Origin of the sequence: Alteromonas halophila, from assembly GCF_014651815.1 — a bacterium.
In the GTDB taxonomy this organism is placed as follows: Bacteria; Pseudomonadota; Gammaproteobacteria; order Enterobacterales; family Alteromonadaceae; genus Alteromonas; species Alteromonas halophila.
In genome coordinates, this window is record NZ_BMXP01000003.1 from 1 (window position 1) to 115,343 (window position 115,343).

Here is a 115,343-nt window from a genome sequence, read left to right on the forward strand (position 1 = left end):
CAGCGTTCAATCTGAGCCATGATCAAACTCTTCAATTAAATATATCGAAAAACTTTTATGAATCGTCGGTTGACACTCTTAACGAGTGCCCACACAGATTGTCTTGTCTAAATTTTTAAAGAACATGTGCAGTTTTGAAACTGCGTCTTTTCTTGCGTTTTGCATGAAAAGCTTTTAATCTTTTCGTTGCGCTTCAGAAGGTTAACTCTGAACAACGAGGCGCGCATTTTACAGCGCCTGCTTTTTCTGTCAACACTTTTTTTTGAAAATTTATTTCTCTAAAAAGTGTTGGTAAAAGCGGCTTCGAACTTCTGATTATCAGCACGTTGAAGCGAGGCGCGCATTTTACGCGGTTCGAATTCTGAGTCAAGCATTTTCGACCGTTTATTTTCGAAGATGACTTTCAAAACCCTTGCCACACATAACTTTGCAAGTTAGTGGTGACTTGCTTCGTCGGATAGTCTTTTTTGCTTTCCTGCCGAAGCGGATGCGCATTGTAGAGATAAATAAGTAAAGGTCAACTGCCATACCTTAAAAAATTGTTTTTATTGAACCAAGTGACTACTTTTCAATCAAACAGTGTAAAAAGTGGGCGTTTCATCTGTAAAACAATAGTCTTAAGGTTAATTGCGTTATGCCTGTTAAAGAAGTAGCGTAGGGAACGTTCCACAATAAATACATTACAAAGGTGGAGAATATGAAGTTTACATCAGGCCTGTTTATCGTTCTGGCCTCGATAATGATAAGTGGCGCTCTGTCGGCTTCACCCATAACACCGACAGATAAACAAAACGCACGAAAAGGTGACGAATTACAGACGTCATTCCTGAAACGTCAGGTAGAGCGCAATATGTCGGTGGGTCGTGCAATCCGCTCCATTGCCAGTCACTATCCACAGGAGGTTGTTGAGATTGTCGATACCGCGCTGGATACCTATCCGGATCAATATCGAGAAATTATCTTCGCAGCTATTTCGGCACAGCCCGCATCAACCGGTGAAATTGTGCAACTGGCAATTGAAAAGGACGTAAGCAGTTGTCCTAATATTGTAAAGCTGGCTATTAAAGCAGAGCCAACCTATGTTGACTTTGTGGTACAGGCTGCAGCAGACAGCACACCGGAAGAGCTGGATGAAATTGTGCGCGTTGCCGTTCTGACAGAGCCTGATTCGGCGGACAGTATTGTGCAGACCCTGTCTCAGGAGCACCCCAATAAAGTTATCGATATAATGACAACGGCATTGAATGCTGTGCCATTTGTAGGTGAGTACGTCGTTGATGCGCTACTTGCCGTATTCCCCAATCAGGCTGACCAGGTCGTTGAGACTGCCATTCGTCAGTCGTCTTCACAGCGGGAACAGATCAAGCGCATTCTTTATTCAGCGCAGTATGCCGGCCTGGACAATGCCCGCTTAAAGCAAATCGCTAACGAGGCCGGACTCAGCAATGATGAGTTTGATGCGGCTCTCGCCGGAAACCAGTAATCCTGCATTGGAGCAAGGAAGCTTCCTTTTTATTGCAGAGCGCGTCAGCCTACAACAGCAGGTCCGCCGCCGCATAGTGTAATGCTAGTTCCGCCATGTACACATCAATATCTGCTTTTATTTTTTTCATCTGCGCCTTGATGCGCGCCGACTCCCTTGCATTTAGCACAAACATATCACTGTCGCCGACGTTATATCGTTTTAGCTCCATGTCATAAAGCCGGTCCGCCAGTGTTGCATTCTTCTGATTGAGCGATGCGGCCTGCGTCGCCTGTTGCCAGTTCCTGTATGCCTTATTAAATGCCTGTGTCACCTTGTCCTGCATCAGTTGCTGCTTGTAAGCAAATTCATTGCGTTTTGATTTTATCGCAGAGGCTTGCGCCTTCGCACTGCGGTTACCCAAGGGGTAGGAGAAGGAAAGGCCGAGTTTTCCCTCGGTTCCATCAAGGGACGCAGGGCCACTGCCCACATCTCGCGCAACGGATGCTTTGATATCGAGTTTTGGCAATAATGCATTGTCGGCAAGGCGCTGTTTATTCTCCAGCATTCTGGCTTCCTCTCGAAGCGCGAGGACAGCAGGGTGTGCAGATAACTTGTTTTTTAGCGCCATAATGGTGGAAGTGGTTACGTCATACGGCCACTGGATATCAGACAGTGCTGCGGTAAACGTCTCCGCTGATACCATTTCTCCCTGTTGGTCGCGAACATAAAACGCCAGTTCCACTTGGCGCGCCATTAATTCGCGCTTTAGTTCAGTTAACAACAATTCCTGTTGCAACAGGTTGGCTTCAAACTCAATCAGGTCAGCCTGGGCCAGATCGCCCTGCTTTACCCGCTCTTCGAACCCTTTCTTGCGGGACGTCGCAGTATCCAAAAGTGCAGTAACACTCTCTACCTGTAAGGCTGTTCCCAGCCAGTAAAGGTAATGGCTTATCCCTTTATATAAGGTCTCATTCAAATTACCCGCGAACTCTGCCTGCCACTGGGAGATCGCAAGGCGTGCATTACTAACTGACACTCTGTCTTTATCAATTTCACGATCGCGAAGCAATGAGAGCGCTACGCCGACACTGGCCTCTCCGCCCGACAGCGTTTCATACTGGCCCTCATAGACGGGAAAATCGCCGTCTGAGATGCGGTATTCAGAATAGAGCCTGGCATTCATCGATTGCAGCGGTTGCACAAACTGTTGGGCGGCGTACGCCCCGTCATAGTAACCACTCACCCGGCTGCTGGTTTGCTGCGTAATACGCGGGTCAAACACGCTTTCACTTTGTGTAAGCATCAGTTGCTTCTGCACGCCCTGTTCATGCATAGCCGCAATGTAAGGATGCGCATGTTTAATATTATTAACCAGTTCCGGTACGCTCAGGGTTACCGGCTTCGCCAGTGTTGCGCCACTTAACAGACACAATAACATCAGCATTACGCGATTCATTTCGACAATGCCCCATTTTGCGCTTTGACCGGTGCAGTGGGTTTAGGTGGGAAGTTATTAAGCTGGCGCCATAACTCATAGCCCAGACGGACCTCTTCGAGTAACACCCACGCCTGCACCCGGCTGCCCAGACGAACAGAATTTTCGTCAGGCCAGGGAATGTCACTTTCGTCACGGCTTACCCACACCTGAAAGCGGCCGGTTGCGTCGGCGACGGGCTCGACGTATACCACAACACCACCAAATGTCCCCACGGCTGTGCCCGGCCAGCCGCTAAACTGGATCACCGGCCAGCCTTCAAACTGCAGGCGAACCTTTGACCCCGGCTGCACCAGCGGCGCATCAAGGCCACTGACACTGATGCGCACGGTGCGGGTAACCCCGGAAGGAATAAAGCGGGCCAGAATATCGCCTTCTTTTACAAAGGTAGAACCTCCACCGGAGAGTAGAGACACAATGGTGCCGTCAGACGGTGCGACTTTGGTCTGGGTCGCCTGACGGGATAATGTCATACTCACACTGTTGATATCTGCCTCTGACTTTGCCGCCTTTGCCTTAAGCTCCTGCATCTTTATTTCCGCCGTTTCCACTGCTTTCGGTGACACCAGCCCCTGCTCCAGCAAACTTTGCTGACGCTCCAGGTTACTTCTGGCATTAGCGACCGCCGCACTGTCGGCTTCATAACGGGCGCTGGTAGCTGCAAGCTGGGCCTGCAGTTTATCCAGCCGCTCGGCATCAATATCAATGAGCGTCACTATCGGCTCGCCCTTTTTCACCTGCATGCCTTCACGCACATGCCATTGCTTTATTTGCCCGGAGGTCAGGGCTGAAATCGCCTGGGTCCGTTCAAACGGATTTAGCGAATCTACCGTGCCTGTCCCAAAGGCGGTTTGCGTCCAGGGTGTGAACCACAACACCGCCGCAGTGGCAACAAGCAAAATGGCGATGATGCTGCACACAACACGATGCAGCTTTGGAATACGCAGGCGATCCAACGTTGTAATGTTGCCCAGGTAACGCGATGAATTACTCACTGTCAGCCTCCCTGCTAGTCTGCGAATGTTGTTTCAGCACTGCCTCGTCATGCAGTGACAGCGTGCCGTCGAACACGCTTTCGTCCACGCGGTTACTGAAGTACAACACCGTAAAGGGCTGCTGCTCGATTCGTGTAAGCAAACGCAGTTTAAGCGCAGGCGGGATGGCATCAAAGTGCTGGTTAATTAACAATAGCTTGGGTTGCGACAGTATGGCCCCCGCCAGTTTCAGCAGCAATAACTCAAGCGGCTGCAAAGGTGTGCCAAGCGCTGAGAGCCGGGTATTCAGGCCATCCGGCAACTGTTCAGCGGTCGTCAACAGCTCGACGGCCTCCAGTGCCCGGCGAATATCGGCGGCTGAGGCATCAGGAGCGGACAGGCGCAGATAGTCTGCAATAGTGCACTCCATGATCAGCGAGCGATCTATCGTGGTGATTGCCTGCCTCAGCTCGTAGGTATCGTAGTCGTACAGGCTCATGTCACCCAGCAGCAGCCAGCCCTGATGTGGCTTTTCGTAACGCTTTAATATGGCGGTAAGCTGCTTTTGCACCCAGGCTTTGTCGGTGGTCACATAAAGCTTTGTGCCTGCGGCAAACTGACAGTCCAGCGTGCAGTGATCGTCCAGATGTTTGAGTACCAGCCTGTCAAAGACCAGCGAGGACGCATCGGGACGACGGGTCGACATGGCCTGTTGCTCTTCCTGCGGGATAATTAGTGCACTGCCAATTTTTTCCGCCGCACCATACAGTTCATAGTACAACTTCAGGTACAGCGAAAACCGAGACAGTCCTAAAAATACCGCCGACATGATCAACTCTGCGGCTACCAGTTGCCCAATCGACAACTGACCTTCAACCACCAGCCAGCCGCCGACGCCGAGCAACGCCGCACTGGCGCCTGCGTAAAGCAACAGGAACATTACCGCCTGGGAAAAAGTAAAAACAAAATGCCGTTCGTGGGCATGAACATAATCACTGATACAACGTTCGGTTTGCTTACCCGCATAGTCAAGGTGCCGTGACGACTTGAAAAACTCATGGGCCGAGGCAATATCGCCCAGCCACTTAGCGGTTTCATATTTGGCATGTGACAGCTGCACCGCAGTACGTTTCGCACCCGTGCCCCAGATTTCCCATATCAGGTACATCACCACCAATATAAGTACATTAAACACAAACAGTGCCGGGTGATAAAACGATACCAGGGTAAAGCCCACCAGCATTTGCAGCACCAGGGCAAAACCATCCACCATCAGAGCCGGTACATTTTTTTGCAGGGTCATAATATCGAAGTAGCGCTGCGTAATACTGGTATTTTGTCGGCCTTCAAAAAAGCTGTGCGGCGCCATAATGGTCTTAAGGCTGAGATCAGCGGTCAGTCGCGCATACACTCTGCGCTCGTACAGCTCCATCACCCGCATACGCAGCGCACTGAACACACCAGAAACGGCCAGCACAAAAAACAATACCACGGCCAGAATGGTGACAGCCCGAACCGACGCAATATTAGCGATGGTGTTGATCAGTGTTTGCACGGCAATAGGCACGGCCAGTGTCATTAGCCCGACGGCCAGGCCGTAGGCTATGGCCACCCCAAAAAAGCCCCGCTCAGGTTTAAGAAGGCCAAACAACAGTTTCCGCGTTCTTGCCAGATCGATTGACTTACCCATGGACTAATTTCGCTCCTGTTAGCTGCCTGGCTACTTTACGAAACCATTCATTACGGGTAAAACTGATAATATCTTCATTAAACATCGAAAATACCTGATTATATGTCACCGGTTAATTACCACCATCTCTATTATTTTTACGTTGTTGCCCGTGAAGGCAGTATTGCCAGCGCGGCCAGTGTGATCCATGTGACAGCTCAAACTATCAGCGGGCAACTGGCGACCTTTGAAAGCAACATCGGTTATCCGTTATTTGACCGGGTAGGCAAACGACTTCACCTCAACAGCCGTGGCAAAAGGGTGTATCAGCATGCCGAAGTTATTTTTGAGAAAGGACGGGAGCTGGCAAAAGTGCTTCGGGACAACGATGATGTACCTGCCAGTGAATTTGTTATTGGTGTGACAGATGCAATTCCTAAAGTGCTGGCCTTTGACTTTCTCGACAACGTTATACGTAGCTCGCCCGATACCCGGTTTATTTTTCGGGAAGGGTCTTTTGACAGTCTGGTGAGCGACATTGCTATCAACCGGGTAGATTTAGTGCTGGCCGATCACGGTTTGCCACCAGGTTCGAATGTGAACGCCACCAGCCTGTTTTTAGGCGAGTCAGAGTTAAGCTTTTTTGCCGCTAAACGTACGCCACTGGATGACACGGTGCCATTTCCTGCCTGTCTGCATAATGCACCGCTGCTTTTACCGGGCAGCAAATCAGGGATTGTGCAGGCGCTTAAAGCCTGGCTGGACAGCCATGGGATCTACCCGCATATTGTTGCCGAGTTTGATGACAGTGCTTTGCTTAAGCTCTTTGGCAGAGAAGGCTTTGGTGTGTTTTGTGCGCCTTCCAGTATTTCCGCGCATGTCGAGTCGCAATATGGGGTGGCCTGTATTGGCGAGGCCCGAGAAGTCACCGAGCGGTATTTCGCCCTGTGCGGCAGAAGTATGCAAAATACCCCGCTACTTCAGCGCATTGTCAGTCAGGCCAAAGCATTGCTCCAGTAGGCGTGGTGTCGTCATGCTCTGTCAGCAATACTTTCTCTACTCCTGGCCAGGTGTCATGAGCCGGTTAGTCCACAGGCGACCATCGCGCAGTACCATCTCGTAGTGGCCCGCCTGTACGACACGCGTGACCGTTTTAGGGGAAAACAGCGCGTAGCAATACTGCCCGTGCTTTCTGACGGACGGGTAGCGTAACCCGGCCACGCCAGCCTGTCTGAGCGCGCCGCCAAATGATTGCGCATGGGTATAGTCATCGGGATCGAGCAAGTCGGCCGAGTGTGCGTTTCGTTCGAGGGTTTTGTAGCCCAGCGTAGTGAATTCACAGCACAGTTCCCGAAACACAAAGCGGTCATAAGCCAGACCGTCAATCTTCGACCAGTACTGTTGCTGATGGTACTGCACTTCGGCCAGCGCGGTAACCGTGTTGTCTGCAATGTACAGTACCCCAGCATCACCGGATGAAAACCGCGAGCCATCTGGGTTTACATGCGTAAATGGGGCGACGGCATAAGAGACGCCCGTAATACCAAACGGAATATCTTGTGACGCAAGCAGGTTTAGATTTCCTACCTCATTCTGGAGCCGTGGGTTGGTCAGTGCCTGACATGCATATACAGCGTTCAGTTCTTCAGCATCTGCCACATCATCAAACAGGCCAATGGGAGGAAACTTCGAGTTGACCAGCCGATAACCGGTTGTCTTCTGTTCCGGCAGGTCGGTAAGTTCATCTACCCTTACCACTGCGCCCCTCGTAATGCGTCAACCCGCTTGAACACTTCATAAAGGTTAGCGACGGATCCTTTCAGCATCAGTTCAAAAGGGGTCGCACCATTGAAAAAGGGATTATGATTTTTTTTATGAACAAACCCATACACGTTTTCAGGATTATCAAACACCGTGCGCAGCGCCGCATGAATGTTTAACACGTAGCTGACCCGCTCAAGTTGATCCCGGCTCAGGCTGACCAGTTCTTTCTTTTTGGCCCGGGCAATGCTCGCCGGGGAGATACCAAGAATCGTAGCCATCTGCTCTCGGGTGGCCTTCCATTTACCAAGCACATTTACGGCTACATGCAACGATTGTGACGCTGCATCAGATTGTGCAAATTCTGCGGCGGCCAGCATGATTGACTCCAGTTGATAAATACTGCCTAAAGAATAAACATAGTATCTGAAGAGTCATTTTTCAAGAATTTGTATCTTGAGATACAAAAAGCATAAAAAAGCGGGTGCAACTGGCTACCCGCTTTTTTTACTGGCAATATCTGAGGCGCGCTATATTCAGGCGCCTCCGGTACCTAGACGCTCGCCCTGATAACTGCCTTCCTGGACCGCTTTCCACCAGCGTTCGTTGTCCAGATACCATAATACGGTTTTGCGGATCCCGCTCTCAAAGGTTTCCTCTGGTTTCCAGCCCAGTTCGCGGGCAATTTTACTGGCGTCGATGGCGTAGCGCATATCGTGACCGGGCCTGTCCTGCACATACGTGATCTGCGTCTCATACGCTTCACCTTTCGGTTTGATGTCATCAAGAATACGGCAGATAGTAGTGACCACTTCGATATTCTGTTTTTCGTTGTGACCACCGATATTGTAGGTTTCACCTATTTCGCCTTTCAGTGCCACCAGCACCAGGGCCCGGGCATGATCCTCAACATACAGCCAGTCACGAATTTGGTTGCCCTTACCGTATACAGGCAGTGGCTTACCCGCCAGCGCGTTTAATATCACCAGTGGGATAAGCTTTTCCGGAAAATGATACGGACCGTAGTTGTTAGAGCAGTTGGTGACCAGCGTCGGCAGGTTGTAGGTCCGAAGCCATGACCGTACCAGCTGATCAGACGATGCCTTGCTCGCTGAGTACGGAGAGCTGGGGGCGTAAGGCGTTGTTTCAGTAAACAGCGGTAGTTCTGCACCGGGCTCGGCGTCATCCGGGTGTGGCAGATCGCCATACACTTCATCAGTAGAGATATGGTGGAACTTAAAGCCTGCCTTTTTCTCATCAGATAATGTGGCATAGTACGCACGAGCCTGCTCCAGCAAGGTGTAGGTGCCCACCACATTGGTCTGAATAAACTCACCCGGCCCGTCTATAGACCGGTCTACATGCGACTCGGCGGCCAGGTGCATAATAATGTCGGGCTGGTACTGATTAAGTACCCGCTTCACATTTTCGCCATCACAGATATCCACCTGTTCAAAATGGTAGCGCTCGCTGTCGCTGACCGGCGCCAGCGATTCCAGATTGCCCGCGTAAGTCAGCTTATCTAAGTTAATGGCCGTATGGGGTGTGTCGTTGATAATATGCCGGATAACGGCAGAGCCAATAAAGCCGGCACCGCCTGTCACAAGAATCGTTTTTGCTGTCATGGTTTACTCTTCGCCTGACTGGACCAGCTCGTCCAGCATTTTATCTAACTGACTGCGCCAGTGTGACATGGCCACGGTGGTAAAGGTTTCGCGGGTCAGGGTTTTGTCCAGAACACTGTAATGAGGGCGCGCCGCTGGTGTGGGATACGCACTGGTCGGGATAGGCAGCACCGGAATGGCTGACTCAAGCAGGCCTTTTTCCAGCCCCAGTTGCTGAATAGCCAGCGCAAAGTCATACCAGCTGGCGACGCCCTCGTCGGTCCAGTGATAAACACCGGCAGTGCGGTTAATGGCCGCGTCGACACACACTTCGGCCAGCCCCTGCGCCCAGGTTGGCGACCCAATCTGATCGTCAATCACGGTGAGCTGTGGCTTGTCTTTCATTAGCTTCAGCATGGTTTTGACAAAGTTGTTACCGTGCGCCGAATACACCCAGGCAGTTCGGATTAGGCAGCTGGCGTCAGGCAATAGCGACAACAACGCCTGTTCGCCGTCGGCTTTTGTTTTGCCATACACGCCCTGAGGTTCTATAGGGTCATCAACCTTGTAGGGTGAGCCCTTCTCACCATTAAACACATAATCGGTGGACACGTGCACCATAAATACATCGTGCGCTTTACAGTATTTGGCGATGTTCTCAACCGCCAAAGCATTGAGCTTGTGACACTGCGCCGGGTCTTCTTCGGCTTTATCTACTGCGGTGTAGGCCGCCGCATTGATCACGACCGACGGCGATAACGCGTTTAAGGTTTCTGCCACCTTCGCTTCGTCGGTAATATCGGTATCGTCACGCCCCAGAAACACGGTGTCAGCATCCGTCAACCGCTGCAGCTCGTACGCTAGCTGACCAGATTTACCAATTACAACTGTTCGCATGCGTTTATCCTAAAATGTGGGGGCGTCGGCAAACGCCAGGCCGTCTTCGTCTTTACCAGAAAGAGATGGCGGCTGGCCATCCACCAGCGGCCACTTGATACCAATATCCGGGTCGTCATAACGCACCGAGACTTCTGACTCCGGGTGGTAATAATCGGTACACTTGTAAACGAATTCCGCCGATGCGGAGGTCACATAAAAGCCATGTGCAAAACCGGCCGGTACCCACAACTGGCGCTTATTTTCTGCTGACAGCGTTACCCCAACCCACTTGCCAAACGTGGCGGAGCCTTTACGCATATCCACAGCGACATCGAATACTTCACCTTCGGTGACGCGAACCAGCTTACCCTGCGTTTTTTCAAGCTGATAATGCAGGCCGCGTAAAATACCCTGACGGGATTTGGAGTGATTGTCCTGCACAAACGTGACATCCGCACACTGCTCCCGAAACCAGTCATCGCGAAAGGTTTCCATGAAAAAACCACGCTCGTCACCAAACACGCGCGGTTCGATAATTTTGACATCATCGATGTCAGTGTTAATTACTTGCATAGGTACTCGTTTATTTTGGGAAGATGCGACACGCCGCCGCCGTCGAATTTATACTTTTACCCGGTCATTGACGACCTTAAGCAGGTAGTCGCCATAACCGCTTTTCACCAATGGGGCTGCCAGCTTTTCTAATTGTTCGCCGCTGATATATCCCATACGGTAAGCCACCTCTTCCGGACAACATATTTTCAGGCCCTGGCGCTTTTCAATGGCGGCAACAAAGGTGGAGGCATCCAGCAGGCTGTCCAGTGTACCGGTATCCAGCCAGGCCGAGCCGCGGCCCATCAGCTCTACTTTTAAACTGCCGTCCTGTAAATACAGGTTGTTCAGATCGGTAATTTCCAGCTCGCCGCGGGCTGATGGTTTCACCTCTTTGGCAAAATCGACCACACGATTATCGTAATAATACAGGCCTGTGACAGCATAGCTGGACTTAGGCTTGGCCGGTTTCTCTTCAATACTGAGCGCCTGCCAGTCATCATCAAAATCCACTACGCCGTATCGCTCGGGATCATTCACGTGGTAACCAAATACCGTTGCCCCCTGCTGTTGCGCAGACGCATTTTTCAGTGACGAGGTCAGATCGTGGCCGTAAAAGATATTATCGCCCAATACCAGCGTGCAGGGGTCGTTACCAATAAACGACTCGCCAATCAGAAACGCCTGTGCCAGGCCATCTGGCGACGGCTGCGCGGCATACTCAATATTAATCCCCAGTTGCGAACCATCGCCCAGCAGATCAATAAAGCGCGACTGCTCCTCAGGGGTGGTAATGATGAGAATGTCGCGAATGCCGGACATCATTAAGGTTGCCAGCGGATAAAAAATCATGGGCTTGTCGTACACCGGCATCAGTTGCTTGCTAACCACCCGGGTTAACGGGTGTAGGCGGGTGCCGGAGCCTCCCGCGAGAATAATACCTTTTCGTGCCATGTCGTCCTCTTAAATGTATTAAGGCGTTCCTTGTTACCCCTGCCGCTTGGCCTGGATCATTCCGAGCAGCTGTTTCGCTTTTTGGTGCCCGGGTTCAACCCGCAGGATTTCTTTGCATATCTTTTCGGAATTATCCAAATCGTTCAACACAAATAACGTGTAGGCGTACGCGATAAGGCTGTTTACCGGCAGCACGCCCTGCTTTATCGCCTTATCATAATAGGGTTTGGCCTTAGCGTATTGCTGCAGATTGGTATAAATTACGCCCATATTGGAGTTGATGACAGCCCGTGCTGGCATGGCCAGCTCCCAGGATTCCAGCAACTTCTGCCCTAAGCTCAGTGCTTTGTCATACTGCTGCGTGTTAATGAGCACCGCCAGATGGGTATTCACCATAACCCCGTCAATCTCGCCCCCAGCCGCTCCGTACATTTTATCCAGCAGCTTCAGCGCGGTCTGCGTATCCCCCTGTTTTAATTTATATTCGGCGTAGTTGTGTATAGTACGCACATCGGTTGGGGCCAGTGCCATTTCGTTCTTGTAAAACACATCCGGATCCTGCCACTGCAGATTGCGAATGTAAGTGGTATAGCCAAGCAGAAGAAGAATCACCACGGGCACCGCCGCTTTATACTGCATTTTCCAGCTGGACGGTAACAGCGTAGTGGTTGAGACACATAACGTAGCAATAGCCAGGAACATACCAAAGTCAGGCAGGTAATTGCGGTGCTCGAAGGCCAGGTCGGTAATGGGGATAAGCGCCGACTCGACCAGATGGGCAATATAGAAAAAGAAGATTCCAAAGGCCACCAGCGGTAGCCGGCGTTTTGCCAGCCAGGCAAAGCCTAAAATAACCACGTGGCCAATCGCCGCAGAAATGATTTGCCACACGGCAAAGCTGCTTTGTCGCAAATCAAATTCCAGTTGCAGCGGCCAGGGCCATACTATCTTACTTAAGTACATCCACAGCACCGGTAACTGCACCGTAAAATACTCAAAGCGAGACATGTCTTTGTTTTCACGGGTTAGCATATCTACTTTGGTAAGAAACGGCCCCACCGTGTCAGGCACAATTAGGTATCCTGCGACCACCACTGCCAGCGCCGCAAGCCCGGCAAATACGATGTAGCGCACCGACAAACTGCGAAATATCACCACTTCCAGCGCGACAATAACTATAGGCAATGTGAAGGCATTTTGTTTAGTGAACAACGCCAGCGCTGCCATTACCACCGCAATAACCAGTAACAATGCCTTGACGCTTACCGCCCGGCTCATTCTGAAGCCAACGTAGGCCGTCAGGCTGGCCAGATAAAACAGGGTTACCAATGCGGCCAGACGTTGCACGATATAGGTTACGGCCTGACTTTGCAGGGGATGCAAAACAAACAACAAGCCACACAAAGTAGCAATAGCAATGAGTTTTAGCTGTGGTGCATCGGGTCTGACCTGACGGCCCAGCAGGTAAGCGAGAGAAAAAGCTAGCCAGCCATTAATAAGGTGAATAAAGACATTGGTAATATGATAGGGCGTGACATCCAGGGCATGCTGTTTGTAGTCCCACCACAGGCTGATATAGCCAACAACCCGAAGGCCATAGGTGTCATATAAGCTGGCCAGGGTGGCATTACGAAATGCTGCGTTAGCAGTAATTGAACTAACGTCATCAAGATAAAACGGCACGCTCAGGCTGGAGTAATACACGCCCCAACACGCGGCGGCGATAAGCAGTAGCGCTACCACTACCTGCACTGACAATCTATGTAATGGCATGGTTACTTGTTTATCTCCTCTTCCCTGTTGGTAAGTGGTTACTGACTACTTCTGTCTGCCTGTTTTTCACCAAAATTAGCACGCACAACGCGCTTCTCTTCCACCGCCTGTTCCAGAATAGCCATACGCTGCACTAATCTGTCCAGCTTGGTTTGCATGCGCTGACGTTCGATGTCCATCAGCAGAATTTTTACCATTGCGGCTCCCAGTGCCACCAGCACCGGAATAATAGGCGGATAGCCTATCCCCAGCTGTACGCCAATGGCGTCGATGATGGAGGGAAAGAAACTCACAAACAGCACCAGAATAGCCAGCGCAAACCAGCGCGCAGCCACCAGCGGCGAAATGTGATCGCGCCGGGTAAGAAAAACAATGGTTAAACTAAGCACCGCACCAATAAAGGCGGCAATAAGATGGGCGTTACTCAAGCTCTGCTCCTGCGGTGAGTTTTTTGTGATAGCGAGCCACTTCCTGCGGCCCCAGTTTCGTGATGCTTAAAATAAAGGTGTAAAGCAGGTATTTAAACACGGCCACCCAGGAATGAAAAATCCGCGAGATCCCGTCTTTGCGCTCCTGCATGGCGACATCCACTTCCGTGCAGCGCATTTTTAGTTTGCGCAGCATGAGTAACACACCGACGTCCTGGTATTCAAACATGGTGGCCTGCTTTGAGGCCAGCACCCGCATGGCGGGACGCGAATACAGGCGCAGGCCTGAGGTTAAGTCGCTGACATCCAGCCCGGACAACCGCTTAAATACCCGCCAGGCGATATGCCGGCCAGTACTCCCGCGACTGGTACACGAGCCAATGGTACAGTCAGTGTCTTCTTCGGCCTTTTCCAGCAGTGTCAGCAACGCCTGTTTAGGGTGCTGCCCATCCGCATCGCAGGTAACGACGCACTCTATGCCCCGCTTCAGCGCATAGCGAATGCCGGTCTGCGTTGAGCGCCAGGCACCTAAGTTAGTCACGTGCGGTAATACTATCGCCCCTTCACCGCGCGCAATGTCGGCGGTGTTATCGGTACTGGCATCATCCACCACAATGATTGGGCAGCTAAAATGCTCGCGAAGGCCACGGATCACCGTGCCAATGGTCCTGGACTCATTCATTGCCGGGATCACGATGGCAAGGCGTTGGTTACGGAATGTTTTCATGTGCGCAAGTGTACCGGCAACCGGCTAAAATCGCTAGTCCTGACGGGGCCCGGCACCGAACAAATGTTGCGTGATCGCCAGCAGACTCGGGAACCGTGCTACGCCGTCATCCTTATTCAGGGCGTAACCACCTTCAATAGCATACAATTGTGGCACACCCGCGCGGCGACCGGCTTCCATGTCAGAGGGTTTATCGCCCACCATTACCGAGGCTGCAAGGTCAATATTAAGACGCTGTGCGGCCTCAAGCAGCATGCCCGGCGCCGGCTTTCTGCAGTCACACTGCTGTTTGTAGTGAGCCAGGCCTTCAGTTGGGTGGTGCGGACAATAGTGTATGGCATCAATGTCTATGCCCTCGCGCCTGAACTGATCGCGCATCCACGACGTTAGTGCGTGAAAATCGTCTTCGGTGTAGTAACCGCGGGCAATACCGGCCTGATTGGTCACAATAACCAGCAGGTACCCCGCTGCCTTTATTGCACAGCAAGCTTCAAAGACGCCCGGTAGAAATTCAAAGTCCTCAGGCTGACTAACATAACCATGATCGGCGTTAATGACGCCGTCGCGGTCAAGGAAAAAGGCTTTTTTCATTTTCATGCAACTAGCTTATAACGATGACCCGCGAATGAAAATGACGTTTTATTTTTTATGCCTGAAAGCACGCTATTTTCAAAGAGGCAATCAGTAAGTAAGCACTTACGATACTTTTCCATAGAGTCTTACGAGTGCGTGAAGACTAAATATAATCTTGCTCACCGCTAAATCGTAAAATATACTATTTTTTAAAGTAATTATTACTTTATGGTACTCTATGAGTAACAGTAGTGTGGCTGAACTGTTTGAAAGCGTTACGATATCATCTCAACAGCCCGCCCCTTCAGTGCTTGCCAAGGTATTTGAGAGGAGGCTTAACAGTGATCCTGACAGTGATGATCTGGAGGCGGTTAACCCAGCCTTGTACGTAAGCACGCTTAAACAAGGGGTATCAGGATCGTTTTTACGCTTCCTTATGACTCATATACCCAAGCGAATAATATGCCGAACGTTGGGTACCGATGAGTCAAACATCAGTAAGCTGGTAAGGCGACAGAAGCTGACCTGGGGCCAGACAGAAGATATTGATGATCTGATATCGGTTTGGCGCGAATTATTAGCATTTTTCGAGAAAGACACTGCGCTACTTCAGGAATGGTTATCATCGTCTGTGGCGGCACTGGGGGGGAGTAGCCCGGAAGAACTGATTGTTAGTCAGCATGGTCGCAAAGTGTTAAGGCATGTACTGGATGATATGCGCTACGGGGATTTTGCATAAACAATGATCCTGTTTAAAACCATCAAAACGCCGTACGTTGACACCTGGTATGACTACAGTAAAACCGCAACCTTTAAATCAGGCGGCCGCTGGAACAGTGCAGGTATAGCTGCCATGTACACATCGACGAATCCGCAGAACGCCATGCTTGAGTTAGGTAATTACTGCTCGTCACCTAAGATGGCGAACACACTTTATAAACTGCTGATATTCGAAGTTAAAGAATTACGCCTGTTTGAGGTAGATGTTACGCAGCTCCCTAGCAACTGGGACCGCAAACCACACGGCGGAGCATGCAGCACCATTGGCGACAGGGTACTTAGCGACGTAAACTACGACGGTCTGCTCATTCCCTCAGCCACCATTAATAAAGATGCAGCCACTCATCCTGTTAACAGTGTAAGAAAAGCGGCGTATGCAAACGTGGTGATGAACATTTCGCATATGGATGAAACGGATATGCGTGTGATTGATGTCTGCTCGCCCGTGTTTTCAACACAAATGTTTAGCGCAAAAAAATAATTACAGAATAGCCTTGTAGACTTCACGCATTTGCTGCTCTACCTGCGTGATCTCAAACCGCTCTACAAACCTTGCCCGTCCCTCACTGCCTAAGCGCTGACACAAATCACGATTATTCTGTAACTGGTTAATGGCCAGGGTCAGACTGCTCGCATCACTTCGCTTCACCACCAGACCAGTGTGATTATGAACAACAACCTCACTCATACCTGAGCCGGGTACATCGGTGCAGATACACGCCTTTCCGGCCCGCATTGCTTCAAGCAGCACAAGGCCAAATGCCTCGGTACGTTCAATCGAGGGAAGGACAAGTGCATCACAGTCGATGAGTTCCTGCTCCAGTGCTTCATCGCTGAGACCACTTAAAAAACGAACCTGCGCGTCAAGCGCATGCTGCTGTACCTGGTTTTCAAGACGCGCGTTTTCTTCACCACTACCAACAATGGTTAGCATCACGTGATTATCACATTTCTGTATTGCCTCAATCAGATAGCGGTGCCCTTTATAGTAGGTAAGCCTTCCTACACACAATAACTGCAAATTATTCTTATGAGACATGCGAGCCGCCAATGCTTTATCGTCCAGGCCAAGCGGTACAACGGTGCATTTATTTCTAAAAGCTTGCAGTGGCTCACTTGATGCTAGGTAATTTTGTGATGTTACCACTATTGATTGAGCACGCTTAAGCAAGGCGCGCTCAAACAATCGATACACAGGGTACAAAAGCTTTATTCCACCATGCGGCCTTTCACCCATCACATCACTGTGCCAGTGCACCACCCACGGAAGCTTGCGTGCAGCTGGCATAAACAATAGCCAAAAGCAGGTAACGTTAGGCATATGACAGTGCAGTATGTCGGGGGCCTCATGTCTTATAATACGTCTAAGGTAAAAATAAGCGGTAAGCGCAACAGGCACAAACAGCAACACCATCTGAATAGGTATGCGGTAGATACGACACTGCGCAACCTCCTGCTCAGCATAACCGGTGCTGGCCTCATGCTGATGCACGGCGGCAGATACATTCAGCCCGCTCTGCTGTTGCGCACGCATCAGCGCCAGCATCATGTTTTCTATGCCGCCTTTGAAGGGAGAAAAGTATTTACCGATGTGAAGCACGTTCATTTTTTTCTGCGGTATTGGTAGCGCGCTATCGCGCGGACTAGTTTCATAACGGGTTTAAGTACATACCACTTAAGCGGCACACGACCATAATGGTTTTTCACTACTTGCATCGATTCCTGGTAGTGTTCATCAAGTCGATTATGGGTTTTGGTGTCGGCGTGCATACGGTTCGCCGCACAGGTCTCCCGCGTTCTCACAAAGCACCCGCCATGCCGGTATAGCTTCCACCACAAATCGAAATCCATCGCCATTTGCAACGACTCATCCAGCCCGCCAACTGCTTGCCAGGCATCCCGCCGGATTAATGTGGCGGGTTGCCCAATGAAACAATAATTGGCCAGAAGATGAGGCGAAAAAGGCAGCGTGAGGTAACGGGAATGTCGCTGCCCCGCTTCAGTAATATGCCAGCAGTCGCCGTATACGGCCGGTGCACTCGGGGAATGCTTAAGCTTACCAAGCAGTGTAGTCAGGCCTTCAGGCATAAATAAATCATCGGAGTTAAGCCAGCACACAAACGGCGCGGCTCCCTTTGCAACGCCCTGGTTAATTGCATCCGCCTGCCCCTTGTCGGGCCTGCTTTGCCACCCCGCAAGTTTATGCTGCCAGCGCTTGATGACGTCTACACTGTTATCCGTTGAGCCACCATCAATAACATAGACTTCCATATCCACATTTTGCGCAAAAACCGATTCCAGCGCCTGATGCAAAAAGCGCCCCTGATTATATGATGGAATAACAACGGTGACTTCGGCCATAACGCTACCTAGTGGCGAAAAAACAGTTCTTTAAGCCGACTCGTCAGCATAAAGCGAATAAGCGTTAGGGTCATAGCTCTGGCATTGTAACGTGATTTACCTGGCGTTTTCGCGTAGGCCACTCTGAGCTTTTCCATTTCCTTAAAGCCTGACTCGCCGATTTGCGCTACCGTTTTCTGCGCCGGGTGAAAGCGAAATGCTCCCATAAAGCGGTCTATTTTCTGAAAGCGGGCACCACAGGCTTTAAATCGCAACAGCAGCTCCCAGTCCATGGCAAATTTATAGTCTTCATTGAGCGCGCTGCCGACTTTTTCCCACAGCGATCTTTTCCAAAACAGTGTTTCCTGGGGAATAAAGTCAGCATACGCAAGCACATAGCTATGTGCCTCAGACACTACCCATTGTCCAATGTCTTCACCTTTTTCATTAATAAGCATTCTTTGGCCGTAAACCACATCCGCGTTTTCACTGGCAACCAACCTATTCACTGCAGTGCTTATTGCACCTGGTAAAAACAAATCATCAGAGTTTAGCCAGGCCAGAATTTCACCCGTGGCGCGCGCAAAACCTTTATTGATAGCATGCGTCTGCCCGTTATCCGGCTCGCTTACCCACCAGGCGAGTTTGCTGGCGTAGCGCTTAATAATCTCGACCGAGCCATCATCGGAGCCGCCATCGACAACAATAACCTCAAGATTAGGATACCCCTGCGCAAAAACCGACTTGAGTGTATCTTCCAGATACGCCGCCTGATTATACGACGGGATGACCACGCTTAGTTTTGGTTGCATAGCAGGCAAGCTAACAGATGGCTGCCTAAGCTGCGACAGCGGCCTGGGTGTATATTGCTGCTCAAGCCGCATGCAGCTGGGGAAGACAAACTTTTTAATCATTCTTCAAACAACAATGGAATCCCAAGTGGTACTAAATAATCGCGCGCCAATTTGTTTTCAATTTCGGCAAAGGTGGCATGATCAAAATACTGAAACTGTTCAGGGGTTCTAACAGACGCCTTCTTGCTTTGCGTATCATTGTTGTATTGAAGAAAAGGAGCGGAGTCCGTCACTTTCGCTAAATTGATTTCAGCAACACTTTCTTCGCCGCTGATAAACGAAACAACTCTCTCCAGTTCGGAGGTTGTATTGTGTGTCAGCGACTCATAATTCACCAGGCAGTATTGGCTCTCAGGAAGCGCTTTATTTAGCCACCATGTACTGGCAAATTGTTTCCAGTATTCCAAGCGGGATACCAAAAAGTCATCCCAGCTTCGCTGGCTGTTCCTTGCTACATGGTTGTGTTTAAGCGCAAACTCATAGTAAGACGATATTGCCATAAGCGGATGTCGCAACTGCACCAAGAACTCCCGCTTTCCGCCGTGTAGCTGCTCTAGCATTGCAGTACCTGCAAGCTCAAAGTCGTGCGACTTAATATAATTTGCACGCTGCAAATGCTCTTCACCTACCCCTTCCTTGCCTTTTCGGGGGTGGTATGTATCAGAATTGAATGACTGCCCATACACCTTGTTTAGTAATTGGCGCAAAAAACGGTGTCCAGAGCGTGGGAAACATGCATTCACCACTACCTTTCCCTGTGGCATCGCAAGTTTACTCATAATTAAAGTACCTCAGAAAATCCATGGCTTGTTCGTTTAGCGTTTCAACCGTCTCAGCCGCTAGCTTTTTCTTGTAATTACCAGGGTGAACCTGACGAATGTGCTGATCGTCTTTTTCTTCGCTGGGGATCACATCAAACTGCTTAACGACATTTTCTGCTAATTTATCTTTTACCGGGATATCCAGGTAGGTTAATACACCTTTGAACCAGCTCAGCTTTTCATAAATGACGTCTTCATAACGGTATATTTTGACGTTTTTATTCGCCAGGTTCTTTTGATATTGCTTAAACTGTCCCATGTATGACTTCATGCGCTTTACAACAAACTCATCTATATCCAGTTCAGATGTTTGTTGACGTGAACGTGTCATGGCTTCATGGCCTTTGGGGATCACATGGCTTTTCGCAATAGAATAGTACATGGATACAGCCATATCCCTTGGGTCGCGAACTAACCAAATGGCTTTGCTACTGCCGATATCCAGCTCAAATCTTGGATAGTGCCTGAACCCGGTATAAAGAATACCGTCAAAGTCCAGGCAAGGCAGTGCCTCGCTGCCTAATTCTGCTGTGGATAAGCCCTGATCAAATGCCTGGTTATACAGTGAAAACGTCGGTGTGCCCTCGACCTGGCAATACACCGAGAGCAAGTTATCGAGTAACGTGCTACCACTTTTTGCAAACGCAAACACAAACTTACGTTCGAAGTTTGGTTTGGGGGTCGGTACGGTGACCGAATAAGGTTTACCCTTATCCGTGGTAAATGAAAATTGTTGCATAACTACACTTTTAATAATTTTGCGAAAAAACGGTGCGTACTATTTAACGCACGCAGCAGAAGTGGCCGGCTTCGGAACACATGCTGAAGATAAAAGAACAATGAAAACTCTTTACTGAATGCACTGCTGTTTAGTTTAGATTTAAGTGCATTCACCTGCCTGACGAGCAGCGACACCTGGTAGTCTGCTGACTCGTCGCTGCCAACGAACCCTTGCTCTTGCTGAAGCTCCCAGCTTTGCTGCAACGCAGCGACCTCACTGTTAGTGGCAGCAAAAAATGCACTGAACATATTGCGGTCTCTGAACAACCCTGTTGCTTCATTGCTTACCTGATACTGATTAAAGGTGACGTCACCGTAATCAGCATCGGTACGCCAGACGGAAGTCACTGCGGCAGAAAGTACAGGAAGCCTGCCGTTTAGCTGCTCAGCCTCATACAGCAAGACAAAAATCGCACCTATACCAAACTGCGCAATGCGCGCATGGGCAAACGATACGGCACTAAGCACGGTGGTGGGCACAAGAATATTGGCATTGGCAAGTCTGTGGGCCGAGAACCGCGACAGCATACGCTGGCTAAGCCGGGTTACGTCGCCATCCAGCCCTTTTATGCCGTATTCCAGTGTTTCGTGAACCCCGTGCAACGACTGGTAATCAACGAATGCTGGAGAATAGGCACTGCTGGCGGTGTTATTACTGGCCACAGTCAGCTCAAACAGATGATCGCGACTCCAGGTATGCTCTGGGGTAAAGCACATAAACGCCTCCCCCAGCGTATCGACATTGGCCACCAAAAAACCACCCAATGGCCCTTGGTGCTCATGCACAACAACGTCAAAATGCATTGATGACACAGAAGCCAATGCTTGTTGCTGCTTACGGGTACAAAGCACATGCAGGCAGCCAGGTTTGAGCAACTGCGCTTCACATTGTACCAGCGCCTGGTTTACTGCCTCTGTGCCATAATGTCTGCAGTCAACCACCACATGAATATTAGGTGATGCGCTTTCGATAAACGCTTGTCGTGCGCGCATATCTTTTTGTGCCTGGTCGCATAGCGCTGCAATTTCTTTTTCAAGCGCAAACTGCTCAAGAAAAATGGCCTGGCAAGCTCTGGCATTGTCCTTCGCTTGCTGCCAGTTCGCTTTTACAGAGGCAACAACGGCAAGTAAGTTCTCCGCCGTTTGTTTAGGCGTTTCTCCATACTCAAAATAATACACCTTGCTACCGAAGTGGCGTTCGATAAAGGGGTTTTTGTCGGTAATAATAACCGTGCCTGCCGCGCACGCCTGAAATATGCGGGTTGAAACCAGCGCACTGTCGCGGTGCTGCTGCGAGGAAAGCACCAGCGTCATGCCATACTCACGGGATTTGTCGATGATGCTCTTGCCACCATCAAAGGGTAATTCACCGTTGTAATGCTGTATGCCTTCCCATAGCGGTACACCGTACTGTTCGCGTAACCCGTAAAACACAAATTCGCCGGATTTATCCAGCGTTTCAAACAGCCCTTCGTGGCGCACTGCCCGGTTTTCACTTTTTGACAGCTTTTCCCAGTTTACGCCTATATAAAAGACCCGTGCGTCTTCAGCGGTTACGTCTTCAGTTGCCAGGTTTTCAGGTGTGACAATTGAAGTGTGCAGCGACAGTGATGCCTCTGGCAGCCAGCCTTTACCTTTTTCTTCGCGCAGTGAGGCTACAAAATTATCCACCAGTGGAGAGCCTGCGGACAAAATACGATCGTGGCTGCGAAAACAGTCAGCAATGTAACCAAACTGTTTAATAGGCAGCGGCTGCTGGGTGATGGGATCATCAACAATATACGCAAGGGGGTTCCAGTTTACGGCATAGGAAAGCCCCGCCAGCAATTTTGGATTTAAATAGTGCAGATTTAACACAATATCAAAATCGTTGTGGCGAAAAACGGGTGATAACCGATCGCCCTTTTCTGACAGCTCCTGCCCAAGTGGATCGATTATAATGCCCTGGTGCCCCAGCGATGTCAGCACTGGCAGAATACGAAGAATAATATCCAGCTCGGAGTTTTTTGCGCCTGGCCAGTTATGCACCAGGCCTACACGCAATGACGTTGTTGATGACGCCATGCCAACATCCCTTTATTTAGCCAGACGTGCCAAGCGCCTTTTGGGCTCTCCCACATGTAGCTGGCTAATGGCAATACCTAGCTGACGCGTGTCTGAGCTGCTGCCCTCTTCGATGGGGCGTACCGTTTCAGGTAACAGAATGCTAATTAACGTAGCATCTTTTTTGCCCGGTTCCTTGGGTAGTTTCGCCACAAGCTGAAGAATATCGCCGTTCTGCCGCGTACTAAACTTGAGCACGATACCGTCGGCATACAGGCTAAGCCGTTTCATAAGGTCTGACTTCGCCACAGCCACCACATCAATCACCACTTCCTTTTTGCCATCACGATTAACCAGCAAGGCAAAGTCAACGCGCGGGTCTGCGCCACTCCAGCGAAACTCTCTGCCGTTATGCGTTTCCAGCTCATGCAGGTTTTCCTGGCTGGCAAAGTGAGACGCGGTAAGCGTTACTTCAGCGGGCAGTAGCGGTGGTAACTCTTCGGTGATGCCACGCTCTTCTTTGGCAAGCACTTCTTCAATAATTCGCACGCGCGCTGCAAGGGCACCTAAGCTACTTGCCATTTCCTGTTGCGGGTTTTCTGCATCTAAAAGCTGCTTAGAATACTGCTGCGTAAGTTGCTGCTCCAGGGCAGACAGAAACTGTGCTTCCTTACTTAAAGACATAACGAACAATTACCTGAAAAAATAAATTAATGTGCGTGGGTTAAGCGCGCAAAGGATACCATGACTACCGGTGTTGCACACCTGAAAATCTACTCAGTACGGGCCGAATCAAAATACCACTTACTGTGCAGGTGCACATCCTTGCTTTGCATCAATTCGCTAACGGTAAACCAGTGATAACGCGCGTGTTGCTCAGTAGGAAGAGCCAGGTTCGCCCGCTTTACTTTGATCCGATACCCCAGTACCACATAGTGGGTTGTGACGTCTTCGCCAAACACATAATCACTGTAAAAGTGCTCGAAAGGCCCAATCAGCTCAGCCTGCGCTAAGCTAACCGACAGCCCGAGCTCATCACGGGTTAAACGTTCAAACGCATCGGTAAGTCGCTCGTTTTTCATTATCCGCCCGCCAGGAACAAACCAAAAGCCCTTTGCAGGGCGATTAGCACGCTCGCCCAGTAAGACATCGCCCCGCTCGTCCTCGACCACCAGATCAATAGAGACAAGCGGAGTACTATCAATCACCGCTGTGAATGTTTGTTTATCTAAAAACATTATTTACTGCCAACTGAACACACCACGTTATCCTGACACAACACGTCGTCCTGAACTTGTTTCAGGACCTACCCCCGAAAACTATCCTGGTTATCTAAAAACCATTGATAAGCGTGCTCAAGCCCGTCCTTCAGGCTATAGGTATGCTTCCAGCCAAGCGCATGCAGCCGTGAAACATCCATTAATTTACGCGGTGTACCGTCAGGCTTACTGGTATCCCAGATAATATTCCCTTTAAACCCGGTTACCTGCGCGACCGTTTCAACCAACTCAAGAATGGTGCAATCCTCACCCGTACCGACGTTGATATGGCTAAGCATGGGTGACGTATTTGCATCATAGGTGCCCTTATCCAGCTCCATCACATGCACACTGGCGGCAGCCATATCATCCACATGCAAAAACTCGCGCATAGGTTTACCCGAGCCCCAGGCAACAACCTCATCGTCACCACGCTGCGCCGCTTCATGAAAACGACGCAGCAACGCGGGTATCACATGTGAATTTTCAGGGTGAAAGTTATCGTTAGGGCCGTAGAGATTAGTCGGCATCACCGAACGATAGTCACGCCCGTACTGACGGTTATAACTTTCACACAGTTTAATCCCTGCTATTTTCGCAATGGCATAGGGCTCATTGGTTTCTTCCAGTGTGCCAGTGAGCAACGCGTCTTCGCGCATAGGCTGCTCGGCAAGCTTGGGATAAATACAACTAGAGCCTAAGAACAGCAACTTATCAACGCCACTTTGATGAGCAGCGTTGATAATGTTGGCCTCTATCATTAAATTTTCATAGATAAACTCTGCAGGGTAGGTGTTGTTGGCGTGAATACCGCCTACTTTGGCGGCTGCTAAATAGACTTCATCAACGTTGTTTTCAGCAAAAAACTGCAAAACATCTGCCTGACTTAACAAGTTTAACTCATCACGAGTTTTGGTAATGATCGAAACGTTATCGCGTTTTTCTAAATTTTTAACTATGGCCGAGCCCACCATTCCGCGGTGGCCAGCTACGTATACTGTTTTCACTCAGTTATCCTTCAAGATTTTGAATTTTACTGTTTATCTTATTTAATATTTCAACGCCATAATATTCATTCATATGCCATGCATCTGCGTGGGTAGCATACTTTTGATCTGTGAATTGCCATTGTGGCGAAAATAGGTAGTCATCAAATAACCATTGCACGCTGCGGTTATTAACGAAATTTTCATTCATGTAGTCTTTTTGTATTTCGTAGATCCAAGGAAGAAACTCCTCGGGCTTATCAAGACCCTTTGGAAAATCCTCTTGATTGAGAATGCTTTTTGAAGGAACAGCTGCCAAACATACAAAAATTTTCCTTTAAACTTTTCTACAATTCTCTTTAACGTTTTACATTTTCACTACAAATTGACCAATTGAAACATATAGATTTTAACTAAACGATTCACAATATCTGGCGCATTTGGCTCAAATGGACAAATAAACCCGTCTCAGTTTAGGGGAAGTGAATACTCTGTTATTACAGTACGCTTTCAAGAAAAAAGCCACCCTAAAAATGTAGAGTGACTTTCATGGTATACAATCGTCGCCAGAATTTAAAAATAAACTCTGCGCATAAACACTTAACTACTTACTCTTTGGCCACTGCTACCGAAAAGCCATGCTTTTTTAGTAGAGCATGTTGTTTAGCTTTCTCTAAATCACTGGCAACCATCTCGGCACACATTTCTTCAACAGTAATTTCCGGCACCCAGCCGAGTTTCTCTTTGGCTTTTGAAGGGTCGCCCAATAACGTTTCTACTTCAGCAGGGCGGAAATAACGAGGATCGACTTTTATGATCACATCACCGGTCTTTACTCCCGGTGCCTTATCACTATCAACAGAGGTTACGGTTGCGATTTCATTAACACCTTCACCAGAAAATTCGACACTGATACCTGCTTCACTACAGCTTAAGCGAACAAAGTCACGAACCGATATTTGCTTGCCTGTGGCGATCACAAAGTCTTCTGCCGTATCTTGCTGTAGCATCATCCATTGCATGCGTACATAATCATTGGCATGGCCCCAGTCTCGTAGTGCATCCATATTACCCAAATACAGGCAAGACTCCATACCAAGCGCAATGTTGGCTACTCCGCGTGTAATTTTACGAGTTACAAAGGTTTCTCCGCGACGCGGCGACTCATGGTTGAATAAAATGCCATTACAGGCATACATACCATAAGATTCGCGATAGTTAACCGTAATCCAGTACGCATACATTTTAGCTACCGCATACGGTGAGCGGGGATGAAACGGTGTGGTTTCTTTTTGCGGTATTTCCTGAACAAGACCGTAAAGTTCAGAAGTCGATGCCTGATAGAACTTTGTCTTCTTCTCCAGGCCCAAAAAGCGAATGGCTTCCAACAACCGCAATGTCCCCATCGCATCGGCATCTGCCGTATACTCTGGCGCTTCAAACGACACTGCTACATGCGACTGAGCGCCCAGGTTATACACCTCGTCAGGCTGTACTTCCGACAAAATGCGCGTTAAATTCGAACTGTCGGTTAAGTCGCCATAATGTAAATGGAACTTGGGGTTGTCGTTGTGCGGATCTTCATAGATATGATCGACCCTTTCGGTATTGAACAACGAAGCACGACGCTTAATACCGTGTACCTCATACCCTTTTTCTAATAAAAATTCGGCCAAATAGGAGCCGTCTTGGCCGGTTACACCGGTAATAAGTGCTTTTTTCATAATTTTCTCAACAACTCAATTATAGTTTCTTTTTAATCTTCAGGAAAGAGTTACGCAACTCCTCATAAAGTACAAGGTCCAGTGAATTGTATCGAAGAATTCCATCTAACTCTGAAACTTCAAGAGCAGAAGAATACTTAGATTGGGTCATATTTCTCGATTTAATGTTTGGTTTAATCCAATTATTCACTTTACAAAAAAGGTCGACGCTTTCTGCAAAATACTCTTGGACCCCAACGGCGACAAACTTTTCTTCGACACGTTCCATGGCAATATCAACCATATCGCGTGTACAACCACCGAAAGGAATCTTAACGTGATCTGGACCAAGGAAAAATCTTAACATGCCGTTATTGAGTTCCTTAGACTCTAGTTTTTGTACATAGTCGACTATTGTTGAGGCTTCGTTTTCCATTCGCTCATGCAAATAGTGGCTTGGACTTTCTTTAACAAAGTTATAATGAGATAAAATTCTACCTAAAGGGTGACGGATTACTGTGATGTATTGAGCATCATTATCAAAGACCTCGTGTAGTCCATATGGCATGTGGCCTACAACAGCCTTGATTTTAATTTGCTCAGCTTTATTCAGTGCGTAAAATTTTTTTACCGATATTTTATGTCGCTCACCAAAGCTACCAGTCTCTGGCGCACCTGTAACCCCTAACTTATATATTTCGTCTGCTTTATAATTAGCCTGGAAAAGTTGATGCAAAGTAGAACCTGCGGTTTTAGGTATATGCATAAACACAATGGGCTTTTCAAAATCTCTTTTAATCAAAAAATTTTCTCACTTAATTTTTTACCATCATAGAACTTTAACAATGCTTTTAAAAACCCAACATCTTATTGTATAAATATTTCGACTCAGGCATTTTATTGATTACTCTTTCAACCTATAAATTCATCTCTTTCTTTTTTCTTTCTTCTGAGGGCATTTCCACCCCGCACATATTTACAACATTCGGCAATAAGCTTGGGAAATTTAATCTCATTATGAATTAGAGAATTAGATTTAAAACAAAAAAATTTAATGCTCTCATAATGCGACAGTTCTTTATGAAAATTAATAAAATTTTCAACCAGTTTTGATATTGGTTGCCCCGTCCCTATATACAACGAGCACTTAGCGTTAACTGGCTCTCTGATTAGAACAATAGTAGGCTTACCCATGAGGTTACCAAGTCTAACATTGTCTATTGAGTGAGTAGATTGAGCAATTTTTAAATCTTTAAAACACCAATTAATCAAGTCTACTGCGTAACTATTTCCCGACCTTGGATCCCCGTCAACAATAATGTCTGTATCCTCATTAGCGATAAGGCTAGACTTAAATAACATTTCCAGACCATCTCTAGTCGCTTTAATTTCATTTTTTCATGACGATATTTCTTTACTTATTAGAGTATCTCAAACAAATTGCGGAGCTCTTCGCGTTTATCGAGATAGGCATCTAATTGAAACTCAAACTCAATCAACATATCCAACATAAGGTCCTGAACCGTGCCTTTATACCCAACCAATCTATCCATCGTGTACACAGGGAACTTCATTACGTCGGCCAAGCCTTGCGTTCTGGAGTCGTGTGCAATTAGCATGGACGGCACTCCAGCCTGAAGCGGTAGCATATTTCCATGAATACGCATACCCAGGCTCAAATCACATGTACGCGCGATATCCATCCACGAGTCAACAGAGGTAAAACCAATCATTTTTTGTTTTAAAAGGTGTCTTAATTGTGGCTGTGTCATCCCTTCGGGCATATTCGACTTATAAGCGCCTGGAATATCGTCCGACTCACCTAGAAAGAATGGGTAGAGAGTAGGCGACTGAATAATGTAATGCGAAGGAAGCTCTCTTAATATCGTGAGAAAAGAGGTTAATGCGCTGCCGGAATGCGCATGACCGCCACTAAATTCACCAATACATGTTTTGAGAGAATGAAACCGGCGTATTGACTCTTTTGATCTATTTACGCGGTCTCGCAACAAATCACCGAAATTATCAGAATGATTAATAAAGTTTGAAGGGCAACCGGTGACTAGTGCGTTCGTTATCCCCTCTTTTTCAAGTAAGCTTTTTGTGAAACTATCACGAACGCTAATATATTTACTGCGTTCGGAAATAACTCTAGCTAGTTTTGCACCATTTGGCCCCAATTTTAGATCAGGGTCTACATGACTGGCCTGAGCACCCAATCCATAAGCTGTGACCGGCGCGTCAATTTTCTCTATTATCGATGCACGAACGCCATTTGACGCCTCATCTTGTTCTCTAAACCCAAGCCAGTTTGCGCAAGAAAGAATTACGTGATCGACTTTTTTATCAGCCTTTAACACTTCTCTCATCATTGGCCAGTTAACTACGGTATAATCTTCTATATCAGCAACCAGTTCTCTCAGCGCTTTTCTAAATGCAAAGTTACCAGTATTTAACCCTGTAATACGCATTATGTCTTCCGAAGAAGAATAATAAGGATTAGGGATAGAGTCTATTTGCTCTAAATCTAAATAATACTTTTTCATTAAAATCTCTTAGCTTAAAACCGACATATATTCATGCGACACCTTTAGAGGTTTGTGTGTGTCACTGGACTGTTCTACAAAGATCGTGTCAACTTCCTTTGTTTTCGTTGCGATTGCATTTTGCAAGGATTTAGACACTGCTTCTTTTGTGTACCCCGAGAATACCTCGCCATGTTTGAAAGCCTTAACAAACTCTTCGCACCCATGACCGGGACCGACGATGGGAACAACACCGTATGATGCACTCTCCACCAATATATTTGGCCAGTTATCATCGATGGACGGCGTCAGCAGATAATCACATCCACAATATACATCAACAATGGCTTCATGGTCGCTGATGTGCCCATGAATGCGGATCTCATAGCCTAATGGTGCGAGTTGCGCAACAACTTCGCTATCGAGGCGACCTACTAAATGTACCGCTAAACGTTTTACTATTGCAGGGTTGCTTTTAGCCGCTTCTTTAAAGCCATCGATAGCGAGCTGTAGTTGCTTTCGAATTTCATAAAACGAATCGGCAATCACAAGGATATGAGTTTTACCGTCATTTCTTTTTACAGGCTTTTTATTTGCTAACGGCTCATAAGCATTTCGGATCGTTTTCGCCCTGTCTCTGGGAACGATATTGGCGGCAAGCGCTTTATTAACGATATACTCACTTGGCGCCGTTAATATTACGTTTTCGAAAGCAAAAATCTCACGCTTAATCTCGTGAGCCACCTCTACCTCTTTTTGACTCATTACTGCCGTGTTGACCTGTGGACAGAGTTTACATGCCTTTAGGTATTGACGACATGATGAAGGGTAATGGCAGCCGCCTGTCATGTAATAAAAGTCATGAAGCGTGAACACAATGCGTATTCCGCTTTTTGCCAGTTCAAGCAGCTCTGCGGTTGTCAGTAGATAACTGGACCAATGTATATTGATAGCATCGTAATTCAGCAATAACTTAATTACATGATGACGTATGTCAGTAGCAAAATCTGCGGTGTAATGTGTATTGCTGATGGTTTCATTAGTTGCGCTTTGAGGCGGTGATACACAATCATCAACGCGACCGATCACAGTCATGTCAATGAAGTCGACAATACAGTTATCAGCCTGGTAGGTTTTTAATGCCTGATAAATACGATAGGCGGCTATGCCTGCACCACCGCCTGAGGCGCTTGATAAAACAGCGATTTTCATTGCGTTAACTCTATATCAGTTTCAAGCAATAATTCTTTTTTCAAGGCCTGTTGTGACTTCAGATCTTCCAACTCGAGCTTGATTGCATCGTGTTTTAAAAGCAAGGACTCGTGAGAGCCCAGTTTTTTAAGCTTATTTTGCAGTTCATTGAACATCTCGGTGAGAATACCAAGGGTAGCCTTCGCTTGCTCATTTCCACCATGTTTGGCCTGCACTAATGCCAATGCACTTATAGATTCCGCTCTTGCACCGCGAGTTTTACACGCCTCATGATAAACGCTGTAAGCAATATCTAAAGGAATATGATGAAAATCGTATTGCCTTGCCATGCCAATAAATAAATCGGCATCCATCGCGTAATGATCATTAATATCTAAGGGGCCACACTGCTCCCACGCCGAGCGTGAAAAAAACACACTTGGTTGGATGAGGTGATGTTTTGCATAGTCGATAAGATAATCGAACTGTAATTTTTCTTTATTAAATTTGAAGTGATTTATTGGTTTAAAGTCAATCTCGGTCATATAAGCGTCGCCGACTAACACTTCACATTCTTCATGCTTTGCAAAGTATTCCCGCACTTTTTTTATTGTGTTAGGCAGAATGATATCATCACCATTCAACCAGTATAATATATCCCCATTGGCTTTATCGTAGCCCTTATTTATGGCATCTGATTGACCATCATCTTTTTCTGAGTAGATCTGTGAGAACATTGATTTATAGTGATGAATAATGCCATGCGTATTATCGTTACTTCCCCCATCCTGAATGATGATCTCGACGCCTGTAAGATCGTTGAACAATAGACTTCTCAATGTCTTTTCAAGAAAGTGACCACTATTGTATACAGGAATAACAACTGACAAAGTAGGAAGTGTACTTTTACTCTTAACTACTTTTGTATGCTCCCACGGCAGAACTGAGTCTTTGACTAGAGGCTTAATATCTAGGAACATGTTATACTCCATTTATACATGATTTTAATTTTTTCAATATCTTAAGGTTGGTTTTATCGTTACTTGATAGCACCAGATAATCGAAAAGTCTTCGATTGAAGATATTGTGATTAATTAGTTCCGATGAAAAAACGTCAAACACAGCAATAGCTCTTTTTATCTCAGGCACAGACAAACAGTTTTCTATCATAACTGCATGCAGGTTTCCTTCAGGGTACTCTGTTGTCGGCTTTATTTCTCCACCGTGCACACACTCAATATAATTCCATAACGCAAAAATTTTCGCCTTAAATAATGAGGTTTTAATAAAGCAAGCGTTTATGAACTGATTCGCTACACCCCAGTCTTTTTCAGACTCCACTTTCTCAAATATTGAATAAAGCTTCACACTCTCAACATTATTTATAATACCATCAATATCTTGTAATTCTTTTTCATAAGCATACTTTTTTCGCTGTTCTCTATTTACGCCATTGTAATGAAAGAAACGTTGTAGACTACATCTTTCTTTTGCATTTACAGTGCTTGATTCAGCGATTATTTTGGAAAAGGCCTCAGCTACCCAATAGGGATCAGCAGAGGCTAAATTAAGTAGCCTTTTAATATCTCTGCCATAAGGGGTAAAATCGCTCAAACCCGAATAGGTATTTTTATGGTATTGGTGGCCTATAACAGCACCGTCAACGATTTTTCCTTGAAGCTTACTCAATAAAATTGCGCCCACCAAGTAATCCCAGCCTGGAACACCAAATGCCATGTCATCTTTTGCCTCACACTGCTTAAGTGCAGAATTCAGTTTTTTTAGCTCACCGGATGAGAAGTAAAAGAGATCAAGTCCCCCCCGATAAAATATATTGTCGCGCATATCCAGCATGTTGAGTGACAACAGTTCCCGGCGCGTCATGGCTAAACTTGGCGCTAACGAACTCAATATGCCGCCCATAGGAATGCAATGTAGCGCATAGATATCCGAATTGGTGATGATTACATTGTTATCCGTTCCCATTAAGCTTTGGATTATTGGATGAATTTTGGGCAGGTACTTGTTATTTTGTTTAAACGTAGTCTCAGAATCATCGATGATTTTTACATCACCCTCAGTGAAACCATATTCAAGCAGTCTTTCAGCCTCACTTTGTGAGTTATAGGATACAACATTATAACCCGCCGACTTCCAAGAATTAAAGCACTCTGCCTGATGCTCAATATCGCCGAACGGGTTTACCGTTGTAATTACCAATGTTGGACTATTCATAAATTCCTTGTCAAACTCTCAATATCCAATGTTAAATTACTAAGCGAACTCATAATTTCATAAACCTTCGCATCCGCTATAGCCGAAGTACTTACATATTTCTTTAAAGTTTTCAGATTCAGCTATTTCTTTTTTATATTGCTTGCTAATCTCTTTTCGTTCGCGTCTTTTAATCTCGACTCCTGAGCGACCACTATCCCCACTTACTTTAAAAACATCTTTGTAATAAAAAAAGTCTTCATTAATAGGTATATCTAGCAGTGCGGAACATTGACTAATAACTTCCTCAGGGGTATCAACAAAGTCTTCGTACCTGATTATATTATCTTTGTTAAATCCCTTGAGAAAGGAAATTAACCTCAAGCAATACTCATCAAATGAATTTGGGCTGAAATGTACCCAATTATTGTTGCGAAGCGATAAAAAAGAATCTATCGGATTACGTATTGATACGAGTTGTTTGATTTCAAAATGCGGCGACAATAACCGGGTTACTGTATCAACCTCGGGTGTTGGCATGTCCATACAATAATCTGCATGGCTATGTGCTCTTATAACTAAATAACCACCTTTAGCGGTAATATGTCTGCAGGAGTTTTGAATATTTTCAACGAATATTTTCTCTGCCAACTCTTCTACGTCGGGAACTTTAGCATAATATGCCTGCGTTACAATATCTCTTGGCGTATAGGTCGCCTTGGACCAGTCAAGACCGTGTCGAGTCGTTGGATGTAACTCACTTAATAAAAACACATTCGGCTGAGCAGCTATACACTTAGAAATTAACGTCCCACCACTACATGCAAAGTGGTGAATAATCCTTAACGTTGGCTTTTTATTTGATTGATCTTCACTCACAACATTAGCGCAGCGCTTTAACAGGCTCTGTGTATTTGTAAGCCCTTCCCCATCAACCGCAAGGTTACTGCGTACATTTTTTGCCGTGCTGTAATCATCAATGAGATTCAGCGCTTGCTGTAATTCCTGCTGTAAGGTTTTTAAATCGGTGGATTTACTCATATTATCTAACAACCTGCATTACAACTTTTCCAGCAGCTCGGGGTGTTCTTGCTCTAATTTGTGATAGAAGTGTGATGCAGCCTGCAGCTTAGCGTGAAGTTCTTTAATCAGATCTTTTAGCTCCTGCTCGCTATTCATCTTTTCAGCATAACGTTCGCGTAAATCAGAGCAGTCTGCTTCTACTTTTGTTAATAGCTTTGTACTGAGTTGCGCAGATCGCTGCTGCTCTTTTAGTTCCCTTTGAGCTTGATTTAATTGATTGCGCAGTTCCTCCATCCGCTCATTGTATTTATGGTGACTAGCTGCTTGCTCATCCCGCTCTTTTTGTAACGAATCAATATTTCGCCTCAGCTCATCCGCTTGTTCTGCTAGCTGCTGCTTTTCTTTTTCTTTTCCATCGAGTTGCGATGACAAAGAATCTATTTGCTTATCCCGCTCGGTAAGCACGTCACTTGAATACTCTAGCCCGTCTCGCTCCTTCCTTAGAGATTCAATATCCCGCTTCAGCTGATCTGATTCTTCAACTAACTTTTGTTTTTCGTTTTCTCTTTCATTCAGTTCCGATGATAGAGTACCGATTTTCTCATCGCGCTCAGCAAGCAGGTTTCTCAAAACATCCAGTTCTTTTAGTTTTTCCTGGATGACCGTTTTTTCGTTTTTCTCGGTTTCTAGTTTTTCTTCAAGAACTTTATTTTCGTTGTTCAGTTTTTCTGAACTTTGTGCTTCGTCAAATAGCCGACTTTTTAGGTGCTCAACACTATTGGCCGCATCCTGCTTTTCTTGCTCTGTTACCGATAGCTGTTGTTCCAGCTTGCCTACTTTGTCTGATAGCTGCTCTGTTTTGTTGGCCAGAGACAAAGGCCTAACACCAATTAGCGTACAAAATGGGGGCTGATTATCATTAAGGAACAATGGCGAAAACCCTAATCGTGAAAGTTCCTTATTGATGCTGTCACAATCTAAATATTCAGCGTCATACAGAGGCTCATTGGAACTGCGCAATACAACAGTACTAAATGATTTCAAGTCGTTATGTTGTAGCGCTTTTACTATGCCCGACTCCAAGCCACGCACATCCAGAATAAGTGCATTGTGACTATGCGATTCAAGCTGCAGTTGGCCCACTAGTGTGGGTAATGTAACAGTATCTACCGTTATCGTTTCTTGAATATTCAGACCAGGATAATACTGCTTCAGACCCGTAGGCTTAACAACGCTTGAAAAACCTGAGGGTATAGTCAGGTTTAACTCAGCTTGTCCATCGTTCAATGTGATTGCTTTTTGCTGAATATCGCTATTGGCAAACTGCGCTTGCTTTCGTTTTAACGCAGCAGCGTTTTTCGGGTTCGGCTCGACCAAGGTTAGCCTGTCAGCGCAGTTTTCCAGCGCCGAAAGTGCAGCGCCGTTACCCGGGCCTATATAAACCACATGATCGAACTTATTCAGGAGCAGATCTAGCGTTTGGTGTAAAAAAGACATTGTGAATATTTGCTCTATTTGCGGTTAAATGATGCGACTTATTAGCTTAAGCGCGGGCGCTTCAGTATCAAGTACTGCAATATCACTCTTTGGCACTGGTTTTCTCTGTTCCGCCTGATAGGCAAGATAATAGTATTCCAACTCTTCCTGCAACTGAGCAATTTGTAGTTGCATAAGTTCTTTTTCTTCGTTCAGTGAAATGATGTTCTCATCGATAGAACTGTCAGTCGTATCATGCTTCATTTTTGTTGCAGCTAGTTGTTCAGCGGACTTTTGTTGTTTTTTCCGCTCATGCTCTAGTTGCTCGTGTTTTTTAGCAAGCTCCGCTTTAGTTCCTGCTAGTTGCGCTTCCAGGTTTTCAGCTCTACTTTTGTCCGTTTTTGCAACCTGAAACGTGTGTTCCAACTCTTCTTCTTTTAACTGTGCCACTTGCAGCTGCAATAAGTCTGTTTCTTCTGTTGCCGAGTTACGCTTACCTTTATTTAATTTTTCTGCGGTTTTAATAGCACTTTTTTGCTCTTCAAGAGATTGAGTTAGCTTGTCAATATTGCGTTGATAAGTTGCTTCTTTCTCTTTTGCATCAACGGCGGTTTGTTCTAATTCTTCCTGTAGCTGTCCAATCTGTAATGATAACAAGTCGGCTTCGCTAAGCTTTTCATCTTTATTGAGAAGCTCTGACTTAAGGGATGCTATTTGTTGTTCTGCGGCAACTAGCTTAAGTTGTTGGTAATGATACTGATTAAGTAGTGCCAGCGTTGAAACCTTACTTTTTTCAACAGGCTCAGGAGCAATTACGGTATCAGGATGCCGCCATCTGCTTAGTGCTACCAACTCTTCCCATAATTCATGCACTTCATCATTTTTAAGTATGCTTTCGCGAAGGAAACTTGCCAGGGCATTAGCTTCTCCTGATACGATGGCGCGCTCAGCTACCATGTCTGTATCGGTATCAGGCAACGTTACATCGTTATCCGCCAATTTTGACACGAACGCTTTTGAAGGGGTTACCCCATGATCAAGCATTAAATAAACATTTTTCTGATACAGCAATGCAGCGCGACAAACCAGCCGGGTCAGGTCAACCCATTGTCGCAATAATTGGGCTATATATCGTTCCGAAATTTCCTGAGCATCGCTAATTGTTTGCAGCGCTGACATCAGAAACTCGGTCGGTGGGATGGCGACAATATATAATGGCACCTCGACCTGCTGTTCGTTTTCCTCGTGGGATGACCACTTATACAAAGCAGGTACATTAGACTTACGGTCTTGCAGCGGTTTAATCGTTGAGAATACGTTGCCATCGCCCGTTTGTCGCCATGTATCTGGCAGGTTTAATTGTACCAGTTGCGTGCTGGTTACCCTTTGAGGAATGTTTACATAACCCAGTACGGTTGCTTTTTTCGTGCTATGCATAATCTTTCGTTATTTCCGTTTTTGAGGGTTTGGCAAGGTTGCGAGGAATGCCTGATAATTATTTAACACTGTTTTTGTATCACCGACTTCCATCACTTGTCCCTTTTCCAGCCACACGGCCCGATTACACAGCCTTTCCACCTGGCTACTCTGATGAGAGACAAATACCACCGTCTGATCAGAGTTGATTTTATCCAAGATGGCGGCTTCTGCTTTTTTCTTAAATCGCGAATCTCCCACACCAAGGGTTTCGTCTACCAGCAGTACATCTGCGTGCATTAACATTGCCGTGGAGAAACCTAATCGTGCACGCATGCCTGAGCTGTAAGTTTTTACGGGCTCATCAAAACTATCACCCAATTCAGCGAAGTCACAAATATCAGGTAACGCAGCGGTAGCCTGTTCGAGTGTATGACCCAGTAACATAGCTGACAATATTGCATTATCTCTGCCTGATAAGTTCTTCTCAAAACCAGTAGCAAGCGACTGTAAACTGACATAGTTGACATGACTGACAAGCTCACCGGCATCGGGCTTTAATATGTCAGCCAGTACTTTTAATAACGTAGATTTACCGCAGCCATTTCTACCTACAATGCCTACTGTTTCACCCTTTCGGATATCAAATGACACATTATCAAGCGCAGTATGATAGGAATAGCGAAAAAAGCCTCTGCGAGCTCGAAATGTTAGGCTGATATTTTTTGCTTCTAAACATACAGACTCTGACATTACTGCAACACCTGTCTTGGATAACGTGAATCGAACGCTTTAATGATGGTAATGGCAATACCCAAGCCAATGAGTGAAACCACTGCCGTTCGTGCCAGCATTGCCCACTGCGGCAACTCTCCCTCCATAATGATTGCCCGATACTCGCTAATAACATATGCCAAGGGGTTTAGCATGAAAAGTTCGCGGTGCTCTGGCCGTAAGAACTGGGCAGGGTCATAAAAGATCCCTGATGCGAACATCATAAGGATGATAAATGTTCCTACTATGAATTTCAGATCGGGCAGGAAAGGCACAAGCGCGGAGAAAAGAATTGCAAGGCTACTAACAAACAAGAGTTGTGTTAAAGCAACTGGGATTATGGCCCACCATGCCGGATTTGGCATATAGCCCATTAGCCACATTATCGATAGCATCAGTAAAAACACCACAAAGGTTTTTACCAGATCCTGTGCAATCACCACTACCGGAAAAAACAGCTTGGGTATATTGATCTGATTCATTAATCCCCCTCCGGCAACCAGCGAGTTTGAAGCATTGCTTACCGACCTGGAAAACCACAAAAAGGGAATTTTTCCGCATATTAAAAATGCAATAAAGTCATCTGTCCGGGAGTTGAGAAAAATACCGAATACCACGTAGTAAACGCCAATAAACAAAGCGGGCTCTAACAACCACCAGAGGTAATTTAGCTGGCTTTGAGCAGCTTCGGCTTTGAGGTTCATTTTGGCTTTTACAAGCACGAGCTGCCAGAACCGACGGCTACTAACTGAATACTGCATAGTCTTGAACTACCATTGTGGGAGATACTGCACAAATCCATGTTGCAAGGGGAAGATCGCGAATATTTTAACGTTTTTTATCTTAAAAAAATACCTTTCTATAGGGGTGGGTGGTAGTTTTGGGATAGGTTTTGAATCAAGTTCATAACGACTTTTTTTAGAGGTTCCGGGCCAAGCCCGGAACGACGATATTTTTTACGCCCGGAACGACGACAACTTTTCACGCCCGGAACGTTCGTAATTTTTCACCCCAAAACGACGGTAAGGTTTCAGGCCCTAAAAGGCGGTAATGTTTATTGACGAATGAGCTTGAGCAGCGCGTCCGTTTTTTCCTGCATCAACGGAATATTCTCGATTGACTCAACATTTAATCGAATCACAGGCTCCGTATTAGATTTGCGCAAATTAAACCGCCAGCTTTCGAACGCCAGACCAATACCATCTGTAGTGTCCACGGCAATGGCTTTGTTCTCGTAGTGTGCAAGCACGCGCTCGAGTGCGTCGTCTGCGTTGTCTACCTTGCTATTTATTTCACCCGATGAAGGAAAAGCAGCAATACGCGCTTTAACCATACTGGCTAATGATTGCTTCTTCTTGCAAATAAGCTCGGCAATCAACAGCCACGGGATCATGCCTGAATCGCAGTAGGCAAAATCGCGGAAGTAGTGGTGTGCACTCATTTCGCCGCCGTATATCGCATCTTCCTTGCGCATGCGCTCTTTGATAAAGGCATGACCCGTTTTGCATTTCACTGGCACGCCATCATGTTTATTGATGATATCTTCAGTGTTCCAGTACACGCGCGGATCGTAGATGATGCGGGCATTCGGCTCTTTTTCTAAAAAGGCTTCGGCAAGCAGGCCAACAATATAATAGCCCTCGATAAATTCGCCGTTGGCATCAAATAAGAAGCAACGATCGAAGTCGCCGTCCCAGGCAATACCAAAATCTGCGTTGTGTTCCCTTACTGCATTGGCAGTATCGGCGCGGTTTTCCGGCAATAATGGGTTGGGTATACCATTCGGGAAAGTGCCATCTGGCTTATGGTGTACTTTAGTGAAGGTTACCGGTACGTTTTTATTGTTAAGCTGCTGCTCAATGGCATCCAGCGCTTTTCCAGCCGCGCCATTACCGACATTCGCCACAATTTTTAGTGGTGTGAAATTTGTGGCATCCACATAGCTAACAATGTGTTCAGCGTAGGTGTGCGTGACGTCTTTTTCTGCGAATTGCCCGGTTGCATTTAGCTTGTCGACCTTGATATGCGCAGTTCCATTATAGAAGTCCTTTGCATCAATGTTCTGCCTGTCGGTAAAAAAGCTAACCCGAGCGTTCACTGTATCTTCTGGCAGTGCTTCTGCTGCGTCTTTTATGGCATTCAACCCCGAGTCGCCACTGATGGGGACAGAGCCTGCTTTCACCAGTTTTAACCCGTTATAGTTGATGGGGTTATGACTGGCAGTCACTTCAATACCACCGTCAGCTTTAAGGTGCTTCGTCGCAAAGTAAATTTCTTCGGTGCCGGTATCACCCAAGTCTATGACGCTTGCCCCGCCGTCTATCAGGCCGGCGCTAAGCGCGAGCTTAAGCGGCTTTGAGGTTAACCTGACATCTGAGCCCACCACCACGCTTTTAGCCTGCATTTCTTTCGCAAACGCAAAACCAATGCGATAGGCAACTGTTTCGTCCAGTTGTGTATTTAGCTCGCCGCGAATATCGTAGGCTTTAAAACAAGTTAGTGTCGCCATATTATTTCTTTTCCACCCGGCCGTAACGATCAGAAAAGCGCACAATGTCGTCTTCGCCTAAATAAGCGCCTGACTGTACTTCGATTAATTCCAGCGGTATTTTGCCGGGGTTTTCCAGTGCATGCACAGACCCGATAGGAATATAAACCGATTCGTTCTCTGTCACTAACTGGGTTTCTTCATCAATGGTGACATTGGCGGTGCCTGACACCACTATCCAGTGCTCTGCGCGGTGATGATGCATCTGCACCGATAATTTTTCGCCGGGCTTTACGGAAATGCGCTTTACCTGAAAACGCTTGCCGTTATCAATAGAATCGTAACTGCCCCACGGGCGGTAAACCTCGCGGTGGAACTGGAACTCAGGGCGTTTTTCCGCTTTCAGCTTATTTACCACCGTTTTGATATGCTGGTCGTCCTTGCGGTTAGCCACCATAACGGCATCTTTGGTTTCAACCACCACCACGTCATCAAGCCCGATAACCGAGACCAGACGTTCTTCGGCATTTACATAGCTGTTGCTGACATTTTCAAGCAATACGTCGCCCACCGTGGCATTGCCCTGTTTATCTTTCTCACTGTTTTCCCACAGTGATGACCAACTGCCAACATCGGACCAGCCTGCATCCAGCGTTACCATGGCCGCACTGTCCGTTTTCTCCATTACTGCGTAATCGATAGAGTCGTCCGGGCAGGTCGCAAAAATATCGTGATCTACCCGAATGAAATCTAAATCGGGCGTTTCAGTATCAATCGCACGCTTACACACGTCCAGCATTTCAGGATGATGCTTTTTCAACTCCTCCAGGTAACGGCTGGCCTTAAACATAAACATGCCGCTGTTCCAGAAGTACTTACCGCTCGAAACGTATTGCTGCGCGGTTTCCAGGCCAGGCTTTTCTACAAACTCTGAGACAACAAACCCTGGTCCCAATTCGTCACCCGATTTGATATAGCCGTAACCGGTATGTGGGGAGTCTGGCACTATGCCAAAGGTTACCAGTTTGCCCTGCTCGGCAAGAGTTTGCGCTTTTTCAATTGCATTATGAAATGCAGTGTCATCTTTAATGAGGTGATCGGCAGCCAACACAAGAAGGATAGGATCTTCACCGGACATGGTGGCATGCAAAGCCGCAAGGGCGATTGCCGGGGCGGTATTACGCCCAACCGGCTCCAGAAGAATGCCACCATGATCAATCTCTTTCTGACGCAGTTGTTCTGCTACGATAAACCGGTGCGCGTCATTACAAATAACGATCGGATTGCTTGTCTCTGCATTTGGCAGCCGCGTTATGGTATTTTGCAACATCGAGCTGTCTGAGGTAAGTGACAGAAATTGTTTTGGTAGCGCTGCCCGCGATTTCGGCCACAAGCGGCTTCCGCTTCCGCCTGCTAGAACAACTGGCTTCATTCGTGTTTCCTTCTTCTGAGTTAGCCTTTTAATTTAGCTGTGAGATTATAGCGTTGCCGCTATATTTTTTGAATGATGGATTCGTTTGGAATTCAGTATTTATGGCAGAGTGATGTTACGAGATGATTTTAACTCCCATAACAAAAAACCCCGCTTGCGCGGGGTTTTTTAATCAAGTTCCTGAATCTGATTCAGGATGACGGTGTGAAACTCACACCCTCGAGTCTTACTCTTCAGTAGCGTCTTCTGCTTCTTCAACAGCTTCCACTTCTGGACGGTCTACCAGTTCAACGTATGCCATAGGGGCATTGTCGCCGGCACGGAAACCGCATTTCAGAATGCGCGTGTAACCGCCTGGGCGTGCTTCGTAACGAGGACCAAGCTCGTTGAACAGTTTACCTACTACCTCTTTATCACCAGTGCGAGCAAAAGCTACGCGACGGTTTGCTACGCTGTCTTCTTTAGCCAGCGTGATAAGAGGCTCGATTACGCGACGTAATTCTTTCGCTTTGGGTAACGTCGTTTTGATCACTTCGTGCTTGACCAATGAGCCGGCCATGTTACGGAACATGGCTTGACGATGGCTGCTGTTGCGATTCAACTGACGACCACTCTTACGATGGCGCATAGTTTTATCCTTCTCTACAAATCAGTTTGCTATAAACCTGATTACTCTTTTTCAGCAATGCTCTCTGGCGGCCAGTTTTCCAGGCGCATGCCCAGAGACAGACCACGAGATGCCAGAACATCTTTGATTTCAGTCAGCGATTTCTTACCAAGGTTTGGCGTTTTCAGTAGCTCAACCTCGGTGCGCTGTACCAGGTCACCAATATACTGGATAGCTTCTGCTTTCAAACAGTTTGCAGAACGTACTGTCAGTTCCAGATCATCAACTGGGCGAAGCAGAATCGGATCGAATTCTGGCTTCTCTTCTTTCGCTTCGGGCTCAGACACGTCGCGTAAATCAACGAACGCATCAAGCTGTTCAGCAAGAATGGTAGCAGAACGACGGATGGCCTCTTCAGGGTCCAGCGTTCCGTTAGTTTCCATATCGATAATCAGTTTGTCCAAGTCTGTGCGCTGTTCAACACGCGCAGCTTCAACAGTGTAGGCAATACGCTCTACCGGGCTGTAAGACGCATCAACTAACAAACGACCAATGGGACGATCATCTTCTTCAGAGGAGCGACGCGCGGAAGCCGGAACGTAACCGCGACCCATTTCTACCTTGATACGCATGCTGATTTCAGCGTCGCCTGTCAGGGTACAAATCACATGATCAGGGTTAACGATTTCCACATCGCCATCATGCTGAATGTCACCAGCAACAACAGGGCCAGCGCCAGATTTCGCTAGAGTTAGGGTCGCCTCATTCTTGCCTTCAAGGCGAACCGCTAAACCTTTCAGATTAAGCAGAATCTCGATGACGTCTTCCTGCACACCTTCTTTGGTGCTGTACTCGTGTAGTACGCCTTCGATTTCCGCTTCGGTAACCGCACATCCTGGCATGGATGACAGTAAGATCCGACGCAGGGCGTTACCCAGAGTGTGTCCGAAGCCACGCTCCAGTGGTTCCAAAGTTACTTTGGCACGAGTAGAAGAGACGTTTTCGATCTCAACTAATCTCGGTTTTAGGAATTCAGTCACAGAACCCACAATGCTTCCTCTTTAGTTAAGCTTTACTTAGAGTAAAGTTCGACGATCAACTGTTCGTTAATATCCGCAGACAGGTCTTCTCTTTCAGGAATACGCTTGAACGTACCTTCCATTTTAGAGCTGTCGACTTCAATCCAGGTTGGCTTCTCACGTTGGTCAGCCAGTTCCAAAGCAGCAACGATACGCGACTGCTTTTTCGCTTTTTCACGAACAGAAACCACGTCTTCGGCGGTAACGTTAAATGATGGAATGTTTACCACTTGACCATTTACCATGATTGCTTTGTGGCTAACCAGCTGACGTGCTTCTGCACGGGTGCTGGCGAATCCCATCCGATAAACTACGTTATCAAGACGCTGCTCAAGAAGTTGCAACAGGTTTTCACCGGTGTTGCCCTTAATACGAGCGGCTTCTTTGTAGTAGTTACGGAATTGCTTTTCCAATACGCCATACATACGACGTACTTTTTGCTTTTCACGCAGCTGAACACCGTAGTCAGACAGACGGCCACGACGGGCACCGTGCTGACCAGGCGCTGTATCGATTTTACACTTAGAATCGATTGCGCGAACGCCGCTTTTTAGGAACAGGTCTGTTCCTTCGCGACGGCTTAGTTTGAGTTTAGGACCCAAATATCTTGCCATGATCTTTCTCCAACTGTCCGTCGATTAAACGCGACGTTTTTTCGGTGGACGACAACCGTTGTGAGGAATTGGGGTCACATCGGTAATGTTTGTGATCTTATAACCAGTGGCGTTAAGCGCACGGATCGCAGACTCACGGCCTGGACCTGGACCTTTAACGAACACTTCAAGGTTCTTCAGACCGTATTCTTGTGCAGCAAGTCCTGCACGCTCTGCAGCTACCTGTGCAGCGAAAGGCGTAGATTTACGTGAACCACGGAAACCTGACCCACCAGACGTTGCCCAAGACAGTGCATTGCCCTGACGATCTGTGATAGTCACAATTGTATTGTTGAAAGACGCATGGATATGAGCCATTCCGTCTGCAACCTGACGTTTAGCGCGCTTACGCGTTGTACGAGCTGGTGCTTTTGCCATAACTTATACCCCCGCTTACTTCTTAATTGGTTTACGAGGACCTTTACGGGTACGCGCATTGGTTTTAGTGCGCTGACCACGTAGAGGCAAGCTACGACGGTGGCGAATGCCACGGAAGCAACCCAGGTCCATCAGACGTTTAATGCTCATGGAATTTTCACGACGTAAGTCACCTTCAACAGTGAACTTACCGACTTCGTCACGAAGCTTATCAATAGCTGCTTCGTCTAAGTCTTTAATTTTTGTATCTTCTGCAACACCAGCAGCAGCACAAATCGCTTTCGCGCGAGTTGCACCAACACCGAAGATCGACTGAATCGCGATCACAGCGTGCTTGTGCTCAGGAATGTTAATGCCAGCGATACGGGCCATTAACAGCACTCCTCTTAATTATTGGTCGACGGCCTAAAAAGCCCGTTAGGATACTTACCCGTCGCCTAAATTGCAAACAAAGGTTCAAAATACTGATGTAAGGAAGCAGAACCTTAAGCGCAGTGCTTTAGGTTCTGCCAGCTTAGCTCGTATTTTTTACCGCGTAGATTAACCTTGCCGTTGCTTATGCTTTGGCTCTGTGCAAATCACACGCACAACACCGTTGCGCTTGATGACTTTGCAGTTACGGCAAATCTTTTTAACTGATGCACGAACTTTCATTACATCACTCCGTAGTAGGCTAACTTAGCGGCCGTAGCCTTTAAGGTTAGCTTTCTTCAGAACAGACTCATATTGACTCGACATCAAATGCGTCTGCACTTGTGCCATAAAGTCCATGATGACCACCACAATAATCAGAAGCGACGTACCACCGAAGTAGAACGGCACATTCCAGGCAATCAGCATGAATTCAGGCACCAAACAAATAAAGGTTATGTACAGTGCGCCAGCCAGTGTAAGACGAGTCATTACCTTATCGATGTAACGCGACGTTTGCTCACCCGGGCGGATGCCAGGGATAAACGCGCCAGATTTCTTCAGGTTATCTGCCGTATCACGCGGGTTGAAAACCAACGCCGTGTAGAAGAAGCAGAAGAAGATAATCGCAGCGGCGTACAACATCACGTACAGCGGCTGACCAGGAGACAGCATTAAAGCTACATCCTGCAACCAGGCTGTTGATTCATTCTGACCGAACCATCCTGCGATAGTTCCTGGGAACAGAATGATGCTGGACGCGAAGATTGGCGGTATAACACCGGCCATGTTCACTTTCAGTGGCAAATGCGTGCTTTGCGCGGCATAAACCTTACGGCCTTGCTGACGCTTCGCATAATTCACCACAATCCGGCGTTGTGCACGTTCAACGAACACCACCAGGTACGTGAGACCAATAACAATCACACCAATCAACAGCAGGAACAGCATGTTAATGTCGCCCTGCCGTGCTTGTTCCGCGGTCTGACCTATCGCTGTTGGCAGACCGGCAACAATACCAGCAAAAATCAATATCGAGATACCGTTACCAATACCCCGTTCGGTAATTTGCTCGCCCAACCACATCAGGAACATAGTTCCCGTGACAAGGCTCACTACTGCCGTAAAGTAGAATCCGAAGCCCGGACTTATCACCAATCCATTAATCAGGTTCGGCAGTCCAGTGGCAATACCAATGGACTGGAACGTCGCCAGCACCAGCGTTAAATAACGCGTGTACTGACTAATTTTCTTACGTCCTGCCTCACCTTCTTTTTTAAGCTCTACCATCGGTGGGTGAACCACCGAGAGCAACTGCATAATAATGGATGCAGTAATGTATGGCATAATGCCCAAAGCCAGAACGGATGCACGCTCAAGCGCACCACCGGAGAACATGTTAAACATTTCTACGATGGTACCTTTTTGTTGCTCAAACAGCTGTGCCAGTACCTGAGGATCGATACCAGGGATAGGGACATACGACCCTAACCTGAACACTACGATCGCACCGAGTACGAACAACAACCGTGATTTCAGCTCACTCAAGCCGCTTTTAGCGCCTGAATCCAATCCTGGTTTAGCCATCTAGCTTATTCCTCTACTTTACCGCCAGCAGCTTCAATCGCTTCGCGAGCGCCTTTAGTAACCTTCAACCCACTTACCGTTACCGCGCGTGATACTTCACCACTTTTAACGACTTTCACAAACTGCATCTCTTTCTTAACGATGCCTGCTGCTTTGAGTGTTTCAAGTGATGCGGTATCACCTTCTACCTTCGCGATTTCAGTCAGCGTCACCTGGTCAGTAACCATAGCTTTGCGAGACGTGAAACCAAACTTAGGCAGACGGCGCTGGATAGGCATCTGACCACCTTCGAATCCTGGCTTAACACGGCCACCTGCACGGCTTTTCTGACCTTTGTGACCTACGCCACCTGTTTTACCAAGACCCGAGCCGATACCACGACCGGTACGCTTACCTGAGTGTTTTGCTCCTGGTGCAGGAGAAATATCGTTTAAACGCATTTTTTATTCCTCCACAACCTCAACCATGTAATAAACACGGTTGATCATGCCACGTACAGCTGGGGTGTCTTCCAGTTCACGGACATGGTTGATTTTACGAAGGCCTAGGCCTTTCAGCGTCGCTTTGTGCTTTGGCAGACGGCCAATTGCACTTTTCGTTTGCTTTACTTTAATCGTTGCCATGTCTGATTACCCCAAAATCTCATCTACAGACAATCCACGCTTCGCTGCAACTTTCGCTGGGCTGTTCATTTCAGTCAGCGCGTTAATGGTTGCGCGAACAACGTTGATTGGGTTTGTAGAGCCGTAACATTTTGAAAGTACGTTCTGCACACCGGCTACTTCCAGGACTGCACGCATTGCACCGCCGGCGATGATACCGGTACCTTCTGATGCAGGCTGCATGTAAACCTTAGAGCCAGAGTGACGACCTTTAATTGGGTGCTGCAGTGTGTGACCGTTAAGGTCAACATTCACCATGTTGCGACGTGCCTTTTCCATTGCTTTCTGGATAGCGGCAGGCACTTCACGTGCTTTACCGTAACCGAAACCAACGCGGCCGTTGCCATCACCCACTACTGTCAATGCAGTGAAACTGAAGATACGACCACCTTTAACCACTTTTGCTACGCGGTTAACAGCAATCAATTTCTCTAACAGTTCACCGTTCTGAACTTCTTGTTTAGCCATTATAAACTCCTAGAACTGAAGACCAGCTTCGCGAGCTGCATCAGCTAATGCTTTCACACGACCGTGGTATTTGAAACCGCTGCGATCGAAAGCGACAGTTTTGATGCCTTTCTCGATTGCACGCTCTGCGATTGCTTTACCGATTGTCGCCGCTGCTTCAGTGTTACCTGTAGATTTCAGATCTTTTGCAAGATCTTTCTCAACAGTAGAAGCCGCTGCCAATACTTCAGCACCGCTAGGCGCGATAAGCTGAGCATAGATGTGGCGAGGTGTACGGTTTACAACCAAGCGATGCGCGGCCAGTTCACGAATTTTTGCGCGCGCACGTGTCGCGCGGCGCAAGCGAGCTGTGTTTTTATCCATCGTATCACCCACCTACTTTTTCTTAGCTTCTTTACGACGAACGTATTCGTCAGCATAACGTACACCTTTACCTTTGTAAGGCTCTGGTGGACGGTAGCCACGGATATTCGCCGCAACCTGTCCTACCACCTGCTTATCGGCGCCTTTGACGACGATTTCAGTTTGGCTAGGAGTTTCAACTGTGACGCCCTCAGGCATCTCGTAAACTACAGGGTGTGAGAAACCCAGCGTCAGGTTCAGTTTGTTACCCTGTGCTTGCGCACGGTAACCAACACCGTTTAACTGAAGCTTTTTCTCGAAACCTTCTGTCACACCTTGAATCATGCTGTTCAGAAGCGCACGTACAGTACCTGCTTGTGCCCAGGCTTCCGCAAAACCTTCGCGAGGCAGTGCTTTAACCTGATTGTCTTCCTGAACCACTTCAACGGCTTCGTTGAATGTGCGTGCCAAAGTGCCATTTTTACCTTTAACGGTAACATCCTGACCAGAGATAGTAATTTCTACACCTGATGCGATGTCTACCGGGGCTTTTGCTACTCGTGACATTTCAACTCCTCCGATTACGCTACATAACCGATGATCTCACCGCCCATGCCAGCGTTACGCGCTGCACGGTCAGTCATCACACCTTTAGAAGTCGACACGATTGCTACGCCCAGACCACCCATAACTTTTGGCAGCTCATCTTTTTTCTTATAGATGCGCAGACCAGGGCGGCTAACACGTTCGATTGTGTCAATTACTTGCTTGCCTTCGAAGTACTTAAGTTCTACTTCCAAAACAGGCTTAACGTCACCAGAAACAGCGAAATCTGTGATGTAACCTTCAGCCTTCAGTACTGCACAGATAGACTGACGCAGTTTAGAAGACGGCATGGTTACAGACACTTTCTGTGCCATCTGGCCGTTACGGATGCGGGTAAACATATCCGCGATAGGATCTTGCATGCTCATATCAGCTACTCCTTACCAGCTGGCTTTTTTCAGGCCAGGGACTTCACCGCGCATTGCTGCTTCACGCAGTTTAATGCGGCTAAGACCAAATTTGCGTAGGTAACCATGTGGACGACCAGTAATCCGGCAGCGGTTTTGCTGACGAGATTTGCTCGAGTCACGTGGCAGTTGTTGTAGCTTCATGACAGCGTCCCAACGCTCTTCATCAGAAGCGTTAACATCGCTGATAGTTGCCTTTAGTGAAGCGCGTTTTTCAGCATACTTTGCAGCTAGCTTCTGACGCTTGACTTCACGAGCCTTCATTGATTCTTTTGCCATAACCCTACACCCCTTATTTTCTGAATGGGAAGTTAAACGCGGTCAGCAGAGCACGTGCTTCATCATCAGAGTCCGCGCTGGTAGTGATAGTAATATCCATACCACGAACTTTATCCACTTTATCGAAATCGATTTCAGGGAAGATGATTTGCTCACGCACGCCCATGCTGTAGTTACCACGACCGTCGAATGACTTAGGATTCAAACCACGGAAGTCGCGAACACGCGGGATAGCGATTGAAACCAAACGCTCGAAGAATTCCCACATACGCTCGCCGCGCAGGGTTACTTTACAGCCAATCGGATAACCTTCACGGATTTTGAAACCCGCTACTGATTTTCGTGCAACTGTGACAACAGGTTTCTGACCGGCGATAGCCGCCATGTCAGCTTGAGCATTCTCAAGGATCTTCTTGTCAGCAACTGCTTCACCCAGACCCATGTTCAGGGTGATTTTTTCAATCCGAGGGACTTGCATGACGCTTTTGTACCCGAACTGCTTCGCAAGTTCAGCTACTACTGTTTCTTTATAGAAATCATGCAGTTTCGCCATCGTACTCTCCAATTAATTAAACAAGTTCACCGTTAGACTTGAAGAAACGAACTTTCTTCTCGTCTTCAACACGGAAACCAACGCGATCCGCTTTGCCCGTTGCCGGGTTAACAATCGCGACATTAGAAACGTGAATAGAAGCTTCTCTTTCAATGATACCGCCCGCTTCACCCAGCTGAGGGTTAGGCTTCTGGTGTTTCTTGACGAGATTTACGCCTTCTACAACTACGCGGTCTTCAGAGGTCAGCACTTTCAGGACTTTGCCTTGTTTGCCTTTGTCTTTACCCGCTAATACGACTACTTCATCATCACGACGAATTTTATTAGCCATTATCGTGACTCCTTATAGTACCTCTGGGGCCAGTGAGATGATTTTCATGAAGTTTTCACTTCTCAGCTCACGGGTTACCGGTCCAAAGATACGCGTACCAATTGGCTGATTGTTAGCATTTAACAATACAGCTGCGTTTTTATCGAAGCGGATAGTTGAACCATCTGCACGACGAACGCCTTTTCTAGTACGCACCACCACTGCGTTCAGTACGTCACCTTTTTTAACCTTACCGCGCGGAATTGCTTCCTTAACGGTAATTTTGATGATGTCACCGATACCTGCATAACGGCGATGCGAGCCACCAAGAACCTTAATACACTGAACCCTGCGAGCGCCGCTGTTATCTGCAACGTCCAGGTTAGTTTGCATTTGGATCATGTTAGTGCTCCGCTATTAATTAAGACTCTCCCGAGTCGTTTCAGCTGCTAAAAGCATCAAATTGATGCTTTTATATACATACCCCCATAAAAAGGGCGCGAAATGATAACAGAAATGATTGGGCGACGATACCCGGAAAGTGAATTATTTTTAAACGATGAGAAGAAGGCGATATTCAGCGGCAAACTCAGTCAACATCGCCGCCTTGCTATGTGCTTTTGCTAAGCATCCGGGTTAAGTGGCGTTTTTGCTAAGCGCCTGAATTAAGTGCATTCGCATACATGCAGCCAACCGGTCAATGGATAAGGGTTTGGTCAGAAAGTCGTTCATTCCGGCGGCAATGCTATTTCCGCGTTCATCTGCCAACGCATTCGCAGTCAGTGCAATTATGGGTATTCTTGCCGCCTCTGCCCCCATCTTTCGAATAGTGCGACACGCCTGATAGCCATCCATAACTGGCATCTGACAATCCATAAGGACGATATCATAACAACGGTCTGTGGTTAATGCGTGCTCCATTTTTTGCACGCCTTCAGCGCCATTTTCGGCAAGTTCATACTGCACTCCCAATTGAGCCAGTTGCTCGCCTATGACGAGTTGGTTTATCTGGTTGTCTTCTACCACCAGCGCGACAATGGATAAGCCATTGCCGGCGAGTTGCCTCGGTTGGTCGGCGTCCGGCGACGGCGGTGGTGCTTCACCGGTTTTTAATGGTAATGCAACCGTAAACGTGGCGCCTTCACCCGGCTCGCTTTCGACGCTTAACTCCCCCTTATAATGGGAAACAATTTGCGCAACGATGGCAAGTCCCAGACCCGTTCCACCGTATTTGCGCTGGGTGCTTTTCTCAACCTGATGGAAAGGGTTGAATATGCTGGCCTGCTTTTCTTTGTCAATGCCCACCCCAGTGTCACTGACCGCCAGTTTTAACACCACACCGCCAGTGGCCTGTGTCTCACAGTTCACCGCAATGGTAATACCGCCGGACTCAGTGAATTTAATCGCATTATTAACCAGGTTAATCAGGATCTGCGTCAGTCTGACCGGATCACCGACTAACCATTCGCCTTCGAGGTCATGGGTGTTGAGTGTCAACGTCAGTTGCTTTTTCTTGAGCGGGCCCAAAAACATACTGACCACCTTCTCCACCATTTCAGAAATGCTAAAGCTTATTTCTTCGAACCGCATTTCTCCGGCATCAATCTTCGAAAAGTCCAGCACATCGTTGACAATATCCAGCAATGCTTTTGCAGACTGAGATGCCACTTCGCAAAAACGCCGCTGCTGGCGGTCCATTTGGGTATTATCAAGCGCCTCCAACATCCCCAGTACGCCGTGAATTGGCGTACGTATCTCGTGGCTCATATTTGCAAAAAACATACTGCGCGCCTCCAGTGCTTCAGAGGCTACCCGTTTTTCTTCCTCCAAACGCAGTTTGGTCATAACCCGCTCAGTAATATCCAGCGTGGCACCAATAATCTTCACGCACTTGCCTTTTTCCATGACAGGATGACTACGTGACTCCACCCAACGACGGTGCCCGTGCAAGGTAAGAACCTCGAACTCCAGCGTCCAGTCTTGTCCAGCCAGCGCCGCTCGCCAGAACTCTTTTTTATAATATTCACGTACATCGTCATTGGCGATAAATGCCAGCACATCTTCAACACCTATTGGATCGTGTGGGCCCATGCCAAAAATCTTTCGCAATGAGGATGACCACTCTACAGCAAGGCTTTCAACGTCAAGTTTCCAGGTTCCCACGCCGGTTAAATCGTTTACCTGCTTAAACAGCGCATTCTGGTTTTTTAGCTCTTGCTGGTTGCTGATAAGGGCAGATATCGCCAGCTTTCGTGAGAGTTCTGTGCTTACCCAGGCTGACAACAAAGCTATATAATCGTAAGCGAGTGATGAAAAGGGTTGTTCTCTTGGATATACCGATGCGAAATTCAGGGTGCCATAACGATGTCCGTCAACAAAATAAGGCATGGCGATATACGAACGCATTGGAAAACTCTTGAAGCTGGGATCAATCTTACTGACATCTTCCAATATATTATCGTACGCCAGAATTCCATCAGCATAATACGCTTCAGAGCAATAGTTGCCTTCCATCGGAAAATCATCGCCATCTTTTAACAGGTTGTCAGCACCGACCGCTTTTAATACCCAAAAGCGCTCCGACACAACATAGCCCACGACGCCCACTTCCATACCGAGCAGTTCACAACCAAGATCGAGAAGACGTTTGAGTCTCCCCTCAAACGTCATTCTGTGATCCGACGAAATATGGTGCAGCTGTTCAATGACCCGCATGTAGTCCCTGATTGACGACCGTCCGTTTGCAATAAACAGAGTATGGCGTGCATATCTGTACATTACTATTATTCATTGGTCTAGAGAATGCCTGGTAATGCTTTTTCCAGGGAGACTGGCACCGCAGAGCGGTGCCGGGCAATTAATGCAGAATTGCTATTTCGTAGCCGGTAGGTGTGTTAGCGGGCTCAAGCGTTACAATATAATTCTGCTCTTCATTGAAGCCAATCAATGGGGTACGGTCAAGCAAGGTTTGCTCCCCATTGTCATCTTCATACACTGCGATGACCTCATAGTAGTCGGGTGGCAAAATGTCGCTTGTGCTTTCTGCTGGAGACAGGTTCTGAACGCTGTACTGGGCAGTATCGATGGTTTCATCGTTGCGCACCATATACACGTCAAGATCGTCAATATCAGGACTCAGATTAATGAAGTTTACCGTTTTGTCGTATGTCTGCGGCAAGCTGCTCTCTATAAATGTCGCTGCATTCAGCGCGTCTGAAGTCTGATATAACAGGATAGCCTTACTCTCACTCTGATTGAGCGTTACGAGTTTGTTGTTTAGCGCACCAATAGAGGCATCTTCTGACTCAGCAGATATTCGGTAGTCACCGTATCGGATAGCAGTAAATTCAGACAGGGAATCCGGCGCAAGTGTAAACTGCTGGTCTTCTTCATCCGTGTTTCCTCCCAGGGTAATAGTCAGCGGCGCACTGGTGGCATTGTAAACCCGGTACTGTGATGCCGCGTCTACATCGGTAATGGCGGTTACACTGGTAGAGTTGAGCACCATGTCCACCGTCATACCATTTTTTATCGCCCCGCTGATATCTCTGACCGCCAGTACGTATTCGGTATCGTACAAGAAGTCTATCGTTTGTGACTCAAACACCACATCTGTTGCGCCGGGTTCGGTCAGGTACAATGTGTACTCGTCTGAATCAAAATCATCACTGTCGCTGTCACCGTCCCAGAACACCATTTCTGTCAAAGAGGCGTTATCCGCGGTGCCTACAAATTCTGCTGCTTCGAACGGGTCGCCTGACTCACTCATATAGACATCAAAATAGGTTTCCTGCGTCATTAGTCCTACCGTGAACAAACGAAAGTGCTCGTCCAGCTCCTCCCGTTTAAAGCTGTAGCGGGTAATGGAAGGCGCATCGAAGTCACCACTCAATACCATCAGGGTTTTCTCGCCTTCATTTATTGTCACAGTGAGCGTGTCTATCAATACTTCCTGATCGTCTGCGTCGGTGCGTACAAATTCCAGCTCAATATCGCCTTCTTCCAGAGAAAAAAGCGTGGTCGCGTCACCAAACTGAGCGCTACCAAAACTGCTGCCGTCCACTTCGCGCATTTCAATATTCGCACCGTTGGCCGAGGCATTGTAAAACTGCAGATAAGCGTATGAGTATTCGGTGTCTTCACTGTCTGAATCGCCACAGGCGGTTAGCGCCAGTGCTAAAAAAGCGATAACGTAAAACCGAACAGGGAGATGTAAGAAGGTTGCTTGCATAGAAGGGGAAATCCTTTACATAAATGATGATGCGTGGTCGCCGTTTAAATGGCGAGCACAGTTATTTCCACGGTGGGAGCACCATTTGTGCTAATCAGTTCCGGCCTTTACACAACCTTTGCGTTGATTACATTTCTTTGCAAAAGCGGTTACAAAAAACATAAAAAAGCAAAGTTACTGGGCGTTAATACCCGAAAAGTGATTTATATTTAGACGATGTGAGGATGACCTGAAATATTTACCGCTGGCGGAAATTCAGAGACCAGCTTGCTGTTGCGCGAGGTGTGAAATAGCTTAATAGTTGTGATTGTCAGCGCTACATAAAGTTATAAAAACATAACCACAATGCGCCGCCCTTATTAAACTTAACGTGTATAGAACGCTCTCCCACACCTGGCGCGATGGGAGAGTCGATGCAGAAGCATACTTTCAAGCAACACTGACACTTTGACTCTCATGATATTATTTGTAGGAGTAAGAAAGTGTGGCGTCCTCGATGTCAGCACTGGCCCTTATTCCCAGGCTCCAGTAAGTATTCGTTGCGGGATTATCAAAATGACAGGTTTCTACAGCATCTCCACTGTCCGACTTACACGTCCAGTGCCATGGGGTTACATCCCGCCCTTTATGGACGTAGAGCGCCGCATTGCCCTCAACACCTGACAGACTAACATCCAGTTCCAATGTGCCAGACGGCAACGTAACTTTGTAACGCAACCAGTTCCCTCCAGATAACGTAAGGCCGTCTTTAACGATAGTCACGCCATCGCCTTCATCACTGCCGTCGTCCTCACCATCGTCATTAAAGGAATATGCGTATTGTAAAGTCAGTCCTGACACATCCGTTTTCGCCCAGATTCCGATATTCCATTTATCCATTTTTGGATTATCGATAGTACATAACTCTTCGTTGTCAGGTCCATTAGACCGGCATTTCCAGTGCCACGATGTTACTTCACGGCCTTTATTCACATACAGCTCGGCATTGCCACTGCCACCTGTTAGTTTAACTGTCAGCGATTTTACATTGTCAGGTATGCTAACCCACCAATTGCGAGACCATCTTCCGGCTAAAACTGACAAGTTGGTTTTCTCAACCACAACATCCTCATCAGGATCATTGCCATTGTCGCCATTATCTCCGTCGTCACCTGCGTCTGTGCTATCTTCGGGCAAATAGGAATAAGTCAGTGTTGAACCACTCACATCGGAATTTGCACGAATTCCAATGCTCCACTTATCAGCTGCCGGTGTTTCAAATAAGCAGAGCTCTTCATTATTGGTGCTAGCAGAATAACAATCCCAATGCCAGGGGGTAACTTCTCTGCCCCTGTTGACAAAAAGATCTGCGTTACCCTCACCACCAGATAGTGTCACCTTCAACTGTCTTACGTTTGCAGGAATATCTGCCCAGTAACGTAGCCATTTACCCGCTGATACTGAAAGATTATCTTTCACTACCTCAATACGTTGAGGTTCACTACCGCCATCTTGTGCTGATCCATCATCTCCATCGCACCCATAAGCTGCGATATCTTCATAAGAGGCCTGGACACGTAGCATGCCATGACCATAGTAGGTGTCACGTCCGGTAGCGCCTTTATCCAGCGCTGTCCGTGTTAGCGCTTTCCTTATCTGGCTTCCCGAGCATTCCGGGAAAAAACTCCATAACAAGGCCGCACCAGCCGTTACGTGCGGTGCAGCCATGGATGTACCACTGAGGTTTCGATAGCCATAGCCGGGATAGGTCGAGTATATGCCGCTGCCGGGAGCGGCAATTTCTACTGCATCATTATGTTGGGAGTAGCCAGCTCTGTAGCCATCTGACTTTAGCGCTGCTACGGACATGACGGCATCGTATGATGCAGGATAAGCTTTACTGCTGCTTCCATCATTGCCAGCAGCGCCAACCATAATCAGCCCCTGACTCTCAAACTCTATTAAATTCTGTTCTTCGTAGCTAGACTTTCCGGGTCCACCAAAACTCATATTAATTACGTTAGCACCAGCGTCTGCACATTGCTGCACCGCCTCTATAACATTCGAAGCGTAAGTCCAATTGCCGTCGTCATTGAAAATTTTAACTACGTGCATTCTCACACCAGGATAAATACCCACACTACCGAACGTATTGTCGTACGCTGCTATAATCCCTGCCACATGCGTGCCATGTCCGAAACCATCATTGAACCATTCACCAACTGCGTTGCCAGTTGTGGTGCCGGTCAGGCCATCGGCGCGATCAGGCAGATCCTCGTGTCCTTCATCAATACCGGTATCAATCACGCATACTTTAACAGAGTCTGTTTCTGACTGAACCAGCTCAGTGGCTTCAATCATGGCATGGCTATACGGTTGGGTCTGAGCAAATAACTCTCTGACCGGGTCAGGGGAAATTCTTTTTATGTCATCACGCTGCCGGAGTTGTTCAAGTCCATGGCTATCGAGTGAAGCGACAATCACAGCACGATCTTCAATTACCTTATGTACTCTACCTGAAGCCAGACTCACTGCCTTCTTTGCGATGGCCACATCAAATCCCCGCTCCGGTACGATGTTCATGTCTTGCTCTTCCGCAAGACGAGCCTTGTAGAGGCCAGTGTTGGCTGCATTTTTTTCAAACTCGATGATGTAACGATCCTGCGCTTCAAGCACATACTGAAGCTGATCTGCCAGTGAGTTTTTTAATGATGACGTCGGCGCATCCTGAGCACTGGCTGTGGCATGAAGGCCAAGGCAAGCTGCGGTGACTACCGGAAAAAAAGATAAAACGCTACTTTTCAAATTCATGATAAAGCCCTGTTGGTGCCAGCCTTGATAGGTATTGGAAGTTGGCTTAGCGAGGTGTTAACAGCAACACGACTACGAAAAAAAGCATCCAGCAAGTTCGCAGTGAGAAAAAATACGTAAAACTAATATCGTCAGAATACGCAAAAGGATTAGCGTTAGGAAAGGCTTATTTAGCATGGGGTGTATTTGTGCTTATACCCAATGTGAAGCGGGTCAGCAGAAGTAATTGTTTTGCTTACACTCTTATTTCTGATACGCCGTTAGCAGATTCTGGAAAAATTCATAAAAAAGGCCGGTCAGAGACCGGCCTTATGTTCATCTGCTTTTGACAGTGGGTTTACTCGTAAGAGTAGTCCATGGTTACGCCATTGTAGCTGCTGTAGCCGTGGATACCGATATGCCAGGTACCTGACTGCGGTGCACTGATGGTGCAGATTTCGTCATTACCGGCATTGTACGGGCGGCACTCGAAGGTGCTTAGCGTCGGCTCTGAGCCAAGACGCATGTACAGGTCGGCATCACCGCTGCCACCTGAGATTTCTACCGTCATAGTCGTTACGCCTTCCGGCACATCCCAGGTGTAACGGTCCCATGCATTACGCGAGCCTGACAGGTTAGTCAGCTGACCTGATACTGGCTCAACGCCACCATCGCCGCCACCGTTGTCACCGCCGCCGGACGAACCGTCACAGCCGTTGGTGTTCAGGTAGTCGTACGCCGCTTCCAGTTTCATCAGGCCATAGCCATAGTAATTGTCACGGCCTGCAGCGCCTTTGTCTTCTGCAGTAGCAGTTAGCGCGGAACGGATGTCATCCGCAGAACACTGAGTGAAGTAACTCCAGACCAGTGCTGCACCGCCCGCTACGTGCGGCGTTGCCATTGACGTACCAGTCAGGGCTGCATAGGTGTCATCAGGATACGTCGAGTTTACAGACGTACCTGGCGCTGCTATCTCAACCTGGTTGTTGTACTGCGAATAGTTTGCCCAGCTTTCGTTAGATCCAACCGCACCAACTGACATTACTGCGTCATAGGAGGCCGGATAAGACTTAACACTGTTGCCATCATTACCGGCAGCCGCGACCAGCAGTACGCCATCGTCAGCAAAGCCTTGCATCGCGGATTCTTCAGCTGAAGATGACGACCCGCCACCCAGACTCATATTAACCACATTAGAGCCAGCGTCCTGGCACTGTTGCACTGCCTGAATAATGTCTGATGAGTACGTCCACTGACCATTGTCATCGAAAATTTTCACAATGTGCATGTCCACGCCGGGATACACACCAATGACACCTTCGCTGTTGTCATAGGCAGAGATAGTTCCTGCAACATGAGTACCGTGACCGTTACCGTCGTTGTACCAGTTACCGACCTGGCTGTTATTACCCTCACCGGTAACACCGTTATTGGTGTCAGGTAGATCAGGATGCCCAAGGTTATAACCCGTATCAATAATACAAACTTTACGGGCACTGGTATTAGACTGCGCAAACTGATCCGCTTCTACCATAGGAATACCGTAAGGCGTGGATTGCGCCATAAGCTTGCGCTTAGCATCCACCGAAACAGATTCGATTGTAGGGTCATTACGCAGGGCGTTCAGGGCTTTTTTGCTCAGTTTTGCAGCCACCAGGTGCTGCCTTGCAATCACGCTCACCGTTTCACCACCGGCATTCGAGATTGTGTTGCGAGCCTGTACTGCGTTAAGGGCTACGTCGTTACCCAGATCACCGGTGTTTGCATCGCGCTGTGCTGAGAGTGCGTCGCCATTTTTCATCAACCGTTCGCCACCAGGGCCGATTGCGCCTTTTTTGAACTTGACGATATAGCGCTGATTACTCTGCACTACTGGCATGGCTTGTAAGCGGTTTTCCAGCAATGTCTCGAAACCAGAATTCTGGCTTTCAACACGTACCGGACCGTTAGTCGCGGCAATAACACTTGCACTAAGCAGTGATACCGATGCGGCGAGAACCGCTTTACTTGCGAGTTTATGGTGTTTTGTCAAAACAAATTTCCTCTACTTGTTGTTTTTTTTCCTCTTCTCAAATTTTTAGTTTTTTTAACGAGAAGTAGGGTGTACGTGATGTCACCCGGGTACCTGCATTCTTCAGCAACCATGGTTTACCTGATGACATCCCATCACTGACGTTTATTTCGCCAGCAACTTTGATACTACGTACACAACAACCAGCATGTGTATAAGTAAGAATACGCATATATATAAATGCATACGTATGCAGAAAGGAAAGAATTACTGACACCAACCTATAGAGCAGATATGACGAGGAGTATAGGGAATATGCTTAAGTATAAACGAGCAACATACTGAAAATATTATTCATTTTCTTTTTAAAATTAAAGGAATATGAGCGCGCTTGCATGCAACTGGCCGCAAACGTTTACTCATTTGTGAAGGGAGGCAGTTACGCAGCTGGCGTGCGAAACAACGCCTGGGACCGTTATACGGAGGCAGAAATATCAAGCTGACATATGCGTGTACTGGCTTAGCCTGCGCGCTGACGGACGATTTCGTAAAGACAAACACCGGTCGCCACAGACACATTCAGGCTGGTCACACTGCCAGCCATGGGAAGCTTAACCAGGTGATCGCAATGCTCGCGGGTCAGGCGGCGCATGCCTTTGCCTTCTGCGCCCATCACCAGGGCGGTGGGGCCGGATACATCAATGTCATACAGTGTCTGGTCGGTTTCACCGGCCGTGCCAACTACCCACACACCGTTATCTTTAAGGTGCTTAAGTGTGCGCGCAAGATTGGTAACCTGTATAAGCGGCATGACTTCTGCCGCGCCACAGGCTACCTTGCGTACCGTTGGCGTGAGACTGGCTGACTTATCCTTGGGCACGATCACCGCATCCACGCCGGCCCCATCGGCAGTGCGCAGACAGGCGCCCAGATTGTGTGGATCGGTGACGCCGTCAAGTACCAGAAAAAACGGCTGTCTAGCGTTCTCCACAATGGTATCCAGATCGCTTTCATCCAGTACCCGGGCGGGCTTAGCTCTGGCCACAACGCCCTGATGTTGCTGGCCGCCTACTTTGTCGTCCAGCGTCTTACGCTGACAAAACTGAAGACTGATACCAAAACGCCGGGCCTGATTAACAATGTCACCCAGCCGGTCGTCATTACGGCCTTTCAGCACCAGTATTTCGATGATCCGTTCCGGCTCTTTTTGTAACACAGACTGCATTGCATGAAGCCCGTACAGCCACTCCTGCTGTGCCATTATTTACCCCGTTTGCTGTTAGACGCGTTGGCTTTGCCACGCTTCTTCGCTGGTTTGCCACTTTTTTTCCCGCCGGCTTTACCGTCATCGCCCTTTTTGCCGCCTCGCGCGGGTTTCGTGGCCTTCTTCACAGGGACTTTTTTGCCCCCTTTGCCTTTCAGTGTCTGCTGATCGAACACCAGATCAATTTTGCGCTCATCCAGATTCACTGCCGCAACTTTGACTTCAACCGTATCACCCAGACGGAATTGACGGTGCCCGGACTCGCCGGCCAGAATTTGTTTCACTTCATCATAGTGATAGAAGTCATCATCCAGCGACGTAATGTGCACCAGACCGTCAATATGGTATTCCGTCAGGCGAACGAACAGACCAAACCCGGTAACCGAACTGACAACCCCTTCAAACGTGTCACCAACATGATCGAGCATGAACTCGCATTTCAGCCAGTCAGCCACGTCACGGGTAGCGTCATCGGCGCGGCGCTCGGTAGTAGAACACTGCTCACCTAACGTCTCAATTTCTTCCTCGGTGTACGCTTTGGCGCCGCTGACAGCCTTTTTGCCCTGCTGTTTGGCAATAATGCTTTTCAGCGCACGGTGCACTACCAGATCCGGGTAGCGGCGAATTGGTGAGGTAAAGTGCGCATAAGCATCCAGCGCCAGGCCAAAGTGACCAATATTATCCCCGTCATACACTGCCTGTTTCATTGAGCGTAACAACATGGTCTGGATAAGCTCTTCGTCCGGACGCTGGCGGGTTTTATTCACTACATCCGTAAAGTCAGCCGGGGTTGCGTCGTCGGTAATGCGGTGCGGTATGCCAATTTCACCTAAGTAACTGGTGAACGTCGTCAGCCTGTCGGCATCCGGTTTGTCGTGCACGCGGTACAGGGCGGGTGCCTGGTTTTTCTCCAGGTACAGCGCGGCACTGACATTAGCCATGATCATGCACTCTTCAATGAGCTTATGCGCATCGTTGCGCTCTACTGGCACAATATTTTCTATCTTGCGCTGGGCATTGAAGACAAACTTACTTTCCTGAGTTTCAAACTCAATAGCGCCACGCTGCTGGCGGGCTTTTTTAAGTGCCCGATATAGATCATGCAGATTGCGAAGGTGCGGGACGTGTTCTTCGTAGCGTTCGTATAACTCTTTATCTCCCTGCAGAATTTGCCACACCTTGGTATAAGTAAGGCGTGCATGTGAATTCATCACAGCTTCGTAGAACTGATAATCCTGCAGCTTGCCCTGTGGCGATATCGTCATTTCACACACCATGCACAGCCGGTCCACTTCCGGGTTGAGCGAGCACAATCCATTTGACAAGACTTCCGGCAACATTGGGATCACCTGGGACGGAAAATAGACCGAGTTCCCCCGGTTTTGCGCTTCATCATCCAGTGCGGTGCCGGTTCTTACATAGTGACTGACATCGGCAATAGCCACCCATAGCTGCCAGCCCCCTTCATCGAGTGGCTCACAAAATACGGCATCATCGAAGTCGCGTGCGTCCTCGCCGTCAATCGTTACCAGCGGTAACTGACGTAAATCAATACGCCCTGCTTTGGCTTCTTCGGGGACCGCGTCATCCAGCTTTTGCACCTGACGGGTGACACCATCCGGCCACTGATGGGGAATATCAAAGGTACGCAGCGCCATTTCAATTTCCATACCTGGCGCCATGTGTTCACCCAGGATTTCAATGATTTTGCCGACCGGGTTTACCCGTTTGCGTGGTCGCTGCGTCATTTCAACCACTACTACCTGGCCCATACGGGCACCCTGGGTATGCTCTGGCGGGATGACAATTTCGTGCTGCAGGCGACTGTCATCAGGTATCACAACGCCAAACCCGTGCTCGACAAAGTACCGTCCGACAATGGGCTCACTGCGGGGCTCGATTACTCTGTTTATAAAGGCTTCGCGGCGGCCGCGACGATCGGTTCCGCTATCGCGCGCTTCAACTACATCGTCATGCAGGAAAAACTGCATCTGCCCGGCACTGATATATAAATCACCGCTTCTGTCCTCGGGCCGGAGAAACCCGAAGCCATCGCGGTGGCCAATAATGCGCCCACGGATTAGTTCATCCTGATTCTGGATCTGGTATTTTTTCTGGCGGGTAAACTGAATTTGCCCTTCACGCTCCATAGCTCGCAGGCGTCGCTGTATACCAATGCGGCTTTCCTCATCAGGAGCATTTACCGCCGTGCAAATCTCAAGAAATGTCATTGGCAGCTTACCCGATTTAAGCACACTGAGCAGGTACTCCCGGCTGGCTACGGGATTCTCGTATTTTTCCTTTTCTCGCTCGAAATGGGGGTCGTCACTCATGCCGTTATTGATTTTCCTGTATTGGTAAATGGCTTGCCGGGTTGCGTACGGGGCAAAACTGCGGCAAGTATAACAGTAATTAATCCGTGCAGGGCGTGCCTGCGTTATAAAATACTGAACTTACGACAGTAAAGCACACTCACAATTCCGTAGTGTTAAGATTTCGCTAAGCTAAGGAAGATGCGAAGATGACTGTAAGCATCTTCCTGACTGTTGTTATATTTTTCAGTTGTCGAATAAGGACCATGACTATGAACTATCGTTTACTCGCACTTTCACTGCTTTCTGTAGCTGGCCTGAGTGCCTGTAACACACATTCCACAACCATGTGCACCGACGCCCCTCAAAGTGAGTGGCAGGATCAGGATGCATTTCAGTCAACGTTGTTAAATCAGGGCTACAAAATTAACGAATTTAAGGTAACCGACGGTAATTGCTACGAAATTTACGGGTTTGATGCCAAGGACAACAAAGTTGAAATTTACTTCAACCCGGTAGATGGCAGCATTGTAAAACAAGAGTCTCACTAATGGCCAACCGTGGCCAGCTACAGATCTGGGCATTACCGGTACGTCTTTGCCACTGGTTGTTTGTAATTGGTTTTACGCTTAATTACTTCATTCTGGAAGCGGGACGTACCGCCCACGAAATTGTCGGTTATGTACTGGTTGCGCTGGTGCTGTTTCGCATCGTCTGGGGGGTGGTGAAGCCTGGCCATGCGCATTTCGGACAGTTTCACCTGAACTACCGGGCCGTGCGGGAACATCTGCACCACCTGCGCAAACGAAGTATTCCCCGTGACAGCGGCCACAACCCGATTGGCTGGTTGTTTGTGTTTGCTACGCTTGCCTTGTTCCTCGTGCTTGGTATTACCGGCTTCTTACTGGAAGAAATTGATGCGCTGTTCGGCAACCCCACTGTAGAGCTCATTCATTCGCTGGCAGGTGATACGCTGATGGTACTGGCGTGTATTCATATTGCGGCGGTACTTTTTACCCAATGGCGGGGGCGCATTGCTCTGATCAGCCCCATGATTACCGGTAAGCGCTAAACAAGACGTAGCGCACAACCTCTCAGCTGTCTGCAGGACGCCGGGCCGCTCGCACGGCTTTGGGGTGCATCAGTGATTCCAGCTGTTCCAGACATGCCGCAATTTTTGCGTGTGTTTGTTTGTCGTCAGTCACGGCGTTATACAGCCAGTGATAGGCGTCTTCGTAATCATACGGGCTGCCATGACCATCGATAAACAGCTCTGCCAGCTGGAGCTGCGCTTTAAGATTACCCAGCGCCGCCGCCTCGCGCAGATAAATGACCGCGCGCGACTTGTCCTCCTGCACCAGTGTCCCTTTTGAATAATAACGCCCCAGTTGTTCCAGTGCGGCAGGTAGCCCCTGTTTTGCGGCATCTTCCATAAAGCCAATACCCCGTGCCGGCGCAGCATCAACACACACACCCCAGGCAAGCATATCGCCCCACAAAAACTGATAAGCAGGTACGCGCAGCACTTCAGCCCGCGCTTCAATATCCTGCACCAGCTGACAGCGATCCATGACGACCCGGTCGAGATGTTCATTGGCATTAATGAGTCGTATCAACTCATCCTGGGTGTACAGCTGCACCGCACGGAGCTGCGATGATTCCTCATCCTGCTGGGCATGCGCATTCAAAGGTAACTGCCACACAGCCATTACCGTCATCAAACAAACAAAGAATTTTCCTGCGCCCATATTCATGATGCTACTACGTTTTTAACCTGTAGAAATGTATCGACCCGCGTGCATAAACCTTGAATCAGATATGCATACACATTCACGGTGTCGCCGGTCTGCACACCAGGCCTCGTTGAGTTTGCCTATAAGCCGCCAGGCCAGTAAAAGACTGACCTGCTCATCTACTTCGCTGTCCGCCTGAGTGCCTACAGGCTTGACCAAACCTTTCCCAGGTAGTCAGTTGAGCTTCATCAGCAACGCATCCTGAATACGACGGGCGTGGTCTGCAATATCGTGTCCTAAGTCAGTAAGATAGCCACCATCCGGCTGCGTAATAACCCCCTTTGCATGAAGCCTGGCAGCGGCATCAACAATGGTCTGGCTGGCATCATGATGGATTTTTAGCCCCTGCATCAGGCTGTCGCGTGGAAAACGTAAAATCAGGTTTAGTTCTTCGGTTAAATCGGCGTCAAATACCTTCATACTCTTACTCTTCCTTCGTGTAGGTACCCTTAAACAGGGTTTGCCAACCGGACGTACTCGGCGATTTTACCTGCCAATGCTGGGTCACAGTGCCGTCATCATTGGGGGTCCAGGCAATCTGGTGTAATACCGTTTGTCCATCGTCATTTAGTGTCGCACCACTCATTATCATGCTGCCATTGGTAAGCTGCCCTTCAAGCTGCAGTCGCAATCCGGTCTTGTCTCCCCAGGTCTGATACCATTTGCCGGTCGTGCTGTCGTACATATTGATACTGCTGCCGTAGGGCCCACTGGTATTGCTGTAATGCTCGGTGATCACACACCCATCGTAGACCTTTTTAATGCGGTTTGTCCCGGCTTTTTTTCCATCCGGCGTGGTCACTGTCCAGTGACCCAGCCAGAAATCAAACGCCTGATAGGAAGGCCCAACGCAGGCTTGCGCGGCACTGACTACGGATGAGTGAAAGAGACTAACGATGATCAAAAACAGGCAGCACAGGAATTTCATAAGTGACTGATCGGACAAAGGTCATAAATGGTATACTGATTTTCAAAGCGTAGTCTGTGGGCCACACCTGTTCAAATGAAATATAACGATTTACGAGACTTTATCGACAAGCTGGAAGCGCGGGGTGAATTAAAGCGCATCTCGCAGCCAATCAGCACGGACCTTGAAATCACCGAAATAGCCGACCGTACCTTACGTGCCGGGGGGCCGGCATTGTTATTTGAGAATCCTAAGGGATATGACATGCCGGTACTGGCCAACCTGTTTGGTACCCCTGAGCGGGTAGCCATGGGAATGGGCCAGGACTCGGTCTCAGCGCTGCGTGAGGTAGGTAAACTGCTGGCTTATTTAAAAGAGCCGGAGCCGCCCAAAGGCATTAAAGATCTGTGGGATAAGCTGCCAGTATTTAAGCAGGTACTAAACATGCCCGCTAAGGTACTGAAAAAAGCCCCTTGTCAGGAGGTGGTATTAACCGGGGACGATGTAGATCTAACCCGCCTGCCTATCCAGCGCTGCTGGCCCGGTGATGCCGCTCCCCTTATTACCTGGGGACTGACCATTACCCGTGGCCCACACAAGAAGCGGCAAAACCTGGGCATTTATCGCCAGCAGCTGCTGGGAAAAAATAAGCTTATCATGCGCTGGCTGTCGCACCGCGGCGGTGCGCTGGACTTTAAAGAGTGGTGCGAGACGCACCCCGGCGAGCCCTACCCTGTATCCGTTGCTCTGGGCGCTGACCCGGCCACCATTCTGGGTGCCGTGACACCGGTACCGGATACGCTGTCAGAGTATGCCTTTGCCGGACTGCTGCGCGGCGATAAAACCGAAGTCGTGAAGTCTGTCAGCAATGATTTGCAGGTTCCCGCCAGCGCAGAGATTGTACTGGAAGGGTATATTGCACAGGATGAAACCGCGCCGGAAGGTCCCTATGGCGATCACACCGGCTACTACAATGAGGTTGATGAGTTTCCGGTATTAACGGTAACGCATGTGACTCACCGTAAAAACCCGATTTATCATTCTACGCATACCGGCAGGCCACCGGATGAACCGGCAATACTCGGGGTGGCCCTGAACGAAGTTTTTGTACCGATTCTGCAAAAGCAATTCCCGGAAATTATCGATTTCTATCTTCCGCCCGAAGGCTGCTCATACCGCATGGCCGTAGTGACCATGAAAAAGCAGTACCCCGGCCATGCCAAGCGGGTCATGATGGGTGTGTGGTCGTTTCTGCGCCAGTTTATGTACACCAAGTTTGTGATTGTGTGTGACGATGATGTTAACGCGCGTGACTGGAATGATGTGATCTGGGCCATTACCACCCGTATGGACCCCGCCCGCGACACTGTGATGGTGGAGAATACACCGATTGATTACCTGGATTTTGCCTCTCCGGTATCAGGGCTTGGCTCTAAGATGGGCCTGGATGCCACCAACAAATTACCCGGTGAAACGGACCGCGAATGGGGCGAGCCCATTGTAATGGACAGCGAGGTAAAACAGCGGGTGGATGACATCTGGGAAGAGCTTGATATCATGGGCCCGGCGTCGCGCCCCCGGTAACGCAAATTAAGAAGAGAAACTATGTCAGAGATTGTTTGTAAGGTTGACAGTATAAGCCCACTAACCAGCGAGGTGTATAAGGTAGCATTGATCCCGCCTTCGCCGGTTGAGTTTAAAGCCGGTCAGTATGTGCTGGTGCATATGGGTGAAAAAGATCAGCGGCCATTTTCCATTGCCAACCCCGCAACCGACAATAACCGGATTGAACTGCATATTGGCGCCGACCCGGAAAATACGTACGCTGGCGAGGTGCTTGCCCGTATGCAGGAAGACGGCGAAATTGCGTTAAGTGGCGGCCACGGCGAAGCATATTTACAGCCCAACGGCATGCCGATGGTGCTGATTGCCGGTGGTACCGGTTTTTCCTACACCTATTCTATCCTGCAGCAACATCTGGCCGGTGACAGCTCGATACCGCTTACCCTGTACTGGGGCGGTCGCCATGCAGAAGACTTGTACCTGGCCGATGAGTTACGGGCGCTGGCTGAAAAGCACGATAACTTTTCGTTTATTCCGGTAGTGGAATTTGCACACGACGACTGGCAGGGCCGCACCGGCTGGGTCCATCATGCGGTAATGGCCGACCATGCCGATTTCAGTCACTTGCAGGTATATGTTGCCGGGCGCTTTGAAATGGCCAGGACTGTGCGGGAAGACTTTACCGTTCGGGGTCTCAACAAAAAGAACCTGTTCGGCGATGCGTTCGCCTTTATTTAAGGAAGATGCGAACAAGTCTGTCATCACTCAGCGAGTCCTGAAGTGCGTAGTCGCAAGGCAGGTTTCGCGGGCAATGGCAAAATCTGAAAAAAGGGCGCTGTATCACACTAACACGGACGTTTTTGTTCTACGGCTACACAGAAAGCGTCCTCTGATGTAGTCGTTCATTTCTTCGTTGTGCATCGCAAATGCCACACCCCATTCTTGCAGTACGTCACGCATTATTAAGACTCCCCTTAACCAGAGGTGTTGAAAGTACACGCTTTTGCAAAATATGTTGGTACACATCCGCTGCCGCGGCAGGCGATAAAATGCCAGTGCCTTCAGACAGACACACTTGAGGTTGAGCCAGGCGCACCGTACCGTCGTAGTCAGACCTGACTAACTATAATAAAGGCATGTATATGAAACGACTAACCACCAGCCTCTTTGCTGGCAGCCTGGCGCTCTGTAGCGCACTAAGTACGGCCAGCACAAACCCTACACAGGACTACAAAAAGCTCCATGACATTGCCGATGCAGTGTCTGCGCAGCGCATTCAGCAGGATATTGAAAAACTGGTAAGCTTTGGTACCCGTCATACCCTGTCAGAAACCGAAAGTGACACGCGCGGCATTGGCGCAGCCCGGCGCTGGATAAAAGCGGAGTTTGATAAAATTTCTGAAGCCTGTGGCGGTTGTCTGAAGGTCTACATGCAGTCAGAAGTGATTGAAGGCGAGAAACGCATTCCCGAGCCAACCGAGGTGGTGAACGTTATTGCTGTACAGCAAGGTACATCTGATCCCGATCGCTATGTGGTGATGTCCGGTGACATTGATTCGCGTGTATCCGATGTCATGGACGCGACCTCCGATGCTCCGGGTGCAAACGACAATGCCTCTGGGGTTGCGGGTGCGCTGGAAGCTGCACGCGTCCTTAGTCAGTATACGTTTAATGGCAGTATTGTGTATGCCGCACTGTCCGGCGAGGAACAGGGCCTGTTTGGCGGTAAAATTATGGCGAAACAGGCGAAAAAAGACGGCTGGCGTATCAAGGCCGTGCTTAACAACGATATGATCGGCAATATTGAAGGGGTGAATGGCGTTATCAATAACACCACGGCCCGCCTGTTTGCAGAAGGCACCCGGGTGACCGAAACTGATAAAGAAGCCCGCACCCGCCGCTTTACCGGCGGCGAAGTAGACTCTCCCAGCCGCAACCTGGCCCGCTATATCGATATCCTTGCCGACAGCTATATTGAGAACCTCGATACAATGCTGATTTACCGCCTTGATCGCTTTGGCCGTGGCGGACACCACCGGCCATTCAACGCTGAAGGCTTTCCTGCAATCCGCATCATGGAAACCAATGAGAACTATCAGCGCCAGCATCAGGATTTGCGCACCGAGAACGGAATCGAATATGGCGATACCCTGGACGGTGTGGATTTCGACTATGCGGCCAAACTCACTGGCCTGAACGCCGTCGCTCTGGCGGCCATGTCATGGGCACCTGCCCCACCATCACAGGTGGAAATTGAAGGTGCAGTACAACCCTCGACCACCCTGTCCTGGCAAGGACTTGACCCGCAAGCCAACCCTCAACTGGCGGGGTATCGGGTTTACTGGCGTCGTACCGCTTCCCCTCAGTGGGAATACAGCCGGTTTGTCGGCAAGGTAACCGAAGCGACGCTGGAGAATGTGGTAATCGATAACTACTTCTTTGGCGTAGCCAGTGTCAGTGAAGACGGTACCGAGTCACCGGTTGTATTTCCCGGCGCGGCCGGCAGTTTTGGTGATAACTAAACCAGGCTGCGAAACACAGAAAGCCGGACGGAGTGACTCGTCCGGCGGTCATCAACAAAAATGATCAATAGCTGTTATACTCGTTAAATCATCAGGTTATCCCATCAACAGAGCAGGTCGTCGTCATGCGAAAAAGTTGGTTGCTAGGTTTTCTGCTTATTGCTCAGGTAAGTAGTGTACAGGCAGAATCACTCACGCTGGCGGCGTCGCCGTTCACCACCTATGTGGATGATGAGGGTGAGCCGGCCAGGCTCAGTCAAATCATTCGCGAAGCGTTTTCCCGTATGGACCAGGACCTGCAACTCAATGTCATGCGCCAGGCGTTTTTAGGGAGTTCACTGCTATCAGGCCGAGCCGACGGCGAGTTCGCTTATCTTGATCTGGGTGACAGAAAATCCAACTTTGTTTACTCTAAACCTTACCTGCCAGCTTACCTTTACGCCGCCAGCAAAGCACAGAGCGTGCAGCGGGTGAAACTGATCCCGCACCTGCACGATTACCGGGTTGCCATAGAAAACCGCTTCGCCAACACGCCCCGCTTCCGGCTGATAAAAGACATTAAGTGGTCGCGTAATCCTTCTTCTTTTGACGTATTTCGTCAGATTGCCGATGATCGCGCGCCCTACCTTATCACCACGCGACTGCTGATTGATGAGTTTAACCGGCTGCTGAGCCGTGATGGTGAGGAGTTACTCCTGCTCTCAGCCGCGCCACTGGTTTCAACCGGACTGCATTTGTCGTTAAATAAAAAACACGCCGACGCGCAGACTGTTATCACCCGCTTTGACGAAACCATTGCAACGATGCAGCGTGACGGCAGCTTTAACCGGCTGCTCGGTATTGCCTGGCTGACCCGCGATGTTGACGGCGACGGTGTCGCTGACTATATCTCGAGCAGCGACGTTGCACATGAAGTAAAAGACGCTGACGCCCTCAATTATACCTACCCGCTGGACGCCACTCAGACTGGCGATGCATCGTCGTTTTATGTAGACGGTAAAAAGTATGATGACTGGCAGGACGTGGCACCACTGATTGCTGACAGTGGCAGCATCCGCCCCAGCCTGCTTGACCCGGAAGTGTACGCACGCATGATCCAGCGCTGGTAGCACGCACGGTTGCCACGGTGCTCGTGCACTGTTTAGTCCCGGTTTCATTTGTGGCTAATCTTTTTACGAAAAGGTGTTTAGAAACAAGGAGCTAGTTGGTAACCATGCAATTCAGCCTCAGACAGTCATTCAGTGTGTTTATTACACTGGCCATTGTTGCTGGCCTGTTAAGCATCAGTGTTGTCATTGTTGGCAATCAAAACTCTAAACAAAGCGAGAAATGGTTAACACATACTTACGAAGTGCTGACTATGAGCAGCCATTTGCTGACCAGTCTTAAAGATGCCGAGACAGGCCAGCGAGGCTATCTTCTAACGTCGAAAGAGCGCTATCTGGAGCCCTACCATGCAGGGGTTAAGTCATCACGGGATACACTTCAGAAACTATTTAATAAAACGTCAGATAATCCTCGTCAGCAACAACGCCTGAGCGAGTTGTCTGATTTAATTGATCAAAAATTGCAGAAGCTTGAGCAAACGGTAAACCTTGCCAAAAACGGACAAAAAGCAGAAGCCATGCGTATTGTAAATACCGATATCGGCAGGGAACTCATGGACGAAATAAGCGCGTTGCTCGACGCATTTGACAGAGAGGAAAACCAGTTACTTGCTCAACGACGGGAAAAGTACGACGCTATGCAATATACTGAGCTAATCACTATATTGCTGGCAATATTATCATTAATTTCTCTGATGGCATTTGCAACGCATGCTGTGAAGCGCAGAGTTATTAACCCTATTATTTCACTGACCGACCAGTCAACCAATTACCTTCCCAGGGTAAAAAATGAATTTTCAGCTCAAAATGCTGCGACTGAAATTCAGGTGTTAGCAAATACGCTGCAATTGATGAGTGATAACCTGTATAAGGTGATCAGCAACCTTAATGAAGACAAAATCACGGCGGAAGCGCGCGCTAAGGTTAAAGCTGATTTTCTGGCAAATATGAGCCATGAAATACGTACGCCCTTAAACGGCATTAATGGGACCCTGCAGTTGTTAGCTGATGAAGTATCGACTGACAAGGGCAAAGATTTACTTCACAAAGCTAAATACTCCGCATTTTCCTTAATCACCATCGTGAATGACATTTTAGACCTGTCAAAGTTTGAAGCGGGTAAACTCCGCGTAGAAGAAACGGATTTCAGGTTGTCTGAGCTAGCCGAGCACGTCATGTCCGACATGGGTATGCTAGCGCATAAAAAAGGGTTACGTATAAACTTCAGAAATAAGACAGAACATGATTACTGGATTGGAGATCCGGTTCGGATCAGACAAATACTGATCAATATCATCTCCAACGCAGTGAAATTTACGCACCATGGAATAATTGAATTTACGATTGATCACGTAGCCGGATCTGACGAGATTGAGTTTACAGTTGTTGACCCGGGAATAGGCATGACCGACGAGCAGCTAAGTCGACTATTCGAACGATTTGAACAAGCTGACAGGTCGACGACGCGAAAATACGGTGGCACTGGATTAGGCATGTCTATCACAAAGCTCCTGGTTGACCTGATGCACGGCAGGATAGACGTAGTAAGCCAGGCAGGAAAAGGAAGCTCGTTTAACGTCACGCTGCCGCTAAAAAGATCGCAGCTGACAATACAACCCAGAACGCATACCGACGATGTAGATATTAACCTTTCCGGTAAGCGCATTCTGGCTGCTGAAGATAATGAAATTAACCGCATGATCATTCAGGAAATGCTGAGAAAAACGGGGGCGGATTTAGCGCTGGCTGAAAACGGATTGCTTGCGGTTGAAGAGTTTAAGGCGAAACCGTTTGATATTGTTTTGCTGGATATCCAAATGCCGGAAATGGACGGTTTAGAAGCGTGTAAAATTATTAAACAGCACAACGACAAAGTCCCTGTCATCGCGGTTACTGCGAATGTGCTGAGTGAGGACAAACATCGCTACGAAAATAGCGGTTTTAATGATTACCTGGCTAAACCCATGAGCAAAGACATGCTGTATGCAAAGTTATCCGAGTACTTACTTAACTAAGCCCGCATTTTTTTGAGTTATAACGTGGCCGTATGCGAGCATACCGGGCGTTACGTACGCTCAATACTTACCCGTAACTCACCGCATTTACCGGTTATGCGCATTGTTTTACCGTGCATCACAACCCGGCCCTCCTGACAGACACACAAGAGCACGCCTCAGCCAGAAAAGACAATCACTTTGACAGCATAAGATTTCACATAAATTTTGTCTGGCTATTGATCTGCATCAAGAACCCTTATAAACTTTCAGTAATTTCTGAAAGTTTATAGAGATAATGCACATGACCATGTCACCGCTTCTCACTTCTGCTGTAATGCATTTTGGCGAAATGGGCAGCCGCTGGGGATTTAACCGCACGGTGGGGCAAATTCTGGCGCTAATCGTATTGCACGACGAGCCGATTTCGGCACAGGAAATTGCCGATGCGCTGAATATTTCGCGGGGCAATACCAGTATGGGGCTCAAGGAATTACAGTCCTGGCGCCTGATAAAGCAGCATCTGGTACCGGGCGAGCGTAAGGAGTTTTTTATCCCCGCCGGGGATATCTGGGTGCTGGCAAACCGGGTATTTGAGGAGCGCCGCAAACGCGAAATAGACCCCACTATGAGTCTGCTTCGCGATCTCATTCTGGACAATCCGGCTAACCAGTCCGACGCCAATGCCCAGTCTAAACTGACTGAAATTCACGATTTGCTTGAGTCGGTGACCGAATGGTCGCAGGAACTCCAGGGGCTCGGTCCGGAAAAGCTTAATAAGTTAATGAAACTTGGGGCCGGGGTTGGCCGTATGCTTGAGTTCAAAGACAAACTAATCACCGGTAAAAACACCGTTAACTGAGGAGCGTTGTTGTGGATGTGTTGGTGCTTTCCCGCTTGCAGTTTGCATTAAATATCAGTTTTCATATTCTTTTTCCGACCATCACGATGGCGCTGGCCTGGTTTCTTTTCTATTTTAAACTTCGTTCAGACTTTAGTGGCCATCCGGTGTGGATGCGTATCTACCGGTTTTGGGTACGTGTCTTTGCCCTGACCTTCGCACTGGGTGTCGTCAGTGGCGTCACCATGTCCTTTCAGTTTGGTACTAACTGGCCAGGCTTTATGGAGAAAGTAGGAAATGTGGCCGGGCCACTGCTTGGCTACGAGGTTCTTACCGCATTTTTCTTAGAAGCCACCTTCTTAGGCATTATGTTATTTGGCAGCCGTAAGGTGCCAAACTGGTTACATACCCTGTCTACCTTTATTGTCGCGTTCGGCACCACCACCTCAGCGTTCTGGATCCTGTCTCTAAACAGCTGGATGCACACCCCACAGGGCTACGAAATTATTAACGGCGTGGTGTATGCCAAAGACTGGTCAGAAATAATCTTTAATCCCTCGTTCCCCTACCGCTTCGCCCATATGATGCTGGCATCAGGGCTGACCGCAAGCTTTGTCCTTGCTGGCCTGTCCGCCTACCGCATGCTTATGGGTGACGAGAAAATTGCGCCCAGGCTGACCCTTAAAACCGGCCTGTATACTGCCGCAATCCTTATCCCGCTACAGATTTTTGCCGGTGATATGCACGGTTTAAATACACTGAAACATCAGCCGCAGAAAGTCGCCGCCATGGAGGGCGTGTGGGAGACCGAGCGCGGCGCCCCACTGTTGCTGTTCGCCTTGCCCGATGAGGAAGCGCGGGATAACCGCTTTGAAATTGGTATACCAAATGGTGCCAGTTTCATTCTGACACACCAGACTGACGGTGAAATTAAAGGGCTTAATGAATTCCCTGATGAACACCCGCCGGTTGCACCGGTCTTTTACGGCTTCAGGGTGATGGTTGGTATGGGCCTGCTGATGCTGGCAGTGTCATGGGCTGGTAGTGTTTATCTGTGGCGCAGAGGCGCGCTGCCGCGCTGGCTGCAGTACACCACCATCGGCATGACATTCAGTGGCTGGGTGGCAACGCTGGCGGGCTGGTATGTCACCGAAATTGGCCGTCAGCCCTATATTGTCAGCGGCGTGTTGCGCACCGAGGATGCAGTAACGGCGTTACCAGCCGGCAATGTCGCGTTTTCATTAACGCTGTATGTCGTGTTTTACGGCATATTACTGGTGGCCTATATCGCAACGCTGGGTCTGATGTGCCGCCGTTCGGTAGCCATTGAAGAAATTACAGACAAAGAGCGTTCCGATATAAAAGATCCGGCGCTTGGCGCGGCCAAGGCATAGGGAGGGGTTATGCCATTTGAAAGTTTATCTGCTGAAACCTTGGGCAATATCTATGTCGGACTGCTGGGTCTGGCCGTACTCCTGTACGGTATTCTGGATGGGTATGATTTAGGCATTGGCGTATTACTGCCACCACGCGATGAAAAATGCCGTGATGCCATGATTGCCTCAATTGGTCCCTACTGGGACGCCAATGAAACCTGGCTGGTGCTAGCGGTAGGTTTACTGTTGTTCGCCTTCCCGGAAGCGCACAGTCAGTTTTTGCAAACTCTGTACATCCCAGCCACGCTGATGCTGCTTGGTCTGATCCTGCGTGGGGTGTCGTTCGATTTCCGCGCCAAAGTGGTGCAGGGCCATAAACGGCGCTGGGATTTCGCCTTTAAGTATGGCTCGTTGCTCACCACGCTTGCACAGGGCTATATGCTGGGTATTTTTGTTACCGGACTGCGCACTGATCTGTGGGCACAGGGGTTTGCCCTGCTGGCAGCCTTTGGTGTAACCGCTGCCTACGCGTTTATTGGTGCCTGCTGGCTGATATTGAAAGGTGAGGGTAAATTACAGGAAAAGGCCTATAAGTGGGCAAGGCGCGGGCTGGTAATGCTGGCCGCCGGTATTATTGCGGTGAGCCTGGCTAACCTGACGCTACATGACGATGTCAGAGACCTGTGGCTGTCTGCCCCCTGGGGGATTATGCTAATGGCCATCCCCCTGACCTGCTTTGCCCTGCTGCTAATGTGCGGTGTATTGCTGAAAAAACTGCCTGAGGCCAACGGAAAAGGCGAATGGCTGCCCTTTTTCATCGCACTGATGGTGTTTGTTCTTAGTTTCGCTGCCTTTGGTATCAGCTACTACCCCTACGTTATCCCGGGCAAACTGACGATTATGGATGCTTTATCAGATGCCGGGTCTCTGCGTTTTCTGCTGGTTGGTACCGTGGTTGTGGTGCCCTGTATTCTGGCTTACACCTTCATGGTGTATCGCATTTTTGCCGGAAAAGCAGAAAAGCTAAGCTATTACTGATGAGATCGCGGCGTTCAGTCCCTGGCCTCTGTCGCCGCGCTCTTCGTCCTATGTTTTCAGCAATCCGCACCTGACAGGCAGCGACAATATGCGCTCCCACTGCCCGCTACGATGACTTTACAGCCATAGCGCTATAGACAGCAGTGTGCGCTTTCCTTTTTCTATCCGGCTGACACGGTGCAGGTATTTGTCAGGCCGAAATAAATAAATGCGGTCAAATAACCGAAAGATAACACGCTCAGCGTAGAACACCCCACCCTTCTGCGGCTTTTTCAGCACCACATTGAATTTAAAGTATCGCCCGCTGCCCATAGGATCATTGTGCTCCAGTACCCGGTGCCCCTCGTGATAGGTAACCAGATTTACCGAGAGCCGTTTTGAAGAAAAAAGCGCGTTGTTGTTAACCAGTGCCATGTCAGTCCATTTTCAGAAATCAGACTGTATTGTCGCAGCTTTTGCCCGCGCCGGGCCACCACCTGACAAGGCGGGATCAGACTTTAATATGCCATGACGCTATAATTATGCTGATCCATGCCCAGTCCGATACGTCTTCCCCTGCCGCTCCCTTCGTACTGCCAGCTCAGCCGCTGCGAGTGTTACGTCAGTCGTAGCGAAAGCTCAGGTAATCTGGCACTGCCTGTATGCGGGGTATGTCTGGCATTACCCGGACTCGTCGGGGGCTAAAAGAATGCCTGTAAACCGGTTTGCGCACGGCCCATAATCAGGCCATGGATGTCGTAGGTGCCCTCGTACGTGTTCACGGTTTCCAGGTTCATTACGTGACGCATTACATGGTACTCATCGGCGATACCGTTGCCACCGTGCATGTCTCTGGCCATACGGGCAATATCCAGCGCTTTGCCACAGTTATTTCGCTTCATCATGGAAATGGCCGTGGGATCAAGGTGACCTTCATCAATCAAACGCCCGACCCGTAACGCGCCCTGCAAGCCCAGTGATATATCCGTTTGCATATTGGCCAGCTTGGTCTGAAAAAGCTGTGTCTGGGCCAGTGGCCGGTTAAACTGCTTACGTTCCAGGCCGTATTGTCTGGCCGCATGCCAGCAAAACTCAGCGGCGCCCATGGCCCCCCATGAAATACCGTACCGGGCAAGATTCAGGCAGCTAAATGGCCCTTTGAGGCCACGCACCGCGGGAAACATATTATCTTCTGGTACAAACACATCGTCCATGACAATTTCACCGGTAATCGACGCTTTTAGCGACAATTTTCCTTCTACCTCAGGTGCACTCAGGCCCTTCATGCCTTTTTCGAGAATAAACCCACAGATGGCGTTGTCTTCATGCTGGTTTTTCGCCCACACCACAAACACGTCGGCGACAGGAGAGTTGGTGATCCACATTTTACTGCCGGTTAAGCGATAGCCACCGTCGACCTTCTTTGCACGGGTCTTCATTGCCGCCGGATCTGAGCCTGCATCAGGCTCGGTCAGGCCAAAACAGCCAATCCATTCGCCCGTTGCCAGTTTCGGCAAATAGGTGTCTTTTTGGGCGTCGCTGCCAAAGGCGTTGATGGGATGCATGACCAGCGAGGACTGCACACTCATAGCACTGCGGTAACCACTGTCAACACGTTCGACTTCCCGGGCAATCAGTCCGTATGACGTATAATTTACCCCAGCACAGCCGTAGCCCTGTACGGTTACACCTAACAGCCCCAGCTCACCAAACTGACGCATAATACCGGTATCAAAATGACTCTCACGATTCGCTTTGAGGATCCCCGGCATCAGCGACTGCTGACAAAAGTCACGGGCGCTGTCGCGAATCATACGCTCATCGTCGCTCAGTTGCTTATCAAGAAGAAGGATATCGTCCCAGTTGCCTGCTGTCGTTGCCATTGATCTACGCCTGTTAATTTTCAATGGCTCCAGTGTAACTGAAATTGTGGGTAAAAAGGTTGATCAGGCCCAAGTTCTGGCAATGTTACTGCGTTAATGGCTGCTCACACATTTTTCTTGCTCGCATCCAGGCTGCACAGCCCGGCAGGGGATCACACCGAAACAGCAGGGAGCGCGGCGGGTAGTGCTCACGCAAGCGCACAGGCCCCATCGCCAGCGTGACATATTCATCAACCAGCCAGGTGTTTTCATATCGTACATAACAGGCATACTCGCCAAGTTCGATAGGCACGACCCTAACCTGTGTTCCGTCTGGCATTTTAGTCAACTCCAGACAGGAATAGGGGCCGCAACGCTGTCCCGCCATGACTGCACTGCATACCAGGCACATCAGCAAAAGTGCCATTAGTTTCATTGGTGCTGCTCCGCCACAAGATCTTTGCGATTTACTTTTAGCATAGCGGGAAAATGCATGGGTTTGTGGTTTATTTAGTTAAGCCACCAAGGCTGGCTAAAATCAATTTTGTCCGGTGCCAGTTCAAATGGATAAGGCGGCTCAATGGCTTCCCAGAATACTGCCTGATAACGTGGGTCGGTTATCATAAATGCGCCCTGCTGCTGATACTGCTTCAGCAATATTTCATACGCACCGGCTGGCATCTGAGGGTTGCTTTGCTGGAACACCACCGTGCCACCAAACTCCTGATAGAGGGCTTTATCAATTTGCCAGTGAAGTACCTGTTTAGTCGCAATTTCATCCGCTGTGCGCTGCTCAGACTCGGTCATAGAAGGAGAGTTCAGTGATGCGGCAAACCGGGCCTTAAACTTTGCTACCAGCGCCTGATCAACCTTTATACCGCGCTTGTCGGCATAGTCATCGAGTACCCGCTGTATGACTTTATCGGCAAGAGCGCGGTGACGAAACTGCGCCAGCGCCATGTTTTTACTCGCAGAATTCAGCCTCGCAAGCTGACTGAGTTGTTTCTCTGAGGGGCTGATATCTTCCACATATACAGGATCGCCAAATAGCGTTGCCACAACCTGTTGTTGTGCACTCGCCGTCCAGGTCATTAACCCCATTAACAATGCCAGAACAACACGCATTTTTTTCTCCATGATATTGATACCAATCTGCATACCAGCATACACCGTAACCTGCACTGCCCAACTGACTCGCAGCGCTGAGTTATGCTACTGGCGCAGGAACGAGTAATACATTCTGACTTAAGGCAATATCAGCCTACCATAACCACTACCGACAACGTATAGTTAATTCGGCTCGCCGTTGTGTATCAATTTGTAATTAAAGAAGAATGGCAGGAATAGCCTTGGGGGGAGGGAAGCAGGGGCAGCAAGCGCCACCCCGGATGCGATATTAAAGCGCCTGCACGTTAGCAGCCTGAAGACCTTTTTGACCTTCTTCAATATCAAACTCTACGCGCTGACCTTCCAGCAGAGTTTTGTAACCATCAGACTGGATAGCACGGAAGTGAACAAAAACGTCTTTGCCGCCGTCATCCTGAGTCAGAAAACCATAACCTTTATCTGCGTTAAACCATTTAACGCTGCCTGTTACTTTAGACATGTCGTATAGACCTCAAACTTGCAAATCAAAAAGCGCCGAAGCGCATGTATCAACACTGCTTGGAATGACATCGGTGAGTAGGTCTTACTTAACTTGGACAAACGTCTTACAACAAATCACAAAGTAACTTGAGCGGTTTTACCTGGAGCAAATAATCAATCATCACGAGCATTACAAGCCAGTGGGCTTATTCAGCCTCGTCCACTATACCACCGAATATTATAAATGATACAAAAATTAGCCGCTTAGCTACATTTATCACAAAAGATTCACCCAATTGTCATGCATGCGCCCGGGGATCAGGACAGGTTAATGGGTACTTACTGACCCTTGCGCCATGCGAGTATCCAGCTTGTCAGTCCGCAGGTCGCCGAGACAAGGGACCAGCCCCAGTGAAGCTCGTACACGGGCAACAGTGCACTGACTATAATCAGCGTGGCGCCAACAATACTGAAATGCGTAGACTGGATGGCCTTAAGTTGCAGCTCGGTTGTTTGCTGATGCTGGCGCTGCTGTTGCAACGGCAGCCGCTTTACCTGCTGCATGCCATCGTAGAGCAGGTCTGGCATTTCCGGCAGTTTTTCGGACCAGTACGGTAAGTTCTGTCGTATTTTTGCGGCTATCGCCCGCACACCAATCTGCTCTTTCATCCAGTTTTCTAAAAACGGTTTGGCGGTTTTCCACAGATCCAGTTGCGGATACAGCTGGCGACCGAGACCTTCAATATACAGCAGGGTTTTCTGCAACAGCACCAGTTGCGGCTGGACTTCCATATTGAAACGCCGGGCGGTGTTAAACAGTTGCAGCAACACATTACCAAACGAAATTTCCGCCAGCGGCTTTTGGAAAATAGGCTCGCACACAGTGCGGATAGCCACTTCAAACTCGTCAATATTGGTGTCCCCGGGTACCCAGCCGGAGTCAGCATGCAACTGCGCCACCTTACGGTAATCGCGGTTAAAGAAGGCAATAAAGTTTTCCGCCAGATAGCGTTTGTCATCTTTGTTCAGCGTGCCGACAATACCGAAATCAATGGCGATATACTTAGGATCGTGCGGGTTTTCTGTGGCAACAAAAATGTTACCCGGATGCATGTCAGCATGGAAAAAACTGTCACGGAACACCTGGGTAAAAAACACTTCCACGCCGCGCTCGGCCAGCACTTTCATGTTGGTATTCTGCGCCAGCAAGGCGTCGATGTTGGAAATCGGCACACCATAAATGCGCTCCATCACCATCACATTCTGACGGCAATAGTCGCTGTAGATTTCCGGCACATAAAGCGCGTCTGACGTCTCGAAATTGCGGCGAAGCTGGATCCCATTAGCCGATTCACGCAGCAAATCCAGCTCATCAACAATGGTCTTTTCATATTCATGCACCACTTCCACCGGCCGCAAACGCTTGCCGTCAGGCAACCAGCGCTGCAATACCTGAGCAAGAGTGAACAACAGTTTCATGTCTGCATCTATGGTTTTGCGGATGCCAGGCCGCAGTACCTTCACAACCACGGGTTTATCGTTGTGTTTAAGGGTTGCCGCATGCACCTGCGCGATGGATGCTGATGCCAGTGGCTGGGCCTGAAAGTCGACAAACAGTTCGCTTAGCTGTCTGAGTCCCAGCGCCTGTCTAATAATGTTCTGTGCGCTGTCACTGGAAAACGGCGCCACTTTATCCTGTAACACTGCCAGTTCATCGGCAATTTCCGGGGGCAGCAGATCCCGGCGGGTAGACAGCATTTGCCCGAATTTAATAAACACCGGGCCCAGGGATTGCAAGGCAAGCGCAATGCGCATGCCTGGCTTTTTACCTTTATGACGATTGGGGATCCAAAACACCAGCATACGCAATACGCGCACATACCAGGGCATCCACCGCCGCGGGATAAGCTCATCAAGACCATGCTCCAGCATGACTTTATTTATTTGGTACAACCGTAACGCACGCATGCTTACTTCTTTTTCACCCTGGTTTCCAGACGTTCGAGCCTGGCATTCGCACGCGCCACATCATCCCGCAGCGCTGCCACTTCATCAGAAAAATGCACTACCGCCAAACGGTGTGCTGCGATGCGCTTTTCTTCTACCAGCGCGTTCCCCAACGCTGCTTCGGTATGCCTGGCCTGACGACGAAATGCATCTGTAAATTGCCGCACCAGCGTGCCAGCCTCATGCGCGACGACATCATTGGTATAGCGCGCCAGCTGTTCTTCCAGGTCAATGTCCAGTGACCGAAACAGTGCACTGACCTTTTGAGCAACACTCAGCTCCCCTTCGACATTGAGCTTTTTTTGCTGAATAAGCCGGGTCAGTTCATTGGTGTTGGTCAGGCTGGGCAGTGTTGCCAGTTCTGTCTCGATGCAACAGGCATTGCCCGGCAATTCGGCAACAACTTCTGTGACTGACTCGTCGACAGCCAGCACATCGATACGGTCGGAAAACACCAGGCACAGGCCCTGTGGAAGGGGTGAGATAAACAGATAGAGCCGGTTACCGGCCAGCGGCCTGAGCCGCGCCGGTGTATCCGGATCCAGATTGATTAGCTTATTGATGGCGGTTTCAATCGCCGCCGTCACCAATGCCGCCGCTGGCATCAGAATTTATAACCACGATGCAGTGCGACGATACCGCCGGTCAGGTTGTGATAATCACACTGCTCAAAACCAGCCTGCTCAAACATATCTTTGAGCGTATCCTGGTCAGGATGCATGCGAATACTTTCAGCCAGATACTGATAACTTTCACTGTCGCCCGCCACCAGTTGCCCCATTTTTGGAAGAATATGGAATGAGTAAGCGTCGTAGACCTTGCTTAGCTGCTCGGACGTTGGCTTGGAAAACTCCAGCACCAGTAGCCGTCCGCCGGGTTTAAGGACACGGTAGATGGAGTTCAGAGCATTTTGCTTTTCTGTCACATTACGCAGCCCAAACGCCATGGTCACAATATCAAAATGATTATCGGGAAATGGCAGGGCTTCAGCATCAGCCTGAACATAGTCGATGTTGCTGATAAGGCCCTGATCACGCAACTTATCACGCCCCACCGCCAGCATCGAATGGTTGATATCGGCCAGCGTGACCTGCCCTGAAGGACCTACCAGCCTGGAAAACTTTGCCGTTAAATCACCGGTGCCGCCGGCAATATCCAGCACCTTGTTGCCGGGTCTGGCATTGGCGCAGTCGATGGTATAGCGCTTCCACAAGCGGTGGATACCCATCGACATCAGGTCGTTCATAACATCGTATTTGGCCGCGACCGAATCAAATACATTCGCTACCAGTGATGCTTTTTGCTGCTTGTCGACCTGCTTGAATCCGAAATCGGTTTGAGTCGTGCCCTGGCCGGCCTCGTCGGCTTGCGCCTGATGCTGGTTGTCGCTCATGACGTTTTGTTACCTTCCATTCACCGCATGACAGACAGTACAGCAGGTGCGGTCAACCACTCACTGCCCGTCGTATATTGTATGGGGAGCCCCCAGTCATGCCAAGAGTGTACAGAATAATGTGTCGTGGCAACAGCGTTAGCGCGCAAATCAGTCTAAGCGGCGATTGCTGCCCCAGCTAAGTGCCAGGATCTGGCTGAGCGCTGTCAGCGAACGACCGCTTTGCTGCTGCCATTCAACAAACTGTTTGTTCATGGCGCGCAGGCTTTTAAGGCTAGCCGCACCGCCATCTATCACCTCGTGCCTGCGCAGGTAGTCTTCAGCGTCGCGTGACAGCAAAAAGGTATCAATACCCAGTGCCCGCAGCATATACGGCCCTGTATTTCCGCCCAGTCGCGCGCCACGTTTTTTTAAGAACAACCATAAGTCAGTGATGCTTTCACTGCTATATCCGGCGACAAATTTTCCGAAGCTGCCGTGCTCTCGGGCAACATCGTTAATCATCATGGCGTTGTCACGCACGGTCATGACTTTTTTGTAGTTTCTGACAATGCGCTTATCACTGGCCTTCTGTTCCAGCATTTCATCAGGCATCAGCAGCACTTTTTCGACATTAAAGTCGAAAAACACCTCTTCAAATGCCGGCCACTTCTGCTCAATGACGCGCCACACAAAGCCAGACTGGAAGACCTTTTTGGTCATCGCCGCTAAGAAACGATCATCGCTGATAGCGGCGACCTCGTCATCAGACAGCGGCGAGGCCAGCATGGCCTCCAGTGCCCTTTCACCACCTTTACGCTCGCAGGCGCGCTGGTAAATGGCGCTATAGTGCTCCGCCTTCACTGACCAATCCCGCTGTGCCTGAGCAATGCATCCACTTCTGGCTCGCGACCACGAAACGCCACGAATAATTCCATCGGCTCACGGCTACCGCCCATTTCCAGAATATTGTGCAGAAATGCGCGGCCCGTTTCGCGGTTGAATATGCCGTCTTCTTCAAACTTGCTGTAGGCATCGGCCGACAGCACTTCGGCCCATTTATAGCTGTAATAACCGGCCGCATAACCACCGGCAAAAATGTGACCAAAACCGTGCTGGAAACGGTTGAAGGACGGTGGAATAAGTACCGCCACTTCCTGACGAACCGCATCCAGTGTGCCCTGCACATCCACGTCTTTGCCATCCTGCATATGCAGCTGGAAGTCGAACAGGCTGAATTCCAGTTGCCTTACCATTTGCATGGCTGACTGATAGTCACGGGCGGCCAGCATACGCTCAAGTAAATCTTCCGGCAGCGGCTCACCGGTTTCATAATGACCGGAAATTTCATTCAGCGCGTCTTTTTCCCAGCACCAGTTTTCTAAAAACTGGCTGGGCAGTTCAACTGCATCCCAGGGCACCCCGTTAACACCAGACACACTGGCAACCGACATTTTGGTCAGCATGTGATGTATGCCGTGACCGAACTCATGGAACAGGGTAAGCACTTCATCATGCGTAAACAACGCGGGTTTATCCCCCACCGGGGCATTGAAGTTACAGGTCAGATAGGCAACCGGTAGCTGAAGTTCGCCGGCGGCGTTTTCACGGCGCACGCGACATTCATCCATCCAGGCCCCGCCACGCTTTTTCGGACGTGCGTACAGGTCCAGAAAGAAGCTGCCGCGCTCAATACCCGCTTCATCAGTAATAGTGAAAAAGCGTACATCTTTGTGGTAGGTATCCACATCGTGCTTTTCAATGATCGTCAGGCCGTACAGACGCTCCACCACCATAAACAAGCCATGCAGCACCTTGTCTTCCGGGAAATAAGGGCGCAGCATTTCATCACTGATGGTGTATTTTTCCTGTTTAAGCTTTTCGCTGTAGTAAGGAATATCCCAGGCCTTGAGATCGCTCATGCCATGGCTTTTGCTGGCATAGTCCAGCACCTCATCCAGATCGCGCTGGGCCTGAGGCCTGGATTTATCAGCAAGGTCGCGTAAAAATGCCATGACCTGCTCCGGCGATTCGGCCATTTTCGTAGCCAGTGACAGTTCAGCATAACTATCAAAGTCAAGCAATCGCGCCATTTCGGTGCGCAACGTCAGGGTTTGCTGAATGATCTTGGTGTTATCCCATTTGCCGGCCTGCGGTCCCTGGTCGGACGCACGGGTAGAAAACGCCCGGTACATTTCTTCGCGCAACTTGCGGTTATCTGCGTACAGCATCACCGGCAGATAGGAGGGAATATCCAGCGTGAACAGCCAGCCATCCAGCTCTTTTTCCTGTGCAGCCTGCGCGGCGGCATCCAGCGCCGAGTCGGGTAACCCGTTCAGCGCATCCTTATCAGTAACATGTTTGGTCCAGCCCATTGTGGCATCCATCACATTATTACTGAACGTCGAGGACAGTTCGCTGAGCTGGGACGAAATTTCAGCAAAGCGGGCTTTCTTATCCTCTGGCAGTGCGACACCCGATAAGGTGAAATCGCGCAGGGTATTGTCGATATGTTTCTGGCGCTGCTCATCGAGGCCTTTGTACTCTTCGCTTTCGCGCAGCGCCTTGTAGGCCTGGTACAGACCGTCATGCTGTCCAACCCAGGTGCCATACGCTGATAACAGCGGCAGACAGGCGTCGTGGGCTTCACGCAGCGCATCAGTGCTAACCACCGAGTTCATGTGCGATACCGGAGAAAAAATTTTACTTAACCGGTCATCCGCATCTTCTATTCTGGTCACTACGTTACGGTACGTGTAGTCTTGGGAGTCGACGACGGCCTCGATTTCCTGTTTACAATGGGCGATAGCACGTTCTACGGCGGGTTTAATCTGGTCAGGCGTGATGTCGGAAAACGCCGGTAACCCGTCAACATTCTCAATAGCAGATGTGGTCATTCGTCTCTCATTTTTAATCAGTGTTGTTGAGTATGTAAGGCTGACAGTGTAGAAAAACAAGAGCCTGACCTCACCACTTTGTGCGAGACCTGACGAATAACATGCATAGCTGTAAACCGGGCGGGCCCCGTGCAGGTATTATTACCCTGGAAATAAACATACCAGGGCGGGTATTCAGATAACAATGGTAAAGAGACTGCAATGAAGGAATTTGACTATATAAGTATTGGTGGTGGCAGTGGCGGTATTGCTTCTGCCAACCGCGCCGCCAAACACGGGAAGCGCGCAGCCATCATCGAAGCCAAAGACATTGGCGGCACCTGCGTTAATGTTGGCTGTGTTCCAAAAAAAGCCATGTGGTACGGTGCCCAGGTGGCCGAGGCCATCCACCGTTACTCACCCGAGTATGGTTTCGATATAGATGTCCGGCATTTTAGCTGGGACAGCCTGATTGCCAGCCGCCAGGCGTACATCGAGCGCATTCATAGCTCCTATGACAGGGTACTGACGAAAAACGACGTGACGTTAATCAAAGGCTTTGCACGCTTTATCGATAACCACACCATCGAGGTTAATGGTGAGCGCTATTACGGCGAACACATTACCATTGCTACCGGCGGGCATCCTGTTAAGCCAGATATTCCGGGCGCAGAGCATGGCATTGATTCGGATGGTTTCTTTGCCCTTAAAAGCCAGCCCAAGCGTGCCGTTGTTGTGGGCGCCGGCTATATCGGTGTAGAGCTGGCTGGCGTATTGCACAGCCTGGGTACCCACACCGATTTGGTCGTGCGTAAACACGCGCCGTTACGCAATTTTGATCCCATCATTCATGAGACGCTGGTGGATATCATGCATGCTGAAGGGGCCACATTGCACAATCACGCCGAAGTTACCCAGGTCGAGAAGAATGATGATGGCGAGCTTACAGTGCACCTGAGTAATGGAGAAACCCTGTCTACCGACTGTCTGATCTGGGCAATTGGCCGTGCGCCGTCCACCAACAATATTGGGCTTGAGAACACGGATGTGACGGTCAATGAGGATGGCACCATCCAGGTTGATAAGTATCAGAACACCAGTGCAGATAAGATTTATGCAGTAGGTGATATCACCGGCAAGGCTGAACTGACGCCGGTCGCGATCAAAGCCGGCCGCCTGTTGTGCGAGCGCTTATTTAATGGTCAGGATGACGCGCATCTGGATTATACGCTGATCCCAACTGTTGTATTCAGTCACCCTCCCATTGGGGTTATTGGCCTGACTGAACCAGAGGCCATTGAGCAGTATGGCCAGGATAACATCAAGGTCTACTCTTCCTCGTTTGCCTCCATGTATACGGCCGTCACCCGCCACCGTCAGGCGACCAAAATGAAGCTAATCTGCCAGGGACCAGATGAAAAAGTAATCGGCCTGCACGGTATTGGTCATGGTATGGACGAAATGCTGCAGGGCTTTGCGGTAGCAATAAAGATGGGCGCTACCAAAGCCGATCTCGATGCCTGCGTCGCCATTCACCCGACCAGCGCCGAAGAGTTTGTGACGATGACAGGGTAACGCAGAAAACCCGGTAGGAGAAACGTTATAAGTGCGATGATGCGCAACGCTTACCGGGATGCGTTACTTCTTACGCTGATTAAAGACAGGTTTCATTAATCAGCGTTATGCCTGACTGCAGGCCTCCCCAGTGCTACCTGCCGCCAGTGCGTTGATGGCAGCTCCTGGCCTACAAGTCTGCCAGATCATGTATTTGCCACCACCCGGTTTTTACCACTTCGCTTGGCTTCATACATGGCCTTGTCTGCGCGATTCAGCCAGTCACAACCATTTTCACCGGATACCAAAGCAGCAATACCCAGCGAGATCGTGTAATAAGGTGTTGCTTTTGCGCTATCCGCTTCTATTGTCTGGCGGATTTTCTCTGCCAGGCCTCTCGCATCATCAAGCGAGGCGTCTTCCATCAGAATGGCAAATTCCTCACCACCGATGCGGTACACGGTATCGGTTTTACGCAGCACTGTCTGCGCCGATTTAACGAGGTGTTTTAGTACCGCATCCCCGACACTGTGGCCATGGTTGTCGTTCAGTAATTTAAAATTATCAATATCAATGACGATCAGGCAACTGGGCGTATTGAGTATCACCGATTCTTTCAGTGTCATTTCCAGCGCATGGTCAAAGGCTCTTCTGTTACCACTTTTGGTTAAAAAGTCCTGCGTTGCTAACAGGTCCAGGTTGCGATTTTCTGATTTGATTTCATTGGCAAATACATTAATAAAGAATGTGGTACCAAACAGGGCAACAAAAATATTAATAAACTCCAGCGTGGTCAGTGACGCCTGTAAGGTCGGTATAATCAGCGCGCACATCAATAGAACGTATAGATAGGCAACCCGTGTCGAGGTTAAAAAAAACATGGTCAGAGATGCAGGGTATATCCAGTAGACCTGGTGCGCGCCACCGAGGAGCACTGTCATGGCCGATCCTAGTGACACCAGCAAACACATATAAAGTTTGGAAAAAACGATATACTGTTGTCGATATGCACAGGTAAATATAAGTGCAGCACTGCCTATCAGATATACGTCGAGGGCAAACACCTGCCAGTCGAGTATGAACAGGCGATAAAGGGTCAGGGGAGCAACAAAAACAAATAGTAACCCACTCAGCCCCATTAAAATTCGCGTTGGCAGGGGACTGCTTTTAAATTTCGAGTAGGCGACTGCAATCAAACTCAATGGTATACGACTTTTTCTTATTAGTGACTATTAACAAATAGTCAAAGCTCACGCATTCAGCCACCTCTTTTTGCCGCTAATTTCTGCTTTTCTCGCTATGAGCGAACGTAAAACATGGCAATAAGCACTGAATGCACGCAACAGCGCTCGCGTAATTATCAGGCACGTGACAACCGCCTGCGTTACACCCTGCTATTACAACCTTTTTTGGCACCTGTACGGTGGCGTTTAACCCACCAGGTGCCGCAGAGAGTAAAGATCACGCGTCTGGCTGGTTTTCTTTCTTACTTCTTCTAACGCCTGCTTCTCACTCAGTTCAAACAACGCATTGATCAACCGGTTAAAATGCGCATGCATAGCGGTTCTTGCAGCCTGAGCATCATTATTTTTCAATGCCGTATATATCGCTTTATGCTCATTAAGCCGGTCTTTATCCGACTGCGTGCACACGTTGGCATAGGCAGACTGTATTTGAGGAAGGGTGTCGCGTAACGTCCAGAACTTCTGCACCGCAAGCACGATCGCATTGTTTCTGGTCGCTCTCGAAATAACCAGGTGAAATTCTCTGTCGGCTTTTTCTGCCCCCACACCGGACTCCATGACCTCCAGTGTAGTTTTTAAGGTCGCAAGTTCACCTTCGGAAATAGAAAGGGCTGCAAGTGCGGCAGCCTCGCCTTCGACGAGCGCGCGCGCCTGGGTAAGCTCAAACGCACTGATGTCCGATCCTTCGCTTTCACTGTCATTCTTTGGTGGTTCAAGAACATACACACCTGAACTTGTCCTGGCTTCAACAAGGTGTTTGACTTCCAGCGCTATGATCGATTCACGGATGGTGGGGCGACTAACATCAAAGGTCTCGGCAAGTTCACGTTCAGGCGGCAACCGACTACCAGGAGGATAGGTACCTGACTTGATCAATGCCTCAATTTTTTCTGCGATTTGCCAAAACATACGTCGGCTTTTCATATTATTGTCCTTCAATTTAAGGAAGGTTGCGCCCGGTTCAGAATCTGATAATAACAAACGCTTATCTCAGATTCGATAAGACGGTCCAACATACCTTAAATTGGTAATAATGCAATCCAAAATTGGTTATATAGCACTATTTAAAACCGAGTCAATGCAGCACGTAGCGCGGGTTGACGCGCTACGTGCCTGACGTGTGTTAATACTGGTAAGTCACGCCAAACGTAATTCTGCGATCCGTCAGGCCCTGAAAACATAGCAGTGCGCCTTCGTTAACACAGTATTGATTGACATCCGACTTGGTTATATTCACGCCTTCCACGCCTACACTCAGGTTTTCATTGACGTCGTAGCTGATACTGGCGTTCAACTGCCCACGATCATCCTGAACAACCGGGAATCCCCATGGATAGCTACTGGTGCTACCGAAGTCCTCTGACCGGTATGCCTCACGCCATGTATAACGCGCGCGGGCAGACAAACCGTACTTTTCATAATAAAGGGTAAAGTTGTAGGCATTCTCAGACAGGTCAAGCAAGCCCTGCACTGCCTCCACTTCTATGTCACTGTTACCCGTTGTCGCGGCGAAGACGTTGGCTGCGCGGCTGGTTGCTGTATTCGTTGCCTCACCGCCAGAAAACTCCTGTTTCGTGTAGTTCGCGATGATACCAAAGCCTGATGCCCAGCCCAGTGACTCTTCGAATACTGACAGGTCATACTGGAATGCCAGCTCCAGACCCTTTTGGGTCGTTTCGGCAGAGTCATTAATAACCGTTTGTGTCGGAACACAAACCCCTACACCACCGCTGGGGCCAAATACGTTAACATCAGCAATTGGATTGAATATCCCCCCCTGTTCACACGGGGCCGTCGTGTCCCGGAAACCGGTTTGTGGATCTTCATATGGCGACGTTTCCTGCGCTACAAATAAGTTGTCGCGTTTCTTATGGAAGATACCGGCACTAAGAAGACTTGCCGGGGCAAAGTACCACTCAACCGACAGATCGAACGAGGTCACTTCTTCTGGTTCAAGGCCTGGGTTACCGATTGCTACCGGCGGATTGGGACTGGTACTGAACGTCACCGATGTGGACAGGTCAGAGAAGTTGGGGCGCCTGATATCTTTAGACCAGCCAGAGCGCACGATGACATCTTCAGCAACTTCCGCCACTATGTTCAGGCGCGGCAAAAAGAAGTCATAGTCGCCTTTACTGACAACCCGTTCAACGATCTCGTTACCATTGGCATCTTCTGTGGTGGAATTCCCTACCGACGTCACTTCAGTATCGACATAGCGGAAGCCGGCATTACCGCGGAACATTCCCCATTCAAAGTTAGCCTGCGCGTAAAGTGCATCCGTTTGTTCTTCAATATCAAAGAACCCACTGACGCTGGATGACGGATCATCAATAGCGCGTGAACCACCATGTTCAGTGATTGCTCCATTCAGGGTACTTAGTACCCCCTGCGGATCAGACGCGGCAAGCTCCGGGTTAATCAACAGGAAGTCCCGGACATACAGCGCGCGGCCATCTGCATCATTAAAGTTATCAGGGCCTGCTGTCAGGATATCAGCAAACAGACTACCGCGCGGACTGTCATCCATGCTTCGAAGTCCAACATTGGTGCGGATCTGGTCCCGCAGACTGGTGGTTTTGCTATAACGATAGCCAAAATCAACAACCGTCATCGGTCCCCAGTCGACGTCATAGCTTATATCAACGCGGAAGGCATCTTCCTGATTTTCCGCCACATCCTGGCCAATATTGACATCACGCAGCACCACGTTATTCGGGTTCAGTAAATCTGCCTGGGTCGGCGCGAACGCTTCACCGAACGCTACGCCGTAGGACAGCGAGCCGCCTGACAGGTCATAAATCAGCGGTACGCTGTTATCATTACCGCCCCCCGCGTCCACTGGCGCATTCGGGTTAATGAAGTTCAGCGTTGTGTTAAAGCTCGGAGTAGTTGAGTCGGATGTGGACCTGGACACCTCAGCAAAGACTGACATGTTGTCACCCTGCCAGTCACCACCTAACCGAAAGACTTCGCTTTTGGTGATACGGGAGTTGGTGTCGCTTGAGAAACGTAAGTTTGGATCGTCATCATCATCGTTCAGGTCTACCGGTATGACCCCAGAGAGTGCAGCCTGAATACTTCCCAGGTCTGTTCCGCCCAGCGAACCGAAATCGACATCTTCGAACTCATCCGGTACCGCAATATTGTTCAGCGCGCTGACGCCGGAGGCTTGTACACGGGAACTTTCCTGACGTCGCTCCTGATCATTAATTACAACATCAAAAAACAGCCGGGTATTATCGTTTGGCGCCCACTCAAGGCTACCGGCAATGTTCATCGTTTCATATTCGAAATTATCATAATCCTGGTTTAAAAACTGAATTGGCAGGAAGTCGAAAGACTGTGCGCTGGCGGCACCGCTGTCAGACGCTATCAGATTATCGCGGTCTGCCCGGGGTCGAAACGCGGTTACATCCTGTTCGCTGTAGCTTCCGCTAAATACCACACCAACTTCACCAATGTCGGTAAACCACACATCGCCGAATGCACCGGACACTCTTGGCTGGATACCATCGGTAGAAAGACTGCTGTCTTCGCCCTGAACCTGGAGCGAACCCAGCGTTTGGCTAAGTTGCAAAGGGCGGATTGTACGCAGGTTGATTGTCGCTCCCACAGAACCTTCGACGGTTTTTGCTTCAGGCGCCTTAATAACTTCAACTGCAGAAATAATGGCCGCTGACACATCTTCAAAATCGATACCACCACGGCCAGCGCCAGAACTGACTGTCGAGACGCCGTTGATTTCTGTTCTGTTTGCATTCGTACCCCGGATTTGAACACCGGTACCAACCCCTGCTTCACGGGTAATCTGAATACCTGTGACATTTTCAAGCACTTCGGCCAGGTTCTGGTCAGGTAACTTACCAATATCGACAGCTTTTATTACCTCAACAAGGTTATCAGACGAACGCTTTTCTGACAGCGCGCCGGTAAGAGAACTGCGGATACCACTGACTTCGATAACCTCTACATCGGGTTCTGAAGCTTCTGCAGACTCTGTCTCCTGAGCCAGCGTATACGTTGAAAAGCCAATAGTGGTTGCGGATAAAAGGCCGAGTGTGATTTTAGATAGTTTGTGTGTCATGAATAAATTCTCACTGGTTAAATTTACATTTCCGCTAACAACCTAGCCTCTGGGGCAACGGCGGAATTTACATCTGGTTTACTTAATACTTACAACAAAAAATCCAAAGGTCAACCTTTTGGTAATAATTTTTGGACATGCCAAAACAAAATGTTACACGCTAATGGTAATACAAAAAGGAAGGGCAAAATAAAATACAGATATATTTATATTTGTTTACAAACACTTACAAGATTAAGAGCCTAATTTCCACAGGTATTATCGCAACTACCATGAGGCTATATTGGTCAGGTACTTGCCGGGTTTATACTAAAAACCAAAATAAAAAAGTTAACCTTTTATTCCAAATTGGTTGACAATTAACATTACCAAATATAGCTTTGTAAACACATTGGTCTTCACACACCATGTCGTGGGTGGAGAAAACAACAGATAGTCGTCTGAAGTATTGACGCATTAACTTTCAAAGTGGGAATTATTATGTCTAAACCAGTCATTGGCTTTATCGGCCTGGGCCTAATGGGCGGAAACATGGTCGAAAACCTTCAGAATAAAGGTTACGACCTTGTTGTTATGGATTTGAACCAGGACGCGGTAGATACGTGCGTGCAGCGCGGCGCCAAAAGTGCAGCCAGCGCTGCAGAGCTAGCCGCATCTGTGGACATCATCATGCTTTGTCTTACAACATCGAAAATTGTCGAAAGCATTATCTATGCGGACGATGGCATATTGGCCGGTATTAAATCAGGCAGTGTGCTTGTTGATTTCGGCACGTCAATTCCGTCATCCACCCGTAAAATTGGAGAGGACCTGGCGAAGAAAGGTGCCGGTATGATTGACGCTCCTCTGGGTCGCACACCAGCGCACGCCAAAGAAGGCAAGCTCAACATTATGGCAGCCGGTGATGAAAACACCTTCGATAAAGTAAAACCTGTACTGGATGATCAGGGCGAGAACATTTTCTATCTGGGCCAGCTGGGCGCAGGCCACACTACGAAGCTGATCAATAACTTTATGGGTATGACAACAGTCTGCACCATGTCACAGGCTTTTGCGGTTGCCGATATGGCAGGTGTCGATAAACAGCAACTGTTCGACATCATGTTCAGTGGCCCATCCAGTTCACCGTTCATGCAATTCTGCAAAAACTACGCTGTCGACAACGTCAGCGATCTTGGTTTTTCTATTGCTAATGCAAACAAAGACTTAGGTTACTTCCTGGCAATGGTCAATGATCTTGATACCGCCAGCCCTATTGCAGAAGGTTCTTCCTCAAATTTACAGGCAGCCTTTGATGCCGGCATGGGCAATGGAAATGTGCCTGAAATTTACGATTATTTTCGCTCGCTTACCAAGCAACAGTAATCGCCGGATAAACGGAGTATAAATAAATGATGACCCGTCTTTCTACACGACTATTTGCCTGCAGCTTTACCTTGCTAAGTTTGTCTGTCTCCTGTGCATCAGCTAAGGACTATGTTGTTGGCAATATTGAGCAATACCGCAATGCACTATCTACATTATCGCCTGGCGATGCAGTTGTGTTGCAAAATGGCGTCTGGGAAGATGTGGACATGCTGTTTAAAGGACAGGGAGAGTCCGGCGCCCCGATTACGTTAAAAGCGCAGACCGCGGGCGAGGTAATTTTTTCCGGTGAGTCGAGCCTTCGGCTCGCCGGTCAGCACCTGGTCGTTCGCGACCTGGTGTTTAAAGATGGTTATAGTCCCAGAAGTGCCGTTGTCGAATTTCGTGAAAACGACGATAACCTGGCGTTTCATTCACGGGTGACCAATATCGTTATTGATAACTATAGTAATCCGGACAAACAGGAGTCGGACTACTGGGTGGCCATGTATGGTCAGCACAACCGTCTTGACCACAGTCACTTTGCCGGTAAAACCAACAAGGGCGTGACTGTAGCTGTGCGCCTGACGTCGGCTGACAGTCAGCAAAACCAGCACAAAATTGACCACAACTATTTTGGTTACCGGCCCATTTTTGGCTCTAATGGCGGTGAAACACTACGCATAGGAACCAGTCATCATTCTCTCACCGATTCGCTGACCGTCGTTGAGAACAACTACTTCGACCGTACTAATGGTGAAGTCGAAATTATTTCGGTTAAGTCAGGTAAAAATACATTACGCGGTAATGTGTTTCACGAAGCACGAGGAACACTAACGCTTCGCCATGGCAATAATAACCTTATAGAAAACAACATTTTTATTGGCAATAAGCAGGACCATACCGGCGGCATCAGGGTCATTAATAAAGGTCAGACCGTTCGTAACAACTATTTGCAGGGATTAACCGGTTATCGGTTCGGGAGTGGCTTTGCCATCATGAACGGCGTGCCAGATTCGCCCATTAACCGCTACCATCAGGTCGAAAATGCGACTGTCACTAACAATAGCTTTATCAATGTTGAGCATATTCAGCTGGCGGTAGGCAGCGATCAGGAACGCAGCGCGCCACCTGCTTCCAGTACCTTCGCCAACAACCTCATCGTTAATGATACGTCAGTGGGCCCGTTCACACTGTTCGATGACGTCAGCGGTATTACCTTTGACGGCAACACAGCCAACGTGGACGTACCGGCACCGCTTAAAGACGGCGTTAATATCCAGTCAGTGTCCCTGGAGCAGCACAGCAATGGATTGCTTTATCCCAAGACGGAAACAAGTACGGGTGTGTCCCGCGAGCTGACCGTGCTTGATAAACGTGATACCGGCGTGCCCTGGTATCCCAAAACATTTCCGGTTGTGGCATTTGACTCAGCAGACACCGTGCGTGTCAACGCAAGTTATAGTGCCATTGAGCGTGCGATTGAAGCTGCGTCGGCGGGCGATATTATTGAAATACAGGCGGGCGATCTGACCATTCCTTCCGTACTGTATATCGACAAACCGCTCACCATCCGGTCGGTTAAGGGCGCAACCGTGTCTCTGGCCTTTGAGCGCTCAACACTGTTTGAAATAAAAGACGGCGGAAGTCTTAAACTGGAAGGCCTGCATATTTCCGGGGCTAAAAGCCCGGATACGCACAGCAACAGTGTCGTCAGAACCCAAAAGTGGGGTATGAGCAGCAATTACCGGTTTGAGGTCTATAATTCGCTTATCACCGACCTGAATGTGAATCATTCATTCCAGTTTTTCACCAGCGGCAAAGGTGCATTTGCTGACCGCATTATCATTGATAATATCGCGTTCTCAGATGTCAGCGGCGATATCCTTAAGCTGGATAAAGAGCATGAAGACTTAGGCATTTACAACGCCGAATATGTCACGCTGACCAGCAACCAGTTTACTAATATCACCGGCGCGATCACACGGCTGTACCGGGGTGGTACTGATGAGAGCACCTTTGGCCCCCATTTCATACTGAAAAACAATACGTTGCGTGATGTTGGACAGGGTAAGCGCACAACACCTTCAGCGTCAGTGTTACTGCATGGGGTTCAGGTTGCATCGCTGGCCAACAATACATTTGAGAACTGTGCGCCTGTAATTGTGAATCACACGGTTGGCGAACCTCAGACCCGCATCATTGCCAACCAGTTTACAGACACACCTTCGCCGCAAATTACCGAATTAAATGCAGCGCCGCCTCATACGGCAACGCTCCGTGATAATAAAGGAATATAGCCATGCGCCTCAGTCACCCGACATTAAAAAAGCTGCTCATACTCGCTGTGGCATTATGGCCGGTCATGGTCAGTGCAGCACACCCAAACCTGGTCATCACAGCCAATGATATCGAGGTCATGCGCAGTGCAATTAAGGACGAAGGCCGTTTTTATGATGCATACAAACAGCGCCAGCACACTATTGATGCAGTCATAGCAACTGACCCGGCCGTCCCGGTGCCAAAAGACGGCGGGGGTGGCTACACCCACGAGCAACATAAAAAGAATTATCAGGCAATGTATACCGCTGCAATTATGTATCAGCTAAATCAACAACAAAAATATGCTGATTTTGTACGCAATATGCTGCTTGACTACGCCGAGCTGTACCCTACTCTCGACGTGCATCCCAAGCGCAAAGAAAACTCGCAGAATCCAGGTAAGTTATTCTGGCAAAGTCTGAACGAAGCAATGTGGCTGGTCTATACCATCCAGGCCTACGATCTGATTCACGACGCTCTTGACGCTGAACAAAGACAAAAGATAGAACAACAGTTGCTTCGTCCTGTTGCTATCTTCTTGTCGGAGGGGCAACCGTCCACGTTTAATAAAGTACACAATCATGGTACCTGGGCGACCGCGGGTGTCGGTATGACCGGCTATGTGCTTGACGAGCCAGAATGGGTGGAAAAGGCCCTGTATGGACTGGACAAATCTGGCAAGGGCGGTTTTATCAGGCAGCTTGATGAGCTTTTCTCGCCGCAGGGTTATTACACAGAAGGTCCGTATTATCAGCGCTTTGCCCTGCTTCCGTTTGTTACCTTCGCCCGTGCGGTGGACCACAATGAACCGGGACGCGAACTGTTTGAGCACCGTGACAGCGTGCTGCTGAAAGCCATCGACACCACGATTCAGCTAAGCTACAACGGACTTTTTTATCCTATTAACGATGCCATTAAAAGCAAAGGTATTGATACCATTGAACTGGTGCATGGCGTCGCCGCGGCCTACGCTCAGACAAATGATCCGGCCTATCTTGATATTGCTAAACGCCAGAATCGAATTGTACTGACCGGCGACGGTGTCCGTGTTTCCAATGCAATAGAAAAAGGGCTGGTAACCCCTTATCCGTTTAAGTCCGTGGCCTTTGGTGACGGACGCGACGGTGACCAGGGCGCGCTGGTTATCATGCGGGAAAAACAGGACGCCGAGCAGGCGCTGCTTTTTAAAGCCGCGTCACAAGGTCTGGGCCACGGCCATTTTGATAAGCTGACCTGGCAGTTTTACGATAAAGGCCAGGAAATTGTGTCCGATTATGGTGCCGCGCGTTTTCTTAACGTGGAAGCCAAGTTCGGTGGCCGCTATCTACCGGAAAATGAATCGTACGCCAAACAGACTGTCTCTCATAATACCGTTGTTATTGACCAGACCAGTCACTTTAACGGCGATGTAGATACAGGAAATAAACAGTGGCCTACACTCACGCTGTTTGAAAAAAATCAGTTTGGTACCGTTTCAAGAGGAACCATTGATACCGCTTACCCTGACGTGACACTCACCCGGACTCTGGCGCTGGTAAACCTGCCCGGCCTATCCCGCACAATTGCAGTAGATGTCTTTTTTGTTGATGCCGCGAAAAAGCATCAGATTGACCTTCCGCTACACTATCAGGGCCAGTTTATCAGTGCAGATTTTACCTATGAACCGAATACCGCCTCTCTGGCACCGCTTGGCAAGCGTGCTGGTTACCAGCATCTGTGGCTGACCGCATCAGCCACACCGGAGCCTGGCATCGCGAAAGTCACCTGGCTAAATGAAAATGGCCGTTTCTACACACTGAGCAATCTAATTGATGAACAGGAAACGCTATTATTTGCGCAAACAGGGGCCAATGATCCTCAGTTTAACTTACGCAATGAAAAGAGCCTTATTCGCCGCCGGGAAAACAGCCAGCAACATACCTTTGTATCTGTCTTAGAACCTCACGGTGAATATAACCCGGGGGACGAATACACGATAAATGCAGACAGTGACCTGACCACACTGGACTACTCAGTTGACGGCGCTCTGACGCTGGTACAGGTAGGCATTGCGGGTCATGATTACCTTATCGCTATCGCGACTGAGTCACTGTCATTTCCTCACTCATTTCGGTACCACAGCCACGACTTTGAATTGCAGAGCCGGTTCGCTGTGTATCCTCTAAATAACCACCAGGAGTAATTGTTATGCAAAAACAAAGCGCACTTTTTTCGTTTGGAAACGAAACGGACATTGAAGATCTTGGTGGCGGCCTGAAGCGCCAGATGCTTGGCTACAATCATGAATTGATGGCCGTAAAGGTCTGGTTTGCTGAAGGTGCCGAAGGGTATGTCCATAAACATCGCCACACACAGGTAACCTATGTTGAACAGGGCGAATTCCACTTCAGAATTGGCGACGAGACAAAGGTACTCAAAGCGGGTGACAGTTGCCTTATTCCCCCCCACGTAGAGCATGGTGCTGTATGCCCGACCGGCGGTATCTTAATTGACACCTTCAGCCCAGCTCGTGAAGACTTTATAGAGAGTGACGATAATGCAAATTAAAGGCCTCCGGTGGTGGGTGATTTCACTTATCGCACTGGCAACAATCATCAATTATATCGACCGTCAGGCGCTCAGCGTACTTTGGCCTGATATCGTCGAGGAAGTTTTTCCGGATAAAACCACGTTCGAGCGCAAGCAAATATATGCCAACATTTCGATTATCTTCGTGTTGGCGTATGCGTTCGGGCAGGCCATCTTTGGCAAGATCTTTGACTGGGTAGGCACTCGTGTTGGCTTTATCCTTTCTATCGGCGTCTGGTCACTGGCCACGGTTGCGCATGCGTTTGCTCGCGGCATGCTTACTTTCAGTATCTTTCGTGCCGTACTTGGTGTGGCCGAAGCAGGTAACTGGCCTGGAGCAACGAAGGGCAGCGCCGAATGGTTTCCAATCAAAGAACGTGCGCTCGCCCAGGGTATTTTTAACTCTGGCGCAGCCATTGGCGGTATTATCGCAATCCCCCTTATCGCGTTTTTAACTGTCTACTTCGAGTGGCAAATGGTGTTTGTCATTGTCGGCCTGGTCGGTTTTCTGTGGCTGGTGCCCTGGCTTATTCTGGTCAAAGCGCCTCCCAGCTCACACCCCTGGTTAACCCCCGAAGAACGTGAGTATATTCTTACTGGTCAGAAACGTGTAGTGGAGAACAGCCCAGACAATGAGCCAGAAGAGGAGTTTACGCCTACCACGAAGGAACTGTTATCGCGTAAGGAAAGCTGGGGTGTCATCATTGCGTCTGCGGCCATTGATCCTATCTGGTGGCTGTTCGTGTTCTGGATCCCTATTTACCTTAATGAAGTCTATGGCATGGATGTACAGGCCATCGGGATCTATGGGTGGGTTCCCTACGTTGGCGCCATGTTTGGCGCGTGGTTTGGCGGGTTGCTTGCACAAAACCGATTGAATGCCGGCTGGTCTGCAAATAAGACCAGAAAACTGGTAATTACACTGGGGTGTGTGATCATGCTGCCTGCCCTGCTGATGATGTCAGACCCGGGTGAGCCTACGTATGCCGTTCTCATCATGGCCGTCATTCTGTTCGGCTTTCAGACTGCGATAGGTAATGTGCAGACATTACCGAGCGATTTGCTGAGCAAAAAGGCCGTAGGAACGTTATCCGGCTTTTCCGGTATGGCTGCGAAGCTTGGCGCCATGGGATTAACCGCACTGGTACCTATGCTCACTGCAGATGGCAATTATACGCCAGCGTTTGTTATAGGCGCGTCTCTTGCCATTACTGCCATCGCTGCCGTCTGGTTGCTGATCCCTTCCATCGAACCCTTAAAAAAGACGGATTAAGGTTATGAAAACGATCCACTTTTTCGGTGAGTGCATGATGGAGTTAAAAGCAACGTCCCGCGATACGATGTCAAAATCGTTCGCGGGGGACGTTTACAACTCTGCGGTCTATCTTAAGCGCTGCTTTGCGGACATTGACACGTCAGTAGTCACCACGGTGGGGCAGGACTCCATAAGTAATGACATGCTGGCACGTTGTGATGAAGAGCACATCAACACTCAGTTCGTATTCCGGCACCCGAGCAAAACTTTAGGTGTTTATCTGATAGAAACGGATGACCAGGGTGAGCGCAGTTTCGTTTACTGGCGCTCAGACTCGGCAGCAAGACAGACCATGCAGTTTATCAGTGACGAAGTCATTGATGCGTTGCAGACTAACGATATGTTCTTCTTCTCCGGTATTCCGCTGGCCATTATGAGCGACGCGCATCGCGCCGCATTCTGGGCTTTTCTGGAGAAAATAAAGCAGCGCGGACTGACCATCGTCTTCGATCCTAACTACCGCAGTGCGTTATGGGAAAATAAGGCCCATGCCATTGCTGAATTTGAGCAGGCGTTGTCGGTGGCTGATATTGCCTTGCCGGGCATTGAAGATTTTGAAACCCTGTATGATTTTCGCTCATCAGACGATGTAGTGACATTCTGTAAGAGCAAGGGCGTGAAAGACGTTATCGTCAAAAACGGTCCGGCATCGGTCGTAACCAGCATTGACGATGTAGTAATAACACACCCGATTACACCGGTTACAAACGTGGTTGATACCACGTCTGCCGGCGATGCGTTTAACGGCGCTTTTCTGGGGGCCCGTCTTTCAGATTATAGTGTCAGGGACGCCGTTAATTTTGCCGCCGACGCTGCCGCCACGGTGATTCAGTTTCCCGGCGCCATTGCCCCTAAAGACGCATTTATGCGCACACTTCGACAATCACATTCTAATTAAACAGAGCAATTCCCCATGACTCATTTTTCTTCGCTTATGGGCGATCAGACCTTACTACCGATTATCCAGGCCTCAACTGTGGAAGACGGCGTAGCGATTGCCAAGGCAATGGCTGCAGCCAACCTAAAGCTGGTTGAAGTCGTGTTACGTACCGACGCGTCTCTAGATGCCCTGAAGGCGATCAAACAGGAAGTACCATCACTTAAGGTGGGAGCGGGTACGGTTATCAGTGCCTCCATCCTGGAACAGGCCGTCACTGCTGGCGCCGACTTTATTGTTACCCCTGCAGTATCAGAAAAACTGCTTGGCGCGTTGACGCAGTGTGACTGCCCGGTATTACCCGGTGCATCGACAACAGGTGAAATACTGTTAGCCCGTGAGCATGGCTATCACGAACAAAAGCTGTTTCCTGCTTCGCTGTCGGGTGGCGCACCGTTTTTGTCAGCCGTATCCTCAGTGTTTAAGGACATCAGATTTTGTCCAACAGGCGGCGTTACTCAGGATAATCAACGTGATTACCTGTCTCTTAACAATGTGTTTGCCGTCGGTGGTACCTGGGTGGCCAAAAAAGAATGGGTCGAAAACGCCCAGTGGCAAAAGATTACCGATGCCTGTAACGAGGCAGTAGCGACTGCCTGATTGTTCTGCTTTTATTTAATTATTTAACATGAGCAATAACCACTCTGCAGAGCGTAATGTACATGTGCCAGATTGTATTGATAGGTTTGGTGCCTGTGGGTGATAACTCGGCCAGGGAAGATGCGAATTAGACTAAAGCATCTTCCCTAGTGCCTCATCAAGACTCAGCGCCACCCGGGCGTCCAGTTCATCCGATTTAATCGTTTCACAATAAAGCCTGGCCTGCTGGGGTTCTGCAGGGTTATGTGGGATGATGATGATCGTTAACGGTGACATAAACTGCGCCATATGCTCGGCAAGACGGGCTAAGTGTACGGTGTCATTTTGCGTAATATCGACCTGGGTGGCATCGCTGTAGTCATACACTACAGCGGACGTCTCATCCAGCGCGTTCAGGAAGGCTGTATCTTCCTGACACACCAGTAAGTCTGTCACTTTGACATGACCTGCCAGCCTGACGACAACACAGCGCTGGTGTTTTACAATTTCATAACTCATAACTACGTTTAAACGGCTTTGCGACGCGGCGCAGTCTGCCAGTTTGCAGGCAGGGCAGCCATTAGACCAATGTCTAAAATTTGGTGTCAGTAGCGAAGCGACACCGTCAGCCGGGCGGTCCGTGGCTCTACCGGATGATAATGCAGGTCTTCAATGCCCTCATCTGGTTCCCCCGGAAGCCGGGAAGCATAGTAATAATCAATATCATGATCATCACTGTCGAGCATATTGAGCACTTCAAGGGTAACGGTCCATGATTCCCAGTCGTACGCAAGCTGCCCGTTGACGATAAACGTAGACGGGGGAGACACACTGTCATCGCCAGTGACTGTGCGAGAACTCAGATAGCGACCGCGCAGAGTTGCACTCAGGCCCTGACGATTCGAAGAGGCATACCAGCTCAAACCGGCACTGACAACGCCAGGCACCGTACCCGGGATATGATCGCCCTCACCGGCCACCTCATCAGAAAAGCGAGCTCGGGTCCAGGCGGCTTCAATATCTGCATTGATATGCTGACTGAGCCAGTAGTAGGCACTCACCTCTACGCCATAACGGCGTGACGGCCGGCTGGGCTCTGTGAACCCGGCGTCACCGACGTACACCAGTTCAGAATCAAGCTCCAGCAGCCACAGCGAGGCAGACAGGTTGTAGTTTCGCTCATCCGTGACGGTGATCCCGGTTTCGTAGCCATTCGAGCGTACCAGCAACGGCGCAGGCTGCGCGGGCTCACCAGAGACCGGATCGACACTAATCACGGCACCACGGGCATCATTGGAGTGAAAGCCCTGCCCCCAGTTCACAAAGGCGGTAGCCTGCTCAGTTACGGCATATTTAAGTGACGTTTTCAGGCTCAGTAGCGTGTCGTTCTGACTGCCGCTGTTATCAGGCAGCAGGCTTGATACGTCCACATCCAGAGTATCGACACGCGCCCCCAGAGTCAGCGACAGGGCATCCGTTAAGTGGGTATGGGTTTGCCCATACAGCGCGTATGACAAACTTTCAATACTGTCCTGACGGCGTGTACTCACCCGCTCCCGGGCGACAGTGTTGTACAGCCCCACATTATCAATATCATCATACCGCCACTGCACACCCACCGTTAGCTGCGTGTCCTGCATGTCAGGAAGCGTGCGGGTTGTTGCGATGTCACCACCAAAAATTTGCCGGTCATCGGCCTGCTCAAACTGATCACCCCGGTCGGGGTTATCCAGAAAGTAGGTAAAGTTTGAATATAACGTGAGGTCGCTGTCGATGGCATAAACTGATGCCGTGACCTGCGATGACCGGTAGTTTGCAGAGAGGCTGTAGCGCGAGGTTTCTCCGCCGGCAAGCGGATCAATAGAGCCAAGCCGGTCAATCCTGCCACTTTGCACAGCCCGTGCGGGAATTTGGTCAGCACCATTCCAGCTGTTGTCGTATGCCATGCCGGTTATAGACAATTCACCGTCAAGCAGTGGTGTCACATAGCGAAGCATGGCGTTCTTTTTATCAATATCTTCGCTGACATCTGTCCAGGGGCCATCGTAGCTTTGATATTCGATCGCAGAGAGCGCTCTGCCCTCGCCAATCGCCACCTGATTAAGCAGCACACCGCGACGGTAGTTGTTCTCGCCCAGTGTGAGGTGCACCGCATTGCCGTTAAGCGAATTCTTTAGTGCAAACCGCGCACCACCAGCCCCGGAAAAGTCGCCGATACTGGCATAGTAGGTTCCTTTAAAATAGCTGAGACTCTCTACTGCTTCCGGGATCACATAGTTAAGATCGGAGTAGCCCTGCCCGTGGCCATGGCTACGCATATTCACAGGCATACCGTCTACACTGACCGCAAAATCGGTCCCATGATCCAGGTTAAAGCCACGCAGAAAGTACTGGTTGGCCTTCCCTGAGCCGCTGTGCTGAGTCACCATCATGCCGGGGATAAACTCCAGCATTTCGCCGGTGCGCAGCATCGGTCGCTCCACCAGCGTATCGCCAGACACCCATCCCTGCGACGACGAGACAAAGGCACCATCATTAAAATTATTATTACCACTGATGCGGATGCGCTCGATATCCGTGATGGGATCATCCGCCAGGGCGCTGGTGAAAGGCAACATAGTCGTTGTTAAAATACACAGCTGGGAAACGCGAAATAAGGCCACAGGCAACTCCATTGTAATGTGTCGTTTCTTAGCCTAACGCAGGACTCACAGTTTTGGATGCAGTATTTTTTAGAGAAAGGATTGCGACGGCCCGGTTAACTTCATCTTAGCCGGGACGTCGCAGCGGGGCTAGCGAATGGGTGACAGCAATTTATGGTTGGTCACCAAGTTGCGTACCTTATGACCGTAATTTTCATTAAAGATATTGTCATCACACCAGTTGGCGACCGAGTTGATATCCACCACCGCAACTTGCGGTCTGACACTCCAGGTCACCTTTATGGCAGAGCCCTGTTCATTGTATTTTGGGCCGGTTGTAGAGCCTAAATACTCAACAGGCTGCCCGGTGTTCATAGGAATATTAGGGGCCTGATCATACCCGTTAATTTCTTCCACCTCGGCCAGTTCGCTGAAACCCAGTGCATTTTCATCGTTAGCCAGCACAATCACCTGGGCTTCAACGCGCAGTGCCGGGTTCATATTGTCTTCATCCAGACACGCTGACAGCGTTGCTCCCGGCTCAATTTCTGATGACGAATGGACCCAGTGCACTTCTACTGTGTCGCCGACATTCAGCGCCTGTCCCGGACCTTTTGCTGCACAAACCTGCCTGTCCACAGGTTTCATCTGTGCATCGCTAAGGCGACCGTTCCACTGATAACCGGTGTTAATACCCTCACCATTACCTTTGCCTGCGTACGTGGTAAATTCTCCGCCCTTGTGCTCGGCAAATTTATGAAAATGTATGTTGCATAATTCCATCTGCGAGCGATGCGGCGCCTTACCGAAAATGCGCTGATTAGTGCCGTATACCTGACTAATATCCCGCGGCGACTGCGGGCCAAAGCCTTTGCCAGCCGTATTCGCTTCCAGGCTGGCTCGCTGTTTGGCGATGACATCGTCACTATTTGACTGTGCATTGGCACAGCCACTTAATAGCCCCCCTGTTACAATCAAAGCCAGGTATGGACCCAGTGTATTGGTTAGTTTGAATTGCATAACGCCTCCAGTTATGTGTTTGCCCTGGATATTGCCACGGTATGGCGGCTGGGCAGTGAACATAATTGAAGTGTATCGGGCGCTGATGAAAACGGCTTTGCGGCAACATTAACAGAACATTAAAAGCACATTATAACTGTCTGAAATGCCGCATAGTTTATTGCATATGTCGGTCAGATACGCCTACTATAGCATCAGACTTTAGCGACCAGGCGGGCTTCTCAGCCTTAACTCCATGTACAAAAAGAAGCTTTTTATATTTGGTTTTCTGGCCTCGTTTATACTATTGGTCGCGCTGGCCTGTGCGGCAGTTACCGCACAGTTAACCCGCACCAATCTTAAGCAGAGTATTGTGGCGCAAACACTGCTGACCGAGCATCAGCAACTCTCCAGTATTTCCTACCGCCTGTTTAAGCAACTGACCGACGAACTCATTTTTGGCAAAGATGCCAATCAGGCTAAGGTGCGCAATAAGAAGAAGCAGATTGATCAGTCGCTGGAGAAAATACGTTCTCTTGAACTACGTCAGCGTCAGGCGCTGGGTAAAGTCGTAACGGCCGGCAGTGTTGAGGACACCGACGAGCTGGCATCGCTTATCAATAATATCATTGCTGAGTTTCGTACTGTTGCTGCCAGTGATACGGCGTCGCCGCTTAACCAGCGGGCGCAGCTGCAATTGTTGCTGGAAGACACCATTGATAACCAGTTCCGCGAAGCGATTAATGCAGCGGTCGTCCGTCAGAATAATGTGGTGACGGCCATTAACGCCAGCATCGACACCCTGAATACCACCATTGTCTGGTTTACATTAGGGCTGGGCGTTGTCTCCTTTCCGTTTATCATCCTTGGCTGCTTCTGGCTGTTTAACGCGCTGTATCAGCCGTTAACGGTGATCAAGTCGGGGACTCAGGCTATCGCTGAAGGGAATTATGACTACCGTATCCCTGCGGGCTTCGACGACGAGTTCAACAGTCTGACAGAGTCACTTAATCAGCTGGCAACCCGGCTTGCAGAGCATGAGAACCAGGCTTCTGCCTATCGCCGTCAGCTGGAGGTGGAAGTAGAACAGCGCACCCGTGCGCTGACAGAGGCCAATAGCCGGTTGACACAAATCGACGCCCGCCGGCGTCAGTTTATTGCAGATGTGTCGCATGAACTGCGCACACCGCTTACCATTATTCGCGGCGAAGCGCAGGTTACTCTGCGCCAGGACAGCCAGCCAAATAACGTGTATCGCCAAACATTAGAGGCTATTCTTGAACAGGCCGTGCATTTAAGTGGCCTGGTTGATGATTTGCTGCTTCTGGCCAGAGCTGAGATGAGCCAGTTAAAACTGGATTTGCAGCAACAGACCATCGGCCCACTGATAGCACAGCAGTTGCACGCCTGGCAGCGCGCGCATGAAAGCAGACATCTGGTCACTGATATCACGCCGGACGTTCAGTCGCTCACGCTCTATGTGGATCCTCAGCGTATTCGTCAGGTACTGACAATACTTCTGGATAATGCCAATAAGTACTCACCTTCAGATAGTCAGATTACGGTCACTGCAACGCTGACAGACGCGCATGTCGATATCGTTGTACACGATGAGGGCGAGGGTATCTCTGCCAGTGACATAGAGCATATTTTTGAGCGTTTTGTTCGCCTGAAACGTCAGGGAAATGGCATGGGGCTGGGACTTGCCATAGCTAAAACCATTGCCGAAGCACATCAGGGAGAACTGCTTGTTAGCTCAACGCCAGGGGTTGGTTCGGCGTTTACATTAAGACTACCACAGGATCGCGTGCATGAAAGTACTGCTGGCTGACGATGAACGCCCGTTGCTAAATTTTCTCGAGCGCGGGTTAAGTGCTGAAGGCTATGAGTGCGTGACCGAACATGAACTGCACGCGTTGCTTCCGAAAATACGTAACGAGCAGCCCGCGGTTGTTGTGTTAGACCGTATGTTTGGCGACGAAGACTCGGTAACCGTGCTAACGCTTATCAAGCAGTTGCCCCAACCGCCGATGGTATTGCTGCTCACCGCTATGGACGATGTGCGTGAACGTGTGGCTGGTCTTAAGGAAGGAGCAGACGATTACCTGTGCAAGCCATTTGACTTTGATGAGCTACTGGCCCGGATTATTGCGCTAAGCCGGCGTCCATCCCAGCGCCAGTCAGAGACGGCATTATTGCAGGCCGGCGACCTGACGCTGAATAACGAGGCGCGACAGGTGTGCCTGCGGGGGGAGGAGATCGCGCTGACCAAGCTGGAGTATGACCTGCTACTTTATTTATTTGAAAATTCTAATAAAGTACTAACCCGGGAGCGGATCCTGGCACGGGTATGGCGTAGTCACAGTGATCCGCTCACCAACATAGTTGATGTATATATCAGTCGCCTGCGACAAAAGCTGAGCGCGGAGGCAGGAGTAGAAATAGAGACGTTAAGGGGCAGCGGCTATCGGATGCGAGTTACACAATAGACGGCAACGACGTCCCAGCGCTATTCCCTGTCGGCACACGAGGCTCAACAGTGCTGCCGCAGCACGTTAATAATGGGCCCCATTTCGACCGGCTTGGCCATAAAAAAGGTCATACCAGCATCCCGGCAGGCCTTTTTATCGTCATCAGCGGTGTTGGCAGTTAATGCCACCACACTGGCGCCTGCTTTTAACAAGCCCTGCGCATACAGTTGACGCGTTGCAGAGATGCCATCCAGTTTCGGCATCACGCAGTCCATAAAGATTACATCGTACTGGTTTTGCTCACAGCGCGTAATTGCTTCGCAACCATCGGTTGCCATATGGCACTGAATATTAAATCGCTGAAGATACGAGTCCATTACTATACGGTTAATTTCATTATCATCGACTACCAGCACGGTCAGCCCACTGGCATCAAACACGTCTTCTTCGGCGTCTGTGTGTGACGGCGCCTGACATTTTGGCAGCGGCAAATTAACGGTGAAAACACTGCCTTTACCCTCTTCACTGTCCACGATAACGTCGCCCTGCATCATCTGGCACAGCTCTTTGACAATGGAAAGACCCAGCCCGGTGCCGCCTGAACCCTCAGCACTCTTTGCCTGATAAAACGGGCGAAACAAGCGCTGTACTTCCTCGTTAGTCATGCCTTTGCCGGTATCGGCAATGCGAATCGTCAGATAACAGTCGTTTTGATGAACGTCAGAATGCGCGGAGAACGAAATGGTTCCCTGTTTTGTAAACTTCAGCGCATTGCTCATCAGATTGGTCAGGATTTGTATCACCCGTGTGCGATCGGCGTCTGCCCACTGGTCTTCTGCAACACGGAAGTCGGTATTAAGGATCAGCCCTTTATCGTCACACAGTGGCTGGTAAATGGAGGCTGTATCCACCAGCATCGCGAGAATATTCGTGGGCTTTTTTTGCAGGCGTAACTCGCCCGCATTGATCTTTGAAAAATCAAGCACCTCATCGATAAGGTGGTGGAGGATCCGTGCACTGCGTTTAATCAGCCGGTATTTTTGTTGCTGCTCAGCTTCGTCTTTTTCCTGAGGCAAGTTATCCAGCAGGCCAAGTATACCGTTCAGCGGTGTACGCAGTTCATGACTGATTTTAGCCATAAGCGCGCTGCGCTCTTTTAATACGTTTTCAGCCTGCTCTTTTTGCTCACGCAATTCACGATTCAGTGCTTCCGCTTTACTGATGTCCTGAAACGTGCCAAACAGCCGAACACATTCGCCATTTTCAAATTCGGCCTCCCCTTTTGTGAGCACCCATTTTTCATTACCCCGCGCGGTAACAATCTGTGCTTTGAGGCTCCAGGGAGCCCCTGTATCGACGGTGTCTTTAACCGCGGCGCTGATAGCATCACGGCTTTTGCCCGGTTTATAAAACGCAATGCCAGATTCAATGTCAGGGATAAAGTCTTTGCTGGTCTCATGGATACGGCGGGTCTGATCACTCCAGTCAATCTGGCCGCTGCGCATGTCGACTGACCACGTCCCTATTTTTCCCACACTTTCAAGCTTCTGCAGTGTCGATGCCTGCTTAGTCAGTGCGTCCAGCGCTGCTTTTCTGGCAATCTCCGCCCCCAGCCACTGTGCAAATAGCTCCACATAGTCGTAGTCGGCTGAGGTAAAGGGCGTAGTAGGCTCAGGTGAAGAGAAGTTAACCGTGCCATATAATTCACCATTCACCTGAATACATGCACCCAGGTAGGACTCAAGCTGCTGTGCCTGGTAACAGGGGTGTGAGGCAATATCAGACTGAGCAACATGATGAAACCCCGTTGCCTGTCTGCTTTTGAGCGTATGAATACAATAGGTGTCGTTTACGTTAAAGCGGGTACCAGGTGCAATATCAACGATGTCACTCTCTGCGTACAGGACCTCATACTGATCGCCTTCAATTTTACTGACAATTCCCACAGACAGCCCGAACGCCTCAAGTCCCAGCGTTAATAACTGCCGGGTTTTGTGATCAAGGTCACTAAACTGATCTGACACGATATCGTGAAATGACCGAAGTATATTAGGCATAGCATTCTCGCTGTATTGTACGCATTTTCACGTCGACGCTTATAACCGGGGGAGTACCCGACTAGCGTCGGAGCATCGCGCATTATTACTGGTTCAGGTTACGTTATCGGCAGCCATCTCCACGCCGCTAATTTTTAACTCCCTGGTAGGCATCATTCCCACCGATCGCGTACATCCATCTACTGTAGTGATTTTAATACATTAACAGACTTCAGGGAGTTTACCTGCAATTCACGACACCGCTCTCTGTCGCCGGCTTATTGTCCTGTCTGGACGCAGGGCAACGACGGTTTGTGGCGAAACCGTTGATAACTGCGATGATGCACTCAGTGAGTAGGTAACGATCATCTCCTCAGGTAGTGGCAGGCGGTGGAAGGCTGGTTATCGCGCTTCCTGGGTGCTTTGCCGACATTGATTGTATTTATTCAGGCTGCGGCGTATTCTCGCAAACAGACGGGTGAGATTAACAATGATGCGAATAAGTGAGGCCTGAGATGTATCGAAGTGTCTGCCTGGTTATTGTACTTGCTCTGCTAACGATGTCTGCGCCTGGTAATGCGGCGCAGTCGTGTCGCCCGCTTGTGGTTTTTTCTTTCTCCGACATCACACCTAGTAACAATGAGCAGCAACGCCTTCGTGAGCAGGTGTATCAGAGCCTGGATAGTATTACGGGCAGCGATGCCACTACAGAATTATGCCACGACTATACGCGTATCACTCTCAGCAACATCCCGGCACAGTTTGCCGATAAATACCCTAGCCGCTTTACCCTCACAGACACGCCCGCTTTTGCAACATTCTCACTGTCTGGCATTACCCCTGAAAATACCATTGTCGGCCAACGCGCACGCCCTTATATGCTGAAGGTGCCGTTTGCCACGTATTTGGTCAACAGCGATGAAACAGCCATAACGCTGTTACAAAGCGGCAAAATAAGCGAAGTTATTGACTATGCGGTAAACATTCCAATTTACGAGCAGGCCCTGCCATCGGTTACCGTAGCACGTCGCCATGCCACGACCCCTGTGTCTCTGCTGTTCGAAGTCGCCTCACATCGCGATACGTTTGATACGGTCGCAGCGCCACACTTTACGCGTGAAGAGACGCCCCTTAATACAACACCGAACACACCGTCTGCCACGCCCGTAACCTGGCTGGTGTTAAACAAGTACTTCTCGATGACGCAGAACGCGCTGGTTGCACTTCACTCTGAGCGTAAGAGTATTCAGTGGCTGGACGCACAACTTGAGCAGTATACCTTTACTATCAGACAAACAAATGGTTCTGATGCCATCCGGCAACTGCAGGAAAACGATGATATCTGTGTGATGGGTATATACCCGTCGGAAGAACGACAGCGCTTTGCACGCTTTAGCATGCCCACCTCGTACTTTCTGTCACCGCGCCTGTACTTCCGCAGTGATGCGATTGATGACAAAGATTTCGCAGCGTTTACTACCAGTGCCGGCGTGCTGGATGCCACCGCTTTTCTCAGTAGTTACTCGGCGCTGTCGGTTGGCTATTCGCCCGAGCTACTGACATTACTTTCGCCCGTAGCCGATTACCTGAAGTCCCGGCCCCAGCGTTTTTTGCAAATTGACGTGCTGGAGCGAGAACGTATGCTGGCACTGGTGCAAAAAGGCCGGCTGGATGGCTTTGTTGACTTCCCTTCTCACCTTGCTGAGGCCAGGCAGCATCTGCACGACCTGCCTGCCTTACATAGTTTTACCGTAAGCCCGACGCCCGTCGTAGGCCAGGCCAGAGCAGCCTGCAACCACAGTACACTGGGTAATAACGTGATAAACGCCATTGACGGGATATTGTCCAATCCAAAACAGCGTTATGCGTATATATCGTTACTGGCAGACGCGATGCTTGCGCCTGAGCAACGCGATTTACACCAGGCGGCGGACACGCAGCCCATGCAAAACGCAGATGAGCCTTCACCGTCACCAAGCAGGTAAGCAATGATATACAGGATTTTTTTACTCACAGCACTGCTGATCTCCGCAACTGGCTGCGCCGGCAATGACTGGCGAAGTGGCTTGTCGCGCCTTCTTTGAAAATGACACTGGTCATGCATTCTGGCAAGTTGGTCGAGCCAGCCGCGCGATGAGGCTGCGTTTACTTTATGCTATCGAAGCATTGTTGACGATTAAGAAAGACTGATACTCTGGCCCCATAATAATAGCGCGTGCACCAACCTCTCCCAGAGTTTATACAGCGATGATGTAGCGTGCATGTAAAGTAAAAAGTAAAACGTTAAGCCCTAACGAAGGAAACCATGATTAAAACACACAAAACACTGCTGGCGGCGGCAATGATGAGCCTGACCTTTGGCTCTGCGTCGGCCAGCGAATCCACCGCGGTTGATGGCTATGATACAAAAAGCTGGGATGTCACAAACCCGCCGTTTGCACTAAATGAAGTCACCATCAACACCGATGAAACCACCTGGTCCAGCCTCGACGTAGCGCCTGACGGCAGTTACATGGTGTTCGATATGCTTGGCGACCTGTACAAGGTCAGCATCGATGGCGGCAAAGCCACACCACTAATTAAAGACTTCGCCTGGAATATTCACCCGGCGATTTCCCCGGACGGGTCTAAAATCGCCTTTATCTCGGATCGGGGCGGACTTTCAAATGTCTGGGTAATGGACAGTAATGGCGAGAACCTGCATCAGGTGACCAAAGAAAAAAATAACCTTATCCATTCGCCCAAGTGGAGCCCGGATGGCGAATATCTGGTGGTCAGCAAGGGGATCATGTCCAGCCGCAGTATCCCCGCCGGTGAAATCTGGATGTACCACCACACTGGCGGTGACGGCCTGCAGATCAAAGCACGGGTGAATGGCAAAGCCGACCAGCAGAATATTGCCGACCCGGCCTTCTCGCCGGACGGCCAGTACATCTACTTTACCCAGAATACCGTTCCGGGCAGTGGTTTCGATTATAACCGCGATCCGCTGGAAGGGATTTTTGCCATCACCCGGTATGATCGGGAAACCGGCGAAGAAGAGCGTTATATCAGTGGTACCGGTGGTGCTGTAGTGCCTACGCCTTCGCCCGACGGCAACTATGTCGCCTTTGTAAGGCGTGTGAAAAACAAAACCGGGCTGTTTATAAAAGACATAAAGACCGGTGAAGAAACACCACTAACCCTTGAACTTGAGCGTGACATGCAGGAAGGCTTTGGCTCTGAAGGCTACTTCGCCTACTTTGACTGGATGCCAGACTCAAGTGCTATTGTGTACTGGACCGGCGGCAAATTTCACAAAATCAATGTGAGCGACAAGACCACCCAGACCATGGATGTCAGCGTCTCCACCACCAAGAAATTTGCTGACGCACTGCGCTTTGACGTCGACGTGGCGCCGGATGAATTTAATGTCAGAATGATCCGCTGGTCACAGGCCTCACCGGATGGCAACAGCATCTTATTTCAGGCGCTGGGCAAACTGTATGTCCGCGATCTGAAGTCAGGGAATGTGACGCGTCTTACCAGCCAGAATACGCATGATGAGTATTACCCGCGTTACTCCCATGATGGTAAGCAGATTGTGTATACCACCTGGGATGATAAGGATCTGGGCACGGTAAGAGTGATTCCGGCATCAGGCGGTGACAGTAAGATTATTACCTCAACACCAGGACACTACATAGAGCCAGCACTCTCGGTCGATGACAGTAAAGTGGTGTACCGCAAGTTTACCGGCGGCTACCTGCTCGATCCTAAATATTCCGTGGACCCAGGTTTGTATGTTGCCGACCTGGCCGAAGAAAACAATACCAAAGTCTCTGACAGTGGCTTCAACGCGCATTTTGCGGACGACAACAACCGCGTTTACTTTACCGAGTCAGTTGGCGGTACGCCTTACCCGGAGACTCAGCTTTCCAGTGTCGATTTACAGGGGAATGACAAACGCACCCACCTCTACGGTGCTGACAAAGTCAGCGAGTACCGCCTGTCACCAGACAAGCAGTGGGTGGCGTTTGTACACCAGTTTAAGACCTACGTCGCACCGTTTGTTGAAAATGGTCAGAAAGTGACAATTGGACCGAACATGACCGCATTGCCGGTAACACAACTGTCAGCCAAAGCAGGCGAGTACCTGTCCTGGTCACCGGACAGCAACACGGTAGGCTGGTTCCACGGGCCGAAATACTTCCAGCGCAGCCTGCAGGAAGCCTTCGCGTTTGTTGAGGGCGCAGCGGATGAGTTACCCGAACCGGAAGCCAAGGGGCTGGACCTCTCATTTAAAGCCGAAGCGGACAAGCCCGCCGGCTACAAAGCGCTGGTCGGTGGTAAAGTTGTGACCATGCGTGATGCCAATACTACCCAGGAAGTCATTGAAGATGGGGTTGTGCTTATCAAGGATAACCGTATCGAGGCGGTAGGAAAGCGTGGCGAAATCACTATTCCTGAACAGGCGATGCAGATTGACACCAGCGGTAAAACGGTTATTCCTGGGTTAATCGACGCGCACGCCCACGGGGCGCAGGGGCGCAATGAGATCATCCCTCAGCAAAACTGGAGTCAGTATTCTAACCTGGCGTTTGGTGTTACCACCATCCACGACCCGTCAAATGATACTACTGAGATTTTCGCGGCGGCCGAATTGCAGCGTAAAGGCGATATTGTGGCGCCGCGCATCTACTCCACCGGTAAAATACTGTACGGTGCCGAAGCACTGGGCTACAAAGCGATCATCGACAATTACGACGATGCATACTTCCATGTGCAGCGGCTTAAAGACAGCGGCGCGATTTCGGTGAAAAGCTATAATCAGCCGCGCCGCGACCAGCGTCAGCAGGTGCTGTGGGCGGCCCGTGATCAGCAGATGATGGTGGTCCCAGAAGGCGGCGGTAAGTATCAGCAAAACATCAGCATGCTGGTAGACGGCCATACCGGTCTTGAACACAGCATTCCGATCCCACGCGGCTATGATGATCTGACGCAGTTGTGGGCGGCCACCGACTTTGGCTACACACCAACGTTTGTGGTGTCCTACGGCGGCCTGATGGGCGAGGAATACTGGTACGATCGTACCGAAGTGTGGAAAAACCCGCGCCTGCTGCGCTATACCCCCTCCTTTATTCTGGACGCGCGTTCAGTACGACGCCCCACTGCACCGGATGAGCAGTACAACCACTTCAATGTGGCTGAATATGCCAAAACGCTGCGCGACGAGGGTGTCGGTGTGCACATAGGTGCCCACGGTCAGCGTGAAGGATTAGGCGCACACTGGGAGTTGTGGATGATGGAACAAGGCGGCTTTACGCCATGGGAAGCGCTGCGCGGCGGTACCATTGATGGTGCCCGTCACCTTGGCATGGATAAGGATATCGGCAGTATTGAAAAAGGCAAACTGGCCGACCTGGTGGTCATCGACGGCGATGTGCTCAATGACCTGCGCCGCAGCGAATACGTTGCGTACACGGTGCTGAATGGCCGCGTGTATGAAGCCGAAACCATGAACGAAGTTGGCTCGGATGAACAGCGCGCGCCGTTCTTCTTTGAGCAGGACAATGCGACCTTTATGCCGGATGCCACGGCCACCGAGGTGGAGGCGAAAGCCCATACCTACCACTGGGAGCATTAATCTGCTGACACACAAATAACAAAGGGGGCATTCGCCCCCTTTTCTTTATTCGTCCCTTATTCGTTTTCGCGTTAGCGGTTGCGCCCGTATTCTTCGTGCGACGACACCCAGTCGGATGAGGAAATCGCCGAAGCCAGTGAAATCTCGCCCGCCAGTACCACCGAGGCCACAATTTCAGCAAACTTGTAGACCTTGTCCCGCCCGTAACAGCCAAGCAGTTCCAGACACTCTCGCTGCGTGCCAATGCCGGTGCCGCCGCCGTAGGTTGCGACAATCAGCGACGGAATGGTGATCGACAGGTACAGGTCACCTTCCTCGGTGAGCTCAGAATACATCATAGCCGCCGACGACTCTGACACATTTGCGACATCCTGACCGGTAGCAATAAACATGGCGGTGATGCCGTTTGGCGAGTGCAGCCCAGTATTATTTACCCCGGACAGGAACGACCCCACACCCGCAACACGGCCATGATAATCAATCTGCTTCGGATCCACCCGCATCACTGACAACAAGTGCTCACGCTTGATGGTGGCTTCTGCGGTTACGCGTTTACCACGGGTCCGCATAATATTAATTTGTGACGCTTTTTTATCAGTCGCAAAGTTTGACTCAAGATAAAAGTTTTCAATGCCCTCGTAATGATCGAGGATCCAGCCACAGGCAGCGAATGTTGCCCGGCCGACCATGTTCTGCCCGGCGGCATCGCCGGTGCGGTAGTTGAAGCGTAAAAAGGCAAATTTGTTCGACAGATACGTATCGACATAGGTGAGTTTTGCCACACTGGAGGTGGCTTCTGCTTCACCGCGGATAGTCTCAATATTTTCCTGTACCCATTTTGCAAAATCGCGCGCGCCGCGGGCATCCGGGAACACAAACACAGGTGCCCGCTGCATGGCATCATCGAC

Annotated in this window: 107 protein-coding genes (1 of these 107 running past the window's edge); 26 read left to right on the forward strand and 81 right to left on the reverse strand. The window is 49.2% G+C overall.

The genetic code is table 11. From position 1 onward, the window contains the following. Window positions 1-697: 697 nt before the first annotated feature. Window positions 698-1,483 carry a hypothetical protein gene (locus tag IE054_RS07065; protein WP_189404779.1) on the forward strand — a complete coding sequence of 262 codons (786 nt, stop codon included), beginning with the start codon at window positions 698-700 and terminating at the stop codon, window positions 1,481-1,483. Between the two features lie 49 nt (window positions 1,484-1,532). Here IE054_RS07065 and IE054_RS07070 read toward each other — a convergent pair whose 3' ends face one another. The 3 genes from IE054_RS07070 to IE054_RS07080 are packed head-to-tail and all read right to left on the reverse strand — an operon-like array spanning window position 1,533 to window position 5,624. Then, complete coding sequence (locus tag IE054_RS07070) at window positions 1,533-2,921, reverse strand: TolC family protein (protein ID WP_189404781.1); 1,389 nt, start codon at window positions 2,919-2,921, stop codon at window positions 1,533-1,535. Beyond that, the gene (locus IE054_RS07075; RefSeq protein ID WP_189404783.1) at window positions 2,918-3,955 is read right to left on the reverse strand and encodes an efflux RND transporter periplasmic adaptor subunit; all 1,038 of its coding nucleotides are present in this window, start codon (window positions 3,953-3,955) and stop codon (window positions 2,918-2,920) included. The genes IE054_RS07070 and IE054_RS07075 overlap by 4 nt, the downstream gene beginning before the upstream one ends. Next, window positions 3,948-5,624, reverse strand: a complete 1,677-nt coding sequence (locus IE054_RS07080) for an ABC transporter transmembrane domain-containing protein (protein ID WP_189404785.1) — start codon at window positions 5,622-5,624, stop codon at window positions 3,948-3,950. The genes IE054_RS07075 and IE054_RS07080 overlap by 8 nt, the downstream gene beginning before the upstream one ends. 102 nt (window positions 5,625-5,726) lie before the next feature. Here IE054_RS07080 and IE054_RS07085 point away from each other — a divergent pair, with 102 nt between their 5' ends. Then, window positions 5,727-6,623 (forward strand): LysR family transcriptional regulator, encoded by an 897-nt coding sequence (locus tag IE054_RS07085; RefSeq protein ID WP_189404787.1) that lies wholly within the window; start codon window positions 5,727-5,729, stop codon window positions 6,621-6,623. A 36-nt stretch (window positions 6,624-6,659) separates the two neighbouring features. On the opposite strand, the gene IE054_RS07090 is transcribed toward IE054_RS07085, so the two are convergent. The 10 genes from IE054_RS07090 to gmhB all read right to left on the reverse strand — a co-directional run bounded on the left by IE054_RS07090 (window position 6,660) and on the right by gmhB (window position 14,872). Continuing rightward, on the reverse strand, window positions 6,660-7,361 hold the full coding sequence (locus tag IE054_RS07090; protein ID WP_189404789.1) for an RES family NAD+ phosphorylase: 702 nt from the start codon (window positions 7,359-7,361) through the stop codon (window positions 6,660-6,662). Continuing rightward, window positions 7,355-7,744 (reverse strand): antitoxin Xre-like helix-turn-helix domain-containing protein, encoded by a 390-nt coding sequence (locus IE054_RS07095; RefSeq protein ID WP_189404791.1) that lies wholly within the window; start codon window positions 7,742-7,744, stop codon window positions 7,355-7,357. Before IE054_RS07095 ends, IE054_RS07090 begins: the two co-directional genes overlap by 7 nt. A gap of 156 nt (window positions 7,745-7,900) precedes the next feature. Continuing rightward, complete coding sequence (rfbB, locus tag IE054_RS07100) at window positions 7,901-8,989, reverse strand: dTDP-glucose 4,6-dehydratase (RefSeq protein WP_189404793.1); 1,089 nt, start codon at window positions 8,987-8,989, stop codon at window positions 7,901-7,903. A gap of 3 nt (window positions 8,990-8,992) precedes the next feature. Next, complete coding sequence (rfbD, locus tag IE054_RS07105) at window positions 8,993-9,865, reverse strand: dTDP-4-dehydrorhamnose reductase (protein ID WP_189404795.1); 873 nt, start codon at window positions 9,863-9,865, stop codon at window positions 8,993-8,995. Between the two features lie 9 nt (window positions 9,866-9,874). Next, entirely contained in the window at window positions 9,875-10,420 is a 546-nt protein-coding gene (rfbC, locus tag IE054_RS07110) for a dTDP-4-dehydrorhamnose 3,5-epimerase (protein WP_189404796.1), read from the reverse strand. A 48-nt stretch (window positions 10,421-10,468) separates the two neighbouring features. Next, window positions 10,469-11,353, reverse strand: a complete 885-nt coding sequence (gene rfbA / locus IE054_RS07115; protein ID WP_189404798.1) for a glucose-1-phosphate thymidylyltransferase RfbA — start codon at window positions 11,351-11,353, stop codon at window positions 10,469-10,471. A 33-nt stretch (window positions 11,354-11,386) separates the two neighbouring features. Further along, window positions 11,387-13,126 (reverse strand): tetratricopeptide repeat protein, encoded by a 1,740-nt coding sequence (locus tag IE054_RS07120; protein WP_189404800.1) that lies wholly within the window; start codon window positions 13,124-13,126, stop codon window positions 11,387-11,389. Between the two features lie 38 nt (window positions 13,127-13,164). Then, complete coding sequence (locus IE054_RS07125; protein WP_189404802.1) at window positions 13,165-13,554, reverse strand: DUF2304 domain-containing protein; 390 nt, start codon at window positions 13,552-13,554, stop codon at window positions 13,165-13,167. Continuing rightward, on the reverse strand, window positions 13,547-14,281 hold the full coding sequence (locus IE054_RS07130; RefSeq protein WP_189404804.1) for a glycosyltransferase family 2 protein: 735 nt from the start codon (window positions 14,279-14,281) through the stop codon (window positions 13,547-13,549). Before IE054_RS07130 ends, IE054_RS07125 begins: the two co-directional genes overlap by 8 nt. Window positions 14,282-14,314: 33 nt before the next feature. Then, on the reverse strand, window positions 14,315-14,872 hold the full coding sequence (gene gmhB, locus IE054_RS07135; RefSeq protein ID WP_189405748.1) for a D-glycero-beta-D-manno-heptose 1,7-bisphosphate 7-phosphatase: 558 nt from the start codon (window positions 14,870-14,872) through the stop codon (window positions 14,315-14,317). A gap of 220 nt (window positions 14,873-15,092) precedes the next feature. Here gmhB and IE054_RS07140 point away from each other — a divergent pair, with 220 nt between their 5' ends. Then, window positions 15,093-15,593 carry an antitoxin Xre/MbcA/ParS toxin-binding domain-containing protein gene (locus IE054_RS07140; RefSeq protein WP_189404806.1) on the forward strand — a complete coding sequence of 167 codons (501 nt, stop codon included), beginning with the start codon at window positions 15,093-15,095 and terminating at the stop codon, window positions 15,591-15,593. A 3-nt stretch (window positions 15,594-15,596) separates the two neighbouring features. After that, complete coding sequence (locus tag IE054_RS07145; protein ID WP_189404808.1) at window positions 15,597-16,115, forward strand: RES family NAD+ phosphorylase; 519 nt, start codon at window positions 15,597-15,599, stop codon at window positions 16,113-16,115. On the opposite strand, the gene IE054_RS07150 is transcribed toward IE054_RS07145, so the two are convergent. From IE054_RS07150 to rnr, 47 genes are all read right to left on the reverse strand, one after another. Then, on the reverse strand, window positions 16,116-17,240 hold the full coding sequence (locus IE054_RS07150) for a glycosyltransferase (protein WP_189404809.1): 1,125 nt from the start codon (window positions 17,238-17,240) through the stop codon (window positions 16,116-16,118). After that, the gene (locus tag IE054_RS07155; RefSeq protein ID WP_189404811.1) at window positions 17,237-17,995 is read right to left on the reverse strand and encodes a glycosyltransferase family 2 protein; all 759 of its coding nucleotides are present in this window, start codon (window positions 17,993-17,995) and stop codon (window positions 17,237-17,239) included. The genes IE054_RS07150 and IE054_RS07155 overlap by 4 nt, the downstream gene beginning before the upstream one ends. 8 nt (window positions 17,996-18,003) lie before the next feature. Then, entirely contained in the window at window positions 18,004-18,786 is a 783-nt protein-coding gene (locus tag IE054_RS07160) for a glycosyltransferase family 2 protein (RefSeq protein ID WP_189404813.1), read from the reverse strand. Window positions 18,787-18,884: 98 nt separating this feature from the next. Further along, on the reverse strand, window positions 18,885-19,607 hold the full coding sequence (locus IE054_RS07165) for a sulfotransferase domain-containing protein (protein WP_189404814.1): 723 nt from the start codon (window positions 19,605-19,607) through the stop codon (window positions 18,885-18,887). Then, entirely contained in the window at window positions 19,600-20,388 is a 789-nt protein-coding gene (locus tag IE054_RS07170; protein WP_189404815.1) for a sulfotransferase domain-containing protein, read from the reverse strand. The genes IE054_RS07165 and IE054_RS07170 overlap by 8 nt, the downstream gene beginning before the upstream one ends. Window positions 20,389-20,390: 2 nt before the next feature. After that, the gene (locus IE054_RS07175) at window positions 20,391-22,493 is read right to left on the reverse strand and encodes a glycosyltransferase family protein (RefSeq protein WP_189404816.1); all 2,103 of its coding nucleotides are present in this window, start codon (window positions 22,491-22,493) and stop codon (window positions 20,391-20,393) included. A gap of 12 nt (window positions 22,494-22,505) precedes the next feature. Continuing rightward, entirely contained in the window at window positions 22,506-23,156 is a 651-nt protein-coding gene (locus IE054_RS07180) for a hypothetical protein (RefSeq protein ID WP_189404817.1), read from the reverse strand. An 89-nt stretch (window positions 23,157-23,245) separates the two neighbouring features. Next, the gene (locus IE054_RS07185) at window positions 23,246-23,710 is read right to left on the reverse strand and encodes a GDP-mannose mannosyl hydrolase (protein ID WP_189404818.1); all 465 of its coding nucleotides are present in this window, start codon (window positions 23,708-23,710) and stop codon (window positions 23,246-23,248) included. A 68-nt stretch (window positions 23,711-23,778) separates the two neighbouring features. Further along, on the reverse strand, window positions 23,779-24,738 hold the full coding sequence (gene fcl / locus IE054_RS07190; RefSeq protein WP_189404819.1) for a GDP-L-fucose synthase: 960 nt from the start codon (window positions 24,736-24,738) through the stop codon (window positions 23,779-23,781). A 4-nt stretch (window positions 24,739-24,742) separates the two neighbouring features. Then, window positions 24,743-25,036 (reverse strand): hypothetical protein, encoded by a 294-nt coding sequence (locus IE054_RS07195; RefSeq protein WP_189404820.1) that lies wholly within the window; start codon window positions 25,034-25,036, stop codon window positions 24,743-24,745. A gap of 289 nt (window positions 25,037-25,325) precedes the next feature. Continuing rightward, entirely contained in the window at window positions 25,326-26,441 is a 1,116-nt protein-coding gene (gene gmd / locus IE054_RS07200; protein WP_189404821.1) for a GDP-mannose 4,6-dehydratase, read from the reverse strand. Window positions 26,442-26,460: 19 nt separating this feature from the next. After that, a complete protein-coding gene (locus IE054_RS07205) occupies window positions 26,461-27,222 on the reverse strand; it encodes a sulfotransferase family 2 domain-containing protein (RefSeq protein ID WP_189404822.1) in 762 nt (253 codons plus the stop codon). A 110-nt stretch (window positions 27,223-27,332) separates the two neighbouring features. After that, window positions 27,333-27,782 carry a hypothetical protein gene (locus IE054_RS07210; protein WP_189404826.1) on the reverse strand — a complete coding sequence of 150 codons (450 nt, stop codon included), beginning with the start codon at window positions 27,780-27,782 and terminating at the stop codon, window positions 27,333-27,335. A gap of 59 nt (window positions 27,783-27,841) precedes the next feature. Next, complete coding sequence (locus IE054_RS07215) at window positions 27,842-28,966, reverse strand: polysaccharide pyruvyl transferase family protein (protein ID WP_189404828.1); 1,125 nt, start codon at window positions 28,964-28,966, stop codon at window positions 27,842-27,844. A 9-nt stretch (window positions 28,967-28,975) separates the two neighbouring features. Continuing rightward, a complete protein-coding gene (locus IE054_RS07220) occupies window positions 28,976-30,157 on the reverse strand; it encodes a glycosyltransferase (protein ID WP_189404830.1) in 1,182 nt (393 codons plus the stop codon). Then, window positions 30,154-31,116, reverse strand: coding sequence for a glycosyltransferase family 2 protein (locus tag IE054_RS07225; protein WP_189404832.1), 963 nt, complete (start codon window positions 31,114-31,116; stop codon window positions 30,154-30,156). Before IE054_RS07225 ends, IE054_RS07220 begins: the two co-directional genes overlap by 4 nt. A gap of 1 nt (window position 31,117) precedes the next feature. Continuing rightward, window positions 31,118-32,371: a hypothetical protein gene (locus IE054_RS07230; RefSeq protein ID WP_189404834.1), complete on the reverse strand. Its 1,254-nt coding sequence runs from the start codon at window positions 32,369-32,371 to the stop codon at window positions 31,118-31,120. 57 nt (window positions 32,372-32,428) lie between these two features. Further along, entirely contained in the window at window positions 32,429-33,391 is a 963-nt protein-coding gene (locus IE054_RS07235) for a hypothetical protein (protein ID WP_189404836.1), read from the reverse strand. An 18-nt stretch (window positions 33,392-33,409) separates the two neighbouring features. Further along, the gene (locus IE054_RS07240) at window positions 33,410-34,870 is read right to left on the reverse strand and encodes a hypothetical protein (protein WP_189404838.1); all 1,461 of its coding nucleotides are present in this window, start codon (window positions 34,868-34,870) and stop codon (window positions 33,410-33,412) included. A gap of 24 nt (window positions 34,871-34,894) precedes the next feature. Continuing rightward, window positions 34,895-36,286 (reverse strand): coiled-coil domain-containing protein, encoded by a 1,392-nt coding sequence (locus IE054_RS07245; RefSeq protein WP_189404840.1) that lies wholly within the window; start codon window positions 36,284-36,286, stop codon window positions 34,895-34,897. 9 nt (window positions 36,287-36,295) lie between these two features. Next, window positions 36,296-37,018 (reverse strand): ABC transporter ATP-binding protein, encoded by a 723-nt coding sequence (locus IE054_RS07250; RefSeq protein ID WP_189404842.1) that lies wholly within the window; start codon window positions 37,016-37,018, stop codon window positions 36,296-36,298. Next, a complete protein-coding gene (locus IE054_RS07255; protein WP_189404844.1) occupies window positions 37,018-37,800 on the reverse strand; it encodes an ABC transporter permease in 783 nt (260 codons plus the stop codon). The genes IE054_RS07250 and IE054_RS07255 overlap by 1 nt, the downstream gene beginning before the upstream one ends. 293 nt (window positions 37,801-38,093) lie before the next feature. After that, window positions 38,094-39,548, reverse strand: a complete 1,455-nt coding sequence (locus tag IE054_RS07260) for a phosphohexomutase domain-containing protein (RefSeq protein ID WP_189404846.1) — start codon at window positions 39,546-39,548, stop codon at window positions 38,094-38,096. A 1-nt stretch (window position 39,549) separates the two neighbouring features. Continuing rightward, the gene (locus IE054_RS07265) at window positions 39,550-40,959 is read right to left on the reverse strand and encodes a mannose-1-phosphate guanylyltransferase/mannose-6-phosphate isomerase (RefSeq protein WP_189404848.1); all 1,410 of its coding nucleotides are present in this window, start codon (window positions 40,957-40,959) and stop codon (window positions 39,550-39,552) included. A gap of 226 nt (window positions 40,960-41,185) precedes the next feature. Next, window positions 41,186-41,587 (reverse strand): 50S ribosomal protein L17, encoded by a 402-nt coding sequence (gene rplQ, locus IE054_RS07270; protein ID WP_189404850.1) that lies wholly within the window; start codon window positions 41,585-41,587, stop codon window positions 41,186-41,188. Between the two features lie 41 nt (window positions 41,588-41,628). Then, window positions 41,629-42,618 carry a DNA-directed RNA polymerase subunit alpha gene (locus IE054_RS07275; RefSeq protein WP_189405750.1) on the reverse strand — a complete coding sequence of 330 codons (990 nt, stop codon included), beginning with the start codon at window positions 42,616-42,618 and terminating at the stop codon, window positions 41,629-41,631. A gap of 20 nt (window positions 42,619-42,638) precedes the next feature. Further along, complete coding sequence (gene rpsD / locus IE054_RS07280; protein ID WP_189404857.1) at window positions 42,639-43,259, reverse strand: 30S ribosomal protein S4; 621 nt, start codon at window positions 43,257-43,259, stop codon at window positions 42,639-42,641. A 24-nt stretch (window positions 43,260-43,283) separates the two neighbouring features. Continuing rightward, a complete protein-coding gene (rpsK, locus tag IE054_RS07285) occupies window positions 43,284-43,676 on the reverse strand; it encodes a 30S ribosomal protein S11 (RefSeq protein ID WP_189404860.1) in 393 nt (130 codons plus the stop codon). A 15-nt stretch (window positions 43,677-43,691) separates the two neighbouring features. Continuing rightward, on the reverse strand, window positions 43,692-44,048 hold the full coding sequence (gene rpsM, locus IE054_RS07290) for a 30S ribosomal protein S13 (protein ID WP_189404862.1): 357 nt from the start codon (window positions 44,046-44,048) through the stop codon (window positions 43,692-43,694). Window positions 44,049-44,216: 168 nt separating this feature from the next. Continuing rightward, window positions 44,217-44,330, reverse strand: coding sequence for a 50S ribosomal protein L36 (rpmJ, locus tag IE054_RS07295; RefSeq protein WP_013786217.1), 114 nt, complete (start codon window positions 44,328-44,330; stop codon window positions 44,217-44,219). 24 nt (window positions 44,331-44,354) lie between these two features. Continuing rightward, window positions 44,355-45,674, reverse strand: coding sequence for a preprotein translocase subunit SecY (gene secY / locus IE054_RS07300; RefSeq protein WP_189404864.1), 1,320 nt, complete (start codon window positions 45,672-45,674; stop codon window positions 44,355-44,357). Between the two features lie 5 nt (window positions 45,675-45,679). Beyond that, a complete protein-coding gene (gene rplO, locus IE054_RS07305; RefSeq protein WP_189404866.1) occupies window positions 45,680-46,114 on the reverse strand; it encodes a 50S ribosomal protein L15 in 435 nt (144 codons plus the stop codon). Window positions 46,115-46,117: 3 nt separating this feature from the next. Continuing rightward, the gene (rpmD, locus tag IE054_RS07310; protein ID WP_189404868.1) at window positions 46,118-46,297 is read right to left on the reverse strand and encodes a 50S ribosomal protein L30; all 180 of its coding nucleotides are present in this window, start codon (window positions 46,295-46,297) and stop codon (window positions 46,118-46,120) included. A gap of 6 nt (window positions 46,298-46,303) precedes the next feature. Beyond that, a complete protein-coding gene (rpsE, locus tag IE054_RS07315) occupies window positions 46,304-46,804 on the reverse strand; it encodes a 30S ribosomal protein S5 (protein ID WP_189404870.1) in 501 nt (166 codons plus the stop codon). Between the two features lie 9 nt (window positions 46,805-46,813). Beyond that, a complete protein-coding gene (gene rplR, locus IE054_RS07320) occupies window positions 46,814-47,167 on the reverse strand; it encodes a 50S ribosomal protein L18 (protein WP_189404872.1) in 354 nt (117 codons plus the stop codon). Between the two features lie 12 nt (window positions 47,168-47,179). After that, the gene (gene rplF / locus IE054_RS07325) at window positions 47,180-47,713 is read right to left on the reverse strand and encodes a 50S ribosomal protein L6 (protein ID WP_189404874.1); all 534 of its coding nucleotides are present in this window, start codon (window positions 47,711-47,713) and stop codon (window positions 47,180-47,182) included. A gap of 14 nt (window positions 47,714-47,727) precedes the next feature. Further along, window positions 47,728-48,120, reverse strand: a complete 393-nt coding sequence (rpsH, locus tag IE054_RS07330; RefSeq protein WP_189404876.1) for a 30S ribosomal protein S8 — start codon at window positions 48,118-48,120, stop codon at window positions 47,728-47,730. 12 nt (window positions 48,121-48,132) lie between these two features. Continuing rightward, window positions 48,133-48,438 carry a 30S ribosomal protein S14 gene (gene rpsN, locus IE054_RS07335; protein ID WP_189404879.1) on the reverse strand — a complete coding sequence of 102 codons (306 nt, stop codon included), beginning with the start codon at window positions 48,436-48,438 and terminating at the stop codon, window positions 48,133-48,135. A gap of 13 nt (window positions 48,439-48,451) precedes the next feature. After that, window positions 48,452-48,991 carry a 50S ribosomal protein L5 gene (gene rplE / locus IE054_RS07340; protein ID WP_189404881.1) on the reverse strand — a complete coding sequence of 180 codons (540 nt, stop codon included), beginning with the start codon at window positions 48,989-48,991 and terminating at the stop codon, window positions 48,452-48,454. Between the two features lie 16 nt (window positions 48,992-49,007). Beyond that, window positions 49,008-49,322, reverse strand: coding sequence for a 50S ribosomal protein L24 (rplX, locus tag IE054_RS07345; protein WP_189404883.1), 315 nt, complete (start codon window positions 49,320-49,322; stop codon window positions 49,008-49,010). 12 nt (window positions 49,323-49,334) lie between these two features. Beyond that, entirely contained in the window at window positions 49,335-49,703 is a 369-nt protein-coding gene (gene rplN, locus IE054_RS07350) for a 50S ribosomal protein L14 (protein WP_189404885.1), read from the reverse strand. Between the two features lie 234 nt (window positions 49,704-49,937). Further along, the gene (locus tag IE054_RS07355; RefSeq protein ID WP_189404887.1) at window positions 49,938-52,079 is read right to left on the reverse strand and encodes an ATP-binding protein; all 2,142 of its coding nucleotides are present in this window, start codon (window positions 52,077-52,079) and stop codon (window positions 49,938-49,940) included. 79 nt (window positions 52,080-52,158) lie between these two features. Beyond that, a complete protein-coding gene (locus tag IE054_RS07360) occupies window positions 52,159-53,532 on the reverse strand; it encodes a DUF4397 domain-containing protein (RefSeq protein ID WP_189404889.1) in 1,374 nt (457 codons plus the stop codon). 462 nt (window positions 53,533-53,994) lie between these two features. Further along, window positions 53,995-56,322 carry a S8 family serine peptidase gene (locus IE054_RS07365; protein WP_189404890.1) on the reverse strand — a complete coding sequence of 776 codons (2,328 nt, stop codon included), beginning with the start codon at window positions 56,320-56,322 and terminating at the stop codon, window positions 53,995-53,997. A 337-nt stretch (window positions 56,323-56,659) separates the two neighbouring features. Then, the gene (locus IE054_RS07370) at window positions 56,660-58,333 is read right to left on the reverse strand and encodes a S8 family serine peptidase (protein ID WP_189404892.1); all 1,674 of its coding nucleotides are present in this window, start codon (window positions 58,331-58,333) and stop codon (window positions 56,660-56,662) included. Between the two features lie 499 nt (window positions 58,334-58,832). Further along, window positions 58,833-59,573 (reverse strand): 23S rRNA (guanosine(2251)-2'-O)-methyltransferase RlmB, encoded by a 741-nt coding sequence (gene rlmB, locus IE054_RS07375; RefSeq protein WP_189404894.1) that lies wholly within the window; start codon window positions 59,571-59,573, stop codon window positions 58,833-58,835. Further along, on the reverse strand, window positions 59,573-61,909 hold the full coding sequence (gene rnr, locus IE054_RS07380) for a ribonuclease R (RefSeq protein WP_189404896.1): 2,337 nt from the start codon (window positions 61,907-61,909) through the stop codon (window positions 59,573-59,575). Before rnr ends, rlmB begins: the two co-directional genes overlap by 1 nt. Before the next feature lie 251 nt (window positions 61,910-62,160). On the opposite strand from rnr, the gene IE054_RS07385 reads away from it, so the two are divergent. Both IE054_RS07385 and IE054_RS07390 read left to right on the forward strand, forming a co-directional pair. Then, window positions 62,161-62,439, forward strand: a complete 279-nt coding sequence (locus IE054_RS07385; RefSeq protein WP_189404897.1) for a PepSY domain-containing protein — start codon at window positions 62,161-62,163, stop codon at window positions 62,437-62,439. Next, entirely contained in the window at window positions 62,439-62,960 is a 522-nt protein-coding gene (locus IE054_RS07390) for a cytochrome b/b6 domain-containing protein (RefSeq protein WP_189404900.1), read from the forward strand. The genes IE054_RS07385 and IE054_RS07390 overlap by 1 nt, the downstream gene beginning before the upstream one ends. 22 nt (window positions 62,961-62,982) lie before the next feature. Here the strand turns inward: IE054_RS07390 and IE054_RS07395 are convergent, their stop codons facing one another. From IE054_RS07395 to IE054_RS07405, 3 genes are all read right to left on the reverse strand, one after another. Then, entirely contained in the window at window positions 62,983-63,597 is a 615-nt protein-coding gene (locus IE054_RS07395) for a tetratricopeptide repeat protein (RefSeq protein ID WP_229805062.1), read from the reverse strand. A 258-nt stretch (window positions 63,598-63,855) separates the two neighbouring features. After that, a complete protein-coding gene (locus IE054_RS07400; RefSeq protein ID WP_189404902.1) occupies window positions 63,856-64,101 on the reverse strand; it encodes a TIGR02647 family protein in 246 nt (81 codons plus the stop codon). 4 nt (window positions 64,102-64,105) lie between these two features. Then, window positions 64,106-64,609, reverse strand: a complete 504-nt coding sequence (locus tag IE054_RS07405) for a hypothetical protein (protein ID WP_189404904.1) — start codon at window positions 64,607-64,609, stop codon at window positions 64,106-64,108. 75 nt (window positions 64,610-64,684) lie between these two features. Here IE054_RS07405 and ubiD point away from each other — a divergent pair, with 75 nt between their 5' ends. The 8 genes from ubiD to IE054_RS07445 all read left to right on the forward strand — a co-directional run bounded on the left by ubiD (window position 64,685) and on the right by IE054_RS07445 (window position 75,028). Then, window positions 64,685-66,172 (forward strand): 4-hydroxy-3-polyprenylbenzoate decarboxylase, encoded by a 1,488-nt coding sequence (gene ubiD / locus IE054_RS07410; protein ID WP_189404906.1) that lies wholly within the window; start codon window positions 64,685-64,687, stop codon window positions 66,170-66,172. Between the two features lie 21 nt (window positions 66,173-66,193). Then, window positions 66,194-66,889: an NAD(P)H-flavin reductase gene (gene fre, locus IE054_RS07415; protein ID WP_189404908.1), complete on the forward strand. Its 696-nt coding sequence runs from the start codon at window positions 66,194-66,196 to the stop codon at window positions 66,887-66,889. 404 nt (window positions 66,890-67,293) lie between these two features. Then, window positions 67,294-68,673 (forward strand): M20/M25/M40 family metallo-hydrolase, encoded by a 1,380-nt coding sequence (locus IE054_RS07420; RefSeq protein ID WP_189404910.1) that lies wholly within the window; start codon window positions 67,294-67,296, stop codon window positions 68,671-68,673. A 125-nt stretch (window positions 68,674-68,798) separates the two neighbouring features. Further along, window positions 68,799-69,782, forward strand: coding sequence for a substrate-binding periplasmic protein (locus IE054_RS07425; RefSeq protein ID WP_189404912.1), 984 nt, complete (start codon window positions 68,799-68,801; stop codon window positions 69,780-69,782). Window positions 69,783-69,886: 104 nt separating this feature from the next. Then, the gene (locus tag IE054_RS07430; RefSeq protein ID WP_189404914.1) at window positions 69,887-71,794 is read left to right on the forward strand and encodes a CHASE3 domain-containing protein; all 1,908 of its coding nucleotides are present in this window, start codon (window positions 69,887-69,889) and stop codon (window positions 71,792-71,794) included. A 283-nt stretch (window positions 71,795-72,077) separates the two neighbouring features. Continuing rightward, complete coding sequence (locus IE054_RS07435) at window positions 72,078-72,635, forward strand: GbsR/MarR family transcriptional regulator (RefSeq protein WP_189404916.1); 558 nt, start codon at window positions 72,078-72,080, stop codon at window positions 72,633-72,635. 11 nt (window positions 72,636-72,646) lie between these two features. Next, window positions 72,647-74,008 carry a cytochrome ubiquinol oxidase subunit I gene (locus IE054_RS07440; RefSeq protein WP_189404918.1) on the forward strand — a complete coding sequence of 454 codons (1,362 nt, stop codon included), beginning with the start codon at window positions 72,647-72,649 and terminating at the stop codon, window positions 74,006-74,008. A gap of 9 nt (window positions 74,009-74,017) precedes the next feature. After that, window positions 74,018-75,028, forward strand: a complete 1,011-nt coding sequence (locus IE054_RS07445) for a cytochrome d ubiquinol oxidase subunit II (protein WP_189404920.1) — start codon at window positions 74,018-74,020, stop codon at window positions 75,026-75,028. Between the two features lie 117 nt (window positions 75,029-75,145). On the opposite strand, the gene IE054_RS07450 is transcribed toward IE054_RS07445, so the two are convergent. From IE054_RS07450 to prlC, 10 genes are all read right to left on the reverse strand, one after another. Further along, window positions 75,146-75,442, reverse strand: a complete 297-nt coding sequence (locus IE054_RS07450; RefSeq protein WP_189404922.1) for a 2OG-Fe(II) oxygenase — start codon at window positions 75,440-75,442, stop codon at window positions 75,146-75,148. A gap of 266 nt (window positions 75,443-75,708) precedes the next feature. After that, window positions 75,709-76,890, reverse strand: a complete 1,182-nt coding sequence (locus IE054_RS07455) for an acyl-CoA dehydrogenase (protein WP_189404924.1) — start codon at window positions 76,888-76,890, stop codon at window positions 75,709-75,711. An 85-nt stretch (window positions 76,891-76,975) separates the two neighbouring features. After that, window positions 76,976-77,305 carry a hypothetical protein gene (locus IE054_RS07460; RefSeq protein ID WP_189404926.1) on the reverse strand — a complete coding sequence of 110 codons (330 nt, stop codon included), beginning with the start codon at window positions 77,303-77,305 and terminating at the stop codon, window positions 76,976-76,978. A gap of 74 nt (window positions 77,306-77,379) precedes the next feature. Further along, entirely contained in the window at window positions 77,380-78,027 is a 648-nt protein-coding gene (locus IE054_RS07465; protein WP_189404928.1) for a hypothetical protein, read from the reverse strand. A gap of 238 nt (window positions 78,028-78,265) precedes the next feature. Then, complete coding sequence (gene cspE, locus IE054_RS07470; protein ID WP_189404930.1) at window positions 78,266-78,475, reverse strand: transcription antiterminator/RNA stability regulator CspE; 210 nt, start codon at window positions 78,473-78,475, stop codon at window positions 78,266-78,268. 320 nt (window positions 78,476-78,795) lie between these two features. Continuing rightward, on the reverse strand, window positions 78,796-80,424 hold the full coding sequence (ubiB, locus tag IE054_RS07475; RefSeq protein WP_189404932.1) for a ubiquinone biosynthesis regulatory protein kinase UbiB: 1,629 nt from the start codon (window positions 80,422-80,424) through the stop codon (window positions 78,796-78,798). Window positions 80,425-80,426: 2 nt separating this feature from the next. After that, window positions 80,427-81,068: a ubiquinone biosynthesis accessory factor UbiJ gene (locus tag IE054_RS07480; RefSeq protein ID WP_189404934.1), complete on the reverse strand. Its 642-nt coding sequence runs from the start codon at window positions 81,066-81,068 to the stop codon at window positions 80,427-80,429. Further along, on the reverse strand, window positions 81,068-81,856 hold the full coding sequence (ubiE, locus tag IE054_RS07485; RefSeq protein ID WP_189404936.1) for a bifunctional demethylmenaquinone methyltransferase/2-methoxy-6-polyprenyl-1,4-benzoquinol methylase UbiE: 789 nt from the start codon (window positions 81,854-81,856) through the stop codon (window positions 81,068-81,070). The genes IE054_RS07480 and ubiE overlap by 1 nt, the downstream gene beginning before the upstream one ends. Before the next feature lie 150 nt (window positions 81,857-82,006). Then, complete coding sequence (locus IE054_RS07490; protein ID WP_229805037.1) at window positions 82,007-82,699, reverse strand: DNA-3-methyladenine glycosylase I; 693 nt, start codon at window positions 82,697-82,699, stop codon at window positions 82,007-82,009. Then, a complete protein-coding gene (gene prlC / locus IE054_RS07495; protein ID WP_189404938.1) occupies window positions 82,696-84,732 on the reverse strand; it encodes an oligopeptidase A in 2,037 nt (678 codons plus the stop codon). The genes IE054_RS07490 and prlC overlap by 4 nt, the downstream gene beginning before the upstream one ends. 201 nt (window positions 84,733-84,933) lie before the next feature. On the opposite strand from prlC, the gene gorA reads away from it, so the two are divergent. Next, window positions 84,934-86,286: a glutathione-disulfide reductase gene (gene gorA, locus IE054_RS07500; RefSeq protein ID WP_189404940.1), complete on the forward strand. Its 1,353-nt coding sequence runs from the start codon at window positions 84,934-84,936 to the stop codon at window positions 86,284-86,286. Between the two features lie 185 nt (window positions 86,287-86,471). Here gorA and IE054_RS07505 read toward each other — a convergent pair whose 3' ends face one another. The 3 genes from IE054_RS07505 to IE054_RS07515 all read right to left on the reverse strand — a co-directional run bounded on the left by IE054_RS07505 (window position 86,472) and on the right by IE054_RS07515 (window position 91,596). Next, window positions 86,472-87,206 (reverse strand): GGDEF domain-containing protein, encoded by a 735-nt coding sequence (locus tag IE054_RS07505; RefSeq protein ID WP_189404942.1) that lies wholly within the window; start codon window positions 87,204-87,206, stop codon window positions 86,472-86,474. 489 nt (window positions 87,207-87,695) lie between these two features. Continuing rightward, window positions 87,696-88,433, reverse strand: coding sequence for a FadR/GntR family transcriptional regulator (locus tag IE054_RS07510; RefSeq protein WP_189404944.1), 738 nt, complete (start codon window positions 88,431-88,433; stop codon window positions 87,696-87,698). A gap of 199 nt (window positions 88,434-88,632) precedes the next feature. Further along, a complete protein-coding gene (locus IE054_RS07515; protein ID WP_189404946.1) occupies window positions 88,633-91,596 on the reverse strand; it encodes a TonB-dependent receptor in 2,964 nt (987 codons plus the stop codon). Between the two features lie 480 nt (window positions 91,597-92,076). Here IE054_RS07515 and IE054_RS07520 point away from each other — a divergent pair, with 480 nt between their 5' ends. The 7 genes from IE054_RS07520 to eda are packed head-to-tail and all read left to right on the forward strand — an operon-like array spanning window position 92,077 to window position 100,682. Further along, on the forward strand, window positions 92,077-92,961 hold the full coding sequence (locus IE054_RS07520) for an NAD(P)-dependent oxidoreductase (RefSeq protein ID WP_189404948.1): 885 nt from the start codon (window positions 92,077-92,079) through the stop codon (window positions 92,959-92,961). 29 nt (window positions 92,962-92,990) lie between these two features. Then, window positions 92,991-95,240: a polysaccharide lyase 6 family protein gene (locus IE054_RS07525; RefSeq protein WP_189405757.1), complete on the forward strand. Its 2,250-nt coding sequence runs from the start codon at window positions 92,991-92,993 to the stop codon at window positions 95,238-95,240. Between the two features lie 2 nt (window positions 95,241-95,242). After that, the gene (locus IE054_RS07530; RefSeq protein ID WP_189404950.1) at window positions 95,243-97,444 is read left to right on the forward strand and encodes a heparinase II/III domain-containing protein; all 2,202 of its coding nucleotides are present in this window, start codon (window positions 95,243-95,245) and stop codon (window positions 97,442-97,444) included. A gap of 5 nt (window positions 97,445-97,449) precedes the next feature. Next, complete coding sequence (locus IE054_RS07535) at window positions 97,450-97,809, forward strand: cupin domain-containing protein (RefSeq protein ID WP_189404952.1); 360 nt, start codon at window positions 97,450-97,452, stop codon at window positions 97,807-97,809. Next, a complete protein-coding gene (locus tag IE054_RS07540) occupies window positions 97,799-99,103 on the forward strand; it encodes an MFS transporter (protein WP_189404954.1) in 1,305 nt (434 codons plus the stop codon). The genes IE054_RS07535 and IE054_RS07540 overlap by 11 nt, the downstream gene beginning before the upstream one ends. A gap of 4 nt (window positions 99,104-99,107) precedes the next feature. Then, complete coding sequence (locus IE054_RS07545) at window positions 99,108-100,043, forward strand: sugar kinase (RefSeq protein WP_189404956.1); 936 nt, start codon at window positions 99,108-99,110, stop codon at window positions 100,041-100,043. 15 nt (window positions 100,044-100,058) lie between these two features. Beyond that, entirely contained in the window at window positions 100,059-100,682 is a 624-nt protein-coding gene (gene eda / locus IE054_RS07550) for a bifunctional 4-hydroxy-2-oxoglutarate aldolase/2-dehydro-3-deoxy-phosphogluconate aldolase (protein ID WP_189404958.1), read from the forward strand. Between the two features lie 132 nt (window positions 100,683-100,814). On the opposite strand, the gene IE054_RS07555 is transcribed toward eda, so the two are convergent. From IE054_RS07555 to IE054_RS07565, 3 genes are all read right to left on the reverse strand, one after another. Next, complete coding sequence (locus IE054_RS07555) at window positions 100,815-101,180, reverse strand: hypothetical protein (protein WP_189404960.1); 366 nt, start codon at window positions 101,178-101,180, stop codon at window positions 100,815-100,817. An 86-nt stretch (window positions 101,181-101,266) separates the two neighbouring features. Continuing rightward, window positions 101,267-103,279 carry a TonB-dependent receptor gene (locus tag IE054_RS07560; protein WP_229805063.1) on the reverse strand — a complete coding sequence of 671 codons (2,013 nt, stop codon included), beginning with the start codon at window positions 103,277-103,279 and terminating at the stop codon, window positions 101,267-101,269. Between the two features lie 174 nt (window positions 103,280-103,453). After that, a complete protein-coding gene (locus IE054_RS07565; protein ID WP_189404964.1) occupies window positions 103,454-104,323 on the reverse strand; it encodes a delta-class carbonic anhydrase in 870 nt (289 codons plus the stop codon). 235 nt (window positions 104,324-104,558) lie between these two features. Between IE054_RS07565 and IE054_RS07570 the strand changes: the two genes are divergently transcribed. Both IE054_RS07570 and IE054_RS07575 read left to right on the forward strand, forming a co-directional pair. Beyond that, a complete protein-coding gene (locus IE054_RS07570) occupies window positions 104,559-106,133 on the forward strand; it encodes a sensor histidine kinase (RefSeq protein WP_189404966.1) in 1,575 nt (524 codons plus the stop codon). Continuing rightward, a complete protein-coding gene (locus IE054_RS07575) occupies window positions 106,114-106,791 on the forward strand; it encodes a response regulator transcription factor (protein ID WP_189404968.1) in 678 nt (225 codons plus the stop codon). Before IE054_RS07570 ends, IE054_RS07575 begins: the two co-directional genes overlap by 20 nt. Before the next feature lie 44 nt (window positions 106,792-106,835). On the opposite strand, the gene IE054_RS07580 is transcribed toward IE054_RS07575, so the two are convergent. Next, the gene (locus tag IE054_RS07580; protein WP_189404970.1) at window positions 106,836-108,830 is read right to left on the reverse strand and encodes a GAF domain-containing hybrid sensor histidine kinase/response regulator; all 1,995 of its coding nucleotides are present in this window, start codon (window positions 108,828-108,830) and stop codon (window positions 106,836-106,838) included. Window positions 108,831-109,324: 494 nt separating this feature from the next. Between IE054_RS07580 and IE054_RS07585 the strand changes: the two genes are divergently transcribed. Then, a complete protein-coding gene (locus IE054_RS07585; RefSeq protein ID WP_189404972.1) occupies window positions 109,325-110,794 on the forward strand; it encodes a transporter substrate-binding domain-containing protein in 1,470 nt (489 codons plus the stop codon). Window positions 110,795-111,114: 320 nt separating this feature from the next. After that, window positions 111,115-114,435: an amidohydrolase family protein gene (locus IE054_RS07590; RefSeq protein WP_189404974.1), complete on the forward strand. Its 3,321-nt coding sequence runs from the start codon at window positions 111,115-111,117 to the stop codon at window positions 114,433-114,435. A gap of 71 nt (window positions 114,436-114,506) precedes the next feature. Here the strand turns inward: IE054_RS07590 and IE054_RS07595 are convergent, their stop codons facing one another. Beyond that, on the reverse strand, window positions 114,507-115,343 hold the 3' portion of the coding sequence (locus tag IE054_RS07595) for a hydroxymethylglutaryl-CoA reductase (RefSeq protein ID WP_189404976.1). 708 nt of this gene lie beyond the right edge of the window; the window shows 837 of its 1,545 coding nt (coding positions 709-1,545); the start codon falls outside the window, past its right edge; the stop codon is at window positions 114,507-114,509.

Coding starts and splice junctions, on each gene's coding strand:
- rpmD (WP_189404868.1), bottom strand. CDS start 46,297: ATGGCAACGATTAAAGTAAAGCAAACGAAAAGTGCAATTGGCCGTCTG.
- fre (WP_189404908.1), top strand. CDS start 66,194: ATGTCAGAGATTGTTTGTAAGGTTGACAGTATAAGCCCACTAACCAGC.
- IE054_RS07385 (WP_189404897.1), top strand. CDS start 62,161: ATGAACTATCGTTTACTCGCACTTTCACTGCTTTCTGTAGCTGGCCTG.
- IE054_RS07560 (WP_229805063.1), bottom strand. CDS start 103,279: ATGTTGCCTTTCACCAGCGCCCTGGCGGATGATCCCATCACGGATATC.
- IE054_RS07185 (WP_189404818.1), bottom strand. CDS start 23,710: ATGTTTTTAGATAAACAAACATTCACAGCGGTGATTGATAGTACTCCG.
- IE054_RS07515 (WP_189404946.1), bottom strand. CDS start 91,596: ATGACACACAAACTATCTAAAATCACACTCGGCCTTTTATCCGCAACC.
- IE054_RS07530 (WP_189404950.1), top strand. CDS start 95,243: ATGCGCCTCAGTCACCCGACATTAAAAAAGCTGCTCATACTCGCTGTG.
- IE054_RS07230 (WP_189404834.1), bottom strand. CDS start 32,371: ATGAATAGTCCAACATTGGTAATTACAACGGTAAACCCGTTCGGCGAT.
- secY (WP_189404864.1), bottom strand. CDS start 45,674: ATGGCTAAACCAGGATTGGATTCAGGCGCTAAAAGCGGCTTGAGTGAG.
- IE054_RS07435 (WP_189404916.1), top strand. CDS start 72,078: ATGACCATGTCACCGCTTCTCACTTCTGCTGTAATGCATTTTGGCGAA.
- IE054_RS07070 (WP_189404781.1), bottom strand. CDS start 2,921: ATGAATCGCGTAATGCTGATGTTATTGTGTCTGTTAAGTGGCGCAACA.
- rnr (WP_189404896.1), bottom strand. CDS start 61,909: ATGAGTGACGACCCCCATTTCGAGCGAGAAAAGGAAAAATACGAGAAT.
- IE054_RS07545 (WP_189404956.1), top strand. CDS start 99,108: ATGAAAACGATCCACTTTTTCGGTGAGTGCATGATGGAGTTAAAAGCA.
- rfbA (WP_189404798.1), bottom strand. CDS start 11,353: ATGGCACGAAAAGGTATTATTCTCGCGGGAGGCTCCGGCACCCGCCTA.
- rplO (WP_189404866.1), bottom strand. CDS start 46,114: ATGCGTTTAAACGATATTTCTCCTGCACCAGGAGCAAAACACTCAGGT.
- ubiB (WP_189404932.1), bottom strand. CDS start 80,424: ATGCGTGCGTTACGGTTGTACCAAATAAATAAAGTCATGCTGGAGCAT.
- IE054_RS07585 (WP_189404972.1), top strand. CDS start 109,325: ATGTATCGAAGTGTCTGCCTGGTTATTGTACTTGCTCTGCTAACGATG.
- IE054_RS07400 (WP_189404902.1), bottom strand. CDS start 64,101: ATGAAGGTATTTGACGCCGATTTAACCGAAGAACTAAACCTGATTTTA.
- IE054_RS07165 (WP_189404814.1), bottom strand. CDS start 19,607: ATGAGTAAACTTGCGATGCCACAGGGAAAGGTAGTGGTGAATGCATGT.
- IE054_RS07210 (WP_189404826.1), bottom strand. CDS start 27,782: ATGTTATTTAAGTCTAGCCTTATCGCTAATGAGGATACAGACATTATT.
- IE054_RS07555 (WP_189404960.1), bottom strand. CDS start 101,180: ATGAGTTATGAAATTGTAAAACACCAGCGCTGTGTTGTCGTCAGGCTG.
- IE054_RS07580 (WP_189404970.1), bottom strand. CDS start 108,830: ATGCCTAATATACTTCGGTCATTTCACGATATCGTGTCAGATCAGTTT.
- IE054_RS07405 (WP_189404904.1), bottom strand. CDS start 64,609: ATGAAATTCCTGTGCTGCCTGTTTTTGATCATCGTTAGTCTCTTTCAC.
- rpsM (WP_189404862.1), bottom strand. CDS start 44,048: ATGGCCCGTATCGCTGGCATTAACATTCCTGAGCACAAGCACGCTGTG.
- IE054_RS07460 (WP_189404926.1), bottom strand. CDS start 77,305: ATGAAACTAATGGCACTTTTGCTGATGTGCCTGGTATGCAGTGCAGTC.
- IE054_RS07430 (WP_189404914.1), top strand. CDS start 69,887: ATGCAATTCAGCCTCAGACAGTCATTCAGTGTGTTTATTACACTGGCC.
- IE054_RS07590 (WP_189404974.1), top strand. CDS start 111,115: ATGATTAAAACACACAAAACACTGCTGGCGGCGGCAATGATGAGCCTG.
- rlmB (WP_189404894.1), bottom strand. CDS start 59,573: ATGGCACAGCAGGAGTGGCTGTACGGGCTTCATGCAATGCAGTCTGTG.
- IE054_RS07140 (WP_189404806.1), top strand. CDS start 15,093: ATGAGTAACAGTAGTGTGGCTGAACTGTTTGAAAGCGTTACGATATCA.
- IE054_RS07080 (WP_189404785.1), bottom strand. CDS start 5,624: ATGGGTAAGTCAATCGATCTGGCAAGAACGCGGAAACTGTTGTTTGGC.
- IE054_RS07215 (WP_189404828.1), bottom strand. CDS start 28,966: ATGAAAAAGTATTATTTAGATTTAGAGCAAATAGACTCTATCCCTAAT.
- IE054_RS07565 (WP_189404964.1), bottom strand. CDS start 104,323: ATGCAATTCAAACTAACCAATACACTGGGTCCATACCTGGCTTTGATT.
- rplR (WP_189404872.1), bottom strand. CDS start 47,167: ATGGATAAAAACACAGCTCGCTTGCGCCGCGCGACACGTGCGCGCGCA.
- rpsK (WP_189404860.1), bottom strand. CDS start 43,676: ATGGCAAAAGCACCAGCTCGTACAACGCGTAAGCGCGCTAAACGTCAG.
- IE054_RS07480 (WP_189404934.1), bottom strand. CDS start 81,068: ATGCCAGCGGCGGCATTGGTGACGGCGGCGATTGAAACCGCCATCAAT.
- eda (WP_189404958.1), top strand. CDS start 100,059: ATGACTCATTTTTCTTCGCTTATGGGCGATCAGACCTTACTACCGATT.
- IE054_RS07455 (WP_189404924.1), bottom strand. CDS start 76,890: ATGGCAACGACAGCAGGCAACTGGGACGATATCCTTCTTCTTGATAAG.
- rfbC (WP_189404796.1), bottom strand. CDS start 10,420: ATGCAAGTAATTAACACTGACATCGATGATGTCAAAATTATCGAACCG.
- rpmJ (WP_013786217.1), bottom strand. CDS start 44,330: ATGAAAGTTCGTGCATCAGTTAAAAAGATTTGCCGTAACTGCAAAGTC.
- IE054_RS07180 (WP_189404817.1), bottom strand. CDS start 23,156: ATGTCTTTAAGTAAGGAAGCACAGTTTCTGTCTGCCCTGGAGCAGCAA.
- IE054_RS07160 (WP_189404813.1), bottom strand. CDS start 18,786: ATGCAACCAAAACTAAGCGTGGTCATCCCGTCGTATAATCAGGCGGCG.
- IE054_RS07570 (WP_189404966.1), top strand. CDS start 104,559: ATGTACAAAAAGAAGCTTTTTATATTTGGTTTTCTGGCCTCGTTTATA.
- ubiE (WP_189404936.1), bottom strand. CDS start 81,856: ATGAGCGACAACCAGCATCAGGCGCAAGCCGACGAGGCCGGCCAGGGC.
- IE054_RS07255 (WP_189404844.1), bottom strand. CDS start 37,800: ATGCAGTATTCAGTTAGTAGCCGTCGGTTCTGGCAGCTCGTGCTTGTA.
- IE054_RS07395 (WP_229805062.1), bottom strand. CDS start 63,597: ATGGCTGTGTGGCAGTTACCTTTGAATGCGCATGCCCAGCAGGATGAG.
- IE054_RS07120 (WP_189404800.1), bottom strand. CDS start 13,126: ATGCCATTACATAGATTGTCAGTGCAGGTAGTGGTAGCGCTACTGCTT.
- IE054_RS07425 (WP_189404912.1), top strand. CDS start 68,799: ATGCGAAAAAGTTGGTTGCTAGGTTTTCTGCTTATTGCTCAGGTAAGT.
- gmd (WP_189404821.1), bottom strand. CDS start 26,441: ATGAAAAAAGCACTTATTACCGGTGTAACCGGCCAAGACGGCTCCTAT.
- IE054_RS07525 (WP_189405757.1), top strand. CDS start 92,991: ATGACCCGTCTTTCTACACGACTATTTGCCTGCAGCTTTACCTTGCTA.
- IE054_RS07510 (WP_189404944.1), bottom strand. CDS start 88,433: ATGAAAAGCCGACGTATGTTTTGGCAAATCGCAGAAAAAATTGAGGCA.
- rpsD (WP_189404857.1), bottom strand. CDS start 43,259: ATGGCAAGATATTTGGGTCCTAAACTCAAACTAAGCCGTCGCGAAGGA.
- IE054_RS07240 (WP_189404838.1), bottom strand. CDS start 34,870: ATGTCTTTTTTACACCAAACGCTAGATCTGCTCCTGAATAAGTTCGAT.
- IE054_RS07220 (WP_189404830.1), bottom strand. CDS start 30,157: ATGAAAATCGCTGTTTTATCAAGCGCCTCAGGCGGTGGTGCAGGCATA.
- IE054_RS07170 (WP_189404815.1), bottom strand. CDS start 20,388: ATGCAACAATTTTCATTTACCACGGATAAGGGTAAACCTTATTCGGTC.
- IE054_RS07450 (WP_189404922.1), bottom strand. CDS start 75,442: ATGGCACTGGTTAACAACAACGCGCTTTTTTCTTCAAAACGGCTCTCG.
- IE054_RS07420 (WP_189404910.1), top strand. CDS start 67,294: ATGAAACGACTAACCACCAGCCTCTTTGCTGGCAGCCTGGCGCTCTGT.
- IE054_RS07575 (WP_189404968.1), top strand. CDS start 106,114: ATGAAAGTACTGCTGGCTGACGATGAACGCCCGTTGCTAAATTTTCTC.
- IE054_RS07535 (WP_189404952.1), top strand. CDS start 97,450: ATGCAAAAACAAAGCGCACTTTTTTCGTTTGGAAACGAAACGGACATT.
- prlC (WP_189404938.1), bottom strand. CDS start 84,732: ATGACCACATCTGCTATTGAGAATGTTGACGGGTTACCGGCGTTTTCC.
- IE054_RS07130 (WP_189404804.1), bottom strand. CDS start 14,281: ATGAAAACATTCCGTAACCAACGCCTTGCCATCGTGATCCCGGCAATG.
- IE054_RS07155 (WP_189404811.1), bottom strand. CDS start 17,995: ATGGCCGAAGTCACCGTTGTTATTCCATCATATAATCAGGGGCGCTTT.
- IE054_RS07365 (WP_189404890.1), bottom strand. CDS start 56,322: ATGAATTTGAAAAGTAGCGTTTTATCTTTTTTTCCGGTAGTCACCGCA.
- IE054_RS07265 (WP_189404848.1), bottom strand. CDS start 40,959: ATGAAGCCAGTTGTTCTAGCAGGCGGAAGCGGAAGCCGCTTGTGGCCG.
- IE054_RS07150 (WP_189404809.1), bottom strand. CDS start 17,240: ATGAACGTGCTTCACATCGGTAAATACTTTTCTCCCTTCAAAGGCGGC.
- IE054_RS07175 (WP_189404816.1), bottom strand. CDS start 22,493: ATGGCGTCATCAACAACGTCATTGCGTGTAGGCCTGGTGCATAACTGG.
- IE054_RS07465 (WP_189404928.1), bottom strand. CDS start 78,027: ATGCAGATTGGTATCAATATCATGGAGAAAAAAATGCGTGTTGTTCTG.
- gorA (WP_189404940.1), top strand. CDS start 84,934: ATGAAGGAATTTGACTATATAAGTATTGGTGGTGGCAGTGGCGGTATT.
- IE054_RS07260 (WP_189404846.1), bottom strand. CDS start 39,548: ATGGCGACACTAACTTGTTTTAAAGCCTACGATATTCGCGGCGAGCTA.
- IE054_RS07250 (WP_189404842.1), bottom strand. CDS start 37,018: ATGTCAGAGTCTGTATGTTTAGAAGCAAAAAATATCAGCCTAACATTT.
- IE054_RS07095 (WP_189404791.1), bottom strand. CDS start 7,744: ATGCTGGCCGCCGCAGAATTTGCACAATCTGATGCAGCGTCACAATCG.
- rpsH (WP_189404876.1), bottom strand. CDS start 48,120: ATGAGCATGCAAGATCCTATCGCGGATATGTTTACCCGCATCCGTAAC.
- cspE (WP_189404930.1), bottom strand. CDS start 78,475: ATGTCTAAAGTAACAGGCAGCGTTAAATGGTTTAACGCAGATAAAGGT.
- IE054_RS07520 (WP_189404948.1), top strand. CDS start 92,077: ATGTCTAAACCAGTCATTGGCTTTATCGGCCTGGGCCTAATGGGCGGA.
- rplF (WP_189404874.1), bottom strand. CDS start 47,713: ATGTCACGAGTAGCAAAAGCCCCGGTAGACATCGCATCAGGTGTAGAA.
- IE054_RS07445 (WP_189404920.1), top strand. CDS start 74,018: ATGCCATTTGAAAGTTTATCTGCTGAAACCTTGGGCAATATCTATGTC.
- IE054_RS07085 (WP_189404787.1), top strand. CDS start 5,727: ATGTCACCGGTTAATTACCACCATCTCTATTATTTTTACGTTGTTGCC.
- IE054_RS07355 (WP_189404887.1), bottom strand. CDS start 52,079: ATGTACAGATATGCACGCCATACTCTGTTTATTGCAAACGGACGGTCG.
- rpsN (WP_189404879.1), bottom strand. CDS start 48,438: ATGGCAAAAGAATCAATGAAGGCTCGTGAAGTCAAGCGTCAGAAGCTA.
- ubiD (WP_189404906.1), top strand. CDS start 64,685: ATGAAATATAACGATTTACGAGACTTTATCGACAAGCTGGAAGCGCGG.
- IE054_RS07235 (WP_189404836.1), bottom strand. CDS start 33,391: ATGAGTAAATCCACCGATTTAAAAACCTTACAGCAGGAATTACAGCAA.
- IE054_RS07390 (WP_189404900.1), top strand. CDS start 62,439: ATGGCCAACCGTGGCCAGCTACAGATCTGGGCATTACCGGTACGTCTT.
- gmhB (WP_189405748.1), bottom strand. CDS start 14,872: ATGAAAAAAGCCTTTTTCCTTGACCGCGACGGCGTCATTAACGCCGAT.
- rfbD (WP_189404795.1), bottom strand. CDS start 9,865: ATGCGAACAGTTGTAATTGGTAAATCTGGTCAGCTAGCGTACGAGCTG.
- IE054_RS07540 (WP_189404954.1), top strand. CDS start 97,799: ATGCAAATTAAAGGCCTCCGGTGGTGGGTGATTTCACTTATCGCACTG.
- rfbB (WP_189404793.1), bottom strand. CDS start 8,989: ATGACAGCAAAAACGATTCTTGTGACAGGCGGTGCCGGCTTTATTGGC.
- rplQ (WP_189404850.1), bottom strand. CDS start 41,587: ATGCGCCATCGTAAGAGTGGTCGTCAGTTGAATCGCAACAGCAGCCAT.
- IE054_RS07245 (WP_189404840.1), bottom strand. CDS start 36,286: ATGCATAGCACGAAAAAAGCAACCGTACTGGGTTATGTAAACATTCCT.
- IE054_RS07145 (WP_189404808.1), top strand. CDS start 15,597: ATGATCCTGTTTAAAACCATCAAAACGCCGTACGTTGACACCTGGTAT.
- IE054_RS07065 (WP_189404779.1), top strand. CDS start 698: ATGAAGTTTACATCAGGCCTGTTTATCGTTCTGGCCTCGATAATGATA.
- rplN (WP_189404885.1), bottom strand. CDS start 49,703: ATGATCCAAATGCAAACTAACCTGGACGTTGCAGATAACAGCGGCGCT.
- IE054_RS07360 (WP_189404889.1), bottom strand. CDS start 53,532: ATGCAAGCAACCTTCTTACATCTCCCTGTTCGGTTTTACGTTATCGCT.
- IE054_RS07505 (WP_189404942.1), bottom strand. CDS start 87,206: ATGACAGTGCTCCTCGGTGGCGCGCACCAGGTCTACTGGATATACCCT.
- rplE (WP_189404881.1), bottom strand. CDS start 48,991: ATGGCGAAACTGCATGATTTCTATAAAGAAACAGTAGTAGCTGAACTT.
- rplX (WP_189404883.1), bottom strand. CDS start 49,322: ATGGCTAATAAAATTCGTCGTGATGATGAAGTAGTCGTATTAGCGGGT.
- IE054_RS07225 (WP_189404832.1), bottom strand. CDS start 31,116: ATGTTCCTAGATATTAAGCCTCTAGTCAAAGACTCAGTTCTGCCGTGG.
- rpsE (WP_189404870.1), bottom strand. CDS start 46,804: ATGGCTAAACAAGAAGTTCAGAACGGTGAACTGTTAGAGAAATTGATT.